The sequence below is a fragment of the Quisquiliibacterium transsilvanicum genome, assembly GCF_014202215.1.
Classification (GTDB): Bacteria; Pseudomonadota; Gammaproteobacteria; order Burkholderiales; family Burkholderiaceae_E; genus Quisquiliibacterium; species Quisquiliibacterium transsilvanicum.
In genome coordinates, this window is the sequence record NZ_JACHGB010000007.1 from 1 (window position 1) to 115343 (window position 115343).

The 115343-nt window shown below is 70.1% G+C and carries 95 protein-coding genes and 1 rRNA gene (1 of these 96 running past the window's edge); 63 read left to right on the forward strand and 33 right to left on the reverse strand.

The genetic code is table 11. The annotated features are described in order from the left end of the window. Positions 1–91 (forward strand): 5S ribosomal RNA (gene rrf, locus HNQ70_RS20670); the annotation flags it as partial. An 86-nt stretch (positions 92–177) separates the two neighbouring features. Here the strand turns inward: rrf and HNQ70_RS17060 are convergent. The 7 genes from HNQ70_RS17060 to HNQ70_RS17090 form a co-directional block, all read right to left on the reverse strand. Further along, positions 178–1218, reverse strand: coding sequence for an ABC transporter ATP-binding protein (locus tag HNQ70_RS17060; RefSeq protein ID WP_183970453.1), 1041 nt, complete (start codon positions 1216–1218; stop codon positions 178–180). A 68-nt stretch (positions 1219–1286) separates the two neighbouring features. Beyond that, a complete protein-coding gene (locus tag HNQ70_RS17065) occupies positions 1287–2393 on the reverse strand; it encodes an ABC transporter ATP-binding protein (protein WP_183970009.1) in 1107 nt (368 codons plus the stop codon). A 2-nt stretch (positions 2394–2395) separates the two neighbouring features. Further along, a complete protein-coding gene (locus HNQ70_RS17070; RefSeq protein WP_183970011.1) occupies positions 2396–3310 on the reverse strand; it encodes an ABC transporter permease in 915 nt (304 codons plus the stop codon). Between the two features lie 19 nt (positions 3311–3329). After that, positions 3330–4907, reverse strand: coding sequence for an ABC transporter substrate-binding protein (locus HNQ70_RS17075; protein ID WP_183970013.1), 1578 nt, complete (start codon positions 4905–4907; stop codon positions 3330–3332). A 35-nt stretch (positions 4908–4942) separates the two neighbouring features. Beyond that, a complete protein-coding gene (locus HNQ70_RS17080) occupies positions 4943–6160 on the reverse strand; it encodes a M20 aminoacylase family protein (protein WP_183970015.1) in 1218 nt (405 codons plus the stop codon). Between the two features lie 25 nt (positions 6161–6185). Then, positions 6186–7169, reverse strand: coding sequence for an ABC transporter permease (locus HNQ70_RS17085; RefSeq protein WP_183970017.1), 984 nt, complete (start codon positions 7167–7169; stop codon positions 6186–6188). Continuing rightward, positions 7166–8353, reverse strand: a complete 1188-nt coding sequence (locus tag HNQ70_RS17090; RefSeq protein ID WP_183970019.1) for a M20 aminoacylase family protein — start codon at positions 8351–8353, stop codon at positions 7166–7168. Before HNQ70_RS17090 ends, HNQ70_RS17085 begins: the two co-directional genes overlap by 4 nt. 200 nt (positions 8354–8553) lie before the next feature. On the opposite strand from HNQ70_RS17090, the gene HNQ70_RS17095 reads away from it, so the two are divergent. Together HNQ70_RS17095 and HNQ70_RS17100 are read left to right on the forward strand one after the other, a co-directional pair. Beyond that, positions 8554–10629 carry a molybdopterin-containing oxidoreductase family protein gene (locus tag HNQ70_RS17095; RefSeq protein WP_183970021.1) on the forward strand — a complete coding sequence of 692 codons (2076 nt, stop codon included), beginning with the start codon at positions 8554–8556 and terminating at the stop codon, positions 10627–10629. Between the two features lies 1 nt (position 10630). Next, the gene (locus tag HNQ70_RS17100) at positions 10631–11803 is read left to right on the forward strand and encodes an aminopeptidase (protein WP_343060820.1); all 1173 of its coding nucleotides are present in this window, start codon (positions 10631–10633) and stop codon (positions 11801–11803) included. On the opposite strand, the gene HNQ70_RS17105 is transcribed toward HNQ70_RS17100, so the two are convergent. The 3 genes from HNQ70_RS17105 to HNQ70_RS17115 form a co-directional block, all read right to left on the reverse strand. Next, positions 11696–12217, reverse strand: a complete 522-nt coding sequence (locus HNQ70_RS17105) for a MarR family winged helix-turn-helix transcriptional regulator (RefSeq protein ID WP_183970023.1) — start codon at positions 12215–12217, stop codon at positions 11696–11698. The two genes, HNQ70_RS17100 and HNQ70_RS17105, sit on opposite strands and share 108 nt — an antisense overlap. 246 nt (positions 12218–12463) lie before the next feature. Beyond that, on the reverse strand, positions 12464–13564 hold the full coding sequence (locus HNQ70_RS17110; RefSeq protein ID WP_183970025.1) for a porin: 1101 nt from the start codon (positions 13562–13564) through the stop codon (positions 12464–12466). A 293-nt stretch (positions 13565–13857) separates the two neighbouring features. Further along, positions 13858–15003: a porin gene (locus HNQ70_RS17115; RefSeq protein ID WP_183970027.1), complete on the reverse strand. Its 1146-nt coding sequence runs from the start codon at positions 15001–15003 to the stop codon at positions 13858–13860. A 276-nt stretch (positions 15004–15279) separates the two neighbouring features. Here HNQ70_RS17115 and coq7 point away from each other — a divergent pair, with 276 nt between their 5' ends. Continuing rightward, the gene (gene coq7 / locus HNQ70_RS17120; protein WP_183970029.1) at positions 15280–15927 is read left to right on the forward strand and encodes a 2-polyprenyl-3-methyl-6-methoxy-1,4-benzoquinone monooxygenase; all 648 of its coding nucleotides are present in this window, start codon (positions 15280–15282) and stop codon (positions 15925–15927) included. An 86-nt stretch (positions 15928–16013) separates the two neighbouring features. Here coq7 and HNQ70_RS17125 read toward each other — a convergent pair whose 3' ends face one another. Beyond that, on the reverse strand, positions 16014–16436 hold the full coding sequence (locus HNQ70_RS17125; protein WP_183970031.1) for an OsmC family protein: 423 nt from the start codon (positions 16434–16436) through the stop codon (positions 16014–16016). 619 nt (positions 16437–17055) lie between these two features. Between HNQ70_RS17125 and rplM the strand changes: the two genes are divergently transcribed. From rplM to erpA, 4 genes are all read left to right on the forward strand, one after another. Continuing rightward, on the forward strand, positions 17056–17484 hold the full coding sequence (rplM, locus tag HNQ70_RS17130; protein ID WP_183970033.1) for a 50S ribosomal protein L13: 429 nt from the start codon (positions 17056–17058) through the stop codon (positions 17482–17484). A gap of 52 nt (positions 17485–17536) precedes the next feature. Then, on the forward strand, positions 17537–17929 hold the full coding sequence (gene rpsI / locus HNQ70_RS17135; RefSeq protein WP_183970035.1) for a 30S ribosomal protein S9: 393 nt from the start codon (positions 17537–17539) through the stop codon (positions 17927–17929). Positions 17930–18122: 193 nt separating this feature from the next. Beyond that, positions 18123–19169, forward strand: coding sequence for an N-acetyl-gamma-glutamyl-phosphate reductase (gene argC / locus HNQ70_RS17140; protein ID WP_183970037.1), 1047 nt, complete (start codon positions 18123–18125; stop codon positions 19167–19169). 132 nt (positions 19170–19301) lie between these two features. After that, positions 19302–19652: an iron-sulfur cluster insertion protein ErpA gene (gene erpA, locus HNQ70_RS17145; protein ID WP_183970039.1), complete on the forward strand. Its 351-nt coding sequence runs from the start codon at positions 19302–19304 to the stop codon at positions 19650–19652. A gap of 134 nt (positions 19653–19786) precedes the next feature. Here the strand turns inward: erpA and HNQ70_RS17150 are convergent, their stop codons facing one another. Beyond that, positions 19787–20962 carry an anhydro-N-acetylmuramic acid kinase gene (locus HNQ70_RS17150; RefSeq protein ID WP_183970041.1) on the reverse strand — a complete coding sequence of 392 codons (1176 nt, stop codon included), beginning with the start codon at positions 20960–20962 and terminating at the stop codon, positions 19787–19789. 67 nt (positions 20963–21029) lie between these two features. Then, a complete protein-coding gene (locus tag HNQ70_RS17155; RefSeq protein WP_246435083.1) occupies positions 21030–22343 on the reverse strand; it encodes a M23 family metallopeptidase in 1314 nt (437 codons plus the stop codon). 166 nt (positions 22344–22509) lie between these two features. Here HNQ70_RS17155 and tyrS point away from each other — a divergent pair, with 166 nt between their 5' ends. The 6 genes from tyrS to nrdR all read left to right on the forward strand — a co-directional run bounded on the left by tyrS (position 22510) and on the right by nrdR (position 27621). Then, positions 22510–23751, forward strand: a complete 1242-nt coding sequence (tyrS, locus tag HNQ70_RS17160) for a tyrosine--tRNA ligase (protein WP_183970045.1) — start codon at positions 22510–22512, stop codon at positions 23749–23751. A 6-nt stretch (positions 23752–23757) separates the two neighbouring features. Beyond that, positions 23758–24294 (forward strand): D-aminoacyl-tRNA deacylase, encoded by a 537-nt coding sequence (locus HNQ70_RS17165; RefSeq protein ID WP_183970047.1) that lies wholly within the window; start codon positions 23758–23760, stop codon positions 24292–24294. Continuing rightward, positions 24291–24920, forward strand: a complete 630-nt coding sequence (locus tag HNQ70_RS17170) for a YbhB/YbcL family Raf kinase inhibitor-like protein (protein WP_183970049.1) — start codon at positions 24291–24293, stop codon at positions 24918–24920. The genes HNQ70_RS17165 and HNQ70_RS17170 overlap by 4 nt, the downstream gene beginning before the upstream one ends. A gap of 7 nt (positions 24921–24927) precedes the next feature. Then, on the forward strand, positions 24928–25566 hold the full coding sequence (locus tag HNQ70_RS17175) for a histidine phosphatase family protein (protein WP_183970051.1): 639 nt from the start codon (positions 24928–24930) through the stop codon (positions 25564–25566). A 236-nt stretch (positions 25567–25802) separates the two neighbouring features. Then, positions 25803–27047 carry a serine hydroxymethyltransferase gene (gene glyA / locus HNQ70_RS17180; protein WP_183970053.1) on the forward strand — a complete coding sequence of 415 codons (1245 nt, stop codon included), beginning with the start codon at positions 25803–25805 and terminating at the stop codon, positions 27045–27047. A 103-nt stretch (positions 27048–27150) separates the two neighbouring features. Then, positions 27151–27621 (forward strand): transcriptional regulator NrdR, encoded by a 471-nt coding sequence (gene nrdR / locus HNQ70_RS17185; protein ID WP_183970055.1) that lies wholly within the window; start codon positions 27151–27153, stop codon positions 27619–27621. A 31-nt stretch (positions 27622–27652) separates the two neighbouring features. On the opposite strand, the gene HNQ70_RS17190 is transcribed toward nrdR, so the two are convergent. The 3 genes from HNQ70_RS17190 to HNQ70_RS17200 all read right to left on the reverse strand — a co-directional run bounded on the left by HNQ70_RS17190 (position 27653) and on the right by HNQ70_RS17200 (position 31730). Further along, the gene (locus HNQ70_RS17190; RefSeq protein WP_183970058.1) at positions 27653–28996 is read right to left on the reverse strand and encodes a GGDEF domain-containing protein; all 1344 of its coding nucleotides are present in this window, start codon (positions 28994–28996) and stop codon (positions 27653–27655) included. A gap of 123 nt (positions 28997–29119) precedes the next feature. Further along, the gene (locus HNQ70_RS17195) at positions 29120–30907 is read right to left on the reverse strand and encodes a thiamine pyrophosphate-binding protein (RefSeq protein ID WP_183970060.1); all 1788 of its coding nucleotides are present in this window, start codon (positions 30905–30907) and stop codon (positions 29120–29122) included. Between the two features lie 19 nt (positions 30908–30926). Continuing rightward, a complete protein-coding gene (locus HNQ70_RS17200) occupies positions 30927–31730 on the reverse strand; it encodes an SIMPL domain-containing protein (protein ID WP_183970062.1) in 804 nt (267 codons plus the stop codon). Positions 31731–31793: 63 nt separating this feature from the next. On the opposite strand from HNQ70_RS17200, the gene ribD reads away from it, so the two are divergent. The 4 genes from ribD (at position 31794) to HNQ70_RS17220 (ending at position 34280) form a co-directional block, all read left to right on the forward strand. Next, positions 31794–32888 carry a bifunctional diaminohydroxyphosphoribosylaminopyrimidine deaminase/5-amino-6-(5-phosphoribosylamino)uracil reductase RibD gene (gene ribD, locus HNQ70_RS17205; protein WP_183970064.1) on the forward strand — a complete coding sequence of 365 codons (1095 nt, stop codon included), beginning with the start codon at positions 31794–31796 and terminating at the stop codon, positions 32886–32888. Positions 32889–33001: 113 nt separating this feature from the next. Further along, the gene (locus tag HNQ70_RS17210; protein ID WP_183970066.1) at positions 33002–33229 is read left to right on the forward strand and encodes an addiction module protein; all 228 of its coding nucleotides are present in this window, start codon (positions 33002–33004) and stop codon (positions 33227–33229) included. Continuing rightward, positions 33226–33519: a type II toxin-antitoxin system RelE/ParE family toxin gene (locus HNQ70_RS17215; RefSeq protein WP_183970068.1), complete on the forward strand. Its 294-nt coding sequence runs from the start codon at positions 33226–33228 to the stop codon at positions 33517–33519. Before HNQ70_RS17210 ends, HNQ70_RS17215 begins: the two co-directional genes overlap by 4 nt. Before the next feature lie 143 nt (positions 33520–33662). Beyond that, positions 33663–34280: a riboflavin synthase gene (locus tag HNQ70_RS17220; protein WP_183970070.1), complete on the forward strand. Its 618-nt coding sequence runs from the start codon at positions 33663–33665 to the stop codon at positions 34278–34280. Between the two features lie 83 nt (positions 34281–34363). On the opposite strand, the gene HNQ70_RS17225 is transcribed toward HNQ70_RS17220, so the two are convergent. Then, positions 34364–35131: an enoyl-CoA hydratase/isomerase family protein gene (locus HNQ70_RS17225; protein WP_183970072.1), complete on the reverse strand. Its 768-nt coding sequence runs from the start codon at positions 35129–35131 to the stop codon at positions 34364–34366. Between the two features lie 126 nt (positions 35132–35257). On the opposite strand from HNQ70_RS17225, the gene HNQ70_RS17230 reads away from it, so the two are divergent. The 15 genes from HNQ70_RS17230 to HNQ70_RS17300 all read left to right on the forward strand — a co-directional run bounded on the left by HNQ70_RS17230 (position 35258) and on the right by HNQ70_RS17300 (position 49301). Continuing rightward, positions 35258–36496, forward strand: coding sequence for an MFS transporter (locus tag HNQ70_RS17230; RefSeq protein WP_183970074.1), 1239 nt, complete (start codon positions 35258–35260; stop codon positions 36494–36496). Between the two features lie 48 nt (positions 36497–36544). Further along, positions 36545–37669: a bifunctional 3,4-dihydroxy-2-butanone-4-phosphate synthase/GTP cyclohydrolase II gene (gene ribBA / locus HNQ70_RS17235; protein WP_183970076.1), complete on the forward strand. Its 1125-nt coding sequence runs from the start codon at positions 36545–36547 to the stop codon at positions 37667–37669. A 9-nt stretch (positions 37670–37678) separates the two neighbouring features. Continuing rightward, positions 37679–38176, forward strand: coding sequence for a 6,7-dimethyl-8-ribityllumazine synthase (gene ribH, locus HNQ70_RS17240; protein WP_183970078.1), 498 nt, complete (start codon positions 37679–37681; stop codon positions 38174–38176). A 2-nt stretch (positions 38177–38178) separates the two neighbouring features. After that, positions 38179–38664, forward strand: coding sequence for a transcription antitermination factor NusB (nusB, locus tag HNQ70_RS17245; protein WP_183970081.1), 486 nt, complete (start codon positions 38179–38181; stop codon positions 38662–38664). Between the two features lie 17 nt (positions 38665–38681). Next, positions 38682–39617, forward strand: a complete 936-nt coding sequence (gene thiL, locus HNQ70_RS17250) for a thiamine-phosphate kinase (RefSeq protein ID WP_183970083.1) — start codon at positions 38682–38684, stop codon at positions 39615–39617. Next, entirely contained in the window at positions 39601–40182 is a 582-nt protein-coding gene (locus HNQ70_RS17255) for a phosphatidylglycerophosphatase A family protein (RefSeq protein WP_183970085.1), read from the forward strand. The genes thiL and HNQ70_RS17255 overlap by 17 nt, the downstream gene beginning before the upstream one ends. After that, positions 40179–40814 carry a CinA family protein gene (locus HNQ70_RS17260; protein WP_183970093.1) on the forward strand — a complete coding sequence of 212 codons (636 nt, stop codon included), beginning with the start codon at positions 40179–40181 and terminating at the stop codon, positions 40812–40814. The genes HNQ70_RS17255 and HNQ70_RS17260 overlap by 4 nt, the downstream gene beginning before the upstream one ends. A gap of 84 nt (positions 40815–40898) precedes the next feature. After that, entirely contained in the window at positions 40899–41939 is a 1041-nt protein-coding gene (gene recA, locus HNQ70_RS17265) for a recombinase RecA (RefSeq protein WP_183970457.1), read from the forward strand. 17 nt (positions 41940–41956) lie between these two features. Then, positions 41957–42421, forward strand: a complete 465-nt coding sequence (gene recX / locus HNQ70_RS17270) for a recombination regulator RecX (RefSeq protein ID WP_183970095.1) — start codon at positions 41957–41959, stop codon at positions 42419–42421. 314 nt (positions 42422–42735) lie between these two features. Next, positions 42736–43902: an ADP-forming succinate--CoA ligase subunit beta gene (gene sucC / locus HNQ70_RS17275; protein ID WP_183970097.1), complete on the forward strand. Its 1167-nt coding sequence runs from the start codon at positions 42736–42738 to the stop codon at positions 43900–43902. 24 nt (positions 43903–43926) lie between these two features. Further along, on the forward strand, positions 43927–44808 hold the full coding sequence (gene sucD / locus HNQ70_RS17280; protein WP_183970099.1) for a succinate--CoA ligase subunit alpha: 882 nt from the start codon (positions 43927–43929) through the stop codon (positions 44806–44808). A 43-nt stretch (positions 44809–44851) separates the two neighbouring features. Next, on the forward strand, positions 44852–45565 hold the full coding sequence (locus HNQ70_RS17285) for a YjbE family putative metal transport protein (RefSeq protein ID WP_183970101.1): 714 nt from the start codon (positions 44852–44854) through the stop codon (positions 45563–45565). 146 nt (positions 45566–45711) lie between these two features. Then, positions 45712–46341 carry an FHA domain-containing protein gene (locus tag HNQ70_RS17290; protein ID WP_183970103.1) on the forward strand — a complete coding sequence of 210 codons (630 nt, stop codon included), beginning with the start codon at positions 45712–45714 and terminating at the stop codon, positions 46339–46341. Positions 46342–46390: 49 nt separating this feature from the next. Next, positions 46391–48562 carry a CHASE2 domain-containing protein gene (locus HNQ70_RS17295; protein WP_183970105.1) on the forward strand — a complete coding sequence of 724 codons (2172 nt, stop codon included), beginning with the start codon at positions 46391–46393 and terminating at the stop codon, positions 48560–48562. Positions 48563–48602: 40 nt separating this feature from the next. Beyond that, complete coding sequence (locus HNQ70_RS17300) at positions 48603–49301, forward strand: 3',5'-cyclic-nucleotide phosphodiesterase (protein WP_343060822.1); 699 nt, start codon at positions 48603–48605, stop codon at positions 49299–49301. 52 nt (positions 49302–49353) lie between these two features. Here the strand turns inward: HNQ70_RS17300 and HNQ70_RS17305 are convergent, their stop codons facing one another. The 6 genes from HNQ70_RS17305 to HNQ70_RS17330 form a co-directional block, all read right to left on the reverse strand. Then, positions 49354–49668: an addiction module antidote protein gene (locus HNQ70_RS17305; protein ID WP_183970109.1), complete on the reverse strand. Its 315-nt coding sequence runs from the start codon at positions 49666–49668 to the stop codon at positions 49354–49356. Between the two features lie 6 nt (positions 49669–49674). Further along, positions 49675–49968 carry a type II toxin-antitoxin system RelE/ParE family toxin gene (locus tag HNQ70_RS17310; protein ID WP_183970111.1) on the reverse strand — a complete coding sequence of 98 codons (294 nt, stop codon included), beginning with the start codon at positions 49966–49968 and terminating at the stop codon, positions 49675–49677. Between the two features lie 409 nt (positions 49969–50377). Further along, a complete protein-coding gene (locus HNQ70_RS17315) occupies positions 50378–51889 on the reverse strand; it encodes a tripartite tricarboxylate transporter permease (RefSeq protein ID WP_183970113.1) in 1512 nt (503 codons plus the stop codon). Next, on the reverse strand, positions 51889–52410 hold the full coding sequence (locus HNQ70_RS17320) for a tripartite tricarboxylate transporter TctB family protein (protein ID WP_183970115.1): 522 nt from the start codon (positions 52408–52410) through the stop codon (positions 51889–51891). The genes HNQ70_RS17315 and HNQ70_RS17320 overlap by 1 nt, the downstream gene beginning before the upstream one ends. 7 nt (positions 52411–52417) lie before the next feature. Next, positions 52418–53386 (reverse strand): Bug family tripartite tricarboxylate transporter substrate binding protein, encoded by a 969-nt coding sequence (locus HNQ70_RS17325; RefSeq protein ID WP_183970117.1) that lies wholly within the window; start codon positions 53384–53386, stop codon positions 52418–52420. Positions 53387–53589: 203 nt separating this feature from the next. Further along, positions 53590–54951: a Fic family protein gene (locus HNQ70_RS17330; RefSeq protein ID WP_183970120.1), complete on the reverse strand. Its 1362-nt coding sequence runs from the start codon at positions 54949–54951 to the stop codon at positions 53590–53592. 370 nt (positions 54952–55321) lie between these two features. Between HNQ70_RS17330 and HNQ70_RS17335 the strand changes: the two genes are divergently transcribed. The 12 genes from HNQ70_RS17335 to HNQ70_RS17390 all read left to right on the forward strand — a co-directional run bounded on the left by HNQ70_RS17335 (position 55322) and on the right by HNQ70_RS17390 (position 74597). Next, on the forward strand, positions 55322–55762 hold the full coding sequence (locus HNQ70_RS17335) for a pilin (protein ID WP_183970459.1): 441 nt from the start codon (positions 55322–55324) through the stop codon (positions 55760–55762). A gap of 283 nt (positions 55763–56045) precedes the next feature. Continuing rightward, entirely contained in the window at positions 56046–56225 is a 180-nt protein-coding gene (locus HNQ70_RS17340; RefSeq protein ID WP_183970122.1) for a rubredoxin, read from the forward strand. A 22-nt stretch (positions 56226–56247) separates the two neighbouring features. Continuing rightward, on the forward strand, positions 56248–56649 hold the full coding sequence (locus HNQ70_RS17345; protein WP_183970124.1) for a response regulator: 402 nt from the start codon (positions 56248–56250) through the stop codon (positions 56647–56649). Positions 56650–56685: 36 nt separating this feature from the next. After that, entirely contained in the window at positions 56686–57051 is a 366-nt protein-coding gene (locus tag HNQ70_RS17350) for a response regulator transcription factor (protein ID WP_183970126.1), read from the forward strand. Continuing rightward, positions 57048–57728, forward strand: a complete 681-nt coding sequence (locus HNQ70_RS17355) for a chemotaxis protein CheW (protein ID WP_183970128.1) — start codon at positions 57048–57050, stop codon at positions 57726–57728. Before HNQ70_RS17350 ends, HNQ70_RS17355 begins: the two co-directional genes overlap by 4 nt. 31 nt (positions 57729–57759) lie before the next feature. After that, entirely contained in the window at positions 57760–60288 is a 2529-nt protein-coding gene (locus HNQ70_RS17360) for a methyl-accepting chemotaxis protein (protein ID WP_183970130.1), read from the forward strand. 26 nt (positions 60289–60314) lie between these two features. Further along, positions 60315–66632: an Hpt domain-containing protein gene (locus HNQ70_RS17365; RefSeq protein WP_183970132.1), complete on the forward strand. Its 6318-nt coding sequence runs from the start codon at positions 60315–60317 to the stop codon at positions 66630–66632. Positions 66633–66752: 120 nt separating this feature from the next. Continuing rightward, the gene (locus tag HNQ70_RS17370) at positions 66753–67940 is read left to right on the forward strand and encodes an efflux RND transporter periplasmic adaptor subunit (protein WP_183970134.1); all 1188 of its coding nucleotides are present in this window, start codon (positions 66753–66755) and stop codon (positions 67938–67940) included. 1 nt (position 67941) lies between these two features. Then, the gene (locus HNQ70_RS17375; protein WP_183970136.1) at positions 67942–71064 is read left to right on the forward strand and encodes an efflux RND transporter permease subunit; all 3123 of its coding nucleotides are present in this window, start codon (positions 67942–67944) and stop codon (positions 71062–71064) included. A gap of 89 nt (positions 71065–71153) precedes the next feature. Beyond that, positions 71154–72680 carry an efflux transporter outer membrane subunit gene (locus HNQ70_RS17380; RefSeq protein ID WP_183970461.1) on the forward strand — a complete coding sequence of 509 codons (1527 nt, stop codon included), beginning with the start codon at positions 71154–71156 and terminating at the stop codon, positions 72678–72680. Then, entirely contained in the window at positions 72677–73231 is a 555-nt protein-coding gene (locus tag HNQ70_RS17385; protein ID WP_183970138.1) for a TetR/AcrR family transcriptional regulator, read from the forward strand. Before HNQ70_RS17380 ends, HNQ70_RS17385 begins: the two co-directional genes overlap by 4 nt. Before the next feature lie 97 nt (positions 73232–73328). Then, the gene (locus HNQ70_RS17390) at positions 73329–74597 is read left to right on the forward strand and encodes an ATP-binding protein (RefSeq protein ID WP_183970140.1); all 1269 of its coding nucleotides are present in this window, start codon (positions 73329–73331) and stop codon (positions 74595–74597) included. Here the strand turns inward: HNQ70_RS17390 and HNQ70_RS17395 are convergent. Beyond that, positions 74570–76114: a cryptochrome/photolyase family protein gene (locus HNQ70_RS17395; protein WP_183970142.1), complete on the reverse strand. Its 1545-nt coding sequence runs from the start codon at positions 76112–76114 to the stop codon at positions 74570–74572. The two genes, HNQ70_RS17390 and HNQ70_RS17395, sit on opposite strands and share 28 nt — an antisense overlap. Before the next feature lie 121 nt (positions 76115–76235). Here HNQ70_RS17395 and HNQ70_RS17400 point away from each other — a divergent pair, with 121 nt between their 5' ends. From HNQ70_RS17400 to HNQ70_RS17430, 7 genes are all read left to right on the forward strand, one after another. Continuing rightward, positions 76236–76808, forward strand: a complete 573-nt coding sequence (locus tag HNQ70_RS17400) for a YqgE/AlgH family protein (protein ID WP_425504390.1) — start codon at positions 76236–76238, stop codon at positions 76806–76808. Positions 76809–76830: 22 nt separating this feature from the next. Beyond that, on the forward strand, positions 76831–77250 hold the full coding sequence (gene ruvX / locus HNQ70_RS17405) for a Holliday junction resolvase RuvX (RefSeq protein ID WP_183970145.1): 420 nt from the start codon (positions 76831–76833) through the stop codon (positions 77248–77250). Continuing rightward, positions 77231–77740, forward strand: a complete 510-nt coding sequence (gene pyrR, locus HNQ70_RS17410) for a bifunctional pyr operon transcriptional regulator/uracil phosphoribosyltransferase PyrR (RefSeq protein WP_183970147.1) — start codon at positions 77231–77233, stop codon at positions 77738–77740. Before ruvX ends, pyrR begins: the two co-directional genes overlap by 20 nt. Then, positions 77737–78735, forward strand: coding sequence for an aspartate carbamoyltransferase catalytic subunit (locus HNQ70_RS17415; RefSeq protein ID WP_425504391.1), 999 nt, complete (start codon positions 77737–77739; stop codon positions 78733–78735). Before pyrR ends, HNQ70_RS17415 begins: the two co-directional genes overlap by 4 nt. A 49-nt stretch (positions 78736–78784) precedes the next feature. After that, the gene (locus HNQ70_RS17420) at positions 78785–80080 is read left to right on the forward strand and encodes a dihydroorotase (RefSeq protein WP_183970152.1); all 1296 of its coding nucleotides are present in this window, start codon (positions 78785–78787) and stop codon (positions 80078–80080) included. Between the two features lie 2 nt (positions 80081–80082). Continuing rightward, positions 80083–80898: a 1-acyl-sn-glycerol-3-phosphate acyltransferase gene (locus tag HNQ70_RS17425; RefSeq protein WP_183970154.1), complete on the forward strand. Its 816-nt coding sequence runs from the start codon at positions 80083–80085 to the stop codon at positions 80896–80898. A 269-nt stretch (positions 80899–81167) separates the two neighbouring features. Next, positions 81168–84527 carry a Calx-beta domain-containing protein gene (locus tag HNQ70_RS17430; RefSeq protein ID WP_183970156.1) on the forward strand — a complete coding sequence of 1120 codons (3360 nt, stop codon included), beginning with the start codon at positions 81168–81170 and terminating at the stop codon, positions 84525–84527. Positions 84528–84614: 87 nt separating this feature from the next. On the opposite strand, the gene HNQ70_RS17435 is transcribed toward HNQ70_RS17430, so the two are convergent. The 4 genes from HNQ70_RS17435 to HNQ70_RS17450 all read right to left on the reverse strand — a co-directional run bounded on the left by HNQ70_RS17435 (position 84615) and on the right by HNQ70_RS17450 (position 87869). Next, positions 84615–84857: a hypothetical protein gene (locus HNQ70_RS17435; RefSeq protein WP_183970158.1), complete on the reverse strand. Its 243-nt coding sequence runs from the start codon at positions 84855–84857 to the stop codon at positions 84615–84617. A 109-nt stretch (positions 84858–84966) separates the two neighbouring features. Further along, complete coding sequence (locus HNQ70_RS17440) at positions 84967–85809, reverse strand: symmetrical bis(5'-nucleosyl)-tetraphosphatase (RefSeq protein WP_183970465.1); 843 nt, start codon at positions 85807–85809, stop codon at positions 84967–84969. A 68-nt stretch (positions 85810–85877) separates the two neighbouring features. After that, positions 85878–86996: a glycosyltransferase family 4 protein gene (locus tag HNQ70_RS17445; RefSeq protein WP_183970160.1), complete on the reverse strand. Its 1119-nt coding sequence runs from the start codon at positions 86994–86996 to the stop codon at positions 85878–85880. Positions 86997–87014: 18 nt separating this feature from the next. Further along, complete coding sequence (locus tag HNQ70_RS17450) at positions 87015–87869, reverse strand: glycosyltransferase (protein WP_246435068.1); 855 nt, start codon at positions 87867–87869, stop codon at positions 87015–87017. A gap of 155 nt (positions 87870–88024) precedes the next feature. Here HNQ70_RS17450 and HNQ70_RS17455 point away from each other — a divergent pair, with 155 nt between their 5' ends. The 3 genes from HNQ70_RS17455 to HNQ70_RS17465 are packed head-to-tail and all read left to right on the forward strand — an operon-like array spanning position 88025 to position 91789. Next, positions 88025–88804 carry an ABC transporter permease gene (locus HNQ70_RS17455; protein WP_183970162.1) on the forward strand — a complete coding sequence of 260 codons (780 nt, stop codon included), beginning with the start codon at positions 88025–88027 and terminating at the stop codon, positions 88802–88804. Next, a complete protein-coding gene (locus HNQ70_RS17460) occupies positions 88794–90095 on the forward strand; it encodes an ABC transporter ATP-binding protein (RefSeq protein WP_183970164.1) in 1302 nt (433 codons plus the stop codon). Before HNQ70_RS17455 ends, HNQ70_RS17460 begins: the two co-directional genes overlap by 11 nt. Further along, on the forward strand, positions 90092–91789 hold the full coding sequence (locus HNQ70_RS17465; RefSeq protein WP_183970166.1) for a methyltransferase domain-containing protein: 1698 nt from the start codon (positions 90092–90094) through the stop codon (positions 91787–91789). The genes HNQ70_RS17460 and HNQ70_RS17465 overlap by 4 nt, the downstream gene beginning before the upstream one ends. Here HNQ70_RS17465 and HNQ70_RS17470 read toward each other — a convergent pair. From HNQ70_RS17470 to HNQ70_RS17480, 3 genes are read right to left on the reverse strand one after another with little or no spacing between them, the layout of a single operon-like run. Next, positions 91755–92981 carry a glycosyltransferase family protein gene (locus tag HNQ70_RS17470; RefSeq protein ID WP_183970168.1) on the reverse strand — a complete coding sequence of 409 codons (1227 nt, stop codon included), beginning with the start codon at positions 92979–92981 and terminating at the stop codon, positions 91755–91757. The genes HNQ70_RS17465 and HNQ70_RS17470 overlap by 35 nt on opposite strands. 57 nt (positions 92982–93038) lie before the next feature. Further along, positions 93039–94154, reverse strand: coding sequence for a non-hydrolyzing UDP-N-acetylglucosamine 2-epimerase (gene wecB, locus HNQ70_RS17475; protein ID WP_183970170.1), 1116 nt, complete (start codon positions 94152–94154; stop codon positions 93039–93041). A gap of 2 nt (positions 94155–94156) precedes the next feature. Continuing rightward, positions 94157–96232 carry a glycosyltransferase gene (locus HNQ70_RS17480; RefSeq protein ID WP_183970172.1) on the reverse strand — a complete coding sequence of 692 codons (2076 nt, stop codon included), beginning with the start codon at positions 96230–96232 and terminating at the stop codon, positions 94157–94159. A 238-nt stretch (positions 96233–96470) separates the two neighbouring features. Between HNQ70_RS17480 and HNQ70_RS17485 the strand changes: the two genes are divergently transcribed. From HNQ70_RS17485 to HNQ70_RS17495, 3 genes are all read left to right on the forward strand, one after another. After that, the gene (locus tag HNQ70_RS17485) at positions 96471–97808 is read left to right on the forward strand and encodes a hypothetical protein (protein ID WP_221302880.1); all 1338 of its coding nucleotides are present in this window, start codon (positions 96471–96473) and stop codon (positions 97806–97808) included. Positions 97809–97877: 69 nt separating this feature from the next. Further along, positions 97878–99665, forward strand: a complete 1788-nt coding sequence (locus HNQ70_RS17490) for a PIG-L family deacetylase (RefSeq protein ID WP_183970176.1) — start codon at positions 97878–97880, stop codon at positions 99663–99665. Then, positions 99662–100597 carry a GNAT family N-acetyltransferase gene (locus HNQ70_RS17495; RefSeq protein ID WP_183970178.1) on the forward strand — a complete coding sequence of 312 codons (936 nt, stop codon included), beginning with the start codon at positions 99662–99664 and terminating at the stop codon, positions 100595–100597. Before HNQ70_RS17490 ends, HNQ70_RS17495 begins: the two co-directional genes overlap by 4 nt. Here the strand turns inward: HNQ70_RS17495 and HNQ70_RS17500 are convergent. Both HNQ70_RS17500 and HNQ70_RS17505 read right to left on the reverse strand, forming a co-directional pair. Then, a complete protein-coding gene (locus HNQ70_RS17500) occupies positions 100591–101643 on the reverse strand; it encodes an acyltransferase family protein (RefSeq protein WP_183970180.1) in 1053 nt (350 codons plus the stop codon). The genes HNQ70_RS17495 and HNQ70_RS17500 overlap by 7 nt on opposite strands. Next, positions 101640–102317: a Crp/Fnr family transcriptional regulator gene (locus tag HNQ70_RS17505; protein WP_183970182.1), complete on the reverse strand. Its 678-nt coding sequence runs from the start codon at positions 102315–102317 to the stop codon at positions 101640–101642. Before HNQ70_RS17505 ends, HNQ70_RS17500 begins: the two co-directional genes overlap by 4 nt. A gap of 71 nt (positions 102318–102388) precedes the next feature. Here HNQ70_RS17505 and HNQ70_RS17510 point away from each other — a divergent pair, with 71 nt between their 5' ends. The 5 genes from HNQ70_RS17510 to HNQ70_RS17530 form a co-directional block, all read left to right on the forward strand. Further along, complete coding sequence (locus tag HNQ70_RS17510) at positions 102389–103714, forward strand: FecR family protein (RefSeq protein ID WP_183970184.1); 1326 nt, start codon at positions 102389–102391, stop codon at positions 103712–103714. Continuing rightward, positions 103711–105573: a CHASE2 domain-containing protein gene (locus HNQ70_RS17515; RefSeq protein ID WP_183970186.1), complete on the forward strand. Its 1863-nt coding sequence runs from the start codon at positions 103711–103713 to the stop codon at positions 105571–105573. Before HNQ70_RS17510 ends, HNQ70_RS17515 begins: the two co-directional genes overlap by 4 nt. Beyond that, a complete protein-coding gene (locus HNQ70_RS17520; RefSeq protein ID WP_183970187.1) occupies positions 105570–106769 on the forward strand; it encodes a tetratricopeptide repeat protein in 1200 nt (399 codons plus the stop codon). The genes HNQ70_RS17515 and HNQ70_RS17520 overlap by 4 nt, the downstream gene beginning before the upstream one ends. A gap of 116 nt (positions 106770–106885) precedes the next feature. Beyond that, a complete protein-coding gene (locus tag HNQ70_RS17525; protein WP_183970189.1) occupies positions 106886–114721 on the forward strand; it encodes a calcium-binding protein in 7836 nt (2611 codons plus the stop codon). A 140-nt stretch (positions 114722–114861) separates the two neighbouring features. Continuing rightward, positions 114862–115343, forward strand: the 5' portion of a protein-coding gene (locus tag HNQ70_RS17530) for an acetate--CoA ligase family protein (protein WP_183970191.1). Its footprint extends 1348 nt past the window's final position; the window shows 482 of its 1830 coding nt (coding positions 1–482); it begins with the start codon at positions 114862–114864; its stop codon lies off the right edge, out of view.

Here is a 115343-nt window from a genome sequence, read left to right on the forward strand (position 1 = left end):
ACCACCCCTTCCCATCCCGAACAGGACCGTGAAACGCCTCTGCGCCGATGATAGTGAGCAGCTCGCTCGTGAAAGTAGGTCATCGTCAGGCAAATTTATGCAAGACAAAAGGCCAGCGAAAGCTGGCCTTTTGTCTTTGTGGCGCGCGATGCAGGCGGCCGTTTCGTGGCAGCTGCATCAGGCCCACTCCACCCGTTTCTCCGCCACAGCGTGGCAGGCGACTGATCCGTACGGGTCGGCTTCGAGCTGCGGGCGCTCGGTGAGGCATCGCTCATCGGCGTAAGGGCAGCGCGGATGGAACGCGCATCCGCTCGGCGGTGTCAGCGGGTTGGGCACTTCGCCTGCGACCGGCGTGCGGGCTCTGCCGCTCATCTCGAGGTCCGGAATGGCGTCGAGGAGCAAGCGGGTGTAGGGATGGCGCGGGCGGCCGAAGAGGTGCTCGCGCGTCGAGATCTCGACGATTCGGCCCAGGTACATGACCCCGACTCTGTCGCTCACGTGGTGGACGACCGCCAAGTTGTGCGAAATGAAGAGGTAGGTGAGGCCGTGGCGCGCCTGCAGGTCGCGCATCAGGTTCAGGACCTGTGCCTGGACTGACACGTCCAGTGCGGACGTGGGCTCATCACAGACGAGGAATTCTGGTTCGGATGCCAACGCTCGAGCGATCGAGATGCGCTGGCGCTGCCCGCCGGAGAACTGGTGCGGGTACTTGGTCGCGTCGGCGGGGGATAGGCCGACCAGTTGCAGCAGTTCGGCGACGCGCTCGAGCCTCTCGCGCCTAGTGCGCAGCAGGCGGCGCATTCGGAGCGCCTCCGCGACGATCTCCGCTATCGTCCAGCGCGGATTGAGACTCGCGTAGGGATCCTGGAAGATCATCTGCACGCGCGCGGGTGCCGGTGCCCCATGCGGTGCGGCCTGCATCTCGGCGAGTTCCTTGCCTCGGTACAGGACGCGTCCGCGGGTGGGGCGGTACAGGCCCACCAGCATGCGGGCAACGGTGGACTTGCCGCAGCCGGATTCGCCGACGAGGGCGAGCGTTTCGCGCTTGCGAATGTCGAATGAGACGTCATCGACCGCATGGATCAGTTGGCGCGAGCGGCCTTCGAGAACGCGATTGAGCCAGGGGGCGGAGACATCGAAGCTCTTCGTAAGCCCTTCGGCGCGGACGAGCGGCAGGTTGTCGGTAGCTGCCGCGCGGGCGGAACCGTTCTTACTCATCGCCGCGCACGCTCTCATCGCCGCGCTCTCGTTCATCGCCGTGCTCTCGTTCATTGAGGCCTTCTCGTTCATCGCCGTGCCCCGGTGTCCGCGCTTGCGGATGCGTGCAGCCAGCACGCTGCCTGCGAGGATCCGGCGGCCATCAGGGGCGGGCGCTCGCTTCGGCAGATCGGCATCGCCTCAGGGCAGCGCGGATTGAACGCGCAGCCCGATGGGATGGCGTCGAGCCGGGGCATCGAGCCGTCGATCTGCGCGAGCCGCTCTCGTGTCTCGCCAAGAGTGGGGATCGAACCCATCAGGCCGACGGTGTAGGGGTGCTGGGGGCGGTGGATGACCTCGGTGACCGGGCCGAGCTCGGCGATGCGCCCCGCGTACATGACGGCGACCCGGTCGGCCGTCTCGGCGATCACGCCCATGTCGTGGGTGACCAGCATCACCGCGGTGCCATGCCGGTGGCAGAGGTCGCGCAGCAGGGCGATGATCTGCGCCTGGATCGATACGTCGAGCGCGGTGGTGGGTTCGTCGGCGATGAGCAGCTTCGGTTCTGCTGCGAGCGCGAGTGCGATCACGACGCGCTGGCGCATTCCGCCTGAGAACTGGTGGGGGTAGTGGTCGATTCGCTCGTCCGGTGCGGGGATCCCGGTCGAGCGCAGCAGCTCGATCGCGCGTTCACGGGCGCTGCTCCTGCCAAGGTTCAGGTGTGCCTGGATGGTCTCGATCAGCTGCCGTCCGACGGTGTAGAGCGGATTCAGCGAGGTGAGCGGATCCTGGAATATGGCGCCGATTTCGCGGCCGCGCACCTTGCGCATCTCGCCGGGAGGGAGATTGTCTATTCGTAGACCCTGCAGCCTGATCTCGCCCGCCGCGATGCGCCCGGGCGGCTCGAGCAGTCCGATGATCGCGGCGCCGGTGAGGGATTTGCCGGCGCCCGATTCGCCCACCACACCGAGCACTTCTCCGGGCGCGATCGTGAAGGAGATTCCGTCCAGCGCCGTGAGGGTGCCGCGGCGATTGGGAAACTCCACCCGAAGATCGATGACCTCCAGCAAGGGGCGCCCACCGTGCGCTGGCGCCGGTGTGCCGCTGGTCGCGTTGTCAGGCACGGGCGTCGACAGTTGCCCGCTCTCGTTGCCGGGCGTGGACGTGGACGTCGGGTTGTTCCGGTCGATGCTCATGGTCAGCGCAGCTTGGGGTTGAGCGCGTCGCGCAGCCAGTCGCCGAGCAGGTTCACCGACATGCACAGGAGCACGAGGGCGAGTCCGGGGAATACAACGAGCCACCACTCCCCGGAGTAGAGGAAGTTGTTGCCGGTGTTGATCATCGTTCCGAGCGAGGGCGAGGTGGGCGGGACGCCCACGCCGAGGAAGGACAAGGTCGCCTCGGTGATGATCGCGGTGGCGACGTTGATGGTGCCGATCACGAGGACGGGGCCGAGTGCGTTCGGCAGCACGTGGGTGGCCATGATCCGCAGCGGGGACACGCCGATGACGCGGGCGGCCTGCACGTACTCGCGATTCTTCTCGACCATCGTCGAGCCGCGGACCGTCCGCGCGTACTGGACCCAGTTGGCGAGTCCGATCGAACCGACGAGCACCATCAGGCTGAGGGTGTCGCTGTGCGCGTCGCGCGGCAGCATGGCGCGCGCGGCGCCGTCGATCAGCAGGGCGATCAGGATCGCCGGGAAGGAGAGCTGGACGTCTGCCACCCGCATGATGAAGGCGTCGAGCCTGCCGCCGACGTAACCGGACAGCAGACCGAGGCTGACGCCCAGCACCAGGGCCAGAAGCACCGACGCGACGCCCACAGCCAGCGAGATCCTCGATCCGTACAGGATGGTGGAGAGGACGTCGCGGCCCTGGTCGTCGGTGCCGAGCGGATACGCGATGCGTCCTTCGGCGCTCCAGGCGGGCGGCAGCAGCGAGTCGTTGAGGTCCAGCGAGGCGAGCTCGAACGGCTGGTGCGGTGCGACCCAGGGCGCGAACACCGCGCCGAACACCAGGATCGCGGTGACCAGGGCCGCGGCGATCGCTACGGGGCTGGTGCGGAAGCTGAACCAGAGATCGCTGTCGCGCAGGCGGGCGAGTGCGCTCATCGGCGTGACGGCGCGCCGTTCACATGCCCCCCCACTTGTAGTGATGATAGTTGTCCGACATCTGCACCACCCTGACGTTCTTCTGCATTCCCCAGGCCAATGCCTGCTGGTGGAGCGGGATGTGGCCGATGTCGTCCTGGTGGATCCTGAAGGCCTCGGCGATCATCGCGCCGCGTTTCTTCTGGTCGGTCTCGGAAGCGATCCTGTCGGTGAGCTCGTCGAGCTTCGGGTTGCTGTAGTTGCCCAGGTTGAATTGCCCGCGTCCGCTCGCGCCCGGTGTGGCCATCAGCGCGTTGAGCGGGTTATGCGAGTCGTAGGTCCCGGGGGTCCAGCCGAGCATGTAGAACGAGGTGTTGCGCGAGAGGATCTTCGGGAAGTAGGTGGCCTTCGATTCCGCCTCGAGATTGATCTTCACGCCGACGCGCGCGAGCATCCCTGCGACCGCCTGGCAGATTTCGCCGTCGTTGACGTAACGGTCGTTCGGGCAGTTCAGCTTCACTTCGAAGCCGTTCGGATAGCCCGCCTCCGCGAGCAGCTTCTTCGATGCTTCCGGATCGTAGGGCAGGCGCTTGTCCAGTTCGGCCACGTAGCCGCGGATGCCCGGCGCCACCATCAGCCCGGTAGGCGTGGCGGCGCCGCGCATGATCCGCGTGCGGATCGCTTCCATGTCGATCGCCTGGTAGAAGGCCTGGCGAACGCGCTTGTCCTTGAAGGGGTTCTTGCCCTTGACGCTCGAGTAGAGGAGTTCGTCGCGGGACTGGTCCATGCCGAGGAAGATGGTGCGCAGCTCCGGCCCCTGGAGCACTTCGATCGCCGGGTTGCGCTTGAGCCGCGCGACGTCCTGCACCGGCACCGGCTGCATCATGTCGACTTCGCCCGATGCGAGCGCGGCGACGCGGGTGGCGTCGTTGCCGATCGGCGTGTAGACGACCTCTTCGAAGTTGCCTTCGATCTTTCCCCAGTAGCCGAAGTTGCGCACGAGCACGGTGCGCACGCCGGGGTCGCGCGACTTCAGCCTGAACGGGCCGGTGCCGTTGGCGCGGAACGAGGCCGCGTTCTCGATGCCCTTGCGCTTGTCCACCGGGCGCTCGGCGCTGTTCTCGGTGCACCACTTGCGGCTCATCACGTATACCGACGACAGCACGTCCGGCAGGATGGGGAAGGGGGTCTGCGTGATCACGTCGACCGTGTGGTCGTCGATCCGCTTCACCTCCTTGATCGTGTTCGTGTACGAGCGCATGTCGGAGCCTTCGCTCGCGGCGCGCTGCAGCGTGAACACGACGTCGTCGGCGGTGAAGGGCGTGTTGTCGTGGAAGCTGACGTTGCGCCGCAGCTCGAAGCGCCAGGTGGTCGGGTTCACCTGGCTCCACGAGGTGGCCAGCGCTGGCGTGAGTCCGAGCTTCTTGTCGCGCCCGACCAGCGGCTCGTACACGTTGCCGGTGAACGAGAGCTGCACCGATTCGTTCAGCGAGTGCGGATCCATCGACAGGGCATCGCCCTGGTCCGCGACGCGGAAGGTCTTCGCGTGCGCGGCGCCGGTGGCGAGCGCCGCAGCGGTGGCCAGCGCAATCGTGAGTCGTCGCAGTCTGCCGTTCATCTCGGGCTCCTCGGTGGTGTGCGCCTCTGTAAGGCTCAGGCGGGCAGCGGCATGCCGCGCTCGATCAGCCGCACGAAGAGCGCAGCGCCGAGCGGCAGGATGCCGTCATTGAAGTCATAACACGCGTTGTGCAGGAAGCACCCGCCGGTACCAGTGCCCTGGCCGATCCGGAAATAGGCGCCGGGCCGCTTCTGCAGCATGAAGGCGAAGTCCTCCGAGCCCATGCTCGGCTCCAGGTCGCGGACCAGCTTGTGCGCGCCGACCAGTTCCTCCGCGACCCGCTGTGCGAACAGCGCCTCGTCGCGCGAGTTGATCGTGGCGGGGTAGATGCGCTCGTACTGGACGGTGGCGCGCGCGCCGAAGCCTTCGGCGATGGAAGTGCACAGGCGGCTCAGGTTCTGCTCGACCATGTCCTGGGTGTCCCGCCGGAAGGTGCGCACCGTGCCGACGATGCGCGCCTCGCGCGGGATCACGCTCATGGCCCCGGAGTTGCCGGCCTCGATCGAGCACAGGCTGACGACCGCCGAATCGATCGGACTCACGTTGCGCGACACGATGCTCTGCGCTGCGGTGATGATGTGCGCCGCGACCAGCACGGGGTCGATCGCGAGGTAGGCGTGCGCGCCGTGGCCGCCCTTGCCTTCCACCGTGATCGTCACGCGGTCGGCGGCGGCCATCATCGGGCCGGGGCGCACTGCGAGCGTACCGGGGGGCAGGGCAGGCCAGTTGTGCATCGCGTACACCGCATCGCAGGGGAAGCGTTCGAAGAGGCCGTCGTCGATCATCGCCTGAGCGCCGCCGAAGCCTTCCTCGCCAGGCTGGAAGATCAGGTGGGCCACGCCGTCGAAATTGCGGGTGATCGCGAGCTGTCGCGCTGCGCCCAGCAGCATCGTGGTGTGGCCGTCGTGCCCGCAGCCGTGCATCAGCCCTGGCCGCTGCGAGCGGTGCTCGAAGTCGTTCTCCTCGTGCATCGGCAGCGCGTCCATGTCGGCGCGCAGGCCGATCCGGCGCCCGGAGTCGTCCCGCCGGCCGCGGATCACTGCCACCAGCCCGGTGCGGCCGACGCCGCGGTGGATCTCGCCGACCCCGTAGCGCTGCAGCTCCGCGGCGACCAGGTCGCCGGTGAAGTGCTCCTCGAAGCCGAGCTCGGGATTGCGGTGCAGCCGCCGGCGGATCGTGGTCAGCTCGTCGTGCCAGGCACGGATCGACGCGATTGCCGGGTGCTGTCCCAGGTAGGACTCGGGGGCGTTCATCTGCGGCTGTCCTGCGGGGAAGGGCCTAGTGGGAGCTGCTTGCGCGATCGATGCGCAGCCTGGGGTCGACCGCGAAGTACAGCAGGTCGACGGCGAGGTTGATCACGACGAACACCAGCGCGATCAGGCACAGGTAGGCCGCCATGATGGGGATGTCGGCGCTCTGCACCGCCTGGATGAAGAGCAGGCCCATGCCGGGCCACTGGAACACGGTCTCGGTGATGATCGAGAACGCGATGATCGAGCCCAGCTGCAGGCCCGCGATGGTGATCACCGGGACCAGCGTGTTGCGCAGCGCGTGGCCGAAGTGGATCGTCCGGTCCGGCAGGCCGCGCGCCCGTGCGAAGCGGATGTAGTCGGTGCGCAGCACCTCGAGCATCTCTGAGCGCACCAGCCGCATGATCAGCGTCAGCTGGAACAGGCAAAGCGTGAACGCCGGCAGCAGCAGGTGCTTCCAGCCATCGACGGTGAGCAGGCCGGTGCTCCACCAGCCCAGCGCCACGGTGTCGCCCCGCCCGTAGGACGGCAGCCAGCCGAGCACCACCGCGAACAGCAGGATCAGCAGGATGCCGATCAGGAAGGTGGGCAGCGAGACGCCGATCAGCGAGACCGCGAGGAACAGGTTGGCGAGCCAGCCATCGCGCTTCAACGCGGTGTAGACGCCCAGCGGGATGCCGGCCGTCAGCGCGAGCACAGCTGCTGCCAGCGACAGCTCCAGCGTGGCCGGCAGCCGCTCCTCGAGCAGCGTCGAGACCTTGCGCCCCTGCCGGTAGGAGAGACCGAATTCGCCCTGGACGGCGTTGCCGACGAAGCGGGCGAACTGGGCGTGGAAGGGCTGGTCCAGGCCGAGCTTGCTGCGCAGCTCGGCGCGCTCCTCGGGCGTGGCGTCCTGGCCGACCATCGCGAGCACCGGGTCGCCGACGTACTGGAACAGCGAGAACGCGATGAAGGCAACCACCAGCATCACGGCAGCCGCCTGCAGGATGCGTCGCAACACGAAAGCGATCATCGGGCCAGGTATCGCTCGACCAGGCGCACCCAGAAGCTCGAGCCGATGGGCAGCAGGTCGTCGTTGAAGTCGTAGGACGGGTTGTGCAGCATGCAGGGGCCGAGCCCGTGGCCGGCCGAGCGGTGATCGCCGCTGCCGTTGCCCGCCATCAGGTAGCAGCCGGGGCGCGCCTGGAGCATGAAGGCGAAGTCCTCCGAGCCCATCGTCGGCTCGAAGTCGAGCACGTTGGCCTGGCCGACCAGTTCCTCGAGCACCTCGCGCGCGAAGGCGGTCTCCCGCTCATGATTGATGGTGGGCGGGTACTTGCGCTCGAAGCGCAGTGTGCCGGCGGCGCCGAAGGCCGGCGGCAGCCCCTCGACGATGGTGCGCATCCGGTCCTCGATCAGGTCGAGCGCCTCGCTGGTGAAGGTGCGCACCGTGCCGCTGATGACCGCGGTGTCGGGGATCACGTTGTTCGCGTCGCCGGCGTGGATCTGGGTCACCGAGATCACTGCGGTGTCGATCGGTTTCTTGTTGCGCGTGATGATCGACTGCAGCGCCTGCACGACGTGCGTTGCGACCAGCACCGGGTCGGTGCAGTTGTCGGGCATCGCCGCGTGGCCGCCCTTGCCGCTGACGGTGATGGTGAACTCGTTGCTGCTGGCCATCACCGGCCCGGGGCGCAGCGCGAACTGCCCCAGCTTCATGCCGGGCCAGTTGTGAACGCCGAACACCGCGTCGCACGGGGCTTTCTCGAACAGGCCGTCGTCGATCATGCGCTGCGCGCCTGCGCCGCCTTCTTCGGCCGGCTGGAAGATCAGGTGGACGGTGCCGTCGAAGTCCTGCTGCTGCGCGAGGTGGCGCGCGGCGCCCAGCAGCATCGCCGTGTGGCCGTCGTGGCCGCAGGCGTGCATCTTGCCGGGGTGGCGGGAACGGTGCTCGAACTCGTTGTGCTCCTGCAGCGGCAGCGCGTCCATGTCGGCGCGCAGCCCGAGCGACCGGGACGAGGAGCCGGCCCGGATGGTGCCGACCACGCCGGTTCCGCCCAGCCCGCGCAGCACGGGGATGCCCCACCTCGCGAGCTGCCCGGCGACCAGGTCGGAGGTGCGGTGTTCCTCGAAGCGCAGCTCGGGGTGCGCGTGGATGTCCCTGCGGATGTCGCGGATTTCGTGCTGGAACTCGATGATGCTGTCCACCAGCTTCATGACGGTCTGCCGGGCGTTTGCGTGGGTTTAGCTTAGCATCGGCGGCAGGATCCCGCCCGGGAATGCGAACCGTTCCACGCCGATCCGGCTGCGCGCCGCGAGCACGGTTCGCGCCCGTCGGCGGCTTGCGTTAGCCTTGCCGGAAACTGCGGCGGCCGGGCGATCCATGCCCTGCGCACGTCGCGGTGCGGAGGATCCCGATGGACATCAAGGCTGGCGACATCGTCGTCAAGGGCGCCTGCCCCCACGATTGCCCCGACACCTGCGCGCTGCACGTCACGGTGCGCGACGGCCGTGCGATCCGGGTCGCGGGCGATCCCGACCATCCGACCACGCGGGGCGTGCTGTGCACGAAGGTGTCGCGCTACACCGAGCGCACCTACCACCCGGACCGGGTGCTGACCCCGCTGCGGCGCATCGGCCCCAAGGGCAGCGGCCGCTTCGAGCCGGTGGGCTGGGACGAGGCGCTCGATGCGATCGCGGCACGCCTGCAGGCGATCGCCGCGCGCGATCCGCAGCGCATCCTGCCCTACAGCTATTGCGGAACGATGGGCTGGGTGCAGGGCGAGGGGATGGCTTCGCGCTTCTTCCACCGCCTCGGCGCCTCGAGGCTGGATCGCACGATCTGCGCGAGCGCCGGCATGGCGGGGCTGGAGTACACGATGGGCGCCGCGGTGGGAATGGACGTTGAGCGCTTCGTCGATTCCGGGCTGATCCTGATCTGGGGCACCAACGCGATCACCTCCAACCTGCACTTCTGGAGCATCGCCCAGGAGGCGAAGCGGCGCGGCGCGAGGCTGGTTGCGATCGATCCCTACCGCAGCGACACCGCGATGAAGTGCGACCGCCACGTCGCGCTGCTGCCGGGCACCGACGCGGCGCTTGCGCTGGGCATCGCCAACGTGCTGATCGGCGAGGACCTGCTGGACCATGACTACATCGCCCGTCACACCTTGGGTTTCGACGCGCTGCGCGCGCGCGCGGCGGAGTACCCGCCTGAACGCGTGGCGCGCATCTGCGGCATCGCTGCCGACGACGTGACCTGGCTGGCGCGGGCGCTGGCCGGCACGCGGCCGGCGGCGATCCGCGTCGGCTATGGCCTGCAGCGCACCCGGGGCGGCGCCAACGCGGTCCGCGCGGTGATGAGCCTGCCGGCGCTGACGGGTGCCTGGCGCGATGCCGGCGGCGGTGCGCTGCTGTCGACCAGCGGCCACTTCCCGCAGGACCTGGCGGCGCTCACGCGTCCCGACCTGATGCCCGGATGGCCGGGCGCGCTTCCGCGCGTCGTGAACATGGTGGAGATCGGCGACGCGCTGCTCGGCGCAGATCCGCCGATCGAGGCAGTGGTCGTCTACAACTCGAACCCGGTGGCGGTGGCGCCGGACTCCGAGAAGGTGATCCGAGGCTTCGCGCGCGAAGACCTGTTCACCGTGGTGCTGGAGCACTTCCTGACCGACACTGCGGACCACGCCGACTACGTGCTGCCGGCCACCACCCAGCTCGAGCACTTCGACCTGCACAAGACCTACGGTCACCGCTACCTGGTGGCCAACAACCCGGCGATCGCTCCGCTGGGCCAGGCGCGCGCGAACTCGGACATCTTCCGGGCGCTCGCGCAGCGGATGGGCTTCGACGATCCGTGCTTCGCCGAGACCGACGAGCAGGTCGCCGCCGCCGCGCTGCGCTGGGACGACCCCAGGATCGCGGGCGTCACCCTTGGCCAGATCCGCGAGCACGGCTGGCTCAAGCTGAAGGTTCCCGATGCGCCCTTCGCCCAGGGCGGGTTTCCGACCCCGTCGGGGAAGTGCGAACTGGCCAGCCCGCGGCTGGCGCAGCAGGGGCTGGATCCGGTGCCGGATTTCCTGCCGCCGCATGAGTCGGCTGCGTCGGCGCCGGAGCTGGCCGCGCGCTACCCGCTCGCGCTGATCAGCCCGCCGGCGCGCAACTTCCTGAACTCCACCTTCGTCAACGTGGACAGCCTGCGGGCGTCCGAGAAGGCGCCGGGCTGTGAGCTGCACCCGGAAGACGCGGCGGCGCGCGGCATCGCCGACGGCGACCAGGTTAGGGTGTTCAACGATCGCGGCGCCTTCCTCGCGCGCGCCCGGGTCAGCGAGCGTGCGCGCCGCGGCGTGGCGGTCGCCTGGGGCGTCTGGTGGCACAAGCTCGCGCCCGGCGGGCGCAGCGTCAATGCCGTCACCTCGCAGGCGCTGACCGACATGGGGCGTGCTCCGACTTTCTACGACTGCCTGGTGGAGATCGCCGGGGCGCAGGAATAGGGTGGGGCGCGTGCGCATCGGGGCGATCCTGCTCGCGGCGGGCCTGGCGGCCGGCTGTGCCGCCACCACAGTCGATCTCCCGTATTACTGGCAGTCCGCCGTCGGCCAGGTCTCGGTGCTGCAGCGCGCGCGGCCGATCGGCGATCTGCTGGCGGATCCCGCGCTCGACGAGCGCCTGCGCCCGAAGCTGCGGCGGGTGCTGGAGATCCGGTCCTTCGCCTCGCGCGAGCTTGGCCTGCCGGACAACGGCAGCTACACGCGCTACGCGGACCTGGGCCGGCCCTTCGTGGTCTGGAACGTGTTCGCCACGCCCGAGCTGTCGATGCAGATGAAGCAGTGGTGCTTCCCGGTGGCGGGCTGCGTGACCTACCGCGGCTACTTTGAGCGCGACGCGGCCGAGCGCCATGCGGCCGAGCTCAGGACGCAGGGCTGGGAGGCATACGTGGCCGGCGTGCCGGCGTACTCCACTTTGGGCTGGTTCGACGATCCGGTGCTCAACACCTTCGTCCATGCGCCGGATGGCGAACTGGCGCGCCTGATCTTCCATGAGCTCGCGCACCAGGTGCTCTACGTGAAGGGGGACTCGGCCTTCAACGAGTCCTTCGCCACTGCGGTGGAGGAGGTCGCTGTGGAGCGCTGGCTCGACGCCGGGGGCGACCCCGCGGTGCGGGCGGCCTACGACCGGTTCGCCGAGCGCCGGCGGGCCTTCGTCGCGCTGCTCGTCCGGCACCGGGACGAGCTTGCAGCGGTCTTTGCGGGCGATGCGACCGACGAGGAGAAGCGCGCCGGCAAGCAGGCGGTGCTGGCATCGCTTCAGCAGGGTTACCGGGCGCTGAAGGCCGCCTGGGGCGGCTGGGCGGGCTACGACCGATGGTTCGCGCAGCCGCTCACCAATGCGCATCTCGCGTCGGTGGCCACCTACCACGAGCTGGTGCCCGGCTTTCGGCTCCTCCTCGACGAGGCGGGGGGCGAGTTGCCGCGCTTCTTCGAGCGCGCACGGGAACTGGCGGCGCTGCCGCAGGCCGAGCGGCGCAGGAAGCTGGGCGCCTGGTGCGCGCCCTGTGGATCAGTGCGCGTCGCCGTTGCCGAGGCAGCGGGTGACCGAGGTTTTCAGCTTGCCCAGCAGGGCATGGAGCTCGTGCTGCTCGCTGCGGGTGAGCCCGCCGAACAGTGAGATCACCCAGCGCTCATGCTCCTGGGCGATGGTGTCGAAGCGCGCCCGGCCGGCATCGGTGAGCCGCAGCCGGATGGCACGGCGGTCGTCGGGCACCGATTCGCGGACGATCAGGCCCTCGGCCTCCAGGAAGTCGGCCAGCGCGGTGACGTTGCCGCCGGTGACCATCAGTCGCTGGGAGAGCTGGCTCATCTTCAGCCCTGCGGGGTGCTGGGCCAGCTGCGCCATCAGTTCGAAGCGCGGGCTGGTGGTGTCGAAATCGCTGCGCAGCCGTCGCTGCAGAGTGCCGCCGATCAGGTCGCGGCAGGTCATCATCCTCAGCCACAGCTTGAGCGCGGTGTGGTCGCCGGCCTCGAGCCGCGTCTCGTGGTCTGCGAGCGCTTCGATGGACGGTGACGGGTCGGTGGGCAGCATGGCTTCTGGGTCAGTCGGCGTCGCGGAAGTCTAAGGCGAAAGCCTTGGGCGGCAAGTCGCCGAATTGCGGCATTTGGAAGGGCGGCGGGTTTGCCTGCGCCCGGCGGTCCGAAAAGGCGGCGGGGCGCCACGGAGTGCTACCAGGGCGGGCGCCGCTGCGATCGAGACCCAGGAACGGCGAAGGCCGCCCGAAGGCGGCCCCCACTGCGACCGCCGGGAGGCGGTCGTGGATCAGGACGGGCCCGATCAGAAGGCGTGGCGGACGCCCACGTAGAACTGCTTGGTGTCCTGGCCGGCGGTCGGAGCGTTCAGGTCCGCGCCGCTGCGGCTGTAGACGCCGTAGCTCGCGTTGCTGTCGTTGTTGATGACCGCGTAGGAGACGCCCAGCGAGGTGCGCTTGGACAGCGGGTAGTCGTAGCCCAGCGCGAACATCTTGGCGCCGGTGTCGTTGCGCTTGGAGCCGCCGACCTTCATGTCCTGCGCCTGGGTGTAGGCGAACACGAGGGTGCCGGGGCCAACCTTGGCGGTGACCGGGATCGACCAGGCGCCGCGCTTGCGGTCGCCGGTGGTGTCGTACGACAGCTCCGACTCGTCGTAGGTCAGGCCGAGGCTGACCACGCCGAAGTTGTAGGTACCGTACAGGCGCCAGGCCTGCTGGCCGGTGTTGTCACCCGCAGCGGCGTTCTTGTAGCCGTCGAACTTCTCGTCCCAGTAGGCGCCGCCGACCGTGAACGGGCCGCCGCTCCAGGCGAGGTCCAGTTCCCAGGCGTTGCCCTTGTTGCCGTCGCCCATCGCGCCGGCTTCGGCTCCGTTGGCGCCCGGCGACCAGGCTGCGCCGCCCTTGAGACCGCCCATTTTCGGCAGGTCGTAGCGCACCACGTTGCTCGAGCGCGAGGCGCGGGCGATCGGGTTGGAGTTGCTGCCGACGTAGGACAGCAGACCGGCGTTGGAGGCCTGGTGGGCGGTGGCGTAGCTCTGGAAGCTATCGATGCCCTGGTTCCAGTACAGGTCCAGCTTGCCGAGGCGGACGGTACCGAAGCCGCCGGTCAGGCCGACGAAGGTGTTGCCGCCGGCCAGCGACTGCGTGCCGCCGTTGTCCGGACGGAAGCGGTTGTCCATCTGGAAGATGGCCTTGAGCCCGCCGCCGAGGTCCTCGGTGCCCTTGATGATGAAGCGGGACGAGCCGTCGATCATCGCGGTGTGGTTGCCGTTGTTGCTGGCGCCGTTGCTGTACTTGGTCTGCGCGACGCCGGTCTTGAAGTTGCCGGTCATCACCACATTGGTCTGCGCATGCACGAGCGCCGGCACGGCGGCGGCGACGGCTGCTGCGAGAAGGGCCTTCTTCATTACTGGGTTCTCCCTGGGTTTCGGAAATTGCTCGGCGTCCCTCGTGGGCCGCCGGAACTCCACGAGCAGATCAAGCCTGGCGCTTGGGCCTGGCGAGGGTCCGTCTCGGTGGTGCGGAGGCCATGAGACCAGCGCGCCGATGACGGTTTTGTGACGCTCGCGCGGGTGGCGATCATCCAGGGGAGATTGTTGTGCGTTGGCAACGGATCTGGAGGCAAGATGGCCGCGGGATCCTGGCGCACAGAAAAGAAAAAGCCGCCCGAAGGCGGCTTTCTCCAACCGATGAAGCCGGTTTAGAAGGCGTGACGCACGCCCAGGTGCAGCTGCTTCTGGTCCTGGCCCGCGGTCGGCGAGGTCAGGTTGTTCAGGGCAGCGCCCGTGAAGTAGCCGTACGCAGCGTTCGAATCGTTGTTCAGCACGGCGTAGGAAACGCCGACCGACGTACGCTTCGACAGCGGGTAGTCGTAGCCAACAACGTACATCTTGGCGCCGGAGTTGGAATCCTTCGAGCCGTTGTACTTGGCGTCCATCGCCTGCGAGTACGTGAACAGCAGCGTGCCGGCACCCAGCTTGGCCGTGACCGGCAGCGACCAGGCGCCGCGCTTCACGTCGCCGCCGCCAACCGAGGAGACCTCGGCTTCGTCGTACACCAGGCCGACCTTGAACATGCCGAAGTTGTAGCCGCCGAAGACACGCCAGGCTTGCGTGCCCTCGTGCGAGCCGGCGGCGAAGGTCTTGTAGCCCTCGACCTTCTCGTCGAAGTAGGCGGCGCCGACGTTCAGCGGGCCAGCGGCGTAGCCGATGTTGGCCGACCAGACCTGGCCCTTGTTGCCGTCACCCATGCCGGCGCCTTCGCCAGCGCCCGCGCCGGCCGAAGCGCCGGTCGAGTAGGTCAGGCCACCGGAGAGGCCGCCGAAGTTCGGGCTATCCCAACGGATGACGTTGTTCAAACGGCTGTTCCGGGCGACGGTGGCGGTGTTCGCGGTGCCGACCGTGGTCGTGCCCAGCGAGCCGTTGACGTAACCCAGGATGGACGTGTTCGAATGCTGCAGCGCGGTCGCGCGGGCACCGTGCTCGTCCAGGCCGAAGTAGTAGTAGGTGTCCAGCTTGCCGAGGCGAACCGTACCGAAGCCGCCAGCCAGGCCGACGAAGGTGTTGCCGCCGGCCAGCGACTGCGTGCCGCCGTCGTCCGGACGGAAGCGGTTGTCGACCTGGAAGATGGCCTTCAGGCCGCCGCCGAGATCCTCGGAGCCGCTGATGATGAAGCGCGAGGAACCGTCGTTCATCGCGGTGTGGTTGCCGTTGTTGGCAACGCCGTTGCTGTACTTGGTCTGGGTGATACCCGTCTTGACGTTGCCCGACAGGACCACGTTGGTCTGCGCGTAGGCAAACGCGGGCAGGGCGGCCGCGACAGCCACTGCGAGAAGCGATTTTTTCATTGATCAATCTCCTAGGTTTCTGGAATCAATCGGCAGCCCTCGAACCGCCGCAACTCCCCGAAGCAAGCCAAATCAGAAACTTGGCCCCGGATAGAAGTCAAACCTATTGTCACCAAATTCAGGGGGCGGGCAAAGGCGAACGAACTGCCGAGCCCAGGTTTTTGACTGTCTTGTAGTATTGCTGCAACAATCCTTCGGTATCACCCGGAGCTGCAGGTGCCGGGAGTTCGCGTTCTTGCCGCTCCTTTTGGGGTGGTCGTCACCGAGGTCCGTGCGATGAATCCTTCGATCAGCCTGAGCCCCCTTGACCGTGCGCTGTCCCTGGCCGGTCGAGCCCTTGCCACCGTGGGGTCGGCCTTGCCGGCCGACCGCCCCTCGCCCGCGCAGGAAGTTGCTGGCGAGGTCGAGCTCTCGCCGGCCGAGCGGCGCCTGTCCGGCGCACTGATGCGGGTGAACCACGTGGGCGAGGTCTGCGCGCAGGCGCTCTACGAGGGGCAGGCGCTCACGACGCGCGATCCGGTGCTGCGCGAACAGTTCCTGCACGCGGCCGCCGAAGAGAACGATCACCTGGTCTGGACCCGCGAGCGGCTCGAGGAGCTCGGCGGCCGGCCCTCGCTGCTCAACCCGCTCTGGTATGCGGGCGCGCTGGTGCTGGGTGCGCTGGCGGGTCGCGCGGGCGACCGGATCAGTCTTGGCTTCATGGCCGAGACCGAGCGGCAGGTGGAGCAGCACCTCGAGGGGCATCTGGACCGGCTTCCGGTGCAGGACGCCCGCTCGCGAGCGATCGTCGCCGTCATGAAGGAGGACGAGGTGGCCCATGCGGATGCTGCCATCCGGCTCGGCGGCGTCGAGCTGCCCGCGCCAGTGCGCGGTCTGATGCGCGCCGCCGCGCGGGTGATGACGAGCTCCGCGCATTACATATAGACAGGCAGCGATCGCGACGGGGAGGGGGCGGCCGCTCCCTCGGAAGCTGTGACTGAACCCGGTGCGCGGGATTCGTTCACGGGTTTTCAGTCTTCGATCAGTTCCCAGCCGAGCGACAGTTCCGCGGTCTTGGCGAGCATCGCCGAGGCCGAGCAGTACTTGTCGTGCGACAGCTTGATCGCGCGCTCCACCAGGTTCGGCTTCATGCCGCGCCCGCGCACCGTGAACTGGAAGTGGATGCGGGTGAACACCTTGGGGTCGGTTGGCGCGCGCTCGGCGACCAGCCTGGCTTCGCAGCCGCGGATCTCCTGGCCGCTCTTGCGCAGAATCACCACCACGTCGTAGGCCGCGCATCCGCCGGCGCCCAGCAGCATCATTTCCATCGGCCGTGGCGCGAGGTTGCGGCCGCCGCCTTCCGGTGCGCCGTCCATCGCCACGACATGCCCGCTGCCGGTTTCGGCCAGGAAGGTCATGCCTTCGCCGCCGGTCCACTTCACTGTGCACTCCACGGTGTTCTCTCCTTTCAGGGGTAAGGGATGGACGGGAATGTTGCGTTGCGCAAAACCCGCATTAGAGGTTTTCTTCTAGAGGTGGACTGGGCCACAGCGAATTTGGGGCGCCCAGTATAGAAATACAATCTAATAAACAATGAGTTAGGAGTCGTACAGGGTAAACCCGTGAACTCTGGGAGGACCCTGGGTGCTGGTGTTCATGCAACGAATATCTTGCAATGCACAAATCGTTTCGGTATCATTCGTTCCATTGGTTGTCGATCACAACCCACCGATGTCTCCTCCACCCTCCTCCTTTGGTGGATTAAGCCCGAACCTCGTGTTCGGGCTTTTTTTTGGCCGGTTGGCCCATCTGCCTGGTCCATCCGGTCTGGCGGTGGTGCAGTCGAAATCCGCCGCGAGGGCCATCGCGAAGCGTGGACAGACGTTGTGAAGAAAAAGGGCTTTGACCGGAGCCGCGTGTCCGGGCTAGAATATCAGGCTTTCCGCGCGTCCGATTTCTTGCGCGGGTTCTGGCAGGCCCCACAGGCCTGGCTTCCAGGGCCAGCCGAATCGGGTGATTCCGGTGTCTGAACAAGCGAGCCGCATTCAAAAGCGGGTCACTGCGAGTATTTTCATGAAAACCTTTTCCGCCAAGCCGCATGAAGTCAAGCGCGACTGGTTCCTGGTCGATGCCAGCGACAAGGTGCTGGGCCGCCTCGCTGCCGAGATCGCCCTTCGCCTGCGCGGCAAGCACAAGCCCGAGTACACCCCGCACGTCGACACCGGCGACTTCATCGTCGTGGTCAACGCCGGACGCCTGCGCGTCACGGGCAACAAGGGCACCGACAAGAAGTACTACCGCCACAGCGGCTACCCCGGCGGCATCAGCGAGACCAACTTCTCGAACATGCAGGCACGCTTCCCGGGCCGCGCGCTCGAGAAGGCCGTCAAGGGCATGCTCCCGAAGGGTCCCCTGGGCTATGCGATGATCAAGAAGCTCAAGGTGTACGGCGAGGGCTCGCATCCGCATTCCGCCCAGCAGCCGCGCACGCTCGATATCTGATCGCCGCTCCCGGCAACCGCACACAGACCGAATACACGAAGGAATCGAACCGATGATCGGTGATTACTACTACGGCACCGGCCGGCGCAAGACCTCGGTGGCCCGCGTCTTCCTGAAGAAGGGCAACGGGAAGGTCGTCGTCAACGGCAAGCCGCTCGATCAGTACTTCGCACGGGAAACCGGGCGCATGGTCGTGCGCCAGCCGCTCGAGCTGACCAACCACGTCGAGACCTTCGACATCATGGTCAACGTGAACGGCGGCGGCGAGTCCGGCCAGGCCGGCGCGGTGCGTCATGGCATCACCCGTGCGCTGATGGACTACGACGGCACGCTCAAGCCCACGCTCTCCAGCGCCGGGCTGGTCACGCGCGATGCACGCGCGGTCGAGCGCAAGAAGGTCGGTCTGCACAAGGCACGTCGCCGCAAGCAGTTCTCGAAGCGCTGATCGGCTTCACTGTTTCAAGGGGCGCTCCGCTGCCGTCTGCACGGCGGCCGGGCGCCGCGCCTTCGGGCGCAGCAGGCCGCCTCCGGGCGGCCTTGTCACATTCCACGCCCGGCCTGGCCGTACACTGACGGGCTCGGGAATGCCGATGGGCGGCGCGTCGCGGCGCCGCCGTCAACACGATGGACGCGCGCACATGATCAAGGTCGGAATCGTCGGCGGCACCGGATACACCGGTGTCGAGCTGCTCAGGCTGCTCTCCCAGCACCCGGAGGTGGAGCTTGCTGCGATCACCTCGCGCAAGGAAGCCGGCATGCCGGTGGCCGACATGTATCCGTCCTTGCGCGGTCGGGTTGCGCTGTCCTTCTGCGATCCCGCCGACGCGGCGCTGTCCTCCTGCGACGTGGTCTTCTTCGCCACGCCCCATGGAGTGGCGATGGCGCAGGCACGCGAGCTGCTGGCCGCCGGCGTCCGGGTGATCGACCTGGCGGCGGACTTCCGCCTGAAGGACACCGCGGAGTTCGAGCGCTGGTACGCGATGCCGCATTCCTGCCCCGACCTGCTGGCCGAGGCGGTCTACGGGCTGCCCGAGGTGAACCGCGATGCGATCCGCAAGGCGCGGCTGATCGGCCTGCCCGGCTGCTACCCGACTTCGGTGCAGCTGGGCCTGCTGCCGCTGCTGGAGCCGGTCGCGGGCGACCTGATCGACGTCGATACCCTGATCGCGGACTGCAAGTCCGGCGTGTCGGGGGCAGGACGCAAGGCCGAGGTGCACACGCTGCTTGCCGAGGCGAGCGACAACTTCAAGGCCTACGGGGTCAGCGGCCACCGCCACCTGCCGGAGATCGTCCAGGGCCTTGGGGCGATCGCCGGCCGCCCGGTGCGGCTGGCCTTCACCCCGCACCTGGTGCCGATGATCCGCGGCATCCATTCGACGCTGTATGCGCGCATTCGTCCCGGCGCCGGCGACACCGATTTCCAGGCTCTCTACGAGCGCCGCTATGCCGACGAGCCCTTTGTCGACGTGATGCCGGCTGGCTCGACGCCCGAGACGCGCTCGGTGCGCGCCTCCAACATGGTGCGCATCGCGGTTCACCGGCCACAGGGCGGCGACCTGCTGGTGATCCTGGTGGTCGAGGACAACCTGGTGAAGGGGGCTTCCGGCCAGGGGGTCCAGGTGATGAACCTGATGCTGGGGCTACCCGAGACGCTCGGTCTCACCCAGCTGCCGGTCCTTCCTTGAGCGCCCTGGAGGCATTCCGCCAGCCCCCGGTCCGCTGGCTGCATCGAAGGGTCCGGGGCCCCGTATGACATGGCTGCCGGCAAGGTTTTGAGGCGGCAGCTAGAATCGAGCGATAACAGGAGGTTCGAGACAATGAACGCAGTTGCAGAGATGCCCGCACCGCTGCTCTTCACCGACAGCGCCGCCGACAAGGTTCGCCAGCTCATCGACGAGGAAGGCAATGCCGACCTGAAGCTGCGCGTGTTCGTGCAGGGCGGCGGCTGTTCGGGCTTCCAGTACGGGTTCACGTTCGATGAAGAGACGAACGAGGACGACACCGTGATGGAGAAGAACGGCGTGACCCTGCTGATCGACGCGATGAGCTACCAGTACCTGGTCGGCGCCGAGATCGACTACAAGGAAGACATCGAGGGCGCCCAGTTCGTGATCAAGAACCCGAACGCGACCACCACCTGCGGTTGCGGGTCGTCGTTCACGCCCTGATCGGACGCCCGGGGCCTTGTGCCCTGATGCAACAGCGAAAACGGGCCCCTCGGGGCCCGTTTTCGTTGGGCAGGACGGCGCTCCCGGGGGCTGCGTGCTGATCTCGCGGCTGCGCGTGTGCCGGAGTCCCGCGTTCAAGCCGCTGGCGCCAGAGCGCGAAGCGGCGCCGGATACAGGGCGCCGAGCACCCGGGGCCCGCGCGCGCCGGTGACTTCAGGCAGGTTGCCAGGCTCGCCTCGCAGGCGCTGCGCGGCCAGCCAGGCGAAGGCCACCGCCTCCACCGCCTGCGAGGCGGCGCCAAGGCTGTCGGTGGCTGCCACGGTGGCGGGGGCGCACAGCGCGCCGAGCCGCTGCATCAGCAGCAGGTTCCGCGCGCCGCCGCCGCAGATGAAGACTTCGTCGGCACGGAATGCGCTGCAGGCCTGTGAAATCGTGAGCGCGGTGAGCTCGGCGAGCGTGGCCTGGACGTCGGCCGGGTCGGGCAGGGGCGGCGTCGTCGTGGCGCCGGCGGAGGGGCCAGCGCCACCGGCACCGGGTTCGGCACCGGCTCCGGCGAGCCGCGCGTCCAGCCATTCGGCATGGAAGAGGTCCCGGCCCGTGCTCTTCGGCGGCGCAAGCCGGAAGTAGGGCTCGTCCAGCAGCCGTTCCAGCAGTGCCGGCAGCACCCGGCCGCCAGCGCCCCAGGCGCCGTCGCGGTCGTAGGGTGCGCCTGTGTGGCGTTCACACCAGAGGTCCAGCAGCAGGTTGCCCGGCCCCGTGTCATGGCCGCGGACGGTCTCGCCCGGCGCCAGCAGGCTGACGTTGGCGATACCGCCGATGTTGACGACGGCGCGCCGCCTGGAGGGGTGGGTGAAGGCGCCGGCGTGGAAGGCCGGCACCAGGGGGGCGCCCTGGCCGCCGGCGGCCACGTCGGCGCTGCGGAAGTCGCAGGCCACTGCGATGCCGCTGCGCTCGGCGAGCCGTGCGCCGTCCATCAGTTGCAGCGTGTAGCCTTCCTCCGGGCGATGGCGCACCGTCTGACCGTGGGCGCCGATCGCCCCGACTGCAGCCGCGTCCAGCCGCGCATCCGCGAGCAGACGATGCACGACCTCGGCATAGAGATCGGCGAGCGCGACGGTGGCCCTTGCCGCGCGCGCGAGTTCGTCGGGGCCGGGCCGTTGCAGCGCGAGAAGCTCGCCGCGCAGCGCCGCCGGCATGGGCAGCGACGCGAAGGAAAGCGTTTCGGGGCGGGCGCCGGCGAAGTCGACCAGTGCACCGTCGACCGCGTCGACGCTGGTGCCGGACATCAGGCCGATGAACAGGTCCGGCATCGGCGGATCGGGAAGGAAGGGCGAGGCCAGCAGGCGGCCGGTCCGCAGGGGGCGGCCGCCACTGCGTCTACTGGAAGCTGGCGACGCGCAGCGAGTCGAGTTGCGCGAGCTGCTCGCGGATGCTCTGGACCGAGGCCATCAGCGCCCTGCGCTCGCCGGGTGACAGCGGCTTGGAGTCGGGGATGGCCACGCCCATGGGGTCGACCTGCTCGCCGTCGATCTTCACCTCGTAGTGCAGGTGCGGGCCGGTGGTCCAGCCGGTCATGCCGACCGCACCGAGCGTGTCGCCCTGCCGGATCTTCGCGCCGGGCGTCAGGCCGGGGGCGAAATCGTTCAGGTGGGCGTAGAGCGTGGAGTACTGGTTGCGATGGTTGACGATCACCACGTTGCCGTAGCCGCGCTGCTGGCCGACGAACTCCACGGTGCCGTCGGCAGTGGCGCGGACGCGGGTGCCGATCGGTGCGGCGAAATCCACGCCCTTGTGGGCGCGCCAGTCGCGCAGCACCGGGTGCATGCGGGCGGGGCTGAATCCGGAGCTGATGCGGCTGAACTCGAGCGGATTGCGCAGGAAGCTCTTCTTGAGGCTGCGCCCGTCGAAGGTGAAGTACTCGCCGCGGCCGTCGCGCTCGTGCCAGAAGGCCTCGTGGCGCTCGCCGGCGCTGACCAGCTCGACCGCGAGCAGGCGGCCGGCCTGTGCCTGGTCGAGGCTGCCTTCCTCGCGGACGGATTCGTAGACCACGCGCAGGCGGTCGCCCTTGCGAAGGTCGCGGTCGAAGTCGAGGTCGCCGCCGAAGATGTCGGCGACGCGGATCGCGACCCCCTCCGGGATGCCGACCGCGTCGGTTGCGGCGAACAGCGACGATCGGATCTCGACGCTGCGCATCTCGATGGTGCGCTCGAGCGGGATGATGTCCTCGGTCGCGGTGAAGCGGTCCCCGTCGCGGACGATCTCGAGCCGGGTGAGCGGGGTGGGCTCGCCGGCATCGGCGGCGTCCGCCTCGAGGCCGCCGAAACGGTAAGTGAAGCGCTGGATGCGGCCAAGCGCATCGACCTCGGCCTGCACCGTGCGGCCGGCGCGCATCTGCAGCGCCAGACGGCCGACCGGGTCACCGGCGGCAAAGCGCAGGAACCCGGGGTCGTTCGCGCCGAGCCGACCGACCAGCTGGCCGAGGGTGTCGCCGCGGCGGATGGTCTCGGTCTGGATGAAGCTGTCCAGCGATTCCGGAACCTCGAGCGCCAGCGGGATGGTTTCCGTGATGTGCTGTTCCGGCGGAAGCTCGGCCTCGGCAAGCGGCGCGACGCCGAAGGCGGTGACTGCGCCCAGGAGGCCGACGGCGGCGGTGGCGATGGCGACGTGGAAGAAGTGCTTGTTTCGATGCATCGTCACGGGCTGTGTCGGCGGACCTGATCGAGCGGGCGTGAAGCGGGGCGCGGGCCGGTCGGATAGAATCGAGGGCTTCGCGGCGCGTGGAAAAGCATTCGCGCTCGCAGCATCTTCCGGTCCCCGCCCGGGACGGATCGACGGATTGTAAACGAAAAGACGCACCGTGATTCCAGAGCCGACGAACGATCAAGATCGCCCGACCAGCGAGGCCGTGCGGCACGCGCTGGAGGTCTCCCTGCGCGGCTGCGAAGAGCTGCTGATCCGCTCCGAATGGCAGGCCAAGCTCGTCCGCAGCGAGGCCAGCGGCGAGCCGCTGCGCATCAAGCTGGGCCTGGACCCGACGGCGCCCGACCTGCACATCGGCCACACGGTGGTGCTGAACAAGATGCGCCAGCTGCAGGACCTCGGCCACAAGGTGATCTTCCTGATCGGCGACTTCACCGCGATGATCGGCGACCCTTCCGGCCGAAACACCACGCGTCCGCCGCTCACCCGCGAGCAGATCGAGGAAAACGCGCGCACCTACTTCAACCAGGCCAGCCTGGTGCTGGACGCGCAGAAGACCGAGATCCGCTACAACTCCGAGTGGTGCGACCCGCTGGGCGCGCGCGGCATGATCGAGCTGGCGGCGAAGTACACGCTGGCCCGGATGATGGAGCGCGACGACTTCACCAAGCGCTTCAAGGGCGGGCTGCCCATCTCCGTGCACGAGCTGCTCTACCCGCTGATGCAGGGCTACGACTCGGTCGCGCTGAAGTCCGACCTCGAGCTCGGCGGCACCGACCAGAAGTTCAACCTGCTGGTGGGGCGTGAACTGCAGCGGGAGTACGGCCAGGAGCCGCAGTGCATCCTGACCATGCCGCTGCTCGAGGGACTCGACGGCGTGGACAAGATGTCCAAGTCGAAGGGCAACTACGTCGGCATCACAGAAGCGCCGGCGCAGATGTTCGGCAAGCTGATGTCGATCTCCGACCCCCTGATGTGGCGCTACTTCACGCTGCTGTCCTTCCGGCCGATGGCCGAGATCGGGCGGCTGAAGGAAGAGTGCGCGCAGGGCCGCAACCCGCGCGACGCCAAGGTGATGCTGGCCCAGGAGATCGTCGAGCGCTTCCATTCGCGCGCCGCCGCCGAGCAGGCGCTGGCCGACTTCGAGGCGCGCTTCCGCGAGGGGGCCATCCCCGACGACATTCCCGAGGTACTCCTTGCCGGCGCGCCGATGCCGGTGGCGCAACTGCTCAAGCAGGCCGGTCTGGTGCCGTCCACTTCGGAGGCGATGCGCAACCTCGCCCAGGGCGGCGTGCGCATCGACGGCGCGCGGGTCGAGGACAGGGCGCTCAAGCTCGACCCCGGCACCTACGTGGTCCAGGTCGGCAAGCGCCGCTTCGCCCGCGTCACGCTGTCCTGATCCTCCGTGATCGGCCTGCTGCAGCGGGTCTCGGAGGCCCGGGTCGTGGTCGACGGCGCGACCGTCGGCGCGATCGGCCGCGGCCTGCTGGTGCTGGTCTGCGCGGAGCGCGGCGATGGCGACGAGCAGGCCCGCAGGCTGCTCGCGCGGCTGCTGACCTATCGAGTGTTTCCCGACGAGGCCGGACGGATGAACCGCTCGCTCTCCCAGCTTGCCCAGGAGGCCCGAGGGACGCAGGACGCCCGGGAGCCGCAGGACGCCGGGGAGGCCCGGGAGGCGCCCGGCGAAGCAGGTCTGCTGCTGGTGCCACAGTTCACGCTCGCGGCGGACACCCGCAGCGGTACCCGTCCGGGCTTCTCGCCGGCCGCCGAGCCCGAGGAAGGCCGGCGGCTGTTCGCGTTGCTGGCCGAGGAGGCCCGGCGCGAGCATCCGACGGTTGAAACCGGTATCTTCGGGGCTGACATGAAGGTCCATCTGGTCAACGACGGCCCGGTCACGTTCTGGCTGCGGGCCGATCCCCCCATGCAGGAGGCGAAACGATGAAACTGCGCAGCGATTCCTTTGCCGATGGCGGCACCATTCCGGTGGAGTTCGCGTTCGGGAAGATCGATCCCGCGAGCCACATCTCGCTCGCGGGCAACCGCAATCCGCACCTGGCCTGGAGCGAGGCGCCGGTCGGGACGAAGTCCTTCGCGGTGGTCTGTCACGACAGCGACGTGCCCTCGAGCGGCGAGGACGTCAACCAGGAAGGGCGCGAGGTGCCGGCGTCGCTGCCGCGCGTCGACTTCTTCCACTGGGTGGTGGTGGACCTGCCGGCCTCGCGCAGCGAGATCGCCGCCGGCGAGTTCTCCAACGGGGTCACCCCGAAGGGCAAGTCCGGTCCGGCCGCGAAGCAGGGCGCGCGCCAGGCCGTCAACGACTACACCGACTGGTTCGCGGGCGACCAGGACATGTCCGGTGACTACTATGGCTACGACGGCCCCTGCCCCCCGTGGAACGACGGCATCGTGCATCACTACCACTTCACGGTATATGCGCTCGACGTCGACGTGCTGCCGCTGATGGGGCGCTTCCACGGTGCGGAGGCGATGAAGGTGATCGAGCGCCACGCCCTGGGTCGTGCCCGGATCACCGGTACCTACACGCTGAATCCCCGGCTGGCGGGCTGAGTCGCTCATGGCCGAGCTCGTGCTGGTGCGCCACGGCGTCACCGCCTGGAACCGCGCGAGGCGCTTCCAGGGACACATCGACATCCCGCTCGACGACGAGGGCCACCGGCAGGCGCGGCTCGCCGCGCGGCGGCTGGCGCAGGAGCCGATCTCGGCGGTCTACGCGAGCGATCTCGGTCGAGCGGTGCAGACCGCGGAGCCGATCGCGCAGGCGCTGGGGCTCGCGCTCGGCAGCGAGCCCGGCCTGCGCGAGCGCCACTACGGCGCCTTCGAGGGCCTGGACCACGACACGATTGAGCGGGAGCATGCCGAGGCCTTTGCGCGCTGGCGGGCCCGCGACCCGGACTACGTGCTGCCGGGCGGGGGCGAGACGCTGCGCACCTTCAGCGCAAGGGTGGAGGCCGCGATGCTGCGCCTGGCGCTGCGCCATCCCGGCGAGCGGGTGGTGGCGGTCACCCACGGCGGCGTGCTCGACTGCGCCTACCGGATCGCCAGCGGGCTCGACCTGGGCGCGCCCCGGCGCCACGACCTGCTCAATGCGAGCGTGAACCGCGTTGCCTGGGACGGCGTGCGCTTCAGGCTGATTGCCTGGGGCGACGTGAGCCATCTGGATGCCGCGCTGGACGACGTCGAAGCGCGCGCCTGAGCATGGCGGCCGGCCGGCGCCGGCGGTACAATCCCGGCTTCCGCGTGACTGGCGAAACGGGTGCGCGGCGCTGCAGGCGCCGCTCCATTCCGGGGTGAATCGACACCGTGAAGCGCGGACTCGGCCGATGCCGGTCCCTGGGGCGTGCCCCCGATCCGAGCGAAGGCAGCCGAACGCCTGGGCGTAGCTTCCCCGCGGCACCTGCGCCGCAGCCAAACTACGCGAGAGGAAACACCATGTTCGACCGCAGCATCGGAATCGCTCAGACCGACCCTGAGCTCTGGAAAGCCATCGAGCTCGAGAACCGCCGCCAGGAGGATCACATCGAGCTGATCGCCTCCGAGAACTACGCCAGCCCGGCAGTCATGGCGGCGCAGGGCAGCCAGCTCACCAACAAGTACGCCGAGGGCTATCCCGGCAAGCGCTACTACGGCGGCTGCGAGTACGTGGACATCGCCGAGCAGCTCGCGATCGACCGCGTCAAGAAGATCTTCGGCGCCGAGGCCGCCAACGTCCAGCCCAGCTCCGGCTCGCAGGCCAACCAGGCGGTGCTGCTGGCCTTCCTGAAGCCGGGCGACAAGATCATGGGAATGAGCCTGGCCGAGGGCGGCCACCTGACCCATGGCATGCCGCTGAACATGTCCGGCAAGTGGTTCGACGTCGTCTCCTACGGGCTGGATGCCAACGAGGCGATCGACTACGACGCGATGGCTGCGAAGGCCCGCGAGCACAAGCCGAAGCTGATCATCGCCGGCGCCTCCGCCTACGCGCTGCGCATCGACTGGGAGCGCTTCGCGAAGGTGGCGAAGGAGGTCGGCGCGATCTTCATGGTCGACATGGCGCACTACGCGGGGCTGATCGCCGCCGGCGTCTACCCGAACCCGGTGCCGCATGCCGACGTGGTCACGTCCACCACGCACAAGAGCCTGCGCGGACCGCGCGGCGGCATCATCCTGATGAAGGCCGAGCACGAGAAGGCGATCAACTCCGCGGTGTTCCCGGGCCTGCAGGGCGGCCCGCTGATGCACGTGGTCGCCGCCAAGGCGGTGGCCTTCAAGGAGGCGCTCGAGCCGGGCTTCAAGGCCTACCAGGAGCAGGTGCTGGTCAACGCCCGCGTGCTCGCCGAGACGCTGGTCGAGCGTGGCCTGCGCATCGTGTCGGGTCACACCGAGAGCCACGTGATGCTGGTCGACCTGCGGCCGAAGAACATCACCGGCAAGGCGGCCGAGGCGGTGCTCGGGCAGGCGCACATCACCTGCAACAAGAACGCCATTCCGAACGACCCCGAGAAGCCCTTCGTCACCAGCGGCATCCGGCTGGGTTCGCCGGCGATGACCACGCGCGGCTTCGGCGAGGCCGAGGCGCGGCAGGTGGGCAAGCTGATCGCCGACGTGCTCGACAATCCCGGCGACGAGGCCAACCTGGCGCGCGTGCGCGAGCAGGTGGGCGCGCTGACCGCGCGCTTCCCGGTCTACCGCTGATCCGCGCAGCGGCGGCCCGGCCTCACTGCCGGGCCGTGCCGCATTCCGCTTCGCGCGGCGCGCGGCGGATCGCTGGCGGCGCGCCTGCGGCACAATCCAGCCCATGCGCTGCCCCTTCTGCGATCACACCGATACCCAGGTCGTCGAGACCCGGGCCTCCGACGACGGCGAGTCCATCCGCCGGCGGCGCCGCTGTCCGAACTGCGACAAGCGCTTCACCACCTACGAACGCATCGAGCTTTCGATGCCGGCGGTGGTCAAGAAGAACGGGTCGCGCGTCGAGTTCGACCGACGCAAGCTGCGCGCCTCGATCCAGCTCGCGCTGCGCAAGCGCCCGGTGGGCGCGGAGCAGGTCGACGCCGCGGTGCATCGCATCGAGGAGCGGCTGCTGAGCCTGGGCCTGCGCGAGGTCGACAGCGAGAAGGTCGGCGAACTGGTGATGCGCGAGTTGAAGAAGCTCGACAAGATCGGCTACGTCCGCTTCGCGTCGGTGTACCGCAGCTTCGAGGACGTCGACGAGTTCGCCGAGGCGATCGAGGAAGTGAGCTCCCGCAAGGCCCGCCGCGAGGAGTGAAGGCCGGCGCCGCGCGACGCGGGGCGGCGCCTCAGTCGGCGGCGGCCGGTTCCGACTCCGCACGTGCGCTGCGCGGGGCGTCGGCGGGCAGGGCGGCCGATGTCGGCGGGTCGCCGCCATGCAGGGCGTCGGCAGCCTCGTCGGCAGCTTCGTCCGTGCCGCCCTGCCGGCGGTCCATGCCTCTTCGGCGCTCCGGCGCCTGCTCGGGCTCCGAGGCGACGACCCGGTCGCGGCCCATCGACTTGGCGACGTAGACGCGGCGGTCGGCGATCGCCAGCAGCGGCTCGAACTCCTGCGCATCCGCGGTTGTGGCCACGCCGATCGACACGGTCAGCGCGATGTCCTCACCCTCGTGCTCGAACTGTGCGCCGGCCACGGCGGCGCGAATCGCCTCCGCTGCCCGCGCCACGTCCTCCGCGCGGGAGCGCGTCAGCAGCGCGCAGAATTCCTCGCCGCCGTAGCGACCCGTCAGGTCCCCGGGCTGCAGCGAGTGGCGCAGCGTGGCTGCGAAGTGCGCCAGCGCGCGGTCGCCGACCCGGTGGCCGTGACGGTCGTTGATGCGCTTGAAGTCGTCGAGGTCGATCATCAGCAGTCCGCCCACGCGTCCATCCGGCAGCCCGCGCGCCAGCGCTTCGCGGGCCGTGGAGAAGAAGTTGCGGCGGGTGCCGAGTCCGGTGAGCGGGTCGGTGCTCACCAGCGAGCGCAGTTCGGCGGCGACCCGGCCGTTGACCCAGGACATCACCACCATTGCCTGGACCATCGGTCCCAGCACGAAGAGCCCGGCGATACCCGCCTGCAGCGCCCCGGTGGCATAGCGGCCGTCGGCGCTCATGCTCACGCCGTTCACCAGGATCCACAGGGCACGCGCGCCGTTGGCGACGACGAAGGCGAGGGCCAGCGCGATCGCGGCCGTCACGGGGCCGGCCGGATCGCGCCCGACGCGGCGCAGCAGCAGCGGAACCATCAGCGCCGCCGTCAGCGCCTGGGCGCTCGCGGTGGCGAGCAGCCGTGGCGCCTGCTGGGCCGGATCGTCGCCGAGCCAGGCCTGGAACGCGAACATCGCCGCCGTGGCACCCGCCACGAGCAGCGGCCTTGGGCGGGCGTGGCAGAGTCGGCGCACCGCTTCGTAGAGCACGAACATGCCCGCCGGGCCGAGGGTGTTCGGGCCGACCCAGGACACGAACTCGGGCAGCAGGCCGCGCAGCGCCACGCACATCATCGCCAGCGAGGACAGCAGCAGGCCAAACCCGCCCCAGCGCACGGCCGGCTCGGAGCGCCGGTGCAGCGGACGCATCACGAACAGCATCGCTGCGCTCAGGAAACTGGTCAGCGATCCGGCAAGGAAGAGCGTCCGGATGTCGAAGAACTCGGGCATGGCCGGGAGACTATCGCATTGGCCACGCCACGCCGGGGCGTCGTCGGACGCCCGTCGGAACCCCGCCGACGAACGCGCGAGTCCGCGCCCGCCGGGGACCCCGGCCGACCGTCCAGGGGCGATTCAACTCGCGGTTCCCGCCGTGCGCAGCGCCGCCTCGCGGATCGCCGACAGGCTCAGGTTCGGCGTGATCGCCTCCGGGTCGATGCGCAGGTGAAGCAGCGCCGGGCGGCGTCGTTCGCGCATGAAGGCCAGCGCGGCCTCCAGTGCGGGCGCGAACTCCGCGGTGCGCTCGACGCGCGCGCCGAAGCCGCCGAAGGCCTCGCACAGGCGGGCGAAGTCGGGATTGGCCAGGCTGGTTCCGATCTGGCGGGCGGGGTACTCGCGCTCCTGGTGCATGCGGATGGTTCCGTACATGCCGTTGTCGAAGACCAGCACCAGGATGCCGGCTTCGTGCTGCACTGCGGTGGCGAGTTCCTGTCCAGTCATCAGGAAGTCGCCGTCGCCGGCGAAGCAGACCACCGTGCGGTCGGGCTGAAGGATGCCGGCGGCCACCGCCGCCGGCACGCCCATGCCCATCGCGCCGGAGGTCGGCGCGAGCTGGCAGCGGGTCTGGCCGCTCGGATGCGGCGCCAGCGCGCCGTAGCGCCAGAAGCGGTGCGCCCAGGTGGCGAAGTTGCCTGCGCCGTTGGTGACGATGGCATCGGCGGGCAGCCGCTTGCGAAGCGCCTGCACCACCGCCCAGGGGTCGAGCGCCGGCTCCAGCGCGGCGATTGCCGGCGGGCGCCGCTGCCAATCCTCGTAGTCGGCGCGCGCCGACTGCACCGCGCCCGCCCAGGCCGCGGGATCGACCTGGAGGCTGCGCAGCGCGGTGGCGAACTCGGGCATGCCGGAGTTCACCATCAGCGCCGCTTGATGGACACGGCCGAGCTCGTCGATTCCCGGGTGCACGTGCACCAGCGCCTGGCGCGGCGTAGGCGACTCGAACAGCGTGTAGCCGGAAGTGGTGATCTCGCCGAGGCGGGGGCCGATCGCCAGCACCAGGTCGGCTTCGCGGATGCGCGCCGCCAGCTTCGGGTTCAGGCCGATGCCGACGTCGCCGCAGTAGTTGGGGTGCCCGTTGTCGAACAGGTCCTGGCAGCGAAAGGCGCAGCCCACCGGCAGCGCGTTGGCCTGCGCGAAGTGCCGCAGGTCGTCGCAGGCGCGTGGCGTCCAGCCGCTGCCGCCCAGCAGCAGGAAGGGCCGCGACGCTGCCGCGAGCATCGAGCGCAGCCGTTCGATCTGCGCGGTGGACGGGCCGGCCTGCAGCGGCGCGTGCCGCGCGGCATCCGCCACGGCCGCCTCCCCGGCGAGCATGTCCTCCGGGAGCGCCAGCACCACCGGGCCCTGACGGCCGCTGGTGGCGGTCTGGAAGGCGCGCGCGACGTATTCGGGAATGCGCTCGACGCGGTCCACCTGGGCGACCCACTTGGTGAGCGGGCCGAACATGCGCCGGTAGTCGATCTCCTGGAAGGCCTCCCGGTCGGCGAAGCCGCCGCCCACCTGGCCGACGAAGACCACCATCGGCGTGGAGTCCTGGTGCGCGGTGTGGATGCCGATCGAAGCGTTGGTGGCGCCGGGGCCGCGCGTCACCATCAGCACTCCGGGCCTGCCGGTGAGCTTGCCGTAGGCGTCGGCCATGAAGGCCGCGCCGCCCTCGTGGCGGCAGGTGACGAAGCGGATCCGGTCGCGGTGCCGGTGCAGGCCGTCCAGCACCGCCAGGTAGCTCTCGCCCGGCACGCCGAACACCGTGTCGACGCCCTGCGTTGCCAGCGCGTCGGCGACGATCCGGCCGGCAGGGCGCATTGCAGGGCTCGCGGCGGCGCTCCGGCTGATGGGGGTGTCGCCGCCTGGGGCAGCAGTTGTGTTCATCGAGGTCTCCTGCCGGGACTCAGCGGCGCAGCAGCTTGAAGCTGCCGTTGAAGCCGACCGACACCTGGCTGCGGCCGGGCTCCAGCGGCACCGGCGCGGCTTCGGCGCCCATCGCATCCTTGGACATCGCGGCGCGCATCATCGGCACGCCGGGATTGCCGGACGACGAGAGATTGGCCTCGACCAGCTCGATGTCGCCGTAGCCGAGCGCGCGGGCCGCGGCGCGCGCCTTCTCCTGGAACTGCGCTGCGGCCTCGCCGGTGAGCTCGCGTTCGGCGCGCGCGCGCTGCTCGTCGGACAGCCTGAAGCCGATCGATCCCACGTTCATCTTCCCCGCCAGCTTCGAGGTCGCCTTCGACACTGCGGACACGTCGCTCGACTCCGCGATCAGCTCGCCGCGCACCCGCCAGCCCTCGATGCGTCCCTCGCGGCCGTAGCGCGGCTGCGTGACGTAGCGGCCGGAGCGGACCTGCAGCGCGGGGTCGCGCTTGAGCTCGGCCAGCGACGCCTGCAGCACCGGGTTCACCGCGGCCTGCAGCGCCGAGGGCTCGGGGCCGTCGCGTTCCACGAAGAAGACCGCGACCGCGATGTCGTCGGTAACTTCGCGCTGCGCCTGCGCGTCCACGCGCAGCAGCGGGCCGGCGGGGGGCGGCTCGGCGGCGCCGGCCGGCGCGATCGACAGCGAGGCGCTCGCGGCCAGGGCGGCGAGGACCGGCCGCCAGGCGACGCTGCGCGCGGCCCGGCGACGGCGAGCGGGCGGGGCGTCCGTGGCGGCCGGGGCGACCGCGGCGGCGGCCGGGGCGGGGGAGTTCTTCCGGGTCATGCTGCGCTCCTTGGGACGGACTGCCCATGTTAACGGGTGCCGCGTCGGTACAATCCCGCTGCCATGTTCACTCCCGCCGATCACGACTTCATGGCCCGCGCGCTCGAGCTCGCAGCGCAGGGCCTGACCACCACCACACCGAACCCGCGCGTCGGTGCGGTGGTCGTGCGGGAGGGCCGCGTCGTCGGCGAGGGCTGGCATCGCCGCGCGGGGGAGCCGCATGCCGAGCTGCTCGCGCTCGCGCAGGCCGGTGGCCAGGCGCGCGGCGCCACCGTCTACCTGACGCTCGAGCCTTGCAGTCATTTCGGCCGCACGCCGCCCTGCGTCGACGCCCTGATCGACGCCAGGGTGGGGCGGGTCGTCGCGGCGATGGAGGACCCCAACCCGCGCGTCAACGGCCGCGGGCTCGAGCGGCTGCGCGCCGCGGGCATCGACGTACGCTGCGGCCTGCTCGAGCAGGAGGCGCGCGAGCTGAACATCGGTTTCGTGTCGCGGATGTCGCGCGAGCTGCCCTGGGTGCGCCTGAAGGTGGCGGCCAGCCTGGACGGCGGCACCGCGCTGCGCAACGGGCGCAGCCAGTGGATCACCGGCGAGGCGGCCCGCACCGACGGCCACGCATGGCGGTCGCGCGCCTGCGCCATCCTCACCGGCATCGGCACGGTGCGCGACGACGATCCCGAGCTCACGGTGCGGCTGGTGCCCACCACCCGGCAGCCGCTGCGGGTGCTGGTCGACTCGCGGCTGGAGGTGGATCTGGACGCGAAGCTGCTGCATGCCGGCGGCCCGGTGCTGGTGGTCTGCGCCATTGACAATCCCGACAAGGAACAGGAACTGCGCGACCGCGGCTGCGAGATCATCAAGCTGGCCAACGCCGCCGGCAAGGTCGACCTGCCCGCGCTGATGCGCGAGCTCGCCCGGCGCGAGATCAACGAACTTCACGTCGAGGCGGGCGCGCGGCTCAATGCGTCGCTGGTGCGCGAGGGCTGCGTCGACGAGTTGCTGGTCTACCTGGCGCCGTCGCTGCTCGGCGACGCGGCCGGGATGTTCGCGCTGCCGCCGCTGGACGACCTGGCTGGTCGCATTCCCCTGGTATTCCGCTCAGCGGATCGCGTGGGCGACGACCTGCGCATCGTCGCCCGTTTCGCAGGGCGGGACTGAAGCACCCGAAGCAGTTCCATGGGCACTGGCCGCGCCTCCCGACTGCGGACGGGCCAGGCTGCGCCGGCTTGTGGCAACCTTATGCATCCAACCGAAATCTGGCGGGAGCGCCCATGCCAAGCACCCTCGAAGCACTTCAAGCCGAGATTCTCAGCCTGTCGCCGCTAGATCGCGCTAAGTTGCTCGACCGTTTGATCTCGAGCTTGGACGCTGATGTCGAAGCAGAGGCAGAATGGGACGCGGTTGCCGAGGCTCGCGAGCAGGAGCTGGATTCTGGCAAGACGCCTGCAGCGTCGATCGAGGTCGCTCTGGCGAGTCTGGAAGCGCGGTTTCCTGGATGATGATTTCGATTCATCCGGATGCAGAGCAGGATCTTCGGGAGGCTGCGGAATTCTATGAACGCGAAGGGTCGCCGTTGGTGGCGGCTCGCTTTGTTCGAGAGTTCAGACGTTTGATCGAACTGTTGGCCGAGCATCCTCACATCGGTTCGCCAAGGGCGCGCGGGCGTCGCGGATTCTCCATGAACGTCTTCCCGTACACGCTCATCTACCGGGCCACGCAGGACGAGATCGTCGTTCTCGTCGTCAAGCACGACAGTCGACGACCTGGGCACGGTAGCAAGCGTTCATAGGCGTGCACGGGCCCGATGCATCACTCATGCGCGCCGGGCGTGGCCTCTCCTTCGAGCGGATTGCACCCGGCGGCCGCCCTTTGGCGGTCAGGTTGATGTTGAACGTAACGCCGGGTTGTCGATCCGGCACGGAGACTCTACGAATGTTCACCGGAATCATCGCGGCCGTCGGCCGAATCGAGCGCGTCGAGCCGCTGGGCGACGGCGTGCGCCTGCTGGTCGACGCGGGCGGCCTGGGCCTGGACGACGTCGCGGTGGGCGACTCGATCGCCATCCAGGGCGCCTGCATGACCGCCACCAGCGTCGACGGCAGCCGCTTCACCGTCGACGTCTCGCGCGAGAGCCTGAACCACACGGTGGGGCTGGAAGCGTCCGGCGAGGTGAACCTGGAGAAGGCGCTGACCCTGGCGGACCGCCTCGGCGGCCACCTGGTCTCCGGGCATGTCGACGGCCTCGCCGAGGTGGTGGCTTTCGACGAGATCGGCGAATCCTGGCGGCTCGACGTCCGCGTGCCGCCGGAGCTGTCGAAGTACTTCGCCTACAAGGGCTCGGCCACGGTCAACGGCGTGAGCCTGACCGTGAACTCGGTGAGCGACGGGTCCGCGGGCGCGGTCATCAGCATCAACCTGATCCCGCACACCATCGCGGTGACCACGCTGAAGCACCTGCGCGCAGGCGCGAAGGTCAACCTGGAGGTTGATCTGATCGCCCGCTACGTCGAGCGCATGCTGGGCGCGGGGGTGGCGGTTCCGGCGCGATGAGCGCGGGCGGGCCGGAACCGCGCGCCGCCGTCATCGCGCCGCGCCGCGCCGCGACGGCCCGCATCCCTCGCGCCCGCTGCCGCTCAGCGGCCGCGGGCCGTCAGGTAGCGCTTCATCACCTCGATCGACTCCGGGTCGCGCATCGCGCCGATCGTGGTCTGGGCGTCGCGGAAGCTCTCGGCGGTGGACCCGGCCTGTTCGGCCACCGCGTTGACGTGCCGCTTGGTGTTGGTCAGCGTGTAGGACGACTTGCTCACCAGCAGTTCGACGAGCTCCTGCACCTGGGCGTCGAGCCGGTCCTCGGCCACCACGCGGTTCAGGAAGTGCAGCGCGTGCGCCTCCGCCGCCGTGAACGGCCGGCAGGTCAGCACGAGTTCCTTGGCCATCGCCGGGCCGAGTTCGCGCACCAGCCGGGGGACGCCGCCCCACGCCAGCGGGATGCCCAGGTCCAGCTCCGGAATCGAGAAGCGCGCGTTGTCCGCGGCCACCCGCAGGTCGCAGGCGGCCGCCAGCACCAAGCCCCCGCCGACGCAATGGCCGTGGATGCGCGCGATGGTGATCGCGCGGATCCGGTCGACCGCCTCGGCCATCCGCCGTCCCAGGTCGACGACCTCCGCGTCCACCTCGGTGCGGCCGGCGGCGTCGTCCAGGTCGAAGCCGGCGCAGAAGGCGCGGCCCTCGCCGGACACGATCACGGCCTTGAGTCCGGGCTGGGCGTCCAGCCAGTGCGCGGCCTGCGCGATCTCGCGCAGGGTGTCGGGGCTCAGCGCGTTGAGACGGCTGGCGCGGGTCAGCGTGAGTCGGCCGACGGCGCCGTCGGCGCTCACGCGCAGGTTCTGGAAGTCGGGCATCGGGTTCGCTCGGGTCGTGGGTGAAGGGTCGCGCCGCCCGTCGCGGCGTCCGTTCGGGCGCGGGGCGGCGGCGCGGCACGGGTTATCGTACCGGCTTCGCGATAGCCGCCCCCGTCCGGAGATTCCGTGCATTTGAAGGGAACCCGCGCCGGCCTGCTGGCCGGGCTCGGTCTGATCGCCATCGTCAGCCAGTTCTACCGCTCCTCGCTCGGCGTGATCGCGCCGGAGCTGGTGCGCGACCTGTCCCTGTCGCCGCAGGCGCTCGGGCTGGCCGGCGGCGTGTTCTTCCTCGCGCTCGGCACGGTGCAGGTGCCGGTGGGCATGAGCTTCGATCGCATCGGCCCCCGGCGCACCGTCGCCTGGATCAGCGTTTTCGCCGTGGCAGGGGCGCTCTGGATGTCGCTGGCGCGCACCGGCCCCGAGCTGATCGCCGGGCGCTTCCTGGTCGGCGTCGGCTGCGCGGCCAGCTTCATGAGCGTGGTCCTGCTGATGGTCCGCTGGTATCCGGGCGACCGGATCGCAACCATGTACGCGCGGGTCTTCGCAGTCAGCCAGGTGGGCAACCTGATGGCCGCCACGCCGATGGCCTGGATGAGCGAGGCCTACGGCTGGCGCGCGGTGTTCGCAGGTTCGGCGGCCGTGGTGGTGGGCGTCACCCTGTTCTTCGTCTGGGCGGTGCGCGACCAGCCACCGGGCCAGCCGCCGGTCAGCGCGCGCGGCGAAAGCCTTTCGCAGGCGCTGCGCGGCTTCGTCGAGGTTTTCAGGCTGCCCGGCTGGCGCAGGGTGGTGGCGGTGCACATGGTGGCCTACGCCACGCTGGCCACCATTCTAGGGCTTTGGGCGGGCCCCTATCTGCACGACGTCCACGGCCTGGACGCGGTCGGGCGCGGCCACGTGATCCTGGCGATGAGCTGCGCGCAGGTGGCCGGAATGCTCTGGCTGGTGCCGCTGGAGCGCCGCTTCGACACGCGCAAGGGGGTGATCCTGGTGGCCGGCTGCGGGGTGATCGCCATTCTGCTCACGCTCGCGGCGCTGTCCGACCCGCCGCTGTGGCTGGCGGTGACGCTGCTGGTGGCGCTGTGCGGCGTCAGCACCTACAGCCCGATCATCATCGCCCACGCGGCAAGCCTCACGCCTGCGCCGCTGCTGGGCCGCGGCTCGGCAGCAGCCAACCTGGGCCAGGTGGCCGGCTCCTTCCTGCTGCCGGTGATCACCGGCGCGATCGCCGGGCTCTTCGTGCGCACCGAGGCCGGCTATCCGCCGCAGGCCTACCGCTGGATCTTCCTCTTCATGGCTGCGGCGCTGGCCGCCGGGCTCGCGGTGTATTCGAAGGCCCGCGACCTCAAGCCGGGGCGTGCTGCATGAGCGCGCGCACGCCCGGCGGCGGCTTCGGCGGCCGCGTAGAATAGCGGAATGTCGATATCGAGCACTCCAGAAATCCTCGCCGAATTCCGTGCGGGCCGGATGGTCATCCTCGTCGATGAGGAAGACCGCGAGAACGAGGGCGACCTCGTCCTGGCCGCCGACTTCGTCACGCCCGAGGCCATCAACTTCATGGCCCGTTTCGGCCGCGGCCTGATCTGCCTCACGCTCACCACCGAGCGCTGCCGGCAGCTCGAGCTCTCGCCGATGGCCAGCCGCAACGGCACCAAGATGGGCACCAACTTCACGGTGTCCATCGAAGCCGCCGAGGGCGTCACCACCGGCATTTCCGCTGCCGACCGCGCCCGCACCGTGCAGGTTGCGGTGGGCAAGAACGCCAGGCCGATCGACCTGGTCCAGCCGGGCCACATTTTCCCGCTGATGGCGCAGGACGGCGGCGTGCTGATCCGCGCCGGCCACACCGAGGCCGGCTGCGATCTCGCCCAGATGGCCGGGCTCACGCCCGCCTCTGTCATCTGCGAGATCATGAAGGACGACGGCACCATGGCGCGCCTGCCGGACCTCATCGAGTTCGCGCAGACGCACGGCCTGAAGATTGGCACCATCGCCGACCTGATCCAGTACCGCAGCGCCAACGAGAGCCTCATCGAACGTGTGACCGAGCGCGAGGTCAGCACCGCGCACGGCCCGTTCCGGCTGGTGGCCTACCGCGACAAGCCCACCGGCGCGCCGCACATCGCGCTGGTGCGCGGCGAGATCCGCCCGGAGGCGGAGGTGCTGGTGAGGGTCCACGAGCCGGTCACCGTGCTCGATCTCATCGAGACCGACCGCAGCACCCATAGCTGGCCGGTGGCCCGCGCGCTCGAGGCGATCGCCGAGCACGGCAGCGGCGTGGTGGTGCTGCTGAACTGCGCCCGGCCCGCCGCCGAGCTGTTCGACGAGCTTGAGGCGCTGGATCGTTTCGACCGTGATCCGGGCGCCCGCGCCCAGGCCGAGCGTCGCGCCGGCAAGATCGACCTGCGCACCTACGGAGTGGGTGCGCAGATCCTGAAGGACCTGAACGTGGGGCGCATGAGGCTTCTGGCCCAGCCCCGCAAGATGCCCAGCATGACGGGCTACGACCTCGAGGTCGTTGGCTTCGACCCGGGCCACTGAGGAGTTTTCGTGAGCATTGACGTATTCGAAGCCGATCTCGACGGCGAAGGCCTCCGCATCGGCGTGGTGCAGGCCCGCTTCAACGCGCCGGTGTGCGAGGCGCTGCGCGATGCCTGCGTGGGCCAGCTGCTGGAGCTCGGCGTGGAAGAAGAAGACATTTTCGTGTGCACCGTGCCCGGTGCGCTCGAGATTCCCTTCGCGCTGGACAAGCTCGCCCAGACCGACGAGTTCGACGCGCTGATCGCGCTCGGCGCGGTGATCCGCGGCGAGACCTACCACTTCGAGGTGGTGTCCAACGAGAGCGCGTCCGGCATCGGCCGGGTGTCGCTCGACTTCGCCATTCCGATCGCCAACGCGGTGCTCACCACGAACACCGACGAGCAGGCGATGGAGCGCGCAGCCGAGAAGGGCGCCGAGGCCGCGCGGGTGGCGATCGAGATGGCCAACCTCGCCGATTCCATCGAGTCGTTGTCGGCGGTTCCCGACGCCGACGATCTCGACGACTGAGCATGTCCACCACGCCTGCCGGCTCCGGCCGTCCCGTTCAGGGCGGCGCCAAGCCTCCTGCGCGCAGCGCGCGGCGGCGTTCGCGCGAGTTCGCTGTGCAGGGGCTCTACCAGTGGCTGGTGTCCCGCGAGGACGGCGGCGTCATCGAGGCCCACCTGCGCGACGCGCAGGGCTTCGACAAGGCCGACTACGAGCACTTCCAGTCGCTGCTGTACGGGGTCATCCGTTCGCTCGACGAGTTGCACGCGGCGATCGAGCCCCACATCGACCGGCGCCTCGAGGAACTCAGCCCCGTCGAGCATGCCACCCTGCTGCTGGGGGCCTTCGAACTGGCCCGCCACCCGGAGATCCCCTACCGGGTCGTCATCAACGAGGCCGTAGAGGTCGCCAAGACCTTCGGCGGCACCGACGGCTACAAGTACGTCAACGGCGTGCTCGACCGGGTCGCGGCGCGGCTGCGGTCGGTCGAGGCCGGCTCGCGCACTTGAGCGCCGGACCGCGCCCGATGGGCGAGTTCGAGCTGATCTCCCGGTTCTTCGACCGCGGGCCAGCGCGCCGCAGCGAGCTGGGCGTGGGCGACGACTGCGCCATCCTGCGCGCGCAGGCGCCCGGCACGACGCTGGCCGTGGCCACCGACATGCTGGTGGCCGGCCGGCACTTCCTTGCCTCGGCCGACCCCGCTTCGGTCGGACACAAGGCGCTGGCGGTCAACCTGTCCGACCTGGCCGCGATGGGCGCCCGACCGCTCGCCTTCACGCTGGCGCTGGCGCTTCCCGATGCCGACGAGCGCTGGCTGGAGGGTTTCTCTGCGGGCATGTTCGCGCTCGCCGACCAGCATGACTGCGAGCTGATCGGCGGCGACACCACCCGTGGGCCGCTGAACGTGTGCATCACCGTGCTGGGCGAGCTTCCGGTTGGCGCTGCGCTGCGCCGCGACCGGGCGGAGCCCGGCGACGATCTCTGGGTCTCGGGCGAACTCGGCGGCGCTGCGCTGGCCGTCAGGCTCGGCGAAGCAGCGCTGCCTGCCGAGCGCGCCCGGCTCGACCGTCCGCAGCCGCGGGTGGCGCTGGGCCTGGCGCTGCGCCACCTGGCACGGGCAGCCATCGATGTCTCCGACGGTCTGGTCGGCGACCTCGGCCATGTCTGCGAGCGCTCCCGCGTGGGCGCCGAGGTCCAGTGGCCGGCGGTGCCGCTGGCGCCGGGGCTCGCGCAGTCGGCGGCCCAGGATCGCCCCGCGTTGGCGCTGGCGGGCGGCGACGATTACGAACTCCTCTTTAGTGCCGCGCCCGAAAACCGCAGCTCGATCGAGGCGCTCGCCGGTCCGCTGGGCCTGCGGCTGTCGCGCATCGGCCGCATCGTCCCAGGGCAGGGAGTGCGGGTGCTCGACGAGCGCGGCCGTCCGATGGCGGCGGGGCTGCACGCTTATGACCACTTCGCCTGAACCCCGGCCGGAGCCGGTCGGCGCTGGTTCCGGCGCTGGCACAGGCGCTGCCTCGCGGGCCGGCGCGCCCGCCCCGGCGGATGCGCCGAAGCGTCCCACCGCGGCCTTCATGCGCGCCCGGCTGTCGCACCTGGTCGCACTGGGGTTTGGCAGCGGCTTGTCGCCGGTCGCGCCCGGCACCGTGGGCACACTCTGGGCCTGGCTTGCGTGGATGGTCATCGGAAACTGGGTGCAGGGCCCCGCGCTGTTGATGTTCCCGTTGCTGGGCTTCGCGCTGGGTGTCATCGCCTGCGGGCGCACCGGCCGCGCGCTGGGCAGCCACGACCACGGCGCCATCGTCTGGGACGAGGTGGTCGCCTTCTGGCTGGTGCTGGCGCTGTTGCCGGCCGGCTTTGGCTGGCAGCTGGCCGCTTTCGTGCTGTTCCGCTTCTTCGACATCGTCAAGCCACCTCCCATCAGGCACTTCGACCGCACGGTCGGGGGCGGCTTCGGCGTGATGTTCGACGACCTGCTGGCGGCCTTCTACACGCTGCTGGCGATCGCAGCCTGGAGGGCGCTGGGATGACGGCCGGTCCGCTGCCGGCCCCGGAACTCGTCGGCACGCCTGCCTCGCGACCGGATCCGCTTGCCGCCGACCGGGCCAACCAGCAGTCCGATCCGGTGGTCGTCGCCGCAGCCGCGCTGGGCCGCCGCCTGCAGGCGCTGGGCGGCATGGCGGTGACCGTGGAGTCCTGCACCGGCGGGCTGATCGCCTGCGCCTTCACCGAGACGGCGGGCTCCAGCGCCTGGTTCGATCGCGGCTTCGTGACCTACACCAACGATGCGAAGATGGAGCTCGTCGGCGTGTCCGCGGCCGCGCTCGAGGCCCACGGCGCCGTCAGCGAGCCGGTGGCCGCCGAAATGGCGCGCGGCGGGCTGGCCCGCAGCGGCGCCCGGCTGGCACTGTCGGTCACCGGCATCGCGGGACCGGGCGGCGGCGTGCCCGGCAAGCCGGTGGGCACAGTGTGCTTCGGCTGGGCGCTCGCTGCCGGTGGGGGCGACGGTACGGCGTCTGCGGCCGGCGGGGGCCGCGCGTGCGCGCTCGTTCGTACCGCCACGCTGCGCTTCGACGGCGACCGTGCCCAGGTGCGCCGTCAGGCGGCGCTGCATGCCCTTCAGCAGGGTCTCCTACTGCTGGCGGCCGACCCGAAAGACTGATTGTTTATACAGTAGTTTGCTGCCATACTTCCTTCAACGAGCCAACCCAAGAAGGAAGCCCTGGCCATGGACAAGGTGATCAACATGGACGACGCAAAGAACAAGACCGACCGCGCAAAGGCCCTGTCGGCCGCGCTTGCCCAGATCGAGAAGCAGTTCGGCAAGGGCTCCATCATGAAGCTCGCCGACGGCGAAGTGGTCGAGGACATCCAGGTGGTGTCCACCGGCTCGCTGGGGCTGGACATCGCGCTGGGCGTGGGCGGCCTGCCCCGCGGCCGGGTGGTCGAGATCTACGGCCCCGAGTCCTCCGGCAAGACCACGCTCACGCTGCAGGTCATCGCCGAGATGCAGAAAATCGGTGGCACCTGCGCCTTCATCGATGCCGAGCATGCGCTCGATCCCCAGTACGCGCAGAAGCTCGGCGTTCGTCTTGAAGACCTCCTGATTTCTCAGCCCGACACGGGCGAGCAGGCGCTCGAGATCGCCGATGCACTGGTGCGATCCGGTTCGGTCGACATGATCGTCATCGACTCCGTCGCGGCGCTCACGCCCAGGGCCGAGATCGAGGGCGAGATGGGCGACTCCCTCCCTGGCCTGCAGGCGCGGCTGATGTCGCAGGCGCTGCGCAAGCTCACCGGCACCATCAAGCGCACCAACTGCCTGGTCATCTTCATCAACCAGATCCGGATGAAGATCGGCGTGATGTTCGGCAACCCCGAGACCACCACCGGTGGCAACGCGCTGAAGTTCTACGCCTCGGTCCGCCTGGACATCCGCCGTACAGGCTCCATCAAGAAGGGTGACGAGGTCATCGGCTCCGAGACCAAGGTCAAGGTGGTGAAGAACAAGGTGGCGCCGCCCTTCAAGCAGGCCCAGTTCGACATCCTCTATGGCGAGGGAATTTCCCGCCATGGCGAAATCCTCGATCTCGGCGCGGAGTGCGGCGTCGTCGACAAGAGCGGGGCGTGGTACAGCTACTCCGGCGAGCGCGTGGGGCAGGGCAAGGACAACGCCCGCGAGTTCCTGCGTGAGCATCCGGAGATGGCGCTCGACATCGAGAACCGCATCCGCGCCCACTACGGGGTGTCGGTGCGCGGTCCGGCTGCAGCCGCAGACGCGGCCTGAGCCTGGGGAGAAGGGCGTTGGCAGGCGCGCGCGGCCCCTCGCTGCGCGGGCGTGCGCTCAAGCTGCTCTCGATGCGCGAGCAGAGCCGCAGCGAGCTCACCCGCAAGCTGGCGCCTCATGCCGAGTCCGCGGAGCAACTGGAGGCGCTGCTCGATGAGCTCCAGCGCGCCGGCTTCCTGTCCGAACAGCGCTTCGCCGAGAGCCTGGCGCGGCGTCGTTCGGAGCGCTACGGCCGGCGCTTCATAGAGCACGAGCTGGATCAGCATCGGGTTGCGGGCGAGGTGGCGGCGCCCATCCTGCGCGCGCTGGCCGCAGACGAACGCACGCGCGCCCAGGCGCTCTGGGAGCGCCGCTTCGGCAGTCCGCCGGCCGATCTCGCCGAGCGGGCACGCCAACATCGCTTCCTTGCCCAGCGCGGATTCGACGGCGAAACGATCGCCTGGGTGCTGCGCGAAGCCACCCGCACGAACCGGAACGGCTGAACTCCAGCCGGGCCCAAAGCGTCCAGACCGCCTGAATCTGCGCCTGGGGCCTGTGCTAACATTCTTGGCTCCGGCGTCGTTGCGGCGCACAACAGATTGCTCGAACAATGCCTCTGCCGCCGGCAAGCGCTTATCGAACGCGGTCCGCCGCGGTTTCCGAAGAGACGATGGCCCGCCAGCAGCATGCGCCGGTCAGCCGCTCATCGAGACACTCCCCCAGAATCCAGACCCGCGAGGCTGCGGCGTATACCGGCGTGGGCCGATAGCGCCGTGGTGCCTGCGAAACGCATCCACGACTCCGAGGGCAAACACCCATGAAGATCCATGAGTACCAGGGCAAGGAAATCCTGAAGCGCTACGGCGTTCCGGTGCCGCGCGGGATTCCCTGCTTCACCGTCGAAGAGGCAGTCAAGGCTGCCGAGACCCTCGGCGGTCCGGTCTGGGTCGTCAAGGCGCAGATCCACGCCGGCGGCCGCGGCAAGGGCGGCGGCGTCAAGGTAACCAAGTCGCTGGACGAAGTCCGCGAATGGGCCGGCAAGATCCTCGGCATGCAGCTGATCACGCACCAGACCGGTCCCGAGGGACAGAAGGTGCGTCGCCTGCTGGTCGAAGAGGGCGCCGACATCAGCAAGGAGCTCTACCTGGGCATGGTCGTCGACCGCGTGACGCAGCGCGTCACCGTGATGGCCTCCAGCGAGGGCGGCATGGACATCGAAGAGGTGGCCGAGCACAGCCCCGAGAAGATCCACAAGGTCGCGGTCGACCCGGTCAACGGTCTGTCCGATGCCGAGGCCGACGGGCTCTCCCGCAAGATCGGCGTGCCCGAGGGCTCGCTGCCCAAGGCGCGCGCAGTGCTGCAGGGGCTGTACAAGGCATTCTGGGAGACCGACTCCAGCCTGGCCGAGATCAACCCGCTGATCCTCACGGGTTCGGGTGACGTGATCGCCCTCGACGCCAAGATCAACTTCGACAGCAACGCGCTGTACCGCCATCCGGAGCTGGTCGAGATGCGCGACCTCGACGAGGAAGACCCCGCCGAGGTGGAGGCCAGCAAGTTCGACCTGGCCTACATCCAGCTCGACGGCAACATCGGCTGCCTGGTCAACGGCGCCGGCCTCGCGATGGCCACCATGGACACCATCAAGCTGTTCGGCGGCGAGCCGGCCAACTTCCTGGACGTGGGCGGCGGCGCCACCACCGAGAAGGTCACCGAGGCCTTCAAGATCATGCTGCGCAACCCCAACCTCAAGGCCATCCTGGTCAACATCTTCGGCGGCATCATGCGCTGCGACGTCATCGCCGAGGGCGTGGTGGCGGCCTCCCGTGCGGTCGGCCTGAAGGTGCCGCTGGTGGTCCGGATGAAGGGCACCAACGAGGAGCTGGGCAAGAAGCTGCTTGCGGAGTCGGGGCTGCCGATCATCGCGGCGGACACGATGGCCGATGCGGCCGAGCGGGTGGTCCAGGCGGCCGCCAAGGCCTGAGCAGCGCACTAGGAAACCGAACACATGTCGATCCTGATCAGCAAGGACACCAAGGTCATCACCCAGGGGATCACCGGCAAGACCGGCCAGTTCCACACCCGGGCCTGTCGTGACTACGCAAACGGACGTGCCGCCTACGTGGCGGGCGTCAACCCCAAGAAGGCCGGCGAGGACTTCGAGGGCATCCCCATCTACGCCACGGTCAAGGAAGCCAAGGCCCAGACCGGCGCCACGGTGTCCGTGGTCTACGTGCCGCCCGCGGGCGCTGCCGACGCGATCTGGGAGGCGGCCGACGCCGACCTCGACCTGGTCATCTGCATCACCGAGGGCATCCCGGTGCGCGACATGATCGTCGTGCGCGACCGCATGCGCCGCGAGGGCAAGAAGACGCTGCTGCTCGGGCCCAACTGCCCCGGCGTCATCACCCCCGACGAGCTCAAGATCGGCATCATGCCCGGCCACATCCACAAGAAGGGCCGCATCGGCGTGGTGTCGCGCTCCGGCACGCTCACCTACGAGGCGGTGGGGCAGCTCACCGCGCTGGGCCTGGGGCAGTCGAGCGCCGTGGGCATCGGCGGCGACCCGGTCAACGGGCTCAAGCACATCGACGTGCTGCGCCTGTTCAACGACGACCCCGACACCGATGCCGTGGTCATGATCGGCGAGATCGGCGGCTCCGACGAGGAAGAGGCGGCGCTCTGGGTCAAGGACAACATGAAGAAGCCGGTGGTCGGCTTCATCGCCGGCGTCACCGCGCCTCCCGGCAAGCGAATGGGGCACGCGGGCGCCATCATCTCCGGCGGCAAGGGCACGGCCCAGGAAAAGCTGTCGGTGATGGAGGCCTGCGGCATCCGCGTTACCCGCAACCCCTCGGAGATGGGCAAGCTCCTCAAGTCGGTGCTCTGAAGCACCTCCCGGCAGACGCCCGCATCTACAAACGGACTGGCAAGTGATCGAGTTCCTCACCACTCTGAGCTGGGCCGCAGTGCTCCAGATCATCATCATCGACATCCTGCTCGGCGGGGACAATGCGGTGGTGATCGCGCTGGCGTGCCGCAACCTGCCGCCGCACCAGCGTACCAAGGGCATCCTCTGGGGGACGGCGGGCGCAATCGTCCTGCGGGTGATCCTGATCGCCTTCGCGGTGACCCTGCTGCAGGTGCCTTTCCTCAAACTGGTCGGCGGCGCGCTGCTGATCTGGATCGGCATGAAGCTGCTGGTGCCGGAGAACGAGGATGCGCACGGCAATCTCGAGGGTTCCGGCAGCCTGATGGGGGCCATCAAGACCGTCATCGTTGCCGACCTGGTGATGAGCGTCGACAACGTCATCGCCATCGCGGGTGCCGCGCAGCAGGCCGATCCGGATCACCAGCTCGGCCTGGTGATCTTCGGCCTGCTGGTCAGCATTCCGCTGATCGTCTGGGGCAGCCAGCTGGTGCTCAAGCTGATCGACCGCTTCCCGCTGGTGGTGCTCGCGGGCGCGGCGCTGCTGGGCTGGATCGCCGGCGGAATGATGATCACCGACATCGCAGTGGTCGGGCAGATCGGCGAACCCAGTTCCGCGCTGAAGTACGGTGCGTCGGCGTTGGGCGCGCTGCTGGTGGTGGCGCTGGGCGAGTTTGCCAAGCGCCGTCAGCGCGGCCGGGCGCGCCCCGCGCACTGAAGAGGGTGCAGGGCTGGCCGGCGCCCGCCGGCCGCTCGTCCGGTTTTCGCGTGCCGCACGTCAGCTTCCCGCCACCCGGCGGGAAGCTGCGCCCGTTCATGAAATTGTTCCTTCAGGGGCGCATCCCGCCGCCCTAGATTGGTGGGATGCAGCAACATGAGAACACGGTGACCGCGCGCCTGGTGCTGAGTTTCGGCGATCTGGTGCTGCGCAGCTTCCCCGTAGTCAAGACCCACATCACGATCGGGCGGCGGCCCTACAACGACATCGCGCTCGACGATCTCACGGTCAGCGGCGAGCATGCGGTCATCCTGTCAGACAGCGCCGGGCGAATCGTCAAGGACCTCAACAGCCGCAACGGTACGCTGGTCAACGGCCGGGCGATGCAGTCCCACCGGCTGCAGCACGCGGACCTGATCGAGGTCGGCATCTACCGCTTGCGCTACCTGGTCGAGCATCGCGAGCCCCCCGCGGCGGCGCCGGACGACGCGCAGGCGCAGGCAAGCCTGGAATGGCTCACCGGCCCCCAGCGCGGCAGCGCCCAGCCGGTCGACCGGCCGATCGTGCCCATCGCGGGTGCGGGCAACCAGGTGGCCGTTGTCTCGCGCCGGCGCAATGGTTTCTTCGTCACACACCTGGAAGGGCTCGCCTTCCCGCTGGTGAACGGGGAGTCTATCGGCCTGGGCTCGCATCCGCTGTCCGATGGCGACCTGATCGAGCTCTCCGGGACGATGCTGCGCTTCCGGGTGCGGGCCGGCGGTCCGCTCGACGAATGACCCGGCGCCGGGCGGCCCCGGGCCGCCTGCGCCCGACCGAGGACATGCCTTGCTGCTGCGCCTGCTGAGCTGGCTGCGTCGCCCGGCGGTCGGACTGCTGCTCACCGCCATCGCCAGCGCGGGTGCGCTTGGGCTGCTGCCCTTCCCGATCTCCGAAGCCCTGGACCGGCTGGTCTACGACGCGCGGCTGCGTGGCAAGGCGGCTGCTTTCGACGAGCGCGTGGTGATCGTCGACGTCGACGAGCGCAGCCTGGCCGCGCAGGGGCGCTGGCCCTGGTCGCGCCAGACCGTGGCGCGGCTGGTCGAGCGCATCGTGGTCGACGGCGGGGCCAGCGTCGTCGGACTGGATACGCTTTTCGCCGAACCGGAGCGCGACACCGACGGCGATGCCGTGCTCGCCGCCGCACTGCAGGGGCGCCCGGTGGTGCTCGGCTTCTACTTGAGCTCCGACCGGGGCGGCGTCACGACCGGCGAACTCCCTCCGCCGGTGATGAACGTCGGCGCCTTCGCCCAGTCCGGCCACCGCATCACCGCCTGGACCGGCTTCGGCGCCAACCTCCCGCAACTGCAGCAGGCCGCGGCAGGCGCGGGCTTCTTCAACCCGCTGGTCGACTCGGACGGCGTCGTCCGTGCACTGCCGCTGCTGGCCGAGCACGACGGCCAGGTCTACGAGTCGCTGGTGGTGGCGGTGCTGCGCAGCCACCTGGGCGGCGCCAACCTGGTGCTGGCGCAGGACCGGCTGCTGCTGCGCGGCCCGCGCGGCAGCGCCGTGTTGCCGCTGTCCACCGGGACGACTGCGCTGGTGCCCTTTGCCGGCCGGCTCGTCGGCGGAGCCGCGGCCGGTGGCGCGCCCGGCGCAACGTCCGGCGCAACGTCCGGCCCCGCACCGGGCGCGGCGTCAGACCTAGCCTCCCGCCCCGTTGCCCGGGCGCCCTCCGATTCCAGCCCCTGGGCCGCAGGCGCCGACCGCCCGTCTCGCTTTCGCTACATCGCCGCGGCCGACGTGCTTTCGGGCCGCATCGACCCTGCCGTCTTCCGCAACCGCATCGTTCTGCTCGGCACCTCGGCACCGGGGCTGACCGACCTGCGGGCCACGCCGACGCATGCCGTGTTCCCCGGCGTGGAGATCCACGCCACCCTGATCGCGGCGGCGCTGGATTCCGACGGGAGCGGCGCCTTCATCAAGCGCCGCTCGGAGGCGTCGGCGGCGCTGGGCGCGGCGCTGGTGGCGCTGGCCGGCATCACGCTCGCCTTCGCGCTGCCCGCGATGGGGTCGGTCGGCATCGTGGTGCTCGGCGTGCTTTCGGCAGTCAGCCTGTGGCTGGCCGCGGCGGTGGGCTGGTCCAACTTCGGCATGGCGGTGCCGGTGGCCGCCGGGCTGCTGCTGGTGGCGCTGCTGGCCGGCTTCAACCTGGCGGCCGGCTACTTCGTCGAGGGGCGCGCGCGCCGCGCCGTGGCCAGCCTGTTCGGCGAGTACGTGTCGCCCGCGCTGGTCGAGCGGATGATGCGCGATCCCCGCCGCTACGCCAGCGCCGCCAGCGAGGACCGCGAGCTGAGCATCCTGTTCGTCGACATCCGTGGCTTCACGCGGATTGCGGAAACCATGCAGCCGGACCAGCTGCGCGAGTACATCAACGATTTCCTCACCGCGATGACCGAAGTGGTGCACCGCTACGGCGGAACGGTCGACAAGTACATCGGTGATGCGGTGATGGCCTTCTGGGGCGCGCCGATGGACGATCCGCAGCACGCGGACCATGCCGTCGCCGCTGCGCTGTCGATGCTCGAGGAGGTGCAGCGGCTGAACCGCTCCTACGAGGCGCGTGGCCTGCCGCTGATGCGCGTGGGCATCGGCGTCAACACCGGGGTGGTGCGGGTGGGCGACCTGGGCTCCAGGCTACGCCGCGCATACACGGTGATCGGCGACGCGGTCAACCTGGCCTCGCGTTTGCAGGGATTGACCAAGCAGTTCGAGGCGCAGATCATCGTCGGCGAGTCGACGGTGCGGCAGGCACGCGGCCATGCGTTCGCGGAGTTGGGATACGCGCAGGTGGCCGGCCGCGCCGAGCCGGTGCATGCCTTCGTTCCGGCCGAGCTCGCCGCGGTCCGCACCTTGCCGCTCGAGCGCGCCGAGGCGCGCAGCAACACGGAACGTCCTGTCGAGGGCATCGGGCAGGCGAACGGGGATCGTGCCGATGAAGGTGCGGGTATTAGGCTGTAGCGGCGGCATCGGCGCCCGCGCCCGGACGACTTCCTTCCTGGTGGACGACGACATCCTCCTGGATGCGGGCACCGGCGTGGAAGACCTGTCGGTGGACGAGCTCGCCGCGATCGACCACGTCTTCCTCACGCACTCCCACCTGGATCACATCGCGGCGCTCCCGCTGCTGGTGGATTCGGTGGGCGGCTTGCGCAAGCGGCCGCTGGTGGTGCACGCGCTGGCCGAGACCATCGAGGCGCTGCGCACCCACATCTTCAACTGGGTGATCTGGCCGGACTTCACCGAGATCCCGCACTACGACCGTCCGTGGATGGTGTTCGAGCCGATCGCCATTGGCCAGATGGTGGATCTGGGCGGGCGCTGCGTGCGCAGCCTGCCCGCCAGCCATACCGTGCCGGCCTGCGGCTACCACCTGTACAACGAGCGCGCCAGCCTGGTGTTCTCCGGCGACACCGGCCCCAACGACGAGTTCTGGCAGCAGGTCAACAGCCTGTCGAACCTGCGCTACCTGATCATCGAGACCGCCTTCCCCAACCGCGACCAGGACCTGGCGGTCACCGCCAAGCACCTGTACCCGATCCAGCTCGGCGAGGAACTCGCCAAGCTGCAGCGCCAGCCCGAGGTGCTGATCACGCACCTCAAGCCCTCCGACCGCAAGACCATCGAACGCGAACTCGAGGCCTGGGCCGGACGCTATGCGCCGCGGGTGCTGGAGCGGGGGGAAGTGCTGGAGATGTAGAGGTAGAGGCGCGGGGAGTACCGGTGGGGCCCCGGTGCGGCCACTGTGACGACTACGCCGCCGCTGCGTGCAGCTTGACCCCTAGCGCACGCGCAACTTTCAGCACTGTGGCGAAGCTAGGATTGCCATTCGCGCTCAGGGCCCGATAGAGGCTCTCACGGCTGAGGCCCGCGTCCTTGGCAACCTGGCTCATGCCCTTGGCGCGGGCAATGTCCCCAAGTGCCTTCGTGATCCCTGCTGCGTCGTCCGGAGCTTCTTCGAGCCAGGCGTCGAGGTACGCCGCCATTTCTTCGGGTGTACGCAGGTGTTCCGCGACGTCGTAGGGCGTCGTCCGCGTCGAGATGGTCTTGCTCGCGGCATGAGGCATGACGTTTTACTCCTTGAAGCTCCTGGCCAACTCGAGAGCCAACCGGATGTCCTTCGACTGGCTCGATTTGTCGCCTCCCGCCAAGAGAAGCAACAGCCTCGCACCCCGCTGTGCGTAGTACACCCTGTATCCAGGGCCGAAGTCGATCTTCAACTCTGACACACCGTCAGTCAGGTTGCGATGCTCGCCTGGATTCCCGTTGATCAGCCGTTCGACACGAACGAGGATGCGAGCCCGAGCCGCTTGGTCTCTGAGCGCATCGATCCACTGCGCGTACTCATCGGTTTTTTCCACCCGCACGACGATGGTGTCGCTTCTGGGCTACAAATGTCAATGGGAGTGCTCAGCGAGACGCCGATGCTCCCAGTGTCGCTTGAACCAGCGCGCTGCCGGATGCGCGTCGGCCCTACGGACGATGGGATCGGCCGCAGGGATCAGGGTGAATGGGGCGAAGCTTCCAGGCCGCAGTTCCGACGTGCGCGGGACCTCGAGACGTGCCCTGCAGTGATTTCGTGTTCGGGCGAAACAGCAGATCGATCTTGACGAAGACTTCAGCGCTCATGCGCCTGATTGCGGCTCAGCGGCCCCTCTTGCACCGGCACCGGCTGCCTCAATGCCCGAAGCGCGCGCCGACGGGTGGGCTCGAACGCATTCAGCTCGGCCACCGCCCTGGTCACAAGGTCCGCGACCCAGACTGGCCTCCGCACGTTCACGGCTCCGACGCCGTCGGCTTCTCCAGCGCAGGCGCGATCACCCTGCGCGGTATGAACGCGATCACCACCAGGATCACCGTGATCACGGCGAAGGCGATCGAGATCGGCGTCGACACGAAGATCGACAGTTCGCCGTCCGAGATGGCCAGCGCCCGGCGCACCGAGCGCTCGAAGATCCCGCCCAGCACGTAGGCGAGGATCACGATGCCGAGGTCGTAGCCATAGCGGCGCAGGATGTAGCCGATGACGCCGAACATCACCGCGAGCAGCACGTCCATGGGCGCGCTGTTGGTGGAGTAGACGCCGATCAGGCACACCATCAGGATGATCGGCGCCAGCCAGGCGCGCGGCACGTCGAGCACGCGCACGAAGAGGCCGATCAGCGGCAGGTTCAGGATCAGCAGCATCACGTTGCCCACGTACATGCTGGCAACGATTCCCCAGAAGATCTCGGGCTGGCGTTCCATGATGGTGGGGCCGGGCGCCACGCCGTGGATCATGAAGGCGCCGAGCAGCAGGGCGGTGACGGCGTTGGCCGGCACGCCCATGCAGAGCAGCGGTACGAAGGCTCCGGCCGTGCCCGCGTTGTTGGCGGCCTCGGGGCCGGCAAGCCCTTCCACCGCGCCCTTGCCGAACTCTTCCGGGCGCTTGGAGAGCTTGCGCTCGGTGGCGTAGGAGAGGAAGGTGGCCAGCACCGCGCCGCCGCCCGGAATCAGCCCGACCAGGAAGCCGAGCACGGTGCCGCGCGCCACCGGGGCCACGGAGCGCCGGGCCTCGTCGCGGTTCGGCATGAAGCCCAGCAGCGTGGAGGGCGGGGGCAGCACCTTCATCTTCTCGGGCTTGCCCAGGGCCATCGACAGCACTTCGGAGATGCCGAACAGGCCGATGGCCAGCGGCACCAGGTCGATGCCGCCGATGAGATGGAACACGCCGAAGGTCAGCCGCGCCGACCCGGTCTGCGGGTCGGAACCCACGGTGCCGAGCAGCAGGCCGAAGGCCGCCATCAGCAGCGCCTTGAGCTTCGATCCGCTCGAGAAATAGGTGACCAGGGCCAGACCGGCGAGCATCACCATCGAGTACTCGGCGGGCCCGAAGGCCAGCACCCAGCGCGACAGCGGCGGCGACAGGTAGGAGATGGCGAGCACGCCGACGGTGCCGGCGAAGAACGATCCCATGGCGGCGATGCCGAGCGCCGCGCCGGCGCGTCCCTTGCGGGCCATCTCGTAGCCGTCCAGGCAGGTGATCACCGAGGACGCCTCCCCGGGGATGCGCATCAGCACCGAGGTGACGGTGCCGCCGTAGGCCACGCCGTAATAGATGCCCGACAGCATGATGATCGCCGAGGTGACGTCCATCTTGTAGGTGATGGGCAGCAGCAGGGCGATGGTGGTGAGCGGGCCGAGGCCGGGCAGGATGCCGACCACGGTCCCGAGGAACACGCCGATGAAGCAGTAGAGCAGGGTGGCCGGCTGGAAGACCGTGGCAAAGCCGCCGATGAGGTTTTCCATTACAGCAGGCCTCCGGCGCGCAGCAGGGCGCGCAGCGCGCGGTCGGCCGGGCCTTCGGGCAGGCTGACCTGGAGCAGCCAGCCGAAGCCGAGCTGGCCCACGAGCGCCACGAGGGCCGCGGTGATCAGCGTGGGCCGCCAGCGCACGCCTTCGCCGAAGCGCATGATGACGACGATGACCGCGAACGCGGTGGCGATGAACCCCGCCCACCACGAACCGGCCACCAGGAGCACGAGCGCCAGCAGGTAGAAGTGGAAGACGCGCCTCTCCGCCGGCGCTGCCAGGTCGTAGCGCGAGACCGCTTCGCTGTCGTCGCTCTCAAGCGGCTCGGCTTCGCGCCGCTCGAGGATCAGCACCAGCGCCGACAGCGCGATGGCGATCATCGAGAGAACCTGCGGGAAGATCCCGGTGCCGGGGCCGTCGAAGCCCCAGCGCGGCAGCGAATGCGCCTGCCCGTACGTGGCCGCCGCTGCGAGCAGCAGCCCCAGTGCAGTCCAGCGCGCTCCAGACATCATCGGCATGGGAGGCTCAGCGCGTCTTCATGCCGGATTCGGTCAGGATCTGGATGAACAGCGGCTCCATGTCCTTCATGTACTTGTGGAAGTCGGGGCCGCTGCGGTACGAGGGCGCGACGCCCAGCTTGGTGAGTTGGTCGAGCACCTCGGGATCCTTGATCGCGATCGCGAACGCCTCCTGCATGCGGTCGCGGATCTTCGGGTCGACGCCGCGCGGGAAGGCATAGCCCATCGGGCCGAAGCTGATGTAGTTGTAGCCGAGCTCACGCAGGGTGGGCACGTTGGGGTATTCCGGCCAGCGTGCGGGCGAGGCGGACGCGAGCAGGCGCAGGTTGCCGGCCTCGATCTGCGGCTTCATCTCGGTGGCGCTCTGCAGCGTCATGTCCACGTGGCCGCCCACCGCCTGCAGCACGGATTCCGAGCCGCCCGAGAAGACGATCCAGCGCAGGTTGGCGCCATTGAGCTTGGCCATCTGGAACATCGGCAGCACGTTGTTCGGGCTGGTCGAGCTGTAGGTCAGGCGCTTTTCCTTCGACATCTTGACGATGTCGTCGACGCTCTTGATCGGCGAATCCTTGCGCACGCCGATGCCGTAGCGCAGTTCGGCGATCTGCGCGATCAGGTCGAAGGCCTCCCAGGGTTTGAAGGGCAGGTCCACCATGTGCGGCGCGGTGAGGTAGGAAGACGACCCCACCAGCCCCATCGTGTAGCCGTCGGGCGCGCTGCGCGCCAGCTCCGCCGGGCCGAGCTGCCCCGCGCCGCCCGGCACTGCCTTGATCACCACCGGCTTGCCCAGCGTCTTCTCGATGCTGCGCGCGAAGGCGCGCGCCGTCAGCTCGGTGGCCGACCCCGGCGGGAAGTTGTTGATGAGGGTGATTTCCTTCTGCGGCCAGTCGCCTTGCGCGTTGGCGACGGGCGCCAGGAGGCTGGCGCCGACGACGGCGAGCCCTGCGGCAAGGGCGTGAATGCGGATCCTGCTCATCGTGCGTCTCCTGGAATCGTTCTGTTGTGAGCGGACGATGCTATAGGGGCGGCGATGGCGGGTCGATATAGGGATTGCGTTGCCCGGGGCATCCCGGCCGGCTCTGCGGATGGGTTTCGGAACGGAAGCCACGCCGGCAGCGTTCGGGAGCGGGAAGTGAGACGCGGGTGAAAACCCACAACCAGGAGTCGAACCGGCGCTCTTCAGTGCCCGTGCACTGCCTTCCAGGCCATGAACTCGGACGGCCGCAAACCGTAGCGCGCCAGCACGCCCTCGTGCAGCCGCCGCAACTCTTCGACGATCAGGGCCTGCACGTTCGGCTGATCTTCCTGCGGAACATGCTCTGCCACGGATCGTCGAACGCAGGAGAGCGGATCGAGTTCCGGATGCGTGACGACCTCGCGGACGGTCCGCTTGACGAGGTCACGCCAGGCCAGGCGCAGGGGATCGGGCTCCGCCAGCTCCTGCCTGATGGCCAGGTACTCCTGCGTCGAACGTTCGTAGGCCCAGACGTACAGGTCGCGCAGCAGTTCCACCCTGGTCAACTCGTACACGCCGAGGATGGCGCGGCTGTAGGCCTGCTCCGGCACGTCCAGGAAGGTGAGCGGGCACAGGTTGGCGCGGAACAGTGGCAGGTTCGCGGCCAGCCGCGAGGTGCGCTTGTTGATGTCGGCAAAGGGCTGCAGGTAGGGCAGGTGCACCATCATGAAGAAGGACTGCTCGAAGGGGTCACGGATCCGGTTGGCCTTCTCCAGCAGCGCGTCCAGCGCATCGTCGATCTGCTGCGGCGTGGAAAGCGGGCGATAGACGCTCTTGCCGATCTCGACGGCGTGCTGGCGAACGCGCCCCTCGTCCGCCGGATTGGGCAGCAGGTTCTCAGCCAGCGCGCTGTGCAGGTTCATCAGCGTGTAGCGGTTGAACTCGGCACTGTCGATGTTCTCGACCAGCAGTTCGATCGCCGTCTTGTGGTTCAGGATCATCTGCGTTTCGATGGCGGCCTTGCCCCGCGCGGCCTTGCCGTGCTCGATGAGTTCGCGCGTGTCGAGCCGGGAGTAGGTGTTGCCCTCCAGGAGGCTCGACGCCCATGACAGGTCGATCAGCAGCCTGTTGAGGATGGCACGGCTGTAGGTGCCGGCAGGCTCGTCGACGTCAGCGGTCCTGCCCATCCTGTGCAACTGGCGGCGCAGCGACTCGGACAGGTACCAGGTCTCGTTGGGGCGGTAGGCATCCAGGAAGTCCCGCTGGTAGCCCACGGGCTTTCGCGCCTCAGGAGGCTGGTCGACATAGGCGAGGATGTCCTGGCTGTCGGCGGACAAGGGGATGGAGGGCGGAAAGCCGTCGGCTCGGGCGGTCGGCATGCCGGTGCCAGCCTGGGCGCCGGCAGCGAAGTAGCGGCGCGCCCGGCCTTCACCCTGGGCGGTGACCTGGCCGCTCTCGATCAGCTTCGCGATCATGCGCTGCGCCGTTCGCCTGGCAATGTCGGGGTGCCGGGTCAGGAGCTCGGTCAGTGTCGATCCGCCCTCGGATGCTCGAAGGCTGTCCAGCAGGTCGGTGGTCGATGGCATTGCGGCGTTGGCGCAGTTCGGGAGGTTTGTGGCGCGATTCTGGCGCGATTTTTAGAATCGCGCCAGTTGTGGCCGGAAACTGGCGCAGTTCATGGCGGCATTCGCCAGCAGCCCCCTTCACGTCACCGCCGACTGCCCAATCGCGTCACCCCAACCGACGCGACGCGTCACCCGAGCCGCCGCAACACGACGCATCCGGTCACCTGCGGGTCATGCCGGGTGTGAACAATGTCACGCAAATCGCCGCTGTGCGCCGTTCGTCGGCCCGCATCGACCGCGATCCCTGGCTGGCACGCCCCCTGCACCTATGGATGCGAGGGCCGGGGTGGTCCTGACCTGAACTGACCTGAACACACCGATGGAGATCGACATGCAACGCAAGCAAATCCGCCGCAAGATCCAGAAGGGCTTCACGCTGATCGAACTGATGATCGTGGTTGCGATCGTCGGCATCCTGGCCGCTGTTGCACTGCCGGCTTATCAGGACTACACGGTTCGTGCTCGAGTGACCGAGGGTCTCAGCCTTGCGTCTGCGGCCAAGGTGACGGTTGCAGAGAATTCGATGACCGGCGCGGCCACGGCGGGCGCTGGTTGGGAGGCGCCTACGGCGACCGACAATATCGCCTCGGTGGGCATTGGTGCAGACGGCACGATCACGATCACCACGACCGCTAAGGCTGGCGCCGGTACGATCACGATGGTTCCCACTCCTGCTTTCGTGGCCAACACGCCCGCCACCGCGTCCATCTCCTGGGACTGCACGGGCGGTACGCTGGTGGCGAAGTATCGCCCCGCCGAGTGCCGCGCCTAAGCATCGGCAGCACCGCCGGCCCGTCGATCCAGGCGTGATCGCCGGCGAACGAAGGGCCACCCTCGGGTGGCCCTTTCGTTTACCAGGGGCCGGCCAGGCGCGTCCATCGCGCCCAGGCTTCCACCGGTCGGAGACCGGCAGGCGGCGAGGGGCGGTGCCGCTAGCATCGAAGCAGTGAGGAAAGCGGAAGCCCCCGAGAGGGCCGCCGCCCGGGATGGCGAGGGAAACAGCCGGGGTAACATCGCCCCCGCACCAAATCCCCCAACCACCCTGGAAGAAGACGATGAGCGAAGCGCCCTACCGCACCTGGATGTGCCTGATCTGCGGATGGATGTACGACGAGGCAGCTGGGCTGCCCGAGGAAGGGATCGCACCCGGTACCCGTTGGGAGGACATCCCGATGAACTGGACCTGCCCGGAGTGCGGCGCCCGCAAGGAAGATTTCGAGATGGTCGAGGTCTGAACCCTCGGCCGAGGGAGTGACGATGAGCCAGCCAGCGGAACTGACGGGACTGAAGGTGATGGTGGTGGACGACAGCAACACCATCCGTCGAAGCGCGGAGATCTTCCTCGGCCAGGCCGGGTTCCGCGTCATCCTCGCCGAAGATGGCTTCGATGCGCTGGCCAAGGTGGCGGACCACGATCCGGACCTGGTCTTCTGCGACATCCTGATGCCGCGGCTGGACGGCTACCAGACCTGCGCGCTGATCAAGAAGAGCCCGCGCTTCAGCGAGATCCCGGTGATCATGCTGTCGTCCAAGGACGGGCTCTTCGACAAGGCGCGCGGGCGCATGGTGGGCTCGGACCAGTACCTGACCAAGCCCTTCACGAAGGACAGCCTGCTGCAGGCGGTGGCCACGCACGCGCGCCGCGCGCAGCCTGCCTGATCCGCCGGAACTCCGAGCACTGACAGGAATCCGGCAATGGCCCACAAGATCCTGGTCGTGGACGACTCCCCGACCGAACGCTTCTTCCTGGCCGATCTCCTGGTCAAGAAGGGCTATACCGTGATCACCGCGGGCGACGGCGACGAGGCCTTTGCGAAGGTGAAGGCTGAGCGTCCCAGCCTGGTGCTGATGGACGTTGTGATGCCCGGCCAGAGCGGCTACCAGGTGACGCGCGCGCTGTCGCGCGACCCGGACACGCAGGCCATCCCCGTGGTGATGTGCACCAGCAAGTCCAACGAGACCGACCGCATCTGGGGCCTGCGCCAGGGCGCGCGCGACTATCTCGTCAAGCCGATCCGGCCCGACGAGCTGCTCGCCAAGATCGCGGGGCTGGTGGCATGAACGACCGCGCCATCATCGACGACGAGGTCCTGCTCGACGACCACCGCGCCATCCCCGGCTTCGAGCGCCTTGGCGCGCTGGCCGGCGACGCGGACGACAAGGGCCACCTGCGCCAGTTCCAGGCGCGGCTGTCCGAGCGGCTGCGCCATGCCGACACTGCGCCGCGCGTGGCGCGGCTGGGCCTGCTGATCGGCGGCCAGCGCTGGCTGGTGGACCTGGCCGAGGCCGGCGAGATCGTGCCCTGGCCGGTGGCGATCACGCCGGTGCCGTTGACCGCGCCGTGGTTCCGCGGGCTGGTGAACCTGCGCGGCGTGCTGTTCGGCGTGTCGGACCTCGATCGCTTCGCGGGCGGCGAGGCCACGCCGCTGTCACGCGATTCGCGGCTGCTGGCCTTCGGCGCCTCGCTGAACCTGAACGCTGCGCTGCTGGTGTCGCGGATGCTGGGCCTGCACGACCCGATGGGGTGGCAGGTGGCAGAGGGCGAGGGCGCGCAGGGGCAGGAGCCGGCCTCGGCTGCGGGCGTGGCCCACGCGCAGGCCTCGGTCCACGCGCAGACGCCAGCACCGGCCCCCACCTGGGCCGGCCGCAGTCTGGTCGACGGCGAAGGCCGCACCTGGCGCGAACTCAGTCTCGCCCGCCTCGCGGCGGACGAGCGTTTCCTCAGCGCGGGCCGCTGAGGCGCCCGCCGACCGATCGAGGGATGCAACGATGAAGCTGCCTGGCTTCCTGTTCTCCAGCGGTGGCGGCGGCAGCGCCGTCGCAGACCCCGACACCGCGATCGCGGACGCCTTCCTGCTGGAGCCGGATCCCGCGGATCTGCCTCGGCGCGGCGACGCGTATGGCGATGCGCCGGATACCGGGACGTTCGGCCGGAACTCCGGGGCCGATGGCGGCGGCGCATCGGGTGATGTCTCCTTTGGCTCCTTCGGTGGCTCCTCGGCTGGTGCTTTCGGTGGCACGGCCGTCGCCGCTGCCGCAGGCGCCGCTGCGACCTCCCCCTCCTCCTGGGGCCGCGAAACCTCCCCCCCTTCCGGCAGTGCCGCATTCCGCGCCCCCTCGGCTTCGCCTGCTTCCGCGCAGGGCGCCGCGCGCGACACCTCGCGGGGCCGCCGTTCCTTTGGCGCTGGCCGTTCCCTCGGCTCCGGCTCCGGCTCCGGCTTCTGGAGCTTCGCCACCCGCCTGCCCTGGATCGGCGACAAGCCCTTCCGCAAGCAACTCCAGGTGCTGGTGCCGGCGCTGGCAGTCTCGCTGGCGGTGGTGGCGGCCATCCTCTGGTTCGATTCGCGCCAGGCGGGCAATGCGGCGCTGCTCAACCAGATCATCGGCGACGCGCTGACGCATTCGCAGCGGCTGGCCAAGGCCGCGCCGGGCGCGGTGTCCGGCAATGCCGAGGCGATGCGCCAGCTGCGCGACAGCCGCGCGGCGATGAGCGCCTCGGTGGCCATGCTGCAGGGCGCGCCCACCCTGGGCGGCCGCAGCGCTGACGCGCCGTCGGTGATCGTCCCCGACATCCACCGGCTGGACCAGATGTGGAAGGGCACCGACGCGGCCGCCGGCAAGCTGGCGCAGCACGAGCGGCTGCTGGCCTCGCTGGGCGCGATGCGCAAGGCGGTCAACGATTCGAACAGGGCGCTGCTGGACGCGGCGCAGGTGGTGGCTGCGCACAAGCTGCAGTCGAACGCCCCGGCGCGCGAGGTCTCGGCGGCCGGCGACCTGGTGATGCTCACGCAGAAGATCGCCAAGGACGTCAACCAGCTGGTGCTGGGCGAGTCGGTGAACGCCGAGGCCGCGGCAACGCTGGGCGCTGACGCGGTGTTCTTCCGCGAGATCACAGCGAACCTGCTGTCGGGCAACGACCGGCTGCGGATGGCGCCCACGCAAGACCCGGCCAGCCGGCGCGCGCTGGAGGAAATCCGCCGCGTGATGGAGCGGATCGACGAGCCGCTCACGCTGATGGCGCGCGAGCTGCCGCGCATCCAGGAGGCCAAGCGCGCCGAGTTCACCATCTTCAGCGACAGCGAGTCGCTGCGCACTCACCTGGAGAGCATCCAGGGCAGGCTGCAGGCCGACGGCGCGGCGCGCTCCTGGACCAACTGGATTGCGGCGCTGTTCGGGCTGGTGGCGCTGCTGTCTTCGGTGGGGCTGGTGCAGGCCTACCTGAACGACACCGGCTCGCGCGCCGAGGAGGCCGAGCGCCAGCGCCGCGAGGCCGAGCGCCTGGAGCAGGAGGCCAAGCTGGCCAACGACCAGAACCAGGCGGCCATCCTGAGGCTGATGAACGAGCTGCAGGAGGTGGCCGACGGCGACCTCACCATCCAGGCCACGGTGTCCGAGGACATCACCGGCGCGATCGCCGATTCGGTGAACTACACCGTCGAGGAGCTGCGCAGTCTGGTCTCGAGGATCAACGCCACCGCCGGCCAGGTGGAGGCGGCGTCCTCCAAGGCGCAGGAAATCGCCACCGGCCTGCAGGCGGCTTCCGAGCAGCAGTCGCTCGAGATCCGCGACACCGGCGAGGCGGTGCTCGAGATGGCGCACCGCATCGACGAGATGGCGCTGCGCGCGGCCGAGTCCGCCAAGGTGGCGCGGCAGTCGCTGCGTGCCTCCGAGGGGGGCGCAGGCGCGGTCGAGAACGCGATCACCGGCATGGACGGCATCCGCGACCAGATCCAGGAGACCGCCAAGCGCATCAAGCGGCTGGGCGAGTCCTCGCAGGAAATCGGTGAGATCGTCGAGCTGATTTCCGACATCACCGAGCAGACCAACGTGCTGTCGCTGAACGCCGCCATCCAGGCGGCGTCCGCCGGCGAGGCGGGCCGCGGCTTCACGGTGGTGGCCGAGGAGGTGCAGCGGCTGGCCGAGCGCTCCGCCGAGGCCACCCGCCAGATCGCCGCGCTGATCCGCGCCATCCAGACCGACACCCAGGACGCGGTGGCGGCGATGGAGCGCAGCACCCAGGGCGTCGTCGAGGGCACCCGGCTCTCCGACGAGGCCGGCCGGGCGCTGGGCGAGATCGGCCGCGTGTCCACGCGGCTGGCCGAGCTCATCGAGGGCTTCTCCGCCACCGCATCGAAACAGTCGGCCTCCGCCGCCACGGTTGCACAGGCCATCCAGCGCATCCTGCTGGTGACCGAGCAGACCGGCGAAGGCACCCTCCAGACCGCGGGCTCGATCCGCCAGGTCTCCGAACTTGCGCAGGAGCTCAAGAGTTCCGTCTCGCGCTTCAAGGTGGCCTGAGCCGCGCCGCATCGAGGAACAGACAGATGGCCGATCTCGTGACCCTTTCCTGGTGCCTCGGCGAGATCCGCGAGGCGCTTGCCCACGCCGACCGGCTGCTCGAGCGCCAGCTCGCCTCCGAGGACGACGACCTGGCTTCGCTGCGCTCCGCGCGGGCCAGCCTGCACCAGGCGCACGGCGCGCTGCAGGTGGTGGCGATCGAGGGCGTGCCGCTGCTCACCGAGGAGGCCGAGCGTCTGCTGGATGCGGTCGAGCGCGGCGAGGTGCTGCTCAGCGGCAAGCTGGTCTCGCGGCTGTCGCGCGCCTTCCAGGCGCTGGTCGAGCACCTGGAGACCCTGCTGGCCGGCGTGCCGCACCAGCCGCTGCTGCTCTACCCTTACTACAAGGGGCTGCTGGAGGCGCGCCGCGCCGACCGCATCCATCCGGCCGACCTGTTCTTCCCCGACCTGTCCTCGGCGCGGCCGCCGCAGCCCGAGGGCGGCTTCCGCCAGGCCGAGCCCGCCGAGCTGGCCGCTGCGCGCGCCGGCTTCGAGCGCGGGCTGCTGCAGGTGATGCGCGGCGCCGACGCTGCTGCAGGCGCCGCAGCGATGGGCGCGTCGATCGACGCGGTTGGCGCTTCGCAGGTGGGCGCGGCCAATCGCAGTTTCTGGTGGGTGGCGCAGGCCTGGTTCGAGGCGCTGTCGGCCGGCGCGCTGCCGGTGGACGTGACGCTCAAGCGCCTGCTCGGGCGGCTGAACCTGCAGCTGCGCAAGACCATCGAGGAGCGCGCCCCGGTGGCCGGGCAGCTCACCCGCGAGATGCTGTTCGGACTGGCCGGGGTGCAGGCGAACACGCCGCGGGTGGCGGCGGTGCGCGCGGGCTTCGGTCTGGACGGCGCGGTGCCGGAGGGCTACGAGGAGCCGAGCTACGGCCGCCTGGACGCGCGCGTGGTGCGCGCCGCCCGCGAGGCGATCGGCCGCGCGCGCTCCGCGCTCGACAAGGTCACCCGCGGCAACGCCGCCGAGCTCGCCGCCTTTAGCCAGGCCGTGGACGCGTTCTGCGACAACGTCCAGCAGATGCCCACCGAGGGCCTGCGGGCGCTCGGGCGTGCCTTCGCTGAAGTGCGCGCGCGGCTGGGCGATCGCGAGGGGCTGCTGGGCGAGGCGCTGTCGCTGGAGCTGGCCACCGCGATCCTGTTCGCCGAGCAGGCGCTCGAGGACGGCGCCCGGCCGGGCTCCGACCATGACCGCCACGGCCACGAGATGGCGCGCCGGCTGGGCGTCGCCTTCGCCGGCGACGGCCCGTTCGACGCCGAGATGCCCGAGTGGCTGCGCAGCCTGAGCCGCGCCGCCCAGGACCGGATGACGATGATCGCTTTCGTCGCCGAGACCGGGAACAACCTGCGCGCAGTGGAGAAGACGCTGGACGCCTTTTTCCGCGACCAGTCCCAGCGCGAAGGCCTGCCGGGCTGCGTGCGCGCGCTGCATCAGGTGGCCGGCGCGCTGCGCCTGCTGGGCCATGAGGGCGCCGCCGCCGGCGCCGAGTCGGTGGCGGTGCGGGTCGCCGCGCTTGCCAATGGCGACGCGTCGGCGGCCGACCCGGAGGGCTTCGAGCGGATCGCATCGAGCGTGGGCGCGATCGGTTTCTTCGTCGAGGGCCTGCAGCGCCCGGACCGCCAGTCGGGCCGCTTCGAGTACGACGAGGCCAGCGGCGATTTCCATGCCCATCTGACGCAGGCGCGGGTAGCGCGGGCGGGCGGGGCGGTGGGGGCGGTGGGGGCGGCGGGTGCAGGTGCGGGTGGAGATTCAGGCGCAGGTGGAAATTCGGGCATAGGTGCGGGTGCGGTTGGCGGGGAGCGGGAGGGCGCGTTCGCTCAGGCGGTGACGGAAGGGGCTTCGGCGCACGCTGCGTCGAACGCCTTGTGGGAATCTTTGTCGGAATATTCGCAGGGCGCCGGGTCACGGGCGGACCGCGACGCGGACGCCGCCGCCGCTGCTGACGTCGACGCCAGCCAGCCCTCGGCCGAGTCCGTCCTGGAAATGCATGCGGACGAGGCGGCCAGCCTGTTCGTCGCGCTGGCAGAGCGCCCCGGCGACGCGGTGCTGCGCGGCGCAATGCGCGAGACCCTGGCGCGGGTGCGCGATGCGGCGATGCTGCTCGACCGCGCCGACCGACGTCATGGCGCCGACGAGGCGCTGGCGCTGCTTGGCGCGCCGGGCGACGTTGATGCGGCCCGCCTGGCGAAGGCCCTGGAGGCGGCCGGGATCGCGCTGCCGGTGGCCGTCGTGCCGAGCGCGCCGATGCCCGCCGACGAGGCCGCGGTCGACAGCGAGCTGCTCGAGATATTCCTCGGCGAGGCGGAGGAGGTGCTCGCCGCGATCGAGGAGCATGCCGCACTGTCCATCGCCACGCCTTCGGATGCTCAGTATTTGACCACCATCCGCCGCGGTTTCCACACGCTGAAGGGCTCGAGCCGCATGGTCGGCCTGATGCCGTTCGGCGAGGCAGGCTGGGCGCTGGAGCAGGCGCTGAACCAGTGGCTGGCCGACGAGCGCCCGGGCGACGAGCCGCTGTATGCGCTGATCGACGACGCCGTGGCCCGGATGGCGCAGTGGGTTGCCGAGCTGCGCGCCGATCCGGCCAGCGCAGCGGCGATCGCGCCGCGAGTGCTGGTTGCGCATGCCGATGCGGTGCGCGAGGGACGCGATCCGGCGCAGGCGATGGCTGATGCGAGGGAAGTGGCGGCAGCGGAGGCAGCGGAGGCAGAGGCGGCAGCGACGGCGGCGACGGCGGCGACGGAAGCCCCGGCACAAGCGGGCGCTGGTGCGGCAGAAGCGGATGCGCTGACGCTTGCCGAATTGCCGGGCGAAGCCGCAGTCGATGCGGCCGCCCTCGAAGACACGGCAGACGTTGTCGAGGTCCTGGGCGCCTTCGAGTTTCACGAAGAAGCGTTCGAGGCACCGCGGGCCGAGGCAACGCAGATCGAGGCATCGCAGACCGACGCATCGCTGGCCGACGCATCGCTGGCCGAAGCGCTGCCGGCCGAAGCGCTGCCGGCTGACGGCCAGGAAGCCACCGTCGAGGCGGACGCCATCCGTTTCTTCGACGCCGACGTGGACCTCGGCGACATCGAGGAGGTGGAACTCGGCGCCGTCGCGCCGGCCGAGGCGGACAACTCCCTGTCTGATCCGCAGTGCGAAACCTTCACGCAGCCCGAGGCATTCACCGAGCAGCCCGGGGCAGTCACGTCGCAGCCCGCGGCAGTCACGTCGCCGCCCGAATCCGTCGAGCTTCCCGACGTAGTCACAATCGGCGCGCGCGAACTGAGCCGGCAGCTCTACACGATCTTCCTGTCGGAAGCCGACGACCTGATCGGGCGGCTGACCGACGACGTCTTCGCCTGGCGCGCCAATCCGGCCCGCGGCGCAAGCAGCGACGGCACGCGTGCCGCGCACTCGCTCAAGGGCAGCTCCAGCGTCGTCCAGCTCGACGGCGTGCACCGGATCGCCGAACGCCTGGAGGCCTTCATGCAGGCGCAGCGCGCCTGCAGCGAGGTTCCGGAGCCTGCGGAGCTGCAGGTGGTCTCCGACGCGGTCGAGCGGATGCAGGCGATGCTGCACCAGTTCGCCGCGGGTGCCGAGCCGCGCGACGAGCCGCTGGCGTTCGAGGCGATCGCCGCGCTGGCCGCCTGGTGGCGCGCCAAGCTCAAGGCTCCGCTGGCGCCCGAGGAAGGGCACGAGTACGCGGATTCCGCAGAGGCCGAGGCCTCCTTTTCCGGAGAGTGGGGCGGCGAGCCGGCGGGTGCGTCGTTTTCCGCACCGGAAGGCTTTGGCGCCGGCGAGGACGGCCACGACGACGATGCAGCCGCGGCGGTGCTGACGGTCGACGAGATCGACGCGGACCTGCTGCCGGTGTTCATCGAGGAGGCCGAGGACCAGCTGCCGCAGATCGGCGAGAACCTGCGGGCCTGGCAGCAGCGGCCCGCCGACGCGTCGCTGCCGCAGAAGCTGATGCGCCAGCTGCACACCGTCAAGGGCAGCGCGCGCATGGCTGGCGCGATGGTGCTGGGCCAGCGGGTGCATGACATCGAGACCCGCGTCGAGGCGCTCGCCGGCCTGGCCGCTGCGCCGGTGGCGATGATCGACGAGCTGGTTGCCGAGCATGACGCCGCGGTGGCGTGCTTCGAGGCGCTGAGGTCCTGGCCGGGTCCGCTGGAGGCGCAGCCGGTCGGGGCGGCCGATTCGGCGGCATCGGAGCAGGCCGCCGCCGCCGCTGTACTGCAGGAGCAGGCGCCCGCGTCGACTGCTCTCGAGGCGCCTGCTGCCGGCGCGTCCGCCGTCGCAGCGTCGGAAGTCACGGCCTCTTCTGCAGATGCCGCGCCCTCAGCGTTCTCCGCGCCCGCCGCTGGCGGCGGGGCGCCGCTCGCATCGCCCGCCGATGGCGTCTCCGATCCAGGCTCATCGCTTGAGCCTGCGCGCTTCGCCGCGACTACGGTGCCCGCGGCCAGCGCCGAGCCCGCAGCCGCTCAGCGCGCCCATCCCATGGTCCGCGTTCGCGCCGACCTGCTCGACCGGCTGGTCAACGAGGCCGGCGAGGCGTCCATCGCGCGTTCGCGGCTGGACAACGGCTTCACCGGCCTGCGCCAGTCGCTCGCCGACCTCACCGAGAACGTCGCGCGGCTGCGCTCGCAGCTGCGCGAGATCGAGATCCAGGCCGAGTCGCAGATCCAGGCGCGCATCGCGCAGCGCCGCGACGACGATCGCGACTTCGACCCGCTCGAGTTCGACCGCTTCACGCGTTTCCAGGAGCTCACGCGGATGCTGGCCGAGTCGGTCAACGACGTGGCCACCGTGCAGCACAACGCGATCCGCACGCTGGAGGATTCGTCCAAGGACCTGCACCGGCAGGGCCAGGTGCTGCGCGACCTGCAGCAGAACCTGATGCGGGTGCGGATGCTGCAGTTCGGCTCCATCGGCGACCGGCTCTACCGCGTGGTGCGTCAGGCCGCCAAGGAGCTGGACAAGCGAGTGAACCTCGACATCCGCGGCGCCACCGTGGAGATCGACCGCAGCGTTCTGGAACGCATGGCGGGCCCGATCGAGCATCTGCTGCGCAACTCGGTGGCGCACGGCATCGAGCCGCGCGAGCGCCGCGTGGCCGCCGGCAAGCAGGAGACCGGCGAGATTTCGGTGGAGGTGCGCCAGGAGGGCCGCGAGATCGTGCTGTCCTTCGCCGACGACGGCGGCGGCCTGGACGCCGAGCGCATCCGCGCCCGCGCGCTGGCCGCCGGCCTGATCGCGCCGGACGCGCAGCTCGGCGCCGGCGAGCTCGGCGACCTGATCTTCACGCCGGGCTTCAGCACCGCCGACACCGTCACCGAGATCAGCGGCCGCGGCGTCGGCATGGACGTGGTGCGTTCCGAGGTGGCCTCGCTGGGCGGGCGCATCGAGACCGAGTCCATGCCCGGTCAGGGCACGCGCTTCACCATCCACCTGCCGCTCACGCTGGCGGTGTCGCAGGTGGTGCTGGTGAGCGCGGGCAAGGCGCGCTTCGCCGTGCCCTCGTCCAGCGTCGAGCAGTTGCTGCAGCTCAAGCCGCAAGCGCTCGCCTCCGCCTATGCGGAGCGCTCGGTGGAATGGCAGGGCACGCGCGTGCCGCTCTTCTTCCTCGGCTCGCTGGTCGAGATGCCGGACCTGAACCCGGTGGCGCAGCACTACTCGCCGGTGCTGGTGCTGCGCTCCGGTCACCAGCGCATCGCGCTGCACTGCGACGAGGTCACGCGCAACCAGGAGGTGGTGGTCAAGAACGTCGGCCCGCAGGCGGCTCGCGTGCGCGGCGTGACCGGCGCCACGGTGCTGGGCAACGGCGACATCGTGCTGATCGTCAACCCGGTGGCGCTGGCCCAGGTGGCGGCCGGCGAGGTGCTCGACCGGGTGGTGAAGGCTCCGTCGATCGCCGCGGTGATGGCCGAGGCACTGCCGCCGGTGGTGATGGTGGTGGACGACTCGGTGACCGTGCGCAAGGTGACCCAGCGCCTGCTGGCGCGCGAGGGCTACCAGGTGATGCTCGCCAAGGATGGCGTGGACGCGCTGCGCCAGCTGGAGGACACGGTGCCCGACGTGATGCTGCTGGACATCGAGATGCCGCGCATGGACGGCTTCGACCTGGCCCGCCACCTGCGCGGCAACGAGCGCCTGCGCGAGGTGCCGATCGTGATGATCAGCTCGCGCACCGCCGACAAGCACCGCAACCACGCGATGTCGCTGGGCGTGAACGTCTTTCTGGGCAAGCCCTACGGCGAGACGCAGCTGCTGGAGCAGGTGGCCGGCTTCACCGCCAATCGTCGCAAGGCGATCGCCGGCTGAGGCGCCAGCCGCCCCCTCTTCCCGACGGCCGGCTCCCCCGGCCGTCTTTATTTTCTTTTCTGTGAGACAAAACTGTCTCAAGTGATATGATTCCGTATTAACCCCCTCGGACAAGACCACATGCAACCGAAGAACCTCCGCTTCGGCCTTCCCGCGCTGGCGCTCTCGATCGCCGCGCTGCTTGCAGGCTGCAATTCCGGCGACCAGGGCGCCGGCCCCGGGGGCGCGCCCCCGCCCGCGCCTGTTGGCGTGATACAGGTGGCGCCGCAGGCGACCACGGTCACCAGCGAGCTGCCGGGCCGGCTGGAATCGGTGCGCGTGGCCGAGGTGCGCGCCCGCGTGCCCGGCGTGGTGCTGGAGCGCAGCTTCCGCGAGGGCAGCGACGTGAAGGCGGGGCAGGTGCTGTTCCGCATTGACCCCGCGCCGCTGCGCGCCGACCTGCAGGCGGCCACCGCCAGCCTGCAGCGCGCCGAGGCCTCGCGCGAGCTGGCGCTGGTGCAGGTGCGCCGCTACGAACCGCTGGTGAAGGCCAACGCGGTGAGCCGCCAGGAGTACGACAACGCAGCCGCCGCGCTCAAGCTGGCCGACGCCGAAGTGGCCGCGCAGCGCGCCGCCCGCGACCGCGCCCGGCTGAATCTGGGCTACGCCACCGTCAACGCGCCGATCGCCGGCCGGATCGGCCGCGCGCTGGTCACCGAGGGCGCGCTGGTCGGCCAGGGCGAGGCCACGCCGATGGCGCGCATCCAGCAGATCGATCCCATCCATGCCGACTTCACCCAGCCTGCCTCGGAACTCACGCGGCTGCGCGAGGCCTTCGAGCGCGGCGAGATCTCCGACGCGGGCAATGCGGCCGGGCGCGTGAAGCTGGTGCTGGATGACGGCACCGAGTATCCGCTCGCGGGCACGCTGCTGTTTTCCGACGCAGAGGTGGACCGCAGCAGCGGCCAGGTGACGCTGCGCGCCCGCTTCGCCAACCCCGAGCGGCGGCTGCTGCCCGGCATGTACGTCCGCGTGCGCCTGGAGCAGGGGGTGGAGCAAGGGGCGCTTCGCGTGCCGCAGCAGGCGGTGCAGCGTTCCACCGACGGCGGCGCAAGCGTCTGGGTGCTGGACGCAGAGAACAAGCCGGTGCCGCGCCCGGTGAAGACCGGCGCCGCGGTGGGCGACGAATGGGTGGTGCGCGAAGGCCTGAAGGCCGGCGACACCGTGGTCGTCGAGGGCTTCCAGAAGATCCGCCCGGGGGCGCCGGTGCAGCCGACTCCGTGGAGCCGCAGCCCCGCCGCCCCGGCCGCCGAAAAGCCGGGAGCCTGACATGCCGCGTTTCTTCATCGACCGGCCAATCTTCGCCTGGGTGGTGGCGCTGTTCATCATCCTGGCGGGGATCCTGGCCATCCCCAGCCTGCCAATCTCGCAGTACCCGAGCGTGGCGCCGCCCAGCGTCGAGATCTCGGCCGTCTACCCGGGCGCGTCCGCGCAGACCGTCGACCAGGCGGTCACCAGCCTGATCGAGCAGGAGCTCAACGGCGCCAAGGGCCTGCTCTACTACGAGTCGCAGAGCAACTCCTACGGTCGTTCCTCCATCTCCGCCACCTTCGCGCCGGGCATCGATCCCGACCTGGCGATGGTCGACGTGCAGAACCGCATCAAGAAGGCCGAGTCGCGGCTGCCGCAGGCGGTGATGCGGATGGGCCTGCAGGTGGAGAAGGCGAGCAGCAACTTCCTGATGGTGGTCACGCTGTCGTCGAAGGACGGGCGGCTCAACCAGCTGGGGCTGGCCGACTACATCACGCGCAACGTCATCAACGAAGTCCGCCGCGTGCCGGGCGTGGGCAAGGCGCAGCTCTATGCCGCCGAGCGCGCGATGCGCGTCTGGATCGATCCCGAGCGCCTGGTCGGCTACGGCCTGTCAGCGCAGGAGGTCAACCAGGCCATTTCGGCGCAGAACACCCAGGTGCCGGCGGGAATGCTCGGCGATCAGCCGGCCACCAGCACGCAGCAGATCAGCGCCTCGGTGATCGTCAAGGGCCTGCTGGGCTCGCCCGAGGAGTTCGGCGAGATCGTGCTGCGCGCCAACCCCGATGGCTCCAAGGTGCGCCTGCGCGACGTCGCGCGCGTCGAGGTGGGCGGCGAAACCTACCAGTTCGGCGCGCACCTCAACGGCAAGGAAACCGCGGCGATCGCGATCCAGCTTGCGCCGGGCGCCAACGCGCTGGCCACCGCCGATGGCGTGGAGGCCAAGCTCGACGAACTGTCGCGCTACTTCCCCGACGGCGTCGAGTACGACACCCCGTACAACACCGCGCCCTTCGTGAAGATCTCGATCCAGCAGGTGCTCAAGACGCTGGCCGAGGCGATGGTGCTGGTGTTCCTGGTGATGCTGCTGTTCCTGCAGAACCTGCGCTACACGCTGATCCCGACCATCGTGGTGCCGATCGCGCTGCTGGGCACCTTCGCGGTGATGCTGGCAGCGGGCTTCTCGATCAACGTGCTGACCATGTTCGGCATGGTGCTGGCCATCGGCATCCTGGTCGACGATGCGATCGTGGTCGTCGAGAACGTCGAGCGCATCATGGCCACCGAGGGGCTGTCGCCCAAGGAGGCCACGCGCAAGGCGATGGGCCAGATCACCGGCGCGATCGTCGGCATCACGCTGGTGCTGGCGGCGGTGTTCTTCCCGCTGGCCTTCATGTCCGGCTCGGTGGGCGTCATCTACCGGCAGTTCTCGCTGTCGATGGCCACCTCCATCCTGTTCTCGGGCTTCCTCGCGCTGTCGCTCACGCCTGCGCTGTGCGCCACGCTGCTCAAGCCCATCCCGGCCGGGCACCACGAAGAGAAGAAGGGCTTCTCCGGCTGGTTCAACCGCTGGTTCCAGCGCACCACCGTGGGCTACGAGCGCAGCGTGGGCGGACTGGTGCGCCGCACCGGCCGCGGCATGGTGCTGTACCTCGCGCTGATCGCAGTGCTGGGCTACACCTACATGCGCCTGCCTTCGTCCTTCCTGCCGGTCGAGGACCAGGGCTTCACGATCACCGACGTGCAGCTGCCCGCGGGCGCCACCACCGGCCGCACCCGCGAGGCGCTGGCCCAGCTCGAGGGCTACATGATGTCGCGTCCCTCGGTGGCGAACATCGTTGCGATCAGCGGCTTCAGCTTCTCGGGAATGGGCCAGAACGCCGGTCTTGCGTTCACGGTGTTCAAGGACTGGTCCGAGCGCGGCCCTGACGAGTCCGCGTCGGCCGAGGCCAACCGGGCCAACGGCGCGATGTTCATGGGTGTGAAGGACGCGCAGATGTACACGCTGGTGCCGCCGGCCATTCCCGAGCTCGGCAGCGCGAGCGGCTTCTCGCTGCGCCTGCAGGACCGCGGCGGGCTGGGCCACGAGGCGCTGCTGGAGGCGCGCAACCGCCTGCTGGGGGCGGCCGCCAGCAACCCGGTGCTCGCCTATGCGCGGGTCGAAGGCCTGGAGGACGCGCCGCAGCTGCAGCTCGACATCGACCGCGACAAGGCCAACGCGCTGGGCGTGCCCTTCGAGCGGATCTCGCAGACGGTGTCGACCGCGCTGGGTTCCGCGGTGATCAACGACTTCGCCAACATGGGCCGCATGCAGCGGGTGATCGTGCAGGCCGACGTCGACGCGCGGATGACGCCGGAGGCGCTGCTGAACCTGAACGTCGCCAGCACCCGCGGCGCCATGGTGCCGCTGTCGGCCTTCGCCAGCACTTCCTGGACCACCGGCCCGGTGCAGCTGGTGCGCTACAACGGCTATCCGTCGTACCGGATCTCCGGCGACGTCAAGCCGGGCTACAGCACCGGCCAGGGCATGGAGGAGATGGAGCGGCTGATCTCCGAGCTGCCGGCGGGGGTCGGCTTCGAGTGGACCGGGCAGTCGCTGCAGGAGCGTCAGTCGGGCGCCCAGGCGCCGCTGCTGATGGGCCTGGCGCTGCTGGTGGTGTTCCTGGTGCTGGCGGCGCTCTACGAGAGCTGGACGATTCCGTTCTCGGTGATCCTGCTGGTGCCGATGGGCGTGGTCGGCGCGGTGCTCGCGGTCACGCTGCGCGGCATGCCGGACGACGTTTTCTTCAAGGTGGGATTGATCACGATCATCGGCCTGTCGGCCAAGAACGCGATCCTCATCGTAGAGTTCGCCAAGGATCTGGTCGCGCAGGGGATGGGCGTTGCCGAGGCCACGGTGGAGGCGGCGAAGCTGCGTTTCCGTCCGATCGTGATGACGTCGCTGGCCTTCATCCTGGGCGTGGTGCCGCTGGCGATCGCCACCGGCGCAAGCTCGGCGAGCCAGCGCGCCATCGGCACCGGCGTGATCGGCGGCATGATTGCGGCCACGGTGCTGGGCGTGTTCCTGGTGCCGGTGTTCTTCGTGGTGGTGCAGCGGCTGTTCGGCGGCAAGGCACGCGCCGCGGCCGGGGAGAAGGTCTGATGCAAGGGAATTCGAGCATGAAGCGGGGAATCGAGGCAGGGGAGCCGATGACGGGTCGGCGCAGCGGCAGCGGCGAAGGCCGCGGCGCGATGCCCGCGACCGGGCTGCGCGCGCCGCTGGCCGCAATCGCGGCGGCGCTGCTGGCGGCGGGCTGCTCCTTCGCGCCGGTGCATGAGCGGCCGGTGGCGCCGGTGGCGGCGGAGTGGCGCGACGCCGCCGCCGTGCAGCGCGCCGGCGCCGCGGCCGAGGCGCAAGCCGTCGCGGCCGCCGACATCGGCTGGCGCGAGTTCTACGCCGAGCCGGCATTGCAGGAGCTGATCGCGCGGGCGCTGGAGCACAACCGCGACCTGCGGATGGCGGTGCTCAACATCGAGGCGGCGCGCGCGCAGTACGGCATCCAGCGTGCCGACCGGCTGCCCGGCATCGGCGCGGGCGCCAGCGCCACGCGCCAGCGGGTGCCGGCCGATCTCTCGCCGAGCGGCAGCTCGAGGGTCGCCGAGCAGTACGACGCCACCATCGGCATCAGCGCCTTCGAGCTGGACTTCTTCGGCCGGGTGCGCAACCTCGGCGAAGCGGCGCTGGCCGAGTATCTGGCCACTGCCGAGGCGCGCCGCGCGGCGCAGATCGCGCTGGTGGCGCAGGTCGCCGGCACCTGGGTCAGCGGGCTTGCCGCATCCGAGCAGCTGGCCCTGCTGGACCGCACGCTGCAGGCTCGGGAGGATTCGCTGCGGCTGATCCGTCTGCGCTACGACGGCGGCGCCGCCAGCGAGCTCGAAGTGCGCCAGGCCGAGGGCCTGGTCGAGAGCGCGCGCGCCGATCGCGCCGATGCGCAGCGCGATCGCCTGCAGGCCCGCAATGCGCTGGAGCTGCTGGTCGGCCAGCCGGTTGACGATGCCTCTCTGGGCGTGAAGCCGCTCGCTGCGGTGGCGCTGCCCCAGGCCCCGGCGGCCGGACTGCCCTCGGCGCTGCTCGAGCGGCGCCCCGACATCCTCGCTGCCGAAGAGCGGCTGCGCGGCGCCAGCGCCAGCATCGGCGCGGCGCGCGCGGCCTTCTTCCCGCGCATCACGCTGACCGGCGCGGTGGGCACCGCCAGCAGCGACCTCGACGGCCTGTTCGGCGGCGGCTCGGGCATCTGGAGCTTCCTGCCCAGGATCACCCTGCCGATCTTCGACGGCGGCCGCAACCAGGCGGGGCTGGACCTGGCCGAGGTGCGCCGGGATCTCGCGGTGGCCGGTTACGAGAAGACCGTGCAGCTGGCCTTCCGCGAAGTGGCCGACGCGCTGGCCGCCCGCAGCACCATCGGTTCCCGGCTCGCCGCCCGCCAGGCCCAGGTGGCCGCGGCGGCGCGCAGCCTGGAGCTCGCCGAGCTGCGCTACCGCGGCGGCGTCGACAGCCAGCTGCAGTGGCTGGATGCGCAGCGCTCGCTGCTTGGCGCCGAGCAGGCGCTGCTGGGCGCGCGGGTTGCGCAGGCGGCGAACCTCGTCGAGCTCTACAAGGTGCTGGGCGGCGGCTGGCTGGAGCGCAGCCCGGCCGCGGCCCCTGCCGCGGGTGATGCGAAGGGGGCTGCTGCGGTGCCCGGCGGGCAGGGGGCCGCGCCGTCGGGAACCGCCTCGTGAGTATCGACCGGGATCGGCTTCTGGAGGCGCTCGCAGCGGTTCTCGCCGAGCATCCCCGGCTGCCGATGGAGCAGGTGGCCCAGGCGGTCGGCGTCAGCCGCGCCACGCTGCACCGGATGTACCCAAGCCGCGACGCAGTGGTCTGCGCGGTGCTCGAGTACGCGCTCGAAGCCGCGATGCAGGCGATCGAGCGCGCCGACCTGGAGCGCGGCCCGGCCGACGAAGCGCTGGCGCGGCTAGTGGCGGAGTCCGTCCCGCAGGGCTCGCTGCATCTCTTCCTGGCCACCGACCGCGGCGAGCCTTGCGGCGCGAGCGCCGCCACCGATGCGCGCTGGGAGCCGCACCGCCAGCGCCTGCTCGCGATGTTCAGGCGCGGCCAGGAGGAGGGCGTCTTCCGCGTCGACCTGCCTGCGCGCTGGATGCTGGACGCCACGGGCGCGCTGCTGGTCGCCTCGGCGGAGTCGGTGCGCGCCGGCCGCCTGGCGCCTGCGAGCGTGACCGAGTCGGTGCTGGGGGTGCTGCTGGACGGCACGCGGCGGCGCGCGGCCTGAGGGCGCGGCCAGCGGCTCTGTTTCTCCGATCCACAGAGTCGGATGTGGTTGAAAATCAACCATTGAATGGTGGATTTTCAACCATTAGAATCCAGGAATGTATCCGCGCCACCTGCAGCCGCAGCTCGATGCGGCGCTGTCCGATACCCCCGTCGTGCTCGTCAACGGTGCGCGCCAGACCGGCAAGAGCACTCTCGTTGCGGCCGCCGCCGCCGCGCGAGGGATGCGCTACCTGACGCTGGACGACCGGGTGATGCTCGCTGCCGCCCGGGGAGACCCTGCCGGCTTCGTCGCCGGTCTTGGCGGGCCCGTCGTGATCGACGAGGTCCAGCGCGCCCCCGGGATATTCCTCGAGCTGAAGGCCGCCGTCGACCGTGATCGCCAGCCCGGCCGTTTCCTTCTCACGGGTTCGGCCAACGTCATGCTGCTGCCTGCGGTGGCGGATTCGCTCGCCGGGCGAATGGAGGTGCTGTCGCTGCTGCCGCTCTCCAGCGCCGAGCTCGCCGGCCACCCCGGATTCAATCGCGCGGACTGGCTGTTCGACGGCAAGCTCGGCGACCTGCCCATGCCGCCCTGCGACCGGGCGGCGCTGTCCGGGCGGCTGCTGGCGGGCGGTTTTCCCGAGGCGCTTGCGCGCGCTTCGCCAGCGCGGCGCGGTGCCTGGTTCGAGAACTACCTGCAGGCCATCCTGCAGCGCGACGTGCGCGAGCTCGCCAGCATCGAGCAGCTGACCGAGCTGCCGGAACTGCTGCAGCTGCTCGCCGAGCGCAGCGCCGGCCTGCTGAATTTCGCGGAAGTGTCCCGCGGCGTCGGCCTGCCGCAGAGCACCCTCAAGCGCTACTTCGCGCTGCTCGAGATGCTCTTCCTGGTCGAGCGCCTGCCGGCCTGGGACCGCAACCCGGGCAAGCGTCTGGTGAAGGCGCCCAAGGTCTTCGTGCGCGACACCGGGCTGCTGGCCCATCTGCGCGAGCTCTCCGCCAGCAGCCTGGACGCCATGCCCGGCCTGCCGGGTGCGCTGGTCGAGACCTTCGTGCTGGACGAGCTGCGCAAGCACCTCGCGTTCTCTTCCCGCGGGCTCGGGCTGTCGCACTACCGCACGCAGGGCGGCAACGAAGTGGACTTCATCCTCGAGTCCCGCTCAGGCGCCCGGCTGGTGGGCATCGAAGTGAAGGCGAGCGCCACGGTGGACGGGCGGGACTTCAAGGGCCTGCGCCACCTGAAGGAGTCGGAGCCCTCGTTCTCGCGCGGCATCGTCCTCTATTGCGGACGTGAGCTGGTTCCCTTCGCCGCCGACCTGTTCGCGGTGCCGCTGTCGATGTGGTGGGCAGCGCCCCCCGGTCAGCCCTCGCCCTTGAGCACTCCGTAGCGCGCCAGCGTCGCCTTGCGCGCGACATCGTGGTCCACCACCGGCCGCGGATAGTGCGTGCCCAGGCGCAGGCCCGCCTGCTGCAGCACCGCGGCGGGCGCCAGCCAGGGCGCATGGATGTGCTTGTCGGGAAGCTCGGAGAGCTGCGGCAGGTAGCGGCGGATGAAACGCCCCTCGGGGTCGAAGCGTCGCGACTGCGTCACCGGGTTGAAGATCCTGAACCAGGGCTGGGCGTCGCAGCCGGTGGATGCGGCCCACTGCCAGCCGCCGTTGTTGGCGGCCAGGTCGAAGTCGTTGAGGTGGGCCGCGAACCAGGCCTCGCCGCGGCGCCAGTCCACGCCCAGGTCTTTCGCCAGGAAGGATGCGGTGACCATCCGCAGCCGGTTGTGCATGTAGCCGCTGTGCGCCAGCTGCAGCATCGCGGCGTCCACCAGCGGGTAGCCGGTGGCGCCCGCGCACCAGGCGGCAAACAGTCGGTCGGCGTGCTCGCCGGTCTCCCAGGCGATGCGGTCGTACTCGGGCCGGAACGCCGCGCCCTCGGCCACCCGCGGATGGTGGTGCAGCACCTGGAAGTAGAACTCGCGCCAAATGAGCTCCGAGAGCCAGGTGGCTGCGCCCTCCGAGGCGGCGGGGTCGGCGCGCATCGCCTGCAGCGCGAAGCGCGCCAGCCCTCGCACCGACACCGTGCCGAAGCGCAGGTGCACCGACAGGTAGGACGGCCCGCGCACCGCGGGGTAGTCGCGCGCTTCGCGGTAGGCGCCGATGCGGTCGCTGAACTCGTCGAACAGCCGCTGCGCGCCGGATTCGCCGGTGGGGATGCCGTGGGTGCGCAGGTTGGTGCGTTCGAAGCCGAGCGACTCGAGCGCGGGGAGCTCGTGGCCCGGGGGCGGCGGGGCGAGCCTGCCGGCGGCGGGCCGCTCTGCACCGGGGGCCGATTGCGCAGCGCGCGCGTTCCGCTCCGCCGCGGGCGCGCCGGGCGCGGGCCCCTGCAGCCCCGTGGCGCGCTCGGCCAAGTCGGCGTCGGCCAGCCGCTTCATCCACGCCGCCTTGTAGGGGGTGAAGACCGAGAACGGGGTGCCCGCGCCGGTGAGCACCTCGCCGCGCTCGAACACCACCTGGTCCTTGAAGTCGCGCCAGTCGCGTCCGTCGGCGCGCAGCGCCTGCGCCACGGCGGCGTCGCGTGCCACGGCGGCGGGTTCGTAGTCGCGGTTGGCGTAGACGGCGCCGACCCCCAGCGTCGCCGCGAGGCGGGGAATCTCGTCGCATGCGCGGCCGTGCCTCACGATCAGCCCGCCGCCGTTGGCGCGCAGCGTCGCGTCCAGCTCGGCGAGGCTGTCGTGGATGAACTCGACGCGCCGGTCGGCGCGCGAAGGCAGCGCATCGAGGATGTCGCGGTCGAAGACGAAGGCGCACCAGACCTGCGCGCCCTCGCCGAGCGCGGCCGCCAGTGCCGCGTGATCCTGACTGCGCAGGTCGCGGCGGAACCAGACGAGGATCCTGGATGGGCGGGAAGGCATGGCGGGGGCCTGGATGTGAACGGGGAGGGGCCGAATTGTGCGGGGGGGCGGCGGTCTTTACAATCGGTCAACGGGCGTCCATTCCGGCGACGCCCCTCTCCCGCGGCCCGTGCCCAAGATCCTGATGCAGCCCGAGCTCGCCTCCGACCTCAAGAATCACTTCCTGGTGGCCATGCCTGGCATGGCCGATCCCAATTTCCACGGCAGCGTCGTCTACATCGCCGACCACAGCGAGAAGGGCGCGCTGGGCCTGCTGATCAATCGCCCGATGGACCTCGACCTCGGCGCGCTCTTCGAGCGAATAGAGCTCAGCCTGGCGGGCACCGACATCGGCGCTTCGCCGGTCCTGTTCGGCGGCCCGGTGCAGACCGACCGCGGCTTCGTGCTGCACCGGCCGGTGGGCAACTGGTCGTCCTCGCTGCGGGTCACCGACGAGGTGGCGCTCACCTCGTCCAAGGACGTGCTCGAGGCGGTCGCCGCCGGCACCGGCCCGGAGCAGCTGCTGGTGACGCTGGGCTACGCCGGCTGGGGCCCCGGCCAGCTCGAGGACGAGATCGCGCACAACGCCTGGCTCACCGCCCCGGCCGACGCGCAGCTGCTGTTCGACGTCCCGGTCGACAAGCGGCTGGCGCGCGCCTTCGCGCTGCTGGGCATCGACCCCGCCTTCCTTTCCTCCGAAGCGGGCCACGCCTGATCCGCCGCGAAGGGGCAGGGCGATGACCCGCGACGAGACCGTGCTCTGCTTCGACTTCGGCGAGCGCCGCATCGGCGTGGCGGTCGGCAATGCGCTGATCGGCTCCGCGCGACCGCTGGCGCTGATCGAAGAACCGGTGAACGACCGGCGTTTCGCGCGGATCGGCAAGCTGATCGAGGAATGGCTGCCGCAGCGCCTGGTGGTGGGCCGTCCGGGTGACGGCACGGTCGACGGCGCCGAACCCGCGCTGGCCGCTTCGGTGGCCCGCTGCGAGCGCTTCGCGCGCCAGCTGCACGGCCGCTTCCGGCTGCCGGTCGACTTCGTCGACGAGCGCTGGAGCACGCTCGAGGCGCAGCAGGGGCTGGCGCGCGGCGAGCCGGACGACGCCGAGGCCGCCGCGATAATCCTGCGACAATACTTCGATGAACGAAGCCAAGCTTGACGCCGAGGCCATTTACGCCTCGCTGCGCGACGCGATCCGCCGCGCGCTGGACGCGGCGCCGCAGCGCGGCGTCCACCTGATCGGAATCCACAGCGGCGGCGCCTGGATCGCCGAGCGCCTGCACCGCGACCTCGCCCTGCCCACGCCGCTGGGCACGCTGTCGTCCGCCTTCCATCGCGACGACTACGGCCATCGGCGCGGCCTGCCCGCCGAGATGAAGAGCACCGAGCTGCCCTTCGAGATCGGCGGCGCCGACATCGTGCTGGTCGACGACATCCTGTTCACCGGCCGCACGGTGCGCGCCGCGTTGAACGAGCTGTTCGACTTCGGCCGCCCCGCGCGCGTCGAGCTCGCGGTGCTGCTCGACCGGGGCGGGCGCGAGCTGCCCATCGAGGCGCGCTACTGCGGCGCGGTGCATCCGCTGCCGCACGATCGCAACTTCGTCCTGACCCGGGCCGACGACGCCCGCCTGTCGCTGCGCGTCGACTGAGCGCGCAGCCCCCGGAACCCCGCACCGAGCCCCGAATGCGCCATCCGCAACTGAACGCCAACGGCGAGCTGAAGCACCTGCTCACCATCGAAGGCCTGCCGCGCGCCACCGTCCAGCACATCCTGGACACCGCAGAGAGCTTCGTCGGCGTGGCCGAGCGGGAAGTGAAGAAGGTGCCGCTGCTGCGCGGCAAGTCGGTGTTCAACCTGTTCTTCGAGAACTCGACCCGCACCCGAACCACCTTCGAGATCGCCGCCAAGCGGCTGTCGGCGGACGTGCTGAACCTGAACATCAACACCTCGTCCGCATCCAAGGGCGAGTCGCTGCTCGACACCGTCGACAACCTGGCCGCGATGCACGCGGACATGTTCGTGGTGCGCCATGCGGCCAGCGGCGCACCCTTCCTGATCGCCGAGCACCTGGACCGCCATCACGGCCCGCACGTGCACGTGATCAACGCCGGCGACGGGCGCCATGCGCACCCCACGCAGGGGCTGCTCGACATGTACACGATCCGTCACTTCAAGAAGGACTTCACGCAGCTGCGCGTGGCCATCGTCGGCGACGTGCTGCATTCGCGGGTGGCGCGCTCGGACATCCATGGGCTGACCACGCTGGGCGTGCCCGAGGTTCGCGTGATCGGGCCGCTGACGCTGCTGCCCGCGGGCGTGGAGCAGATGGGTGTGCGCGTGTTCACGGACATGCGCGAGGGGCTGAAGGACGTCGACGTGATCATCATGCTGCGCCTGCAGAACGAGCGGATGCGCGGCGCGCTGCTGCCCTCGGCGCAGGAGTACTTCAAGCAGTACGGCCTCACCCGCGAGAAGCTGGCGCTGGCGAAACCCGACGCAATCGTGATGCACCCGGGGCCGATGAACCGGGGCGTGGAGATCGAGTCCCAGGTGGCGGACGGCCCGCAGTCGGTGATCCTCGACCAGGTCACCTTCGGCATCGCGGTGCGGATGGCCGTGATGAGCATCCTCGGCGCCAACTGAGGCGCCGCGCCGCGGCCCCCTCCAGAACACTCTAGCAACGAAGCGACGCATGCGACTTTCGATCGTCAAGGGGCGGGTCGTCGACCCCGCCAGCGGACTGGACACCGTGGCGGACGTCCACCTGGCCGACGGCGTCATCGCCGCGATCGGCGACGCTCCCGCCGGCTTTGCACCGGACCGCGTGATCGACGCCGGCGGCCTGGTGGTGGCGCCCGGCCTGGTCGACCTCGCCGCGCGGCTGCGCGAGCCCGGCTTCGAATACCGGGCCACGCTGGAGTCCGAGATGCGGGCGGCGGTGGCCGGCGGCATCACCAGCCTGTCCTGCCCGCCGGACACCGACCCGCCGCTGGACGAGCCCGGCCTGGTGGAGATGCTCAAGCACCGTGCGCGCGGCCTGGACGGCGCGCGGCTCTATCCGCTGGGCGCGCTCACCGTGGGCCTCAAGGGCGAGATGGTGACCGAGATGGCCGAGCTCGCCGAGGCGGGCTGCGTGGGCTTCTCGCAGGCCGGCCAGATGATGACCGACACCCAGAACCTGCTGCGCGCGCTGCAGTACGCGCGCACCTTCGGCTACACCGCCTGGCTGCAGCCCGAGGACCCGCACCTGGCGCGCGGCGGCGTGGCGCACGCCGGCGCGGTGGCGGCGCGGCTGGGCCTGCCGGGCATTCCGGCGATCGCCGAGACCGTGGCGCTGCACATCCTCATCGAGCTGGTGCGCGCCACCGGCTGCCGCGTGCACTTGTGCCGGCTCTCGTCGGCCGCGGGCATCGGGCTGGTGCGCGCCGCCAAGGCCGAGGGCCTGCCGGTCAGCTGCGACGTCGCGGTCCACCACCTGCACCTGATCGACCTGGACATCGGCTTCTTCGACAGCCATTACCGGGTCTCGCCGCCCTTCCGCGGCCAGCGCGACCGCGATGCGATCCGCGCCGGCCTGGCCGACGGCACCATCGACGCGATCTGCTCCGACCACACGCCGGTGGACGATGACGCCAAGCTGCTGCCCTTCAGCGAGGCCGAGCCCGGCGTCACCGGACTGGAGCTGCTGCTGCCGCTCACACTCAAGTGGGCCGACGAGACCCGCACCCCGCTGGCGCAGGCGCTGGCCAAGGTGAGCAGCGCCAGCGCCGCCATCCTCGGCGTGGACGCCGGCCGCGTGGCCGTCGGCGCGCCGGCCGACCTCTGCCTGTTCGATCCCGGCGAGCACTGGGTGGTCGAGGCCGAGGGCCTGCTCAGCCAGGGCCGGCATTCCCCCTACCTGGGGCGCGAGGTATCCGGGCGCGCGCGGATGACGCTGGTCGGCGGGCGCATCGTGCACGAGCGCGCCGCCCCCGCCGGCGCGGCCTGAACGTGCTCGGCGCTGCGGCGCGGCGCACGCTGCGCCTGCCGATGGTCGTCGGCATGCTGTTCGCCGGCCTGTTCACAGTCACCGTGCTGTTTCCGCTCAGCCGCGAGGGCTTCAGGCGCGCGGCCATCCGGCACTGGTCCCGGGCGCTGCTGTGGTGCTGCGGGCTGGTGCTGCGCGAGCAGCCCGGCCCCGAAGCCCGGCCGCTGGGCGAGCTGCCGCGCGGGCGCATGCTGGTGGCCAACCATATCTCCTGGGTGGACATCTTCGCCATCAACTCGCTGTGCCCGGCCTCCTTCGTGGCCAAGGCCGAGATCGCGCGCTGGCCGCTGATCGGCACGCTGGTCGCCCGCACCGGCACGCTGTTCATCGAGCGCGGCAAGCGTCGCGCAGTGCACCGGATGATCGAGCACATCGACCGCAACCTGCAGGCCGGCGGCCGCGTTGCGGTCTTCCCCGAAGGCACCACCGGTGACGGGCGCTGCCTGCTGCCCTTTCACGCCAACCTCGTGCAGGCCGCGGTGGAGGCCCGCATCGACGTGGTGCCGGTGGGCGTGCGCTACGTCGACACCGGCGGCGCGCGCACCCAGGCGATCGACTACATCGGCGACATGAACTTCGTCGAGTCGCTGTGGCGCATCCTGGGCGCGGGCGGCCTGTGCTGCGAAGTGCACCCGCTGGCGCCGATCCCCGGCGACGCCGGCCTGTCGCGCCACGACGTGGCGGAACGGGCGCGCGCTGCGATCGCGGCGCGGCTGGGGGTGCCGCTGGAGGATGCGATGCCGGAGCGGATCAGGGCGCTGCGCTCCGCCGCAGGCTGATTCTTCCCGGCGCCGCGGTGCCTGGGCTTCGCTGGATCTCGCTGCCGGCACTCGCGGTCTGTCCCCCATTTTGGGGATGTTCAGTTGCCGCCTCATCCCTAGAATAGGGAAATGGCGCCTTGCCGGCGCCTCGGTTTTGCCTTCCTCCGCGCGCCCGCCCCCGCCCTCCCGGCGCGTCCGCCCCCGTTTCAGCGGCGGGTTCCGCCTGCGCCTCCCTGGCGCGTCCGGTCAGCGTCTCCTCGTCGTACAAGCCCCCCAGGAGGTTCCGCATGCCATACATCCACGCCGATCCGGTTGCCTTCAACGAAGGTTCGCCTTCGCTTACAGTCCGCGTGTACCTGGATGCGCCGTCGGTCAACGAGGTCCGGGTCAGCTACCAGGTCGATGGGGGCACCGCCTCGTACGCCGGTGGGACGCCGGACTACCAGTACCAGACCGGCACGTTGGTGTTCGCTCCGGGCCAGACCGAGCGCTTCATCGACATCGTCATGCTCGACGGCACGGCTGTGGAGCCCACCGAGGTGTTCTGGCTCGACCTGTACAGCCCGGTGAGCGCGACGATCGCCCAGCGCTACACGCCCATCGTCATCCACGACAACGACAGCAACCTGGGCGGCGCGCCGGCGATCACCGTGGGCGACGTCACCGTGGACGAGTCCTCCGGCAAGGCCAGCTTCTTCGTCTGGCTGGATCGGCCCTCGCCGGGCGGTGTCAGCGTGCAGTACGCCACCGTGCCGGGCAGCGCCACGGCCGGCGATGACTTCGTCGCGAAGTCCGGCACGCTGAGCTTCGCCGCCGGCAGCCGGGTTGCCACGGTCACGGTCGACCTGAACGACGACGCGCTGCCCGAGCGCGACGAGTCCTTCCAGTTGCAGCTGAGCGGCGCCGTGGGCGCCACCCTGGCGGAGCCCGTCGCCACGGCCACCGTCGGTCGCAACGACACCCCCCCGGTCAGCACCCCGTACATCTTCGCGACGCCCGCGGCTGCAAGCGAGGGCGACACCTTCATCGAGTTCGTGGTGCAGCTGAGCGCGCCGTCGGGCAACGAGGTGCTGGTCAGCTACCAGACCGACGCCAGCACGGCCTCGCACGCGGGCGCCACGCCGGACTACCAGTACCAGACCGGCGTGCTGGCGTTCGCGCCCGGCGAAACGACCAAGACGGTGCGGTTCACGCAACTGGACAACACCACAGCCGAGAGCAGCGAGGTGTTCTGGCTGGACCTGTACAGCCCGGTCAACGGCGTCGTCCTGCAGCGCCTCACCCCGGCCGTGATCGCCGACAACGACCAGCCGACCGGCACGCCGGTGGTTTCGGTCGGCGACATCGTCATCGACGAGACCGCGCACACCGCCACTTTCGTCGTCATGCTGGACCGCCCGTCCACCGGAACGGTGACCGTTGGCTACCAGGCGGTCGACGGCGCTGCCGCCGCCGGGCAGGACTTCACGCTGCCGGCGGGCACGCTGCGATTCGCGCCGGGCGAGACGCTGGAGACCGTCACGGTGCGCCTGACCGATGACGCCCTGGCCGAGCCGGACGAGCAGTTCAAGCTGGTGCTCACCGCGCCGCAGGGCGCCACGCTGGGCCGATCGGAAGCGCTGGCCATGATCGGCCGCAGCGACGACGCGCCGGTGAGCACGCCCTACCTCTCCGCCAAGCCCGTGGCGGCGGGCGAGGCCGACACCTTCATCGAGTTCGTGGTGCAGTTGAGCGCGCCGTCGAACAACGAGGTGCGGGTGAGCTACCAGGCCGACGCGGGCACGGCTTCGCACGCCGGCGCCACGCCGGACTACCAGTACCAGACCGGCGTGCTGGCGTTCGCGCCCGGCGAAACGACCAAGACGGTGCGGTTCACGCAACTGGACAACACCACTGCCGAGAACGGCGAGGTGTTCTGGCTGGACCTGTACAGCCCGGTCAACGCGATCGTCTCCCAGCGCTACGTGCCGGCGATCATCGTGGACAACGATGGCAGCACCGGCACGCCCGGCGTCCGGGTCAGCGACGTGGTCGCGGACGAACAGGCCCAGACCGTTAGTTTCTTCGTGACGCTGGACAAGTCCTCGACCAGCCTGGTCACGGTCGACTACGCGACCAGCGGCGGCAGCGCGCGCCAGGGGGACGACTACGCGGCTGCTTCGGGAACCCTTCGGTTCGTGCCGGGCCAGACAGTGCAGAAGGTCACCGTCAGCCTGCTGGACGACAACGTCGCCGAGCTGGCCGAGAGCTTCCATCTGGTGCTCGGAAACGCAGTCGGCGCGACGCTGGTCGACCCCTACGGCAAGGCGCTGATCGGCCGCAGCGACCTGGCGCCGGTGGCGGCGACGATGATCACCGCCTCGCCGATGGTGGTCAGCGAGGCCGACGGACTGGCCAGAATCCTGGTGCAGCTCGATGCGCCGTCGACGAACGAGGTGCGGGTCAGCTATCAGCTCGATGCCGGCACCGCCTCGCATGCCGGGGCCACGCCAGACTACCTGTACCAGACTGGCACGCTGGTGTTCGCCGCTGGCGAGACGATCAGGACGATCGCCATTGCGCTGCTGGATAACACCGTGGCCGAGCCCACCGAGGTCTTCAACCTCGACCTCTACAGTCCGGTCAACGCCACGATCGCCCAGCGCTACACGCCGATCACCATCGTCGACGACGACAGCGGTTTCCGGGCGCTCAGCCACGGCATCAGCGATGACGTCTACGAGGTGGCCACAGCCACCGATGCCGTCGTCGAGTCCGTCAACGGCGGCACCGACACCATCCGCACCGCGCTGAACGGCTACGTGCTGCCCGACAACGTAGAGCAGCTCCAGCTGCTCGGCACCGCCAACCTCAACGGCGCCGGCAACGCGCTGGACAACGTGCTGATGGGCAACGCCGGCAACAATCGCCTCGACGGCGGCGCCGGCAACGACACCGCGGCCTGGACCGGCAACGCGGCCAATTACCAGGTGAGCCGCTCAGGCAGCGACTGGATCGTCGCCGACCGCGTCGGCAACGCCGGCACTGACGTCGCGGTGAACATCGAGCGCCTGCAGTTCGCCGACCGCACCGTGGCGGTGGAGTCGAGCCCGCACGGCAGCTACGCCGACCTGCCCGAGGCGCTCTGGCACTTCTTCATCGTGGCCTTCGACGCGGCGCCGGGCGTCACTTACATGGACCAGCTGGCCGACGCCTCGCGCTTCGGCATGAGCGTGCGGCAGATCGTCGACGTCTTCACCAGCAAGTCGCAGTTCACCGAGGTCTATCCCGCAACGCTGAGCAACGCGCAGCTGGGCGTGGCGCTGGCCGAGAACATTATCAAGGACAGTGCCAGCCCGCAGGCGAAAGCCGAGGCGGCGACGCAGATCAGGGACTCGCTGGACTACGGCTGGACGGTGGGGCAGATGATCCACCAGGTGTTCGGCAACCTGGGGGCCAAGCCGTACGACGACCCCATCTGGGGTGGCACCGCGCTGCAGTTCCACAACCAGATCCAGGTGTCGAAGTACTACACCGAGGTGCTGAACCAGAGCACCACCGACCTGGCCACCTTGCGCGCGGTGATCGATCCGGTCACCCAGTTCAGCGACGTGTCCAGCGATGCGGCGCTGGCGACGCTGGTCGGGGTGGCGCTGTTCGATGCCTGAGCCTGCGCAGCGCGGCCGCGCGCCGCTGATGGACGTGCGCCGGGTCCAGCAGGGCGATCAGCACGTTCACGTCCAGAAGTGCGCGCATCAGACGCCTTCGGAGTCCCGCAGGCGGTCGATGGCATCGTTCGTGACGAGGGGGCCGCGGGCGGCGAAGGGCCGGAAGCCGTAGACGGAAACGGGCTCTTCCGCCTTGTGCGCGATGTCGGATCCGGTCAGTGCGCGGCGGGCCAGTTCGGAGAGAACCTGCCCTGCCGTCTTGCGTTCGCATCGCGCAAGCTCCTTGGCGGCAGCCAGCACCTCGTTGTCGATGTCCAGTGTGGTTCTCATGCGAGGCGCCTTCGTCTGGTGCAATGATGATCTGATGCGGAGACGATGCCAGAAAAATCCTCGCCGTGCCCTCGCCGCGCAGGGACGGCAGGCAGTGGCCCGAGGCGGACTACCGCGTCCTCTGCCCCGGCTTCTGCGCCTGCGGGCAGGCCAGGCTGAACACCTCGCGGTCGTCGAGCCGCACGCCGGTCAGCGCGCCGCCCCAGACGCAGCCGGTGTCCAGCGCGACCAGGTCCGGGCGCAGCACCAGGCCCAGCGTCGACCAGTGGCCGAACACCAGCGTGAGGCCGGCGCTGGCGCGGCCGGGCACGTCGAACCAGGGCAGGTGGCTGGGGGGCGCGCCGCCGGCGCCTTCCTTGGTGTGGAAGTCCATCGTGCCGTCGGGCGTGCAGAAGCGCAGCCGCGTCAGCGCGTTGACGATCACCCGCAGACGGTCCGCGCCGCGCAGCCCGTCGTCCCAGCGTGCCGGTTCGTTGCCGTACATCTTGCGCAGGAAACCGGTCCAGCGCGGGCCGGCCAGCACCTGCTGCACCTCGGCGGCGAGTTCCAGCGTGCGCTCGCCGCTCCACTGGGGCAGCACGCCCGCGTGCACCATCAGGTGACCGTTCTCCAGGTGGGCGAGCGGGCGGCGGCGCAGCCAGTCGATGAGCGCCTCCGCGTCGGGCGCGTCGAGGATCTCCTGCAGCGTGTCCGACCGGTGCGGCGGGCGGATGCCGGCCGCCACCGCAAGCAGGTGCAGGTCGTGGTTGCCCAGCACCGTCACCAGCCGCGCCTCGTTCGCCATCGCCCAGCGCAGGGTCTCCAGCGATTTCGGGCCGCGGTTGACCAGGTCGCCGGTGAGCCAGAGCCGCGCGGGGCGGCCGGCGGCGGCGTCGACGCGCGCGACCAGCGTCTCGAGGCAGTCGAAGCAGCCCTGGACGTCGCCGATCGCCACCGGCGCTTTGCCGTCGATCCAGCCGTGGCCGGCGGTCGCAGCGGCAGTCGCAGCGGTCCCATCCCCCTCCGGGCCGGACCGCGAGCTCACTTGTCGTCCCCCCGGTCGCGATCCCCGGGCCGGATGATCATCCAGCGCGGCACGCGCATCCGCGCGATGCGCACGTAGAGCCAGATGTAGGACGCGACGAACAGCAGCAGGAAGCCCGCCAGCACCAGCCCCTGGCCGTGGAAGATCACCGCGGGGATCACCGCCAGCGACGAGAGCACCCACAGGTAGGGCGAGGCGAAGGCGTTGCGCTGCTCGCGCGACTGGGGCTCTTCGGCGCCGACCGCCCAGCGCACCACGCGCCGGTAGATCAGGTGGTGCAGGTGGGCGGCGTCGGGCATGCCGGAGGCGTCGCCGCGCAGCACCTTGCGGCGCCAGATCGAGAACGCCACCTCCAGCAGCGGATAGGCCAGCAGCAGCGGCGGGAACCAGGCCGACACGCCCGGATTGCGCGCCACCAGCAGGATCGACAGCGCGCCGAGCAGGAAGCCCAGCAGGTAGGCGCCGCCGTCGCCCAGGAACAGGTGCGCCTTCGGGTAGTTCCAGAACTGGAAGCCGACCACGGCGCCGGCCGTCAGCAGGCTGGCCGACACGATCACCGGGTCGCCCACCTCGAGCCCGACGATCGCCAGCCCGCACAGCATCGCCAGGCAGACCATGCCGGCAAGGCCGTTGAGGCCATCGATCAGGTTGATTCCGTTGGTGACCGTGAGCATGCCCAGCACGGTGAGCAGGACGCCGACCCCGGGAATGGCCACCAGAGGATCCAGGAAAGGGATGTCCACCCTGGGGATGCGCAGGTCGAGCAGCAGCCAGCCCAGCAGCACGGCGACCGTCATCAGCGCCAGCCGCACCCGCGGATGCACGCGGCCGGTGAGATCCTCCAGGAAGCCGCCGGCGAAGGCCGGCAGCGCGCTGGCCAGCAGCAGCAGGATGACGCCGCCGATGGCGGGCGTCCTTGCCGAGACCGCCAGGCTGCCCAGTCCCATCGCCACCAGCACCGCCAGCCCGCCGATCCGGGGCACCGGCCGGGAATGCACCCGCCGCCGGTCGTGGACGTCCGCGTCCATGCCGAAGCGCTGCGCGAAATAGGCGATCCGCAGGATGACCAGCGAAACGAGCAGGGAGACCGCGAGCGCGATGCCGAAGGAAATCATGAGCGGTGCGTTGCCTGCCTAGTCCCGGCCCGGCGCGCGCATCGGCAGTGGCGCGCCTTCCGAGGCGATCAGTGCGCGATAGCGCCGCCAGGCGTCCGAGCGCCAGAGTCTCGTCATGCTGGCCAGGTGCCAGCCCAGGTGGCGCAGCGAGCGCCGGCTGGCCCGCCTGGCGTCGTGCACCACCACTGCGTCGCGAGCCTGGCGCAGCTGCCAGCCGGCCAGCCGCAGCCGCGCGCAGAGGTCGACGTCCTCGCAGTAGAGGTGATAGCGCTCATCGAAGCCGCCGATGGCCTCGAAGGCCTCGCTGCGGATCGCCAGGAACATGCCGGCATACCACTGCGGCGTTTCGCCGGACGGCGGCCCTGACGCTTCGCCGGAAGCCGGCTGAAGCGATTCGCCGGTTCCCGGATGGGGCGCCGTCGTGGGCGCGGCGCGGGAAGCTGCGCGCGCGAGCCCGCCCGGCAGGTAGCGGCGCAGCAGTGCTGCCGGCGTGGGCAGCGCGCGCGCGGAGTCCGCGACGCTGCCATCGGGCTCGCGCACCAGCGGCGCCACCAGCCCGACGCCGGGTGCGGCGGCGGCCAGCAGGGCGGGCAGCGGATCGGCGGGCAGCCGCAGGTCCGGATTGGCAACCACGAACCATTCACTGGCGCAGCGCGCGAAGGCTGCGTTGTGGTTCGCGCCGAAGCCGCGCGGCTGGGGGTTGTCGATCACCTCCAGCGTGGCGCCCGGATGCGCGCAGGCCGGCTGCCAGCGTTCGGGCAGGTTGCGGGTGATCACCACCCGGTCCAGCAGCGCGCCGGTGCGGGCGAGATCGTCGAGCATGCGCTGCGCGAGGTCGCCTTGTCGGTGGCTGACCAGTGATACGGTGAACAAGAGTGAAATCCTCAGCCCGGAGGGGCCAGGCGCCGCCGTGGGGCGCGATGCCGGGGCGTCGGCGCGCCAGGCCGGCCGGCAAGACCCGGTAGGATACATTAGCGGCCTTTCCGACCGAGCATGCGCGCAGCGGCCATCGCCCAGCGCGCCCATCGATGACTTCTCTTGCGTACCTGTACTGGCAGTGGCTCAGGCGCGACCTTGCCGGGCGCTACCGCGGCTCGCTGCTGGGGCTGGCCTGGCCGGTGCTGCAGCCGCTGTCGCAGATCCTGGTGTTCACCCTGGTCTTCCATCAGTTCATGCGGATGCGCTGGCCGGCCGCCGGCGGCGAAGGCAGCGCGCTCGACTACGCGCTGAACGTGTTCGCCGGCATGGCGGTGTTCAACTTCCTCGCCGAGGTGCTCAACCGCGCGCCCGCGGCCATCCTCGGCCAGCCCAACTTGGTCACCAAGGTGCGCTTCCCGCTGACGGTGCTGCCGGCGGTGATCGTCGGGGCCGCGGCGCTGCACCTGGTGGTGGGCGCGGTGGCGGTCTCGCTGGCGATGATCGCCTTCCGCGACGCCTCGGTGCTTGCGCTCCTGCTGCCGCTGTTCCTGCTGCCGATGCTGCTCTACGGGCTGGGGCTGGCGCTGGGGCTGGCGGCGCTGGGGGTCTACCTGCGCGACATCGCCCAGGTGATGCCGGCGCTCACCAGCCTGCTGATGTTCCTCACGCCGATCTTCTATCCGGCGACGCTGTTCCCCCCGGGGCTCGGCTTCGTGCTCCAGGCCAGCCCGCTGGCCTGGTCGGTGGAGGCCTTCCGCAAGCTGGCCATCGTCGGCGAGCTGCCTGGGCTGGGCGGCTTCGCTGCCCACCTGCTGGCCTCCGCCGTGGTGATGGCGGCCGGGGCGTTCGTGTTCGCGCGGCTGCGCAAAGGGTTCGCCGATGTCCTCTGAGAACGACGAGATCGCGATCGAGGTCGAGGGCGCCGGCAAGACCTACCGGATGTACGCGCACCCTTCGGACCGGCTCAAGCAGGCGTTCTTCCGCCGCCGCCGCTACTACACCGAGTTCGAGGCGCTGGAGAAAGTCGACTTCCGCCTGCGCCGCGGCGAGGCGATGGGAATCGTCGGCGTCAACGGCGCGGGCAAGTCCACGCTGCTGCAGCTGATCGCCGGCACCGTCGAGCCCAGCCGGGGCAGCGTGCGCACCCGCGGCCGGGTGGCGGCCCTGCTGGAGCTGGGCTCGGGCTTCAACCCGGAGTTCACCGGGCGCGAGAACATCTACCTCAACGCAGCCACCCTCGGGCTGTCCAAGCGCGAGATCGACGAGCGCGTGGATGCGATCATCGAGTTCGCCGGCGTCGGGCCGCACATCGACCAGCCGGTGAAGACCTACTCGAGCGGCATGTACGTGCGGCTGGCCTTCTCGATCGCCACCAGTGTCGACCCGGACGTGCTGATCGTCGACGAGGCGCTGTCGGTGGGGGATGGCGCGTTCAGGCGCCGCTCCTTCGACCGGATCATGCAGATCAAGGAGGGCGGCACGACGATCCTGTTCTGCTCGCACGCCCTCTATCAGGTCGAGGTGTTCTGCGACCGCGCGCTCTGGCTTCACCGCGGGCGGGTTCAGAAGATTGGCAAGGTGCCGGATGTCCTGCGCCCCTACCAGGAGTTTCTGGACGCCTATGTCAACGACATGAATGCCGAGCCCTTCCCGTCGAGTGGGGGGCTGCGCCCGGAAGATCGCTTGCCGGACGATTCCGCGGGCGGGCTGCCCCCCGCTGTGGCCGCACCGCGCGGTGAAGCGCGCATTCAGTCGGTACAGGTGCGGCTCGACGGGCAGCAGGGCACCGAGTTGCACGGCAGGTCCCTGGTGTCGCGCCTGGAAGTCGACATCGACTTCGTTTCCGACCCGAGCCTGCCCGCACCGACGGCAGCCCTGGTCCTCTCGAGCGAGAGCGGGAAGATCCTCGGCTCCTGCCTCTCGCTCACGCAGGGTGTGGTCGTCGAGAGGGGGCCCGACGGAGCGGGCGTAATCCGTGTGGCGGTGGATCGGATTCCGTTGAACAAGGGGCGCTACCGGGTTGGCGTGTATCTCTTCTGCGAGCGTGGCATCCATGGGTACGGGATGGCGGATCCGGTGGCCCACATCAGTCTTCATCATGGCGGCCCGGAGCAGGGGGCCTGGCTGCTGAATGCGGCCTGGGGCAGCGGCAACTCCGATTTTCTCGCGACCGGTCAATGAATTCAGGGCGTTCTTCCTCCTCCTCTGGCGGCGTGCTCGGCAAGGGCTTGCGCGCGCTGTGCCTGTGGCTGTGCAAGCGGCTTGCGCCGCGTGAGATCGGGGTCCTCTTCGAAAGGCTGCAGATCGCCCTCGCCGATGAGGATCCCAGGGTCGGTCACTACGCGCTGGAGTTCAACAACCCGCAGGCCCTGTGCTTCCTGATGGACGCCTATCCGGCCCTGCAAGGGATTTTCGCGACCTACCCTCGCATGGGGACCGTCCGGCTGCTCGACATCGGGCCGGCGTTCGGCGCTTCCGCCGGGCTGTTGTCGCAGATGCACCGCTCCCATTTCCTCGGTCCCAAGCTCGTCGTGGATGTCCTCGACATCTATGATTCGCGGCGGAAGTTCATCGAGATGAGCTACCCGCTGGTGAACTTCATGCATGCGAGCATCGAGAGCCTGCCCGGCGATGCCAAGTGGGATGTCGTCTATTGTTCGAATGCCATCGAGCACATGGAGAACCCCAGGGCGTTCGTGCAATCGGTGATGGCGCACACCAGCGGGTACGCCATGTTCCTCGCGCCCTACAACGAGGCGTTGCCCCTCTCGGAGGATCACCGGTCGCAGATCACCGAACAGACCTTCGATGGGTTCGCAGTGGAAGCGGTCAAGGTGTTCACCACTGCGGCCTGGCCGATGACCGCGGACGGCGTCCAGCGGCAGCAGATCCTCGTCGTGATCAAGGCGCAGGCACAGCGCGGGCTTGCCAGCGTCGCCGATGGCGGGGAGGGTCCGTCGCCGGCGCTTGCGTCGCGCGCCGCGGATCACTGGGACCGCTGGCAGGCGGCGCATGACGCGCAGCGCCCGCGCATGACCGACTGGGGCGACCATCCCGAGGTGCTGCGGCTGATCGGCGCCGAACTGCTCGGCTCCGCCGACACCAGCATCGTCGGTTTCCTGGCCGACAGGCTCGGCGCGCGGCAGGCTCATGCAATGAGCCTGTGCTGCGGCGACGGCAGCTTCGAGAAGGCCTTGCTCGCAGGCGGCGTGTTCCGGACGATCGAGGGGCTCGACATCTCCGAGGTGCGCATCGGGGCCGCGCGCGCCGCGGCCGGCGAGCAGCAGGGCAGGCTGACTTTCCGGGCCTGCGACATCGACGCCGCCGACTTCGGCGAAGCGGTGTGCGACGCGGTGGTGGCGAAGGCCGCGCTGCATCACCTGAGCCGGCTGGAGGAACTGTTCGATGGCATCGCGCGCTGCCTGCGTCCCGGCGGCGTGCTGGTCACGCTCGACTTCTTCGGCCCGACCCGCTTCCAGTGGACCGACCGCCAGCTCGACGAGGCCAACCGTTTCCTCGAGACCGAGGTTCCGGAGGAACTTCGCCGGCTGCCCGACGGCAGCCTCTACCGCGCCACCCGGCCAACGGTGCAGGAAATGATCGAGATGGATCCGTCGGAGGCGGTGCGCTCGGCCGACCTCCTGCCGCTGCTGAGGGAGCGCTTCGAGCCGGAACTGGACCTGCCGCTCGGCGGCACGCTGCTCAGCCTGATCCTGCACGGCAGCATCGTCGACAACTTCGAGCCGGGCAACGAGGCGCACGACGCGATCGTCCGCAAGGCCTTCGCGCTGGAGCGCCGCCTGATGGCCGAGGGCGCCATCGGCAGCGACTTCCGGCTGATCATCGCCCGGCCGAAGTCCGCGCCCACGCACTGAGCGGCTCGAAGCGGCGGGCCCAGGTGTTCTCTTCGCGGAAGGCCTGCACCTCGGCGGGGTCGGCCGCGTCACGCGCCAGCGCCGGAAGGTCCAGCTGGCCGAGCTCGTCGAGGAAGGCCACGCGCTCGCGCGCCCCGCGCAGCCGCATCTCGCCGAAGCGGGTGCTGAGCACCGGCAGCCCCATCGCGCGGTACTCGTAGTACTTGACCGGGTCGACGCACTCGGTGAGCGGGTCGATGCGGAAGGGGATCAGCCCGAAGGTGAAGTCCGCGAGCGCGTCGTAGACGCGGTCCTGCGGGATGCCGGGCAGCAGCTCGACGTTGGGGGGCAGGTGCGCGGGGCGATGCTCGCAGGGGCCGATCAGTCGGACCACCGCCTGCGGGAAGCGCTGCGCCAGCGCGATGACCGCGTCCCAGTCGAACCAGGCGGCGATCGCGCCGAGGTAGCCGAACACCGTGGCGCCGAGCGGCAAGTCGCCGCCGGGCTCATCTTGTGAGCTTGCGGCCTCCGGCTCCGTTGCCGACAGCGGCGGCCTTGCGGGTGGTGTCATCCCGTTGCGCACGCACAGCAGCTTGCCAGCATGTCCGGGGAAGTGCTGCGCCAGCGGCGTGGCCGAGACCACCAGCCGGTCGCAGCGCTCGGCGAGCTCCGCCTCGGCGCGCTCCAGCCAGCGGCGCGAGCGTCCGGATGCGAAAGCCGGTACGTTGTCCATCACGTCGAAGACCTTGAGCGCGCGCGGGTGCCGGCGGAACAGCTCGATCGCCAGCGCGCAGGGCTTGCCGGCGACGATCCAGGTCTGCGCGTGGTCCGGCGCGTGGAACCCGCCCAGGTCACTGATCTCGCCGGTTCCGCCGGCTCCGTCGATCCCGTCGATCCCGTCGATCCCGTCGATCCCGTCGAGCAATCCGCTCCAGAGCCGCCGGTTCAGCCAGCGCCCCGCTGCCAGCGGTTCGAAGGGCGGCGCGCGCGGCCGCAGCGTGCGGATCCACGGCGCGCCGCGCCAGTCCGGGCCCAGCGGCGGGCCGGCCGGCCGGCGCAGGCGCCGAAGGTCGGCCAGCCGCGGCAGCCGCGCCGGGTAGGGCTCGATCCAGGTCACCTGCGCGTCGAAGCGCTCGTGGAACCAGCGCACGAAGTGATGCGGCCGCTGCGCGAAGCTGGCCAGCGGCACGGGCGACAGGTAGACGAGGCGCATTTCGGCCGGATCCTTCGCAGCGGCCCGCGGGGGCGCGGTCGATCCCTTCACGGACGTTCAGGCGTCGAGCGCCCGGCGCACCGTCTCCAGGATGCGTTCCGACGCGCGCCCGTCGCCATAGGGCGAGCCCGCGCCCGCCATCCGCGCGTACAGCGCGGTGTCGCTCAGCAGCGCCTCGGTCGCGTCGACGATGCGCTGCGTGTCGGTGCCCACCAGGAGGTTGGCGCCGAGCGCGACCGCCTCGGGACGCTCGGTCTCGTCGCGCAGCACCAGCACCGGGCGAGCCAGCGCCGGCGCCTCTTCCTGTACCCCGCCGGAGTCGGACAGGATGACCCGCGCGCGCTTCATCAGCCAGCAGAACTCCGGGTAGGCGCAGGGCTCGACCAGGCGCACGTTGGCCAGGCCGCGCAGCAGCAGGTCGGTGGTCTGGCGCACCGCGGGGTTGGGGTGCACCGGGAAGACGAAATCCAGCTCCGGGTGGCGCGCGGCCAGCGTGGCGATCGCGTCGCAGATGCGCGCCATCGCGGCGCCGTGGTTCTCGCGCCGGTGCGCGGTGACCAGCACGAAGTCACGCCCCGGTGTCACCGGCAGGCCGGCGGGCTCGGGCTCGGCGAGCACCGCCTGCAGCGCGTCGATCACCGTGTTGCCGGTGACCTCGATGTCCGCCGCTGCGATGCCCTCTGCGAGCAGGTTGTCGCGCGCAGCGCCGGTGGGCGCGAAGTGCCAGCGCGTCATCCGCGAGGTCAGCACCCGGTTCATCTCCTCGGGGAAGGGCAGCAGCGGGTTGCCGGTGCGCAGCCCCGCCTCGACGTGCGCGAACGGCACCTGGCGGAAGAAGCAGGCCAGACTGGTGGCCAGCACGCTCACGGTGTCGCCCTGGCCGAACACCGCATCCGGGCGCGCCCGCTCCAGCAGTGCGTCGAAGCCCTGCAGGATGCGCGCGGTGACCGCGGCCAGCGCCTGGCCGGGCAGCATCGCATGCAGGTCGTGCGCCACTTTCAGCCCGAAGTGATCGACGATCGGCTGCACCAGATCGCGGTGCTGGCCGGTGAGCACCAGCTCGCAGCGCGCCCAGCCGCTGCGTTCGATCGCCAGCACCAGCGGCGCCAGCTTGATCGCTTCCGGGCGGGTGCCGATCACCACCAGCAGGTGCTTGCGTGAGTCCTGGTTCATCGTCATCGGCGGGGCAGGCTCTCGGGCCGGTAAGTGTGCGGTTTCCAGGGGCCCCACTTCTCTTCGTAGAGCTTGCGGCTGCGCTCGAAGATCGCCTGGCGGCGCGCATGGCTCTCGGCGTTGAAGGAGGCGGAGAGCTCGTGATAGACGAACACGTCCTCGGCGCAGCCGACGCGCAGGCCCGCCTCGCGCAGACGCATGCAGTAGTCGTCGTCCTCGAAGTAGCCGGGAAAGAAGCGCTCGTCCATCGGACCGATCCGCTCCCAGATCCTGCGCGGGATCATCACGCAGAAGAAGGCGGCGATCGACAGTGGCAGCAGCTTTCCGGTGCGCGCCAGGTTGTAGCGGCGCGCGCTGGCGAAGACCTCTTCCGGCGTGGCGCCGGGCAGCGCCACCTGGGCCTCGTTGCCGATGTTGTTGGTGACCGGGCAGAGCAGGCCGAGGCCGGGGTCGCGCTGCAGGTGCCGGCGCAGGCCGCGGGCCCAGCCCGGGCTGACGATGGTGTCGTTGTTGAGGATCACCAGGTACTCGCCGCTGGCCCTGGCCATGCCGGAATTGACGCCGCCGCCGAAGCCAAGGTTCTCGGCGTTCAGCACCGCGATCCTGCGCCCGGGCGCTTCCCGTTCCCATTCGCGCAGCCGCTCGGCGGTCTCGTCGGCGGACGCGTTGTCCACCACGATCACCTCGGTGGGCGCGCCGTCGGTGCAGGCCTCGAGGCTCTCCAGGCAGCGCCGGGTCAGCGGCCACTGGTTGTAGGCGACCACCACCACGCTCACCGTCGGCTCGTCGCTGCAGTCCTCGGCGGCCTGCTCGAAGGCGGCGGCGCGATGCTGCCAGGTCTGCTCGCGCGCGAAGCCCATGCGGCGCGCGCGCAGCGCATCGGCGCCGGGGTCGTTGCGCTCGGCCAGCGCCGTTCGCAGCGCGGCGCCGAAGGCCTCGTGGTCGGTGGCGCGGTAGACCAGGCCGTCCATCGCCCGCAGCTCGGGCAGGTCGGTGCCCGCCACCGGCTTGCCGGCGCTCAGGTACTCGTAGACCTTCACCGGGTTGGTCGCCAGCGTCAGCGCATTGACCCTGAAGGGAATCAGGCAGGCGTCGAAGGCGGCCAGCCAGCGCGGCAGCTCCGCATAGGGCTTCTCGCCCAGCAGGCGCACGTTGGCACGATGGCGCAGCGCGCGGCCGGCGCCGGCGGTGTCGTCGCCGATCAGCTGGAAATCGCAGCCGGGCAGCTCGCCGGCCAGCCGGTCGATCAGCTCCAGGTCGAACCACTCGGCGATCGCGCCGTAGTAGCCGACCACCGGCCGGCGCGCCGAGGTCCCCGCGGCGGCGTCCGAGGCCGCGCGCAGCGCGACCGCGGCGTGGAAGTGCCCGTACTCGCCGGCGTTGCGGATCAGCTCGACGCGCCGAGCCAGCGGCCGCGCCTGCCCTTCCAGCATGGTCGAGGTCACCACGGTGAGGTCGGACAGCGCGAACGACTGCCGCTCGAGCTCCACGTGCGCGTCCGCCGTGTTGGCGAAACCGGCGTGATGGTCCATGCAGTCGTAGACGGTGCGCGCGGTCGGGAAGAAGCCGGCCACCGGATGCCAGAAGGGATGCTGAACCACGCTCACCGCGGCGCCGATGTCCGCGTGCAGCCACAGCGCGCGCAGGCTGGCGCGCAATTGAGCGAGTTGCGCGTCGTCGGCCTGCATCGCGTAGACGCTGAGCGGTCCGCGTACCCGCAGGAAGACCTGGTACAGCGGCAGCTGCGCGTCGAGCCGCTCCACCGAGAAGCCGGGCTCGGCCGCGTCGACGAAGTTCACCGACACGTAGAACACCCGGCGTCCGCCGCGCGCCACCGCCAGCGCCAGCTGCTGCGGCCGCTGGTGGCGGAAGTGCCAGTCGATGACGCCGAAGAACAGGTAGTCGCGCATGCCGGGGGCTGCCGGCTCGAAGGGCGGATGCTCCTGCGCGCCGGTGACCGTCGGATCGAGGGACGAATGCCGCTGCGCGGCGGCGCCCGGGTCGCCGAAGGCGTCCTCACTGCGGCCGGCCAGGCGGTTGCGCCAGCGCCTGCGCAGGCTGCCGATGCGGTGACGCATCGCGGGACTCAGGGGCAGGGCGGAATAGATTCGGCGCAGCAAGAGGGCGGGCTCCAGGGCTTCGGGCGGACGGTGCGGCGGGGGAGGGGCTTCCGGTCCGCGGGGATCGGCGGTCCGGGGGCGCGGTCGCGGGCCGTAGTTTAATGCGCCACGGTCTACACTTGCGCCTCCCCGAAGACCCAGGACCGCCCCCCCAGCCCCCCGCATGACCCGGAACCGCTCAACGATCGCCGGCCTGATGCTCGCGACGGCCATTCCGGTCGTCGCAGTGGCCTATGCGCTGCAGGTGCTCAACGGCGTGCCGCTGGCCGACGAGTGGCGCTGGCTGCGCAACCTGCTGATCCCGCACCTGCGCGGCGAGATCGGCTTCGGCGACTACCTCGCCGGCGAGTACGCCTTCCTCGGCCACACTCATTTCCTCACGCTGCTGGCCTTCTACCTGGATCACCGCTGGGCCGGGCTCGACCTGGAGCGGCTGGCGCAGTTCGGGCTGGTCTTCTATGTCGCGGGCTATGCGCTGCTGGTGTCGTACCTGAGGGCGCACGAGCCGCGGCCAGCGCCTGCCCAGTGGCTGGCGCTGGCGGCGCTGGCGGCGGCATACTTCCCGCTGACCACCGATTTCCCCTGGGGGCTGGTGGTCTTCGAGTACCTCTATTACTTCGGCGCGCTGGCGCTGCTGCTGGTATTCGACGCCTACCTGCGCGGCCGGCTGGCCTTGTGGGCGCCGGTGCTGGGCTTCTTCCTTGCGCCGGTGCTGCTCGAGTCCTTCGGGCCGGTGGCGGTGGCCGCCTGCCTGGCGGTGTACTTCGCAGGCTTCCGTCGCCGCGCCGGCGGGCTGCTGGCGCCGGTGGCACTGGTGCTCGGCCACGTGGCTGCGTGGCTGCTGATGTACCTGCTGCTGGGCGCCGGCCAGCCCACCGCGTCCACCTCGCGCTGGGTGGTGATGCAGGCGCTGCTGGCCAATCCGCAGGACGTCGTCCTGTCGCTGCTGATCTCGCTGTCGCAGCCGCTGGCGGACCGGGCGGTGCTGGGCCACTGGCTCCCGGAGGGCTTCCGGTGGGCGCAGGCGGCGATCGGCCTGGCCGGCGGCGCGCTGGTGCTGGCGGTGCTGTGGACCTGGCGGCGGCGGCTTCGCGCCGGCGACAGCGAGCTGCCGCTGCTGCTGGCCGCCTTTTCGCTGGCCGCCTGGGCGCTGATCCTGCTCACCCGCTACCTGGACTTCGGCGTGGCGGTGATGGACGCGCAGCGCTTTACCCGCTTCTTTGTCCCCTGGTATCTGGCGGTGGCCGCCGCGCTCTACCTCGGGCGCTTCAGGCTTGCCCAGGCCGCGACGGTGCTGGCGCTGCTGCTGGTTCCGTTCCTGTGCGGCGCGGCCTTCCAGTTCCGCAACGCGGTCCACGTCAACGCCTACTTCGACGGCGCCGCGCAGGCGCTGCGCCAGGAGCCGCCCGATTCGCAGGCGCTGTCGCGCTACATCGGCCAGTGCGGGCAGTCCTACTGCGACGACACCATCAGCTTCCTGCGCGGCTCCGGCCTGCCGCTGTTCCGGGCCGGCCAGGCGGCTCCCGCGCAGTAGAATCCCCCGCATCCGGCCACGGCTGCTGCGCGCGTCGCGGGCCCCGCCCGACCCTCCCCACCGACCCGCATGCGCGACCGCCAGACCGAAGCCCAGTACTACCCCCGCGAGTTCATGCCGCTGCAGGATCTCGACGACGTGCTCTGCGTCGCGCCGCATCCGGACGACGAGGTGTTCGGCGCCGGCGGCCTGCTGACGCTGCTCGCTGCGCAGGGGCGGCGCGTGCGCTGCGTGGTGCTCAGCCGTGGCGAGCGCGCCGAAGGCGATCCCTCGGGCGAGCTTGCCGCGCTGCGCATGGACGAGTCCCGCCGCGCCGCGCGCGTGCTGGGCCTGCCCGAGCCGCGCTTCCGCGACTGGCCCGACCGGGGAATGACCTACGGCGAGCCGCTGATCGCCGACCTCGCCGCGCAGATCATGGAGGCCGGCGCGCGCGTGCTGCTGCTGCCTTCGCTGTCCGAGCCGCACCCTGACCACCAGGTGGCTGCGCTGGCCGGGATGGCCGCCGCGCAGCGCAGCGCCACGGTGCGCACGCTGCTCTTCTACGAGGTGGGTGCGCCGATGCACCCCAATGCGCTGGTGGACATCTCCGCAGTCGCCGGGCGCAAGTGGCAGGCGATGCGCGAGTTCGCCTCGCAGGAGGCGATCCAGCCCTACGAGGCCCAGGCCCGCGCGCTGGCCACGTTGCGCGCCTTCGGCGCCCCCGGCGGCTGCACAGCCGCCGAGGCCTTCTTCCGGGTCGAGGCCGATGCGCTGCTCAGCCGCGGCGCCGGCGCCGCGCTGCCGCTGTGGCCTTTGGCGCGCGCGCGCGCGCAGCTGGCCAACGGGCCGGACGAGCTGCCGCTGGTCAGCGTGCTGGTGCGCAGCATGGACCGCCCGCAGCTCGCCGAGGCGATCGCCTCGGTGGCGGCCCAGACCTGGTCCAACCTCGAAGTGGTGGTGCTCAATGCCAGCGGCCGCGCGCATTCGCCGCTGGTGGCGGCGCCCGCGGGGATGCCGCTGCGCCTGGTCCAGCCCGGCCTGGACGAGGGCGGGGCGCCCAGGGCCTGCGGCCGCGCCGCGGCGGCCAACCGGGCGCTGCAGGCGGCGCGCGGCGAGTTCGCGCTCTTCCTCGACGACGACGACCTGATCCACCCCGGCCACCTGGAGCGGCTGATGGCGGCGCTGCGGGCGAGGCCGGCAGCGGTGGCGGCCTACGGCGGGGTGCGGGTCGAAGGGCCGGACGGCACCTTCCTGCGGGACTACGACCTGCCCTGGTCGCCCGAGCGCCTGCAGGGCATCAACTTTCTGCCGATGCACGCGGTGCTGTTCCGGATGGCGCCGGTGCGCGCCCCGGGCCTGCGCTTCGACGAGTCGCTGCCGGTCCTCGAGGACTGGGAATTCTGGCGCGGGCTGGCGGCGCTGGGCGATTTCGTCCACTGCCCCGGCGTCTCGGCGCTCTACCGGCAGGCGCATGGCGACTCCGGCGTCGGCACGCCCGGTCACCCCAACCACTGGCAGCGCTGGCACCGGCTGCTGCTCGAGCGCGGGCTGGAAGGCGCCACGCCGCAGCGCTGCGCCGACCTGCTCGCCTGGCATGCGATCGAAGTCGACCGGCTGCAGGTCCGCGAGGAACGGCTGCAGGCGCAGCTGGGCGAGCGCGACGCGGCGCAGGAGCAGCTGCGGCGCAGCAGCGCTGCGGAACTGGGCGCGCTGCGTGCTGAGCTGGGCGCACGGCAGGCCGAGCACGGCGAGCTCGCGCGCGAGCGGGCGCTGCTGCGCAGCGAGCTCGCGATGATCACCGTCTCGCGCTCCTGGCGGATCACGCGCCCCTTGCGCGCGCTCACCGGCTGGCTGCACCGGCTGCGGGGGCGGGCTTGAGCTTCGAGATCCTGGAGCTGCCGCAGGAGGAGATCGACGCGGCCTGCGCACTCTTCTCGGGCGTCTACGGTCATCCGATCGAGCCCGGCCAGTGGCGCTGGAAGTACCTGTTGGGGCCACGGCTGGGGCAGGTCAACATGGCGGCGCGCAGCCCGGACGGGCAGTGGGTCGGCCATGCCGGAGCCATCGTCTTCCCCGGCAGCTGGCAGGGGCGCGCGATGCCGATGGCGCAGGTCTGCGACATCATGGTCGATCGCCGCGCGCGCGGCGGCCTGTCGCGCGAGGGCGTCTACCCGCGCCTGGTGGCGGCGCTGCGCGAGGCGCTGCGCACCCGCTACCCCGGCGTCTACGCCTACGGCTTCCCCGGCGAGCGGCCGTTCCGGCTGGGCGAACGCATCGGCTTCTACCGCCGGCTCTACCAGTGCCGCGAGGCCAGCATTCCCCTGGACGCCCCGGCGGCCAGTGGCGCCTGGGCCTGGTCCGCGCGGCCGCTCGACTGGCAGCAGGCCGAAGCGCTGCTGGACCGCGCCTGGTCCAGGCTCGGCCCGCAGCAGCCTGTGCCCATGGTGGCGCGCACCGGTGCCTGGCTGGCCTGGCGATACCGCGACCACCCGGGTCATGCCTACCGCCTCTGGATGCTGCGGCACTGGTTCGGGCGGTCGGGCTGGCTGGTGACCCGGGCGATGCCGGACGGCGCGCTGTGCGTCGTCGACGCGCTGCTGCCGCGTGCGTCCGATGCCCCGGCCGCCTGCTCCGCGCTGCGCATCGAGCTCACGCGCGAAACCGCCGGCGGGGGGGCGGTGCTCAGCACCTGGCTCGATGTGCCCGGGGCGGCGGACACGCCGATCGTGGGCACCGAGTTCCTCGCAGAGCGCTGGCATACGGACCTGCCGGCGCCGAAGTTCCAGCCGGGCGATACGGACGTTTATTGAGGGACGCGCATCGCCAGGTTGCGGCCGAACTTGCGCCAGGGGTCTTCCCACAACTGGTAGAGCAGCCAGGCGCCGGCCAGGGTGAGCGCACAGCCCGCCAGCAGCGCCAGCGCCGGGCCCAGCCGGGCCGCGTGAGGCTCCACCACCCGCAGCGCGGCGATGTGCAGCAGGTAGGTGCCGTAGCTCAGGCGGCCGGCCCAGTTGGCGAACCACACGGTGCGCGCCGATGCGCGGCCGCGCGGCAGCGCGGTGGCCGCCACCATCGCCGCGAAGCACAGCGCCGCCAGCCAGCTGACCTGGCCGCGCAGCGGGCCGGCGTTCAGGCCTGCATCGCCCTGCGCGGCGAACAGTGCCGCAAGAAACAGCCATCCCGCCAGCCCCGCCGCCAGCAGCCCGAGCCGCGCCGCCGCGCCGCGCAGGAGCGGTGCCAGACGCCAGGCGCAGGCGCCCAGCAGGAACTCCAGCCCCATTCCCGGCAGGTGGTGCAGCCAGACGAAGGCCAGGTTGGCCGCGCCGGCGTCGCTCGCATTGCCGATCGCCAGCCGCAGCAGCAGCGCACCGGCCACCAGCGCTGCGAAGCGCCCCGGCCGCCCGCCGGTGAAGGCCGCCAGCAGCGGCAGCAGCAGGTAATACTCCACCTCGGAGGGCAGGCTCCAGAAGGCGGGGTTGTAGTAGAAGCTCATCTCGCGCGACTGCAGGTGCGCGAACACCATGTGCTGCCAGACGTATTCCAGCGGCCCGCCGGCCTGCCACTTCATCAGCAGGTAGATGCCCAGCGCCAGCAGGTAGGCCGGGTAGATCCGGAAGAAGCGCCGCACCGCGAAGGCCCTGGCCTGCACCGGGCGCCCGAACAGGTAGGGCGCGAACACGAAGCCGCTGAGCACGAAGAACAGGTCCACCCCGGTGAAGGCGAAGCGCAGCAGCGGCAGGTCCAGCCCCGCCAGCGGATGCAGGTGGGCATACACCACCAGCCAGGCGGCCAGCCCCCGCCAGGCTTCGAGCGTCCAGAGGGTCTCTTCCTGCGCGGGACGGCCGGCGGCGCTCACAGCCCCACCTTGGTGTCGCCCTGCGCCAGCTCCTGCAGCCGCTCGTGGCTGACCACCCGCCACAGCTCCCCCTCGCGGCGCAGGATGCCGTCGGCCTGCAGGCGCTGCAGAATCCGGGTGACCGATTCGCGCGTGGTGTTCAGCCGCCAGGCGAGCTCGGCGTGCGTGTGCAGCGAGATCAGGTCGGCGCCGGCGGCATGCCAGATCAGCCAGGTGCACAGCCGCGCGCCCACCGGATGCACCGCCAGGATCTTCTGCCAGCCCAGGAAGTCGCAGACCTGCTGGGCCATGTCAGTGGCCACGTGCAGGCTCATCTGGCCGTGCTGGAACAGCGCCATCGCGTCGTCCGGCGTCATCACCGCCAGCGTCGACGGGGTCATCGCCATCCAGGTGAGCGCGATGGGGCGCGGCGCCATCAGGTTGGCATGCCCGAACACCCCGCCGGCCTCGATGGTGGTCAGCGCCACCTCCCGCCCGTCGATGGTGTAGTCGATCGCCTGCACCCGCCCCTGCAGCACCAGCCCCAGTCCGTTGAACGGATGGTTGCCGGAGAGCAACACTTCGCGGCGCTTGAGAGGGACGATCTCCATCCGCTCGGAGGCCTGCTCCAGCACGGCGTCAGGCGCCTGTGCGAACAGCGCGCAGGCCCGGAGCGCTAGGCTCGAAACCGGCATCTAGTCAACACCTTCGAGCGTACGGCCGGTAGAATCGTTTTCCGGTTGTCTGCGAACTCTTGGAGCCATCGATGCTGCGTGCATGCCTGAAAGCCGCGTTCCTGCTGCTGATGCTGGCCGCATCTGCGCTCAGGGCCGAGCCCGCTTCGGTCGCGCGCGTGGCCCTGGCGGTGGGCGAGGCCACGCGGGTGAATGCCGCCGGTCGCGCCGAGCCCCTGCGCCTGGGAGTGCAGCTGTCCGACGGCGACCGTATTATCACTGGAAAGGATGCCATCGCCATTCTGGTGTTCTCGGATCAGGGGCGGGTGTCGCTGCGCGCGGATACCGAGCTGATCATCCACCGCTACAAGATCGATCCCGCCGGCGCCGACACCCGGCTGGAGCTGGAGCTGGTGCGCGGCGCGATGCGCCAGATTTCCGGTGACGCCGCCCGCCTGCAGCCCGAGCGCTACCGCCTGAATACCCCGGTGGCCGCGATCGGCGTGCGCGGCACCGACTTCCTCGCCAAGTTCGCCGGCGGCGCCATGGAGACCCTGGTGCACGAGGGCATGATCGTGGTGTCGCCCTCGGGCGCGTCCTGCGCCGCGGCGGGCTGCGGGCAGCCGGTGACGCTGTCGGCTTCGGATGCCGGGCACTACCTGCGCGTGCTGTCCAGCGGCGAGGTCGAACGCCGCGCCATCGATGCCGAGGACGTCGAGCGTCTGTTCGGCATCCGGCTGGTCGGCGGCGCCCGGGGCGCGCCCGGCGTGGTCTTCGTCGCCGGCGGCGGCTCCGACGCCTTCCGGAGCCTCAATGGCCGCGACGGCTGGATGGGCAACGGCTCCGACCTCGCTTCCGACCAGTTCCCTGATCTCTCCTCGCTGCCGCAGTCCCCGCCGCCCGCGCCGGGCACTGCGCTGCCCACCCAGCTCGTCTGGGGCCGTTTCAGCAACGTCGACCAGCTTCCGATGCAGTTGCCGGTGGCATTCGCACTCGCCAGCCAGGGCCGTCACGTCACCGTGGGCGAGCTGGGCCGCTACGTGCTGTGGCGCGACGATCCGTCCGGCCGGCTCGATCCCGGCCTGAGCGGCCAGGTGCAGTTCAACCTCGCAGCAGCTGAAGCCGTGTTCTCGGGCGCCGCCGGCATCTCGGAGGCCCAGGTGCGCGCAGCCTCGCTTGCCGTCGACTTCGACCGGTCCGCGTTCGGCGCCGGGGTCACCGTCTCCCACGCCAGCACCGGCGACGTCGCCTTCAGCGTCAACGGCCGTATCAACAACGAGGGCATGTTCTGGGCCGGCAACGGCGCCGAGCGTGTCGCGGGCGCCCTGAGCCGCGATGGCCGCGAGGCCGGCTACCTGTTCACCAAGGAGCACGCGCAGGGCACGTTCCGGGGCGTCACCTTGTGGAACGCCCGTTGATCCTGGGCAGGGCGGGGCGACGCTGGCACCTTCTCCTGCTCGCACTGGCCCTGGTGGCCGGCGCGCTGCTCTCGCAGGTCCGCTTCTCCGCCTGGGCTGACGCCCAGCTGCACGACGCTCTCACCCGCTGGATTCCGCCGCGCGCGGCGCCCGCGAAGGTGGTGATGGTCGACATTGACGAGCACAGCATTGCCGAACTCGGCCCCTGGCCCTGGCCGCGCACCGTTGTCGCCGAACTGATCCAGAGCCTGCGTCAGCGCGGCGCCCGCCTGCAGGTCTGGGACGCCTTCTTTCCCGAGGTCGCGGCCGGCGATGCGCGCCTTCAGGAGGTGCTCGACGCCGCCCAACCGCCCGACGTGGTGATCGGCCAGGTGCCGGTGATCGACCCGCAGGTGCAGGACCCGCCGCACGAGGGAACCCTGCGCGCGGCCGCCGATGCCCCCGATCTCTGCTCCGACCACTCCCCGCTGACCGGCCAGCTCGGCGTTGCGCAGAGCCTGGACCCGCCCTTCGTCGGCCACCTGGCCGCCACCCCGGACTCGGACGGCCGCCTGCGCCGCCTGCCCGCCCAGCTCTGCCAGGACGGCCGGCGCTACCCTCAGCTGGTGGTCGCGGCCGCCGCGGCGCTCGAGCCGGGCGCCGGCTGGGTGCTGCGCGACGGCGCCTTCCCCTTCGGTCCGCACCGCTGGCTGGAGCGCGGCGAGCTCGCGTTCGCGCTGGACGAGGAGGGCCGGCTGCCGGTGCCCTACCACCGGCCGCACGGCGCCTGGCCTGCGATCAGCGCGGCCCGCCTGCTCGACCCCGCCGCCACCGTGATGCCGCTGCAGGGCGCGGTGGTGGTGGTGGGCGCCACCGCGCTGGGCCTGGGCGACACGGCCAACACCCCCCTTCATCCCAAGGCCCCCGGCGCCAGCGTCCATGCCGAGCTGCTGGGCGCCGCCCTGGAGCGCGACTGGATCCTGCCGCCGCGCTCGCCGGCCTTCCTGTCGGCGCTGATGGTCGGCGGCATCGGCCTGCTGCTGCTGCCGCGCGCCCAGACCCGCAACCGTCCGCTGTGGCTGGCCATGGGCCTTGCGCTGGCGCTGCTCGCGCCGGTGCTGGCGGCCGCGCTGGGCCGCGTGTGCGGGGTGGCGCTGCCCGTCAGCGCGCCGGCGATGGCGCTGGTGGGCTGCCTGCTGAGCCTGATGCTGCTGGACGTCGGCGCCGAGCGCCGCCAGGCGCGCCGGCTGGAGGAGCACCTGGAGAGCTTCCTGCCCCGCGGGCTGGCGCACGAGATCGCGCTGCAGAACCCGAGCGGCGAAAGCCTGGGCAAGCCCTGCCACGGCGTGCTGATGGCGCTGCGAGTGGTGGGGCTGGAGCGCTGGACCGCGTCGGTCGACAGTCTGCAGGCGCTGGCCCTGGTCCACGCAGTGAGCACGCTGGCCGAGCGCGGCGCCCACCGGCACGGCGGCGCCCTGGAGCACGTGCAGGGCGAGACGCTGCTGCTGGCCTGGCCGGACGGCGACGCCGCCAGCGTCCGCTCGGCGATCGCCGCGGCCCGCGAACTGCTCGGCGAGCTCGCCGGCCTGTTGCAGCGCAACGAAAGCCAGCGCCATCCGCTGGGCGCGCGCGCCGCGCTCGAGGTCGGTCCCTTCCTGCTGGGCGTGGCCGGCTCGCGCGCCAGCCGCCGGCCGCTGCTGCTCGGGCCGGCCGCCGACGTGGTGCTGGCCATGCTGGCGATGTGCGACGAGCTGGCCAGCCAGCTGCTGGTCGGGGCACAGGCCGCCGCCGCCCGCCCCGGCGAGGCGCTGCACCCGCTGGGCCATTTCCTGCTGCCGGATCAACCCGAAGCCCGCCCGCTGTTCCGGGTGGACGTGTGAGGACGCTGCTCGCGCTCCTGCTGTGCGGCCTGTTCCTGCGAGCCGCTTGCGCCGCTCCGGTGGCGCCCGAGGCCGAGGCCGAACAGGCCTTCGCCCAGGCGATGCGCTCGCTGGAGGCTGGCGAGTGGGGCCAGGCCGAGCTGCTCTTCGAGCGCAGCCTGATGCTGAACCCCGAGCACGCCGCGGCGCGGCTGGAGCTTGCGGGGCTGCTGGCGCGCCGGGGCCGGCTGGAGGCCGCCCGCGCGCTGATCGAGAGCCTGGTGGACGACCCGCGCACGCCGCCGGACCACCGCGAGCGGCTGCAGGCCATGCTCGTGGAGACCGACCGGGCGCTGGCCGCCCAGGCCCGCGCGGGGCGCGACGGCGCCGACCTGGCCTCCGTCCGTCCGCCGCCGGCCGAAACCACTGCCGAGATCTACGCCGGCTGGTCCCGCAACCCCCTGGCGCGAGCCGACCTGCGGCAGCTCACGCTGACCTTCCCCGAGGGCTCGATCACCCTGCCTGTGGCCCGCGACGTGCGTCCGGCCGGCCTGATGGGCGTCACGCTGCGCCGCAGCGTGCCCGGCGGCTGGGGCTTCCAGGCAAACCTGGAGCGCATCTTCGGCAACGAGGACAGCGCCGCCCACCGCCTGTCCGTTCACGGCCGCCTTCCGTGGGCCGGGAGCGGCGCGGTGGGATGGGCGCAATGGTCGGCCCAGACGCAGCGAGCGTATGATGGCGCCACGCGGCATGCGCTGGGCGCGTCGGCAGGCGGCCGGGACTGGCGCCTGTCCGGCGGCGGGTTCGACGAGCCCAGCCTGGCGCGCCAGGGCGTCTACCTGCGGCTGGAAGGGGCCTCGCGGCCCCATCCACAGCTTCAGGCCCTGGCTTACGCAGAGCTGGAACACGCCTGGAGCGGTCCTCCCAGCTTCGTCCGGATGGGCGCCATGGCCTCCTGGGCCCCGGCGCCCCGCTGGGTGTTGCTGGGGCACGTCAGCGCGCATCGGGACCTGTCGGGGTACAGTCCTCTGCTCGAAGACGGCGCCGCCCGGGAGATGCTCAGCGCCAACCTGTCGCTGGAGCGGGCCTGGGAGCCCGGGCCGGGCACCTGGCAGCTCCTGGGCAGGCTGTATGGAGGAAGAAGGTGGAGCAACCTGGAACTGTTCACGTATCGCGACGCGGGTGTCCAGGTCAGCCTGAGACGCCGGTGGCAGTAGTCTCCAAACAACACTGGTGATGCCCATCACCAGCCGGAACAAGAGTTCTAACTAAAATCCGAATTGGATCGGCCGAAGTGCCGGCCGAAACATGATTTCCTAAAAGGAGAGCTTGAATGGCTTTGACCCAAGCAACCAAGACCGAGCTGTACCGCTTCTTCGTGATCGCCTTCGACGCGGCCCCTGGCACCACGTACATGAGCCAACTGGCCGAGGCCTCCGAGTCCGGCATGTCCGTGCAGGAGATCGTCGAGGTCTTCACGACCAAGCCGCAGTTCACGGACGTCTACCCCAACTTCCTGACCAACGAGCAGTTCGCTTCCCGCCTGGTCGAGAACGTGGTGGGCGAGTCCGCCAGCGCTGCCGCCAAGGCCGAGGCCGAGGCCGACGTCGCGGGTGCGCTCAACGCCGGCTGGTCGCGTGGCGAAGTCATCTACACCATCTTCAACAACCTGGCCGGCAAGTCCTACAGCGACCCGGTCTGGGGCGGCACTGCCCAGCAGATGGCCAACCAGGTTGCTGTTGCCCAGTACTACACCGAAGAGGGTGTGGCGGGTAACGACACCACCGATCTGGCCACGCTGCAGGCCGCGATCGCCGCAGTCGACGCCGGTACCGACGTCTCCTCGCCGGCCGCCATCGAAGCCGCGATCGCCGCTGGGCTGGCCCCGCTGATCACCTCCTACAGCCTCGATGCCGACCTCGCGTCCGCCACCGACGGCGACACCGTGCTGTTCACGCTGGCGACCACGCCCGCGCTCGCGAACGCCACGTACACCTACACGCTGTCGGGCGTCGACGCGGCCGATGTGGTCGGCGGCCAGCTCACCGGCACCGTCACCACCGACTCCACCGGCCAGGCGGTCATCCAGGTTTCGCTGAACCCGAACACCGCCAACGTGCTCGGCACCGAGCTCTCCGTGTCCGTCGATGCGCCCACCGGACCGGTCAGCGCCGCGGTCACCCTGGCCGACACCCTGCCCCCGGTGGTCAACGAGGTCCTCGCCCTGACCACGGGCACCGACATCCTCACCGGCGGCGCCGGCGACGACCGCATCTTCGGCGCCGCGTATGGCGCTGGCGGCAGCACCTACCAAGGTGGCGACTTCATCAACGGCGGCGAGGGCATCGACACCCTGCAGCTCGAGATCTCCGCCAACCTCCCGGTGTTCACCGGCAACGCCACGGTCGAGAACGTCGAGAACATCGAGATCCGCGCCAACGGCATGTCCGGCGCCACCATCGGCTTCACCAACTACGACGGTGCGGTCGAGCAGGTCCACGTCAAGGAGTCCACCGCCGACGTCCGCCTGCAGGACCTGCAGAGCGTTCCGGTCGTCAACATCGACGACATGACCGGTGACACCCACATCGACGTGGATGCGCAGGTCGCCGCCGGCGAATCCGATGCCATCCAGCTCGAAGTCCGCGAGATCGGCCGCGCGGCCGAGGGCGCCAAGCCCGAGATCACCGTCGACGACGCCCTCGAGACCATCAACATCCAGGACCTGGGCACGGCGGCCACCGAGAGCAACTTCATCCTCTCGAGCGACCACACCGGCACCGGCTTCACCCAGGTGAACATCAGCGACGACGCCGATGACACCGAGCAGAGCGGCGTCACGCTCACCATCGAGGACGTGTATTCGTCCGGCGAGACCGTCAGCGTCGACAGCACCGCCTACGCCGGCAACCTGGTGATCGACGTCGACGGCGTCGACACCCTGGTCAGCGGCATCGGCGACGACGAGGTCATCGCGGGTGACGCGCTGGGCGACACCGACGAGCGCGTGCCCTCCGGCGAAGACTACGCCGGCAGCATCACCACCAATGACGGCGACGACACCGTCCGCCTCGGCATGAACCTGGCGGGTGTCGTCTACACCGGCACCGGCGACGACGAGGTCACGCTGGCCCAGGTCTTCGGCGAAGACAACGTCGAAGAGGGCTGGGGTGACATGCTCTCCGGCTCGGGTATCGATGCCGGCGACGGCAACGACGCGGTCCGCGTCGGCAACATGGATTCCGGCTCGCTGATGGACGGCGGTGCCGGCAACGACACCCTCCAGGTTCTCGGCTCCGGTGGTGACGTCGAGGTGGGCGCCGCCCTGTTTGGCGGCGCCGGCAACGACACCATCCGGGTCGACGACGACGTGCACGGCATCGTCAATGCCGGTACCGACAACGACACCGTGAGCGTCGGCGACAACGTCACCGGCCAGGTCGTCGGCGGCGATGGCAACGACTCCATCAGCGTCGGTGGCAATGTCGGCAACGACGAGCCGATCGGTGGGGACGCCCCGGAGATCACGGGCGGCGCAGGTAACGACACCATCGACGTCTTCGGCGACCTGCTGGACGACGGCATCGTCGACGCCGGCGCGGGCAACGACTGGGTCTTCATCCGCGGCAACATCGACGCCAATGACGACGGCGTGGGCGACTGGGGCTACCCCACGCCTGCGCAGCTGCTGCTGGGCGAGGGCGACGACCAGGGCCGTGTCTGGGGTGAGGTCAACGGCCTCATCGACGCCGGCACGGGCAACGACACCGTCTACCTGAACGACGACAGCAATGTCGATGCCAACAACGGCGACCTGAACCTCGGTACCGTCCTGCTCGGCGACGGCAACGATGTGCTGCGTGTCACCAACGCCGACATCCAGGCCTCGGCCGACGTCGACGGTGGTGCCGGCGACGACGAACTGGTGATGCGCACCTACCGGCTCGACGGTTACCAGGAGGCGAACATCCTCGCGGTGACCAGCGACATCGTCGATCCGAACAACATCGTCGGCATCGAGACGCTGAGCCTGAACGTCGATGCGATCGTGACGCCTGCCGACGAGCAGCATGACGGCGTGTTCAACGTCAACCTCGACGCGATCGACGGCACGCTCGACACGATCAACCTGCGCGACAACGACGGCACCGCTCGTGCCAACCTCGAGAACATCGACGGCGAGCAGATCAACCTGTCCTCGAATGGCGCCTACGACGGTGCCTGGGGCATCGCCGGCGACTGGGATGTGCGCGTCGACGCCGAAAGCGGCAACCAGGCTTCGTCCACCACGCTGAACGTGGCGCTCGAGGGCACGAACTCCTTCGATGCCAAGGTCAAGGACGCCGAGTACTTCAGCACGCTGAACCTCGAGAACAACGGCACCACCGGTGCGCGTTCGGTCAAGCTCGACGGCAATGACGGCGACAGCAACGACACCACGCTGCTGATCGGCGGCGACGCCACCGGCGACCTCACCGTGATGCGCGCAGCGCAGAACACCGTGGACGGCACCGCCTACGCCGGCAATGTCTACCTGCAGGTCGAGGACGAGGACTTCGGCAGCCAGGACGAGGCCAGCGAGAGCAAGACCATCCTGCTGGGCGACGGCAACGACTACGTCGACTTCACCAAGGACGCGCTCGACGGCACCGACAGCCTGTCCCTGGGCGGCGGCCGCGACACCCTGGCCATCGACAACTCCGTCCGCGACATCACCCCGAACGACCAGGACGGCGTGTTCCAGGATGTGGACGCCGAAGTCCTCGAGACCAACGGTGACGCCGGTAGCGTGCTCGAGGTCACGGTCGAGGACGACCTGCTGATCGACACCCTGCTGGTTCGCAACGACCGCAACAACGTCACCGAGCGCGGCAACGTCGACTTCGACATCGACGAAGACTTCAACGACCAGGCCGACTCGCCCGAGAAGGTCACCGTCGACGTGATGTCCTCCGACATCAACATCGACAACGGTGCAGACGTCGACGTCGACCTGTTCCTGTGGTCCAACGAGGGCTACAGCAACGCCGATCCCTTCGCTGCGCTGAACAACGGCGGCGGCGCCGGCGGCGCTGGCGCCATCTTCGACGAAACCGGCGACGGTGAAGTCAACGTGTTCGTCGCGGTGAACCAGCTCGGCGGCGCCACCAACATGTCCAACGACGAGGACACCACCGTCGCAGGCAATGTCGAGCTCGTGGTCGAAGACGGCGAGATCGACAGCCTCACCCTGCTGGACACCCAGCAGGGCGAGAACGGCACCATCACGGTGAAGTTCGACGACGCCTGGGTCCACAACGGTGACATCACGGTCGACGCCAGCGGCGTGGTCAACAACGACTGGACCGTGCTGGACGCCAACACCGACACCGGCGGCATGCGCTTCTTCGGCATCATGGAAGACGACGCCGAGCTGACGGTCCTGGGTACCCAGAACGACGACGTCATCATGGGCGGCCAGGATGACGACGAGCTCTATGGCAACGACGGCGACGACACCATCTGGGGCGACCCGATGGAAGGTCAGCCGGTTGCGCCCGGCACCCAGGGCGAAGGTTCGGTGGACTTCGACGAGACGGACGACGTCGAGGCGGGTGACACCTACTCGGTGACGGTCGGTACCCAGACCTTCACCTGGACCGCCGACAGCGATGACGACACCGTTGCCGACGCGGTCACCGCGCTGGCCGCGGACATCAACGGCGCCAATGTGGATGGCGACGCCTCTGCCGACGTTGCCGCGGTTGCCGACACCACCACCGGCACCATCACCATCACCGGCATCGACGTGGATGACGAGTTCGGCACGAACTACGCGCTGGGCGAGTCCTTCACGGTCACCGCCGAGTCGCAGAACCGTCCGACCGCGGTGCTCAACGTCGCGGATTCGCTCTACGACGTCGGCGACGTGGTGCGCGTGACCATCGACGGCCAACCCTACGACTACACGGTCGTGCTTGGCGACGGCGAGAACGAGATCGCCGCAGGCCTGGCCGCGCTGATCTCGGCCGGCGCGCAGATGACCGCCGAAGCGGGCGGCAATGGCGAGATCACCCTCTACGGGAACACGCCGGCCACCGCCTACGCGATCTCCACCTCCTTCGCTCCCGACCTGGTGACCGAGCCGGCCACGCCCAACAGCGTGACGGTCACGTTCACCGGCGTGGATGCCGGCGAGACGGTCACCGCGCAGTTCTCGGGCGGCGTGTCGGTCACCGCCAGCAGCGTCGAGGCACTGGCCACGGCGATCAACGGCAACGCAACGCTGTCCGCCTGGACGGCGGCCGGTGACAACGTTACCGGCATCCTGACGCTGACCGCGGACGTCCCCGGCGCTCTGCCGACGGAGCCCGGCTTTGTCAGCGCCCTGGTCACCGGCGGCGACGGCGGCAGCGCCACCTTCGTCACCACCAGCGGAACGGACGAGGTTGTCCGCACCGACAACACCGAGCCCACCATCGAGGCCCGCCAGGCAGCCTTCACCTTCGACGACGCGTTCTACGACGCGGGCGACGAGGTGGTGGTCACGATCGACGGCACTCCCTACAGCTACGTGCTGCCGGGCGCCGACGACACGAACCACGACGGCGCCGCCGTTGCGACGGTGTTGCAGGCCAACCTGCCGCTGCCGGCCGGGTTCACTGCGTCTGTGGTCGACAACGTCCTGACGATCACTGCGCCTGCCGGCACCACTGCCGCGTTCTCGATCGAGATCGTCGACGTGGCTCCGGTGGATGCGCAGCCCGAGATCGTTACGCTCGACTTCTCCGGCGCGCTGCCGGGTGGCACGCTGTCGGTCGACTTCGACGGCACCGTGATCACTGGCGCCGACCTCGCAACGCTTGCTTCGAACATCAACGCCTCCGCCGACGTCAGCGGTACCGACGGCTTCGACGCGACCGTGGACGGGACCAACCTGGTCCTGACCGGGCCTGCGTCCGGTGCCGAGCCGGCAGTTGTCGTGACTGGCGCCGCGGTTTCCACCGCGTCGCCGGTGGCGCCCGCTACGGTGGTCGCTCCTTCGGTCGCCGTGGCTGAGGTGATCGAGGGTGGGGTCCAGGCGCTCGGCACGCTCGACATATTCGCGGTCACGGTCGACGGTGTCGAGTACCTGAGCCAGGAAGTCGCGGGCTCCAACCTGGCAACCGGTGAGGCGGTTGCCGCGCTGATCGAGGCGGGCACCACCGAGTGGACCGCAAGCGCCTCGGGCACGGTTTCTGGTCCCCTGACGCTGACGCTCACGGGCCCGGCCGATGGGTCCGAGCCCACGGAGCTCGTTACTGCGTTCACCGAGTACAACCAAATCGGTGCGGCCACGACTCCCGTGCCGGACGTCGCAGGGCAGATGCTGGTCGCGGCCGTCGTGACGATCGACATGTCGGCAGTCACCGCCTACAGCAACATCACGGTGACCTTCGGCGTCGAGGGGCAGCCGAACCAGCTGCTGTCCGCGGCAACGGTGGCTGATCTGGCCACGGCGATCAATGCGAACGCGACGATTGCCTCGCTTTGGACTGCCTCGGTCGATGCCGGCAACCTGATCCTCACCGGTCCGAGCGACGGCACGGATCCGGCGGATGCAGTCGTCCAGGAGCCCGCGGTTGATATCCTCGATGCCAACATCGTCGGCACCGGCACGGTATCGTTCAACACCACCACGCTGCCGGTCTCGACGGTGGTCCAGTGGGAGCAGCAGCGCGATTTCGCGGCGGTCGATACCGCCAGCGAGCTGGCGTGGGTCGAATTGGCCGATGGCTCCTACTACTTCGTGCCGTTCAACACGGACGCGGCGACCACCGTGTCCAACCTCGCGGCGGCGATCAACGCCGACACGGCGACGACCGGGCTCACCGCCTCGTCCGCCGGCTCGGTGCTGACGCTCACCGGCCCTGCTGATGGCTCGACGCCGGCGCAGACGCCGACCGAGTACTACGTCTACGATTCGACGCCTGACGTCGACCCGGCTACCGGCCCGACCCTGGTCACCGAGAGCGAGCCTGCGGTTCAGCAGGTCGTGACCTACGACCTGACCGCGGCGGATACGGCCACCGAGTCGGTGCGCATCACGTTCGCGAACGGCGAGGTGTTCACCGTGGCCTTCGATACCGACGCGGCGACGACCGCAGCGGCCCTGGCCGCCGCGATCAACGCCGATTCGGCGGAGAATGGCGACGTGGGTGACCCGCTGACCACCTGGACGGCCACCGCCGTCGGGGCTGTCCTGACCCTCACCGGCCCGGCTTCGGGTGTGGCGGCGGGTATCGGGGTGACTTCCGTCGAGATCGTGGATTCGACTCCGGTGGTCCCGGTGCTGACGCAGGAGTCCTGGGAGAACCTCGACAACACCAACCCGGTGGTGACGGTGGTTTCCGGCCTGGAGAACGGCCCCGAGAGCGCGACGGATGTCGACGGTGTTGCGGCGCCGGTTGCTGACGGCTTCGGTGATGACTTCATCTCCGGCGGCAACGGCAACGACGCACTGCTGGGCATGCGTGGCAACGACACGCTGAACGGCGACGCCGGCGACGACTCGCTCGACGGTGGCGAGGGCGACGACCTGCTGTCCGGCGGCATCGGCGACGACGACCTGATGGGCGGCCTCGGCAACGACCTGCTCAACGGTGATGCCGGCGAGGATGTGCTCGACGGTGGCGAGGGCAACGACCAGCTGAACGGCGGCGCCGATGACGACCAGCTTGCTGGCGGCGCCGGGTCCGACACGCTGGACGGTGGTGCCGGTGACGACGTGCTCAACGGTGACGGCGGCCAGGACTTCCTGACCGGTGGCGCCGGCGCGGACATCTTCGTGTTCGCGGGCAATGCCTTCACCAACACCTCGGACAGCACCGGCAGCAAGCTCTTCGCGGACGCGATCGCCGACTTCTCGGTGGCCGAGGACGTGATCCAGCTGAACCTGACGGATGCCTTCGGCGATGCGCTGACCGCAACCTTCTACGACAGCGTGTTCGGCGGCACCGAGCTGCAGGCCGCGCTGGTGGATGGTGGTGGCCAGGCTGGCCGGGTGGTGTTCGACGAGTTCTCGAGCCTGCTGTACGTCGACACCAACGGTGACGGCGTTGTGGCTCCGACCAGCGGTGGCGACCTCGTCATCAACCTGGTGGGTGTCACGTCCGGCTTCGACGCGGACAACATCGTCGGCACCGTCTGACGCTGCAGCGCAGGTAGTCGGGCCGTTCTTCGGCCCGGCTTCCTCCTGAGGCCCCCGATGCCGGACTTCCGGCTCGGGGGCTTTTTCTTTTTCGGGCGCGACCCTTCCCCGTTCGTGCCCTGTTCGAGGCCGGCCACGCGATGTCGCTTTCCCTGCCCCTGTTGCGCCTGGATCTGCTGGTCGATTTGCCCGATCCGATCGACGTCGCTGCGCTCGACCGGTGGCTGGAGCGTGCCTTCGAGCTCCAGCCGGGCGGGGCGCGGCCGGCCGCGGACTGGGTGGCGGAGGTGGGCCGGCGCTGCCTGTCGCTGGCAGCGGAGCTTCTGCGGGCCGCGGGGGCTCCGCTTTTCCAGGACGGAGTGGTGCTCGCTTCGCGACCCGAGGGGGCGGCGAAACCGGGCAGGCGGCGCCTGAGTGCCGCCGTGCCAGTGGTGGATGGAATCGCGCCCGCCTGCGTCGAGGCGGCGACCAGGGGCGGCGTGGTTCTGGTCCGATGGATGGCGGGGCATGCCTGCACGCCGGAGAGCATTGCCACGCTTCACGCACTGGCCGGGCGTCAGGTGGATGCGCTGCGCCGGCAGCTGCCTTCGGGCAAGTCCACCATTCCGCTGTTGCGGGAGGC

What these genes read in the sequence shown, in the direction of transcription:
- HNQ70_RS17060 (WP_183970453.1), bottom strand. Translation starts at nt 1,218, where the DNA reads ATGAGTAAGAACGGTTCCGCCCGCGCGGCAGCTACCGACAACCTGCCG.
- HNQ70_RS17065 (WP_183970009.1), bottom strand. Translation starts at nt 2,393, where the DNA reads ATGAGCATCGACCGGAACAACCCGACGTCCACGTCCACGCCCGGCAAC.
- HNQ70_RS17070 (WP_183970011.1), bottom strand. Translation starts at nt 3,310, where the DNA reads ATGAGCGCACTCGCCCGCCTGCGCGACAGCGATCTCTGGTTCAGCTTC.
- HNQ70_RS17075 (WP_183970013.1), bottom strand. Translation starts at nt 4,907, where the DNA reads ATGAACGGCAGACTGCGACGACTCACGATTGCGCTGGCCACCGCTGCG.
- HNQ70_RS17080 (WP_183970015.1), bottom strand. Translation starts at nt 6,160, where the DNA reads ATGAACGCCCCCGAGTCCTACCTGGGACAGCACCCGGCAATCGCGTCG.
- HNQ70_RS17085 (WP_183970017.1), bottom strand. Translation starts at nt 7,169, where the DNA reads ATGATCGCTTTCGTGTTGCGACGCATCCTGCAGGCGGCTGCCGTGATG.
- HNQ70_RS17090 (WP_183970019.1), bottom strand. Translation starts at nt 8,353, where the DNA reads ATGAAGCTGGTGGACAGCATCATCGAGTTCCAGCACGAAATCCGCGAC.
- HNQ70_RS17095 (WP_183970021.1), top strand. Translation starts at nt 8,554, where the DNA reads ATGGACATCAAGGCTGGCGACATCGTCGTCAAGGGCGCCTGCCCCCAC.
- HNQ70_RS17105 (WP_183970023.1), bottom strand. Translation starts at nt 12,217, where the DNA reads ATGCTGCCCACCGACCCGTCACCGTCCATCGAAGCGCTCGCAGACCAC.
- HNQ70_RS17110 (WP_183970025.1), bottom strand. Translation starts at nt 13,564, where the DNA reads ATGAAGAAGGCCCTTCTCGCAGCAGCCGTCGCCGCCGCCGTGCCGGCG.
- HNQ70_RS17115 (WP_183970027.1), bottom strand. Translation starts at nt 15,003, where the DNA reads ATGAAAAAATCGCTTCTCGCAGTGGCTGTCGCGGCCGCCCTGCCCGCG.
- coq7 (WP_183970029.1), top strand. Translation starts at nt 15,280, where the DNA reads ATGAATCCTTCGATCAGCCTGAGCCCCCTTGACCGTGCGCTGTCCCTG.
- rplM (WP_183970033.1), top strand. Translation starts at nt 17,056, where the DNA reads ATGAAAACCTTTTCCGCCAAGCCGCATGAAGTCAAGCGCGACTGGTTC.
- rpsI (WP_183970035.1), top strand. Translation starts at nt 17,537, where the DNA reads ATGATCGGTGATTACTACTACGGCACCGGCCGGCGCAAGACCTCGGTG.
- argC (WP_183970037.1), top strand. Translation starts at nt 18,123, where the DNA reads ATGATCAAGGTCGGAATCGTCGGCGGCACCGGATACACCGGTGTCGAG.
- erpA (WP_183970039.1), top strand. Translation starts at nt 19,302, where the DNA reads ATGAACGCAGTTGCAGAGATGCCCGCACCGCTGCTCTTCACCGACAGC.
- HNQ70_RS17150 (WP_183970041.1), bottom strand. Translation starts at nt 20,962, where the DNA reads ATGCCGGACCTGTTCATCGGCCTGATGTCCGGCACCAGCGTCGACGCG.
- HNQ70_RS17155 (WP_246435083.1), bottom strand. Translation starts at nt 22,343, where the DNA reads ATGCATCGAAACAAGCACTTCTTCCACGTCGCCATCGCCACCGCCGCC.
- HNQ70_RS17170 (WP_183970049.1), top strand. Translation starts at nt 24,291, where the DNA reads ATGAAACTGCGCAGCGATTCCTTTGCCGATGGCGGCACCATTCCGGTG.
- HNQ70_RS17175 (WP_183970051.1), top strand. Translation starts at nt 24,928, where the DNA reads ATGGCCGAGCTCGTGCTGGTGCGCCACGGCGTCACCGCCTGGAACCGC.
- glyA (WP_183970053.1), top strand. Translation starts at nt 25,803, where the DNA reads ATGTTCGACCGCAGCATCGGAATCGCTCAGACCGACCCTGAGCTCTGG.
- nrdR (WP_183970055.1), top strand. Translation starts at nt 27,151, where the DNA reads ATGCGCTGCCCCTTCTGCGATCACACCGATACCCAGGTCGTCGAGACC.
- HNQ70_RS17190 (WP_183970058.1), bottom strand. Translation starts at nt 28,996, where the DNA reads ATGCCCGAGTTCTTCGACATCCGGACGCTCTTCCTTGCCGGATCGCTG.
- HNQ70_RS17195 (WP_183970060.1), bottom strand. Translation starts at nt 30,907, where the DNA reads ATGAACACAACTGCTGCCCCAGGCGGCGACACCCCCATCAGCCGGAGC.
- HNQ70_RS17200 (WP_183970062.1), bottom strand. Translation starts at nt 31,730, where the DNA reads ATGACCCGGAAGAACTCCCCCGCCCCGGCCGCCGCCGCGGTCGCCCCG.
- ribD (WP_183970064.1), top strand. Translation starts at nt 31,794, where the DNA reads ATGTTCACTCCCGCCGATCACGACTTCATGGCCCGCGCGCTCGAGCTC.
- HNQ70_RS17210 (WP_183970066.1), top strand. Translation starts at nt 33,002, where the DNA reads ATGCCAAGCACCCTCGAAGCACTTCAAGCCGAGATTCTCAGCCTGTCG.
- HNQ70_RS17215 (WP_183970068.1), top strand. Translation starts at nt 33,226, where the DNA reads ATGATGATTTCGATTCATCCGGATGCAGAGCAGGATCTTCGGGAGGCT.
- HNQ70_RS17220 (WP_183970070.1), top strand. Translation starts at nt 33,663, where the DNA reads ATGTTCACCGGAATCATCGCGGCCGTCGGCCGAATCGAGCGCGTCGAG.
- HNQ70_RS17225 (WP_183970072.1), bottom strand. Translation starts at nt 35,131, where the DNA reads ATGCCCGACTTCCAGAACCTGCGCGTGAGCGCCGACGGCGCCGTCGGC.
- ribBA (WP_183970076.1), top strand. Translation starts at nt 36,545, where the DNA reads ATGTCGATATCGAGCACTCCAGAAATCCTCGCCGAATTCCGTGCGGGC.
- nusB (WP_183970081.1), top strand. Translation starts at nt 38,179, where the DNA reads ATGTCCACCACGCCTGCCGGCTCCGGCCGTCCCGTTCAGGGCGGCGCC.
- thiL (WP_183970083.1), top strand. Translation starts at nt 38,682, where the DNA reads ATGGGCGAGTTCGAGCTGATCTCCCGGTTCTTCGACCGCGGGCCAGCG.
- HNQ70_RS17255 (WP_183970085.1), top strand. Translation starts at nt 39,601, where the DNA reads ATGACCACTTCGCCTGAACCCCGGCCGGAGCCGGTCGGCGCTGGTTCC.
- HNQ70_RS17260 (WP_183970093.1), top strand. Translation starts at nt 40,179, where the DNA reads ATGACGGCCGGTCCGCTGCCGGCCCCGGAACTCGTCGGCACGCCTGCC.
- recA (WP_183970457.1), top strand. Translation starts at nt 40,899, where the DNA reads ATGGACGACGCAAAGAACAAGACCGACCGCGCAAAGGCCCTGTCGGCC.
- sucC (WP_183970097.1), top strand. Translation starts at nt 42,736, where the DNA reads ATGAAGATCCATGAGTACCAGGGCAAGGAAATCCTGAAGCGCTACGGC.
- sucD (WP_183970099.1), top strand. Translation starts at nt 43,927, where the DNA reads ATGTCGATCCTGATCAGCAAGGACACCAAGGTCATCACCCAGGGGATC.
- HNQ70_RS17290 (WP_183970103.1), top strand. Translation starts at nt 45,712, where the DNA reads ATGCAGCAACATGAGAACACGGTGACCGCGCGCCTGGTGCTGAGTTTC.
- HNQ70_RS17305 (WP_183970109.1), bottom strand. Translation starts at nt 49,668, where the DNA reads ATGCCTCATGCCGCGAGCAAGACCATCTCGACGCGGACGACGCCCTAC.
- HNQ70_RS17315 (WP_183970113.1), bottom strand. Translation starts at nt 51,889, where the DNA reads ATGGAAAACCTCATCGGCGGCTTTGCCACGGTCTTCCAGCCGGCCACC.
- HNQ70_RS17320 (WP_183970115.1), bottom strand. Translation starts at nt 52,410, where the DNA reads ATGCCGATGATGTCTGGAGCGCGCTGGACTGCACTGGGGCTGCTGCTC.
- HNQ70_RS17325 (WP_183970117.1), bottom strand. Translation starts at nt 53,386, where the DNA reads ATGAGCAGGATCCGCATTCACGCCCTTGCCGCAGGGCTCGCCGTCGTC.
- HNQ70_RS17330 (WP_183970120.1), bottom strand. Translation starts at nt 54,951, where the DNA reads ATGCCATCGACCACCGACCTGCTGGACAGCCTTCGAGCATCCGAGGGC.
- HNQ70_RS17335 (WP_183970459.1), top strand. Translation starts at nt 55,322, where the DNA reads ATGCAACGCAAGCAAATCCGCCGCAAGATCCAGAAGGGCTTCACGCTG.
- HNQ70_RS17340 (WP_183970122.1), top strand. Translation starts at nt 56,046, where the DNA reads ATGAGCGAAGCGCCCTACCGCACCTGGATGTGCCTGATCTGCGGATGG.
- HNQ70_RS17345 (WP_183970124.1), top strand. Translation starts at nt 56,248, where the DNA reads ATGAGCCAGCCAGCGGAACTGACGGGACTGAAGGTGATGGTGGTGGAC.
- HNQ70_RS17350 (WP_183970126.1), top strand. Translation starts at nt 56,686, where the DNA reads ATGGCCCACAAGATCCTGGTCGTGGACGACTCCCCGACCGAACGCTTC.
- HNQ70_RS17355 (WP_183970128.1), top strand. Translation starts at nt 57,048, where the DNA reads ATGAACGACCGCGCCATCATCGACGACGAGGTCCTGCTCGACGACCAC.
- HNQ70_RS17360 (WP_183970130.1), top strand. Translation starts at nt 57,760, where the DNA reads ATGAAGCTGCCTGGCTTCCTGTTCTCCAGCGGTGGCGGCGGCAGCGCC.
- HNQ70_RS17365 (WP_183970132.1), top strand. Translation starts at nt 60,315, where the DNA reads ATGGCCGATCTCGTGACCCTTTCCTGGTGCCTCGGCGAGATCCGCGAG.
- HNQ70_RS17370 (WP_183970134.1), top strand. Translation starts at nt 66,753, where the DNA reads ATGCAACCGAAGAACCTCCGCTTCGGCCTTCCCGCGCTGGCGCTCTCG.
- HNQ70_RS17375 (WP_183970136.1), top strand. Translation starts at nt 67,942, where the DNA reads ATGCCGCGTTTCTTCATCGACCGGCCAATCTTCGCCTGGGTGGTGGCG.
- HNQ70_RS17380 (WP_183970461.1), top strand. Translation starts at nt 71,154, where the DNA reads ATGCCCGCGACCGGGCTGCGCGCGCCGCTGGCCGCAATCGCGGCGGCG.
- HNQ70_RS17390 (WP_183970140.1), top strand. Translation starts at nt 73,329, where the DNA reads ATGTATCCGCGCCACCTGCAGCCGCAGCTCGATGCGGCGCTGTCCGAT.
- HNQ70_RS17395 (WP_183970142.1), bottom strand. Translation starts at nt 76,114, where the DNA reads ATGCCTTCCCGCCCATCCAGGATCCTCGTCTGGTTCCGCCGCGACCTG.
- ruvX (WP_183970145.1), top strand. Translation starts at nt 76,831, where the DNA reads ATGACCCGCGACGAGACCGTGCTCTGCTTCGACTTCGGCGAGCGCCGC.
- pyrR (WP_183970147.1), top strand. Translation starts at nt 77,231, where the DNA reads ATGAACGAAGCCAAGCTTGACGCCGAGGCCATTTACGCCTCGCTGCGC.
- HNQ70_RS17420 (WP_183970152.1), top strand. Translation starts at nt 78,785, where the DNA reads ATGCGACTTTCGATCGTCAAGGGGCGGGTCGTCGACCCCGCCAGCGGA.
- HNQ70_RS17430 (WP_183970156.1), top strand. Translation starts at nt 81,168, where the DNA reads ATGCCATACATCCACGCCGATCCGGTTGCCTTCAACGAAGGTTCGCCT.
- HNQ70_RS17435 (WP_183970158.1), bottom strand. Translation starts at nt 84,857, where the DNA reads ATGAGAACCACACTGGACATCGACAACGAGGTGCTGGCTGCCGCCAAG.
- HNQ70_RS17445 (WP_183970160.1), bottom strand. Translation starts at nt 86,996, where the DNA reads ATGATTTCCTTCGGCATCGCGCTCGCGGTCTCCCTGCTCGTTTCGCTG.
- HNQ70_RS17455 (WP_183970162.1), top strand. Translation starts at nt 88,025, where the DNA reads ATGACTTCTCTTGCGTACCTGTACTGGCAGTGGCTCAGGCGCGACCTT.
- HNQ70_RS17460 (WP_183970164.1), top strand. Translation starts at nt 88,794, where the DNA reads ATGTCCTCTGAGAACGACGAGATCGCGATCGAGGTCGAGGGCGCCGGC.
- HNQ70_RS17465 (WP_183970166.1), top strand. Translation starts at nt 90,092, where the DNA reads ATGAATTCAGGGCGTTCTTCCTCCTCCTCTGGCGGCGTGCTCGGCAAG.
- HNQ70_RS17470 (WP_183970168.1), bottom strand. Translation starts at nt 92,981, where the DNA reads ATGCGCCTCGTCTACCTGTCGCCCGTGCCGCTGGCCAGCTTCGCGCAG.
- wecB (WP_183970170.1), bottom strand. Translation starts at nt 94,154, where the DNA reads ATGAACCAGGACTCACGCAAGCACCTGCTGGTGGTGATCGGCACCCGC.
- HNQ70_RS17480 (WP_183970172.1), bottom strand. Translation starts at nt 96,232, where the DNA reads ATGCGTCACCGCATCGGCAGCCTGCGCAGGCGCTGGCGCAACCGCCTG.
- HNQ70_RS17485 (WP_221302880.1), top strand. Translation starts at nt 96,471, where the DNA reads ATGCTCGCGACGGCCATTCCGGTCGTCGCAGTGGCCTATGCGCTGCAG.
- HNQ70_RS17490 (WP_183970176.1), top strand. Translation starts at nt 97,878, where the DNA reads ATGCGCGACCGCCAGACCGAAGCCCAGTACTACCCCCGCGAGTTCATG.
- HNQ70_RS17505 (WP_183970182.1), bottom strand. Translation starts at nt 102,317, where the DNA reads ATGCCGGTTTCGAGCCTAGCGCTCCGGGCCTGCGCGCTGTTCGCACAG.
- HNQ70_RS17510 (WP_183970184.1), top strand. Translation starts at nt 102,389, where the DNA reads ATGCTGCGTGCATGCCTGAAAGCCGCGTTCCTGCTGCTGATGCTGGCC.
- HNQ70_RS17525 (WP_183970189.1), top strand. Translation starts at nt 106,886, where the DNA reads ATGGCTTTGACCCAAGCAACCAAGACCGAGCTGTACCGCTTCTTCGTG.